Here is a 111,600-nt window from a genome sequence, read left to right on the forward strand (position 1 = left end):
TTTATTGTTGTTTCTTATGTGTTCAAATGAAAAGGATTGTGTAGACAATCAGCTCTTCATTAGCTTGCAAATTACGCAATTTTTTTTCGTATTACCGTCGTTTCGGCAGACTTTTGTACGGTTTTTTAGCCGTAAACGGGCAGCAGATGCTATTAAAAAGATAATTTCTGAGAGCCGTAACAGCCTCCAATCCTAAAGTCTAAAGACTGATTTGGGATAAGGGTATGAGCATGGGACATGTCCGGCATGTAGAAAAGAGGACGGGGAATGAAGTAGACTTTCGCTTGTCAGCTTTTGTCCCTTTCATTCCCCGGAAGCCTTGGGTATGGTTGGATAAGTCCTTTTGAGGAGACTTATAAGATTTGTTTCAGTTGTTCAGCCATCTGCTGTTGTACTTCATGTGCCTTCTCTGCTGCTACCCGGGCAAAGTTCTCTGTCTTGTCGGCATAGATAATGGCTCTGCTGGAGTTGACGATGAGACCGCAGGTACTGTTCATGCCGTAGCGGCAGACTTCCTCCAAAGAGCCTCCTTGTGCACCGATGCCGGGAACAAGCAGGAAGTGGTTGGGAGCTACACGGCGGATATCCTCGAACATGCGGCCTTGTGTCGCACCGACTACATACATCATGTTTTCATCATTGCCCCATTGTTGGGAAACGCGAAGCACCTTCTCAAAGAGACGTTCCCCGTTGGCATCAGCTGTCAGCTGAAAGTCGTGTGAACCCTTGTTGGAAGTCAGAGCCAACAGGATGACCCATTTCCCTTTGTAGGCAAGGAAAGGGCTGACACTGTCTTCGCCCATGTAAGGAGCCACGGTGACGGAATCGATATCCAGCTCGTCAAAGAAAGAACTGGCATACATGGTCGATGTGTTGCCGATGTCGCCCCGCTTGGCATCTGCTATGATGAACTGGTCGGGATACTGCTGCTTGATATATTGGATGGTCTTCTCAAAGGCAATCCATCCTTTTACTCCCAGACATTCATAGAAAGCCAGATTGGGTTTGTAGGCGATGCTATAGGGAGCCGTGGTGTCAATGATCGCTTTGTTGAAAGCGAAGATCGGGTCTTCTTCCTGCAACAGGTGTTCAGGAATCTTCTTGATGTCAGTGTCCAAGCCCACACAGAGGAATGACTGTTTGCGCTTGATGTTCTCAAATAATTCTTGCTTGTTCATTTTGATAAGTGTTTATTCGTTATGGTAGAGATAGCCTTTGAAGTTGCAATTGCCCTTTTCCGGCTTTCCGTCTGTCAGATAGAGCTGGAAGGTTGTCAGGACAAAGACGTTGCCTCGCTGCGTCCTGAAAGAGACCGGCATGGCGCTTTCGTTACGGTTGACACGACTCAGTGTCTCCAGCGGAATGTTGACAATGTCGTCAGGATGATGCAATGTGACCGTCAGCACTCCGGTCGTACCTTGCTCCTCTGCAAGTTTGCCTTCCGTCGGGGTGCAGAGACGATAGCCGGATGGTACATTGTGTGTGTCGCTTTTCGAGTAGTAGCTCATCAAATCCCGTCTGTCGGAGGCGGACAGGTCCATACCTTCTATCTGAATCATTTTCGGATAGACCTTGTGCTGGACCAGGTCATCCACGCTGCTCTGTCCGAACCAGTCAATGAGGTATTTTAGCTTTGCGTTGACCAGCTCCTGTTCGGAGGAAGGTAAGGTCTGTACCCATTCATCATATTCTTCTTGGTTGAGGGGTAGCTTGTTTGCTCCACTGTGTTGCATGGCGTCCCGGATGTCCTTATGTAGGGTATGCCGGGTGATGCCTGCATAGTTGACCGGCAATACGGACGTCAGCAAAAAGATGACGGAGAAGGATATGGGAATCCAGCTGATGCGTCGGGCGCGAGTCACTATCAACCCGATGCAGACGAGATAGAACCAGACATTGAGGGTGACGAGATAGAGGCGGTTGAGCGTGATGCCATAATCGTTGAAACGGCGGATGATGCCGATAGTCATCAACAGCAACAGAGGCAGTACCAGTGCCGGCAGCAGGAGGGCAATCAAATGGTCCTTCCGCCGGTTCTCTTTCAGCCGCATCGGGTAAAGGCTGAATTCGATGGCGATGCAGCCAGCCATCAGTGTCACTACAAGCCATGAGACCCATCCGTCAGGCAGTTCCCAGCGGAAGAGAATCGTACAGGCATAGACATATAGGACGAGCAGGTAGGCACCGGCCAGCGGAAGAAACAAATAATAGATTGTGCCTTTTAGAAATGCAGTCGGGTAGGGCGTACGATCGTGTTTTTGTTCCCCTCGTGGAAGCTGTCCTAAAAAGAGGAGTATCGGCAGTAGTTCCAGACCGACAATCAAGATGTATAGATAACTCTTCCGGCTGACCTCCACTCCGAAAAGTTGCTGCAGGGAGAGGGTGAGCAGGCAGAGTCCTGCACTCATGAGGATACCCACGACCAAAGACACGGCAAGTGTGCCGATGGCGTTCTGTGCAAAATTCCAGGAGAGAATATCGTCCTTCTCCCGGAAGAACGGCAGGAAGAAAACGGATATTCCGATGGCCAACACACCGGCAGCATGGGCGATGCCGATGTCAATGGAGTTTGCCTCATGCGCCTTGTAATAGAGGAAGAAAGCATCCGCCACCAATAAGAGCTGCATCGCAACAAACACTCCATAACGGACCGCCGTGCGACGGACCTCCTCTCCCCATAGATGAAGGCTGAGTGAAAGGAGAGTCCCTACGGACAGATAATAGCCCATGATGAAAACCAGCCGGTCAGCTGTCATCCAGGCTTCTGTGGCTACGAGATGGCACAGGTATGCCGTCAGTGCCAAGGCAAAGCATACCGTAATCGGGAAACGCGTGACACAGTTGCGAAAAGCATCTCCCAGGTTGTGCGAAAGGAATGTAAACAGTCTCATGGTGAGGGGCAAGGGTAGATTAAAGATTGGGTTAGAGCTCGCTCTCTTTCAGGCGTTCCGCATTTTCTGCCACAATCAGGTGGTCGATGCAGTCTTGTATGTCGCCATCCATGAATGCAGCGAGGTTGTAGATGGTATAGTTGATGCGATGGTCGGTAATACGCCCTTGCGGATAGTTGTAGGTACGTATCTTGGCAGAGCGGTCGCCCGTCGATACCATGGTCTTGCGTTTGGACGCGATGTCATCAATGTACTTTTGGTGTTCGCGGTCGTAGATGAATGTGCGCAGACGAGCCAGTGCCCGCTCCTTATTTTTAGGTTGGTCACGTGTTTCCGTACATTCAATCAGGATTTCTTCCACCACACCCGTATTGGGATTCTTCCAGTTATAGCGGAGGCGTACGCCCGACTCCACCTTGTTCACATTCTGTCCGCCGGCACCGCCACTGCGGAAAGTATCCCATTTGATTTCCCCTTCGTTGATTTCCACGTCAAAAGGTTCGGCCTCGGGCAGCACTGCCACGGAAGCAGCCGATGTATGTACGCGTCCCTGTGTTTCTGTAGCCGGTACCCGTTGTACGCGGTGAACTCCCGACTCATACTTCAGTGTGCCATAGACCTTCTCTCCCGAGATGGAACAGATAATCTCCTTGTAGCCACCGGCAGAACCCTCCGTGAAACTGGATATCTCCATCTTCCATCCTTTTCGTTCACAATACTTGGCATACATGCGGAAGAGGTCTCCGGCAAAGATTGCTGCTTCGTCGCCTCCCGTGCCACCACGTATTTCCAGGATGGCATTGCGGTCGTCTTGCGGGTCGGCAGGAATCAGCAGAAGTTTGATTTCCTCTTCCAATTGGGGTATGCGGGTTTCGCATGCGGACGCTTCCTCACGCGCCATCTCCTTCATCTCCGGGTCATCCTCAGTGAGCAGGAGCTGCTTGGCTTCGTCCAGGGTGTTCAAACATTGCACATAGTCTTTACGCACTTTCATCAGGTCGCCCAGTTCCTTGTATTCCTTTGTAAGCTTCACATAGCGTTTCTGATCCGCGATTACAGACGGGTCTGTGATCAAGGTAGAGACCTCCTCAAAGCGGGATACTAAACCATCTAACTTTTCCAGTAAAGTGTTGTTATCAGTCATAGGCAGGTTGGTGGATTTATGAGTTTACAAGTCGTTAAGTTGATGAGGATTTGTTTTGCCTGTTCCCGGGCCATATCCCCATCAACTTGTTTTCCGGAAAGTCCGTTGGTTAGTATCTGAACTCTCCGAATTCGCTCTTAATGACCAATTCGGTTTGACCGTTTCCTTCTTCGATGCGTCCGATGACTTGTGCATCAATGTTGAAGCTCTTGCTGATGGCAATGACTTCTTCAGCGTGTTCCGGAGCAAGATAAACCTCCAGACGATGTCCCATGTTGAAGACCTTATACATTTCAGCCCAGTCTGTACCGCTTTGCTCCTGGATGGTCTTGAACAAAGGAGGTACCGGGAAGAGGTTATCTTTCACGACGCGTACATTTTCCACGAAGTGCAGCACCTTGGTTTGTGCTCCACCTGAGCAGTGTACCATGCCATGAATCTCCGGACGCAGTGCATCCAACAGCTTCTTTACGACCGGTGCATACGTGCGGGTGGGAGAAAGTACCAGCTTTCCGGCATCGAGCGGACTTCCCTCTACCGGGTCTGTGAGGCGCAGCTTCCCTGAATAGACGAGGTCTTCAGGCACAGCCTTGTCATAGCTTTCCGGATATTTCTCTGCCAGGTATTTGGCAAAGACATCGTGCCGTGCCGACGTCAATCCGTTACTGCCCATGCCACCGTTGTATTCTTTCTCATAGGTGGCTTGTCCGTAGGAAGCCAGGCCTACAATGACATCACCCGGACGGATGTTCGCATTATTGATGACATCGCTCCGTTTCATACGGCAGGTAACCGTACTGTCAACAATGATGGTGCGCACCAGGTCCCCGACGTCAGCCGTTTCACCTCCGGTGGCGTATACACCGACACCCATTTCACGCAATTCGGCGAGCAGCTCATCCGTGCCATTGATAATGGCTGAGATAACTTCTCCCGGAACCAATAGCTTGTTGCGTCCGATGGTAGATGATACCAGGATGTTGTCGACTGCACCCACACAGAGTAAATCGTCGATGTTCATGATCAAGGCATCCTGTGCAATGCCTTTCCACACACTCAGGTCGCCGGTCTCTTTCCAATAGAGGTAGGCCAAGGATGATTTGGTCCCGGCACCGTCAGCATGCATGATGTTGCAATATTCAGGGTCTCCGCCCAAGATATCTGGTATAATTTTACAGAAAGCTTTCGGATAAATACCTTTGTCAATGTTCTTAATGGCGTTGTGCACGTCTTCTTTGGACGCAGATACGCCTCTCATCATATAACGTTGGTTACTCATATCGGATATTGTTAGTTAAGTTGTTTCATTTAAAATTTTACTTCCGGTGCTTTTTGACTACCGGCTTCTGCTTCAAAATAAGGTTTCTTGTCAAAACCGAACATTCCGGCAAACAGGTTGTTCGGGAACTTACGGATATAGGTGTTGTAATCCTGAGTTACCTGGTTGAAGTTACGGCGCTCTACGCTGATGCGATTTTCTGTACCTTCCAGCTGAGCCTGTAGTTCTTGAAAATTCTCATTGGCTTTCAATTCCGGATAATTCTCGGTAACAGCAAGCAGACGGCTGAGTGCACTGCCAACTTCCCCTTGGGCTGCTTGATAGGCTTTCAGCTTTTCCGGTGTCAGTTCGTCGGCATTCAGGGTAATCTGAGTAGCCTTGGAGCGTGCATTGACGACAGATTCCAAGGTTTCCTGTTCGTGGGAGGCATAGCCTTTTACTGTATTCACCAGGTTAGGGATCAAATCTGCACGACGTTGATACTGGTTCTCCACATTGCTCCATGCGGTATTCACGGCTTCTTCTTTTTCAACCATGCTGTTGTACCCACAGCTGCTCAGTGTCAGTGCACAGATAAGAATCAATGCTAGTCTCATGATACGTTTCATAGATTTCTTTATTTTAGATGTATGGATTGTTGCTGTTTATTGTTTCTAGAATTTGGAGCCGGCTCCTCCTCCGCCAAAGTTTCCTCCACCAAAGCTGCCACCGCTGAAGCCGCCACCTCCGCGACCTCCGAACAGACCCCCACCAAAGATGATGGGACCTCCTCCGCGTCCACCTCCGAAACCGTCGTGACGGTCGTCTCGTGATTCTTCTTCACGTACGACCGTATAACCGCAGTTTGAACAGGTATAGACCACTTCTTCCCGGCGTATGCCATGGACATTGGAAATGAGACGTGAGTCACTCCGATACAAGGTATGCTTTTTGCAATGTGGACATTGGCTTTTGCGCCGCATGCGGCGATAAGCGAAGAAACAGAAAAGCAGTATGACCAGGGCTGCAAAAAGGAGAGGGTAGAGGTCTGCCATCGAATCTGTTTCTGCCCGTTGCTCAGTTCCGTCCTGATAATCCTTCAGATAGGAATCAATCGCCCGGATGCCGGCCAGCATACCGTTGTCCCAGTCGCCTTGACTGAAAGGAGTATTCATAAAGCGATTCTGGATGCGTTTACAGATGGCATCCGGTAGAATCCCTTCCAAGCCGTAGCCGGTGACAAACTGGATGCAGCGTTCTTCTGTCACCAGAAGGATGACTAACCCATTATCTGTCTGTTTTTTTCCTACGCCATTCTGTTTGCCGAGTTGCAGGGCGAACTCAAAACAGTCTCCTCCTTCAATTTCCTTGACAGCAACAACCAGTGTTTCAATGCCGGTGCGTTGCTCCAAGGCGTACAGGATGTTGTCAATGGAACTAACGGTGGAAGCGGACAAAATCTGGTCGGGATTGGATACATAGCGTGTACGGTCCTGCAAATGCACCATGGGTATTTCGCTCACCTGATAGGGGTGAGCCCATCCCTTTACGAGTCCAAGCAGACAACAGACGAAGCAGGTAATGATTGTTTTCTTCATATAGCTGCAAAAGTACGAAATCTTTCGTAGGTTATCAGTACTTACGTTTCTTTTGTTTTACAGAATATATAATGTATATAAGGATTAGAGATTCTCACACTCTTCGAGCCACAATGCAGATGATGCGTCGCTGGGCATACGCCAATCGCCGCGTGGAGACAAGACGACGGAACCCACTTTAGGACCATCCGGCAGGCAGGAACGTTTGAATTGTTGGGAGAAAAAGCGTCGGCAGAAAGTCTTCAGCCATTTTTTGATCGTCTCATTGTCATAATGTGTACCGAAGGCTATTTGTGCCAGATAGTAGATTTTGGCGGGACGGAAGCCGAAGCGGAAAAACTGATAGAGGAAAAAGTCATGCAGTTCATAGGGACCCACCAGATCCTCGGTCTTCTGTTTGATGTTGCCATGTTCGTCGGCAGGAATCAGTTCGGGGCTGATAGGCGTATCGGCAATATCCAACAAGGTTGTGCGTGAGGTCGCATCAACATCATGCTCCGCTACCCATACAACCAGATGTCTGACCAGGGTCTTGGGAATGCTGGTATTGACAGCATACATGGACATGTGGTCTCCATTATAGGTTGCCCAGCCTAGAGCGAGTTCGGACAGGTCTCCGGTACCGATAACAAGTCCGTTCATCTGGTTTGCTACATCCATGAGGATCTGGGTGCGTTCACGAGCTTGCCCGTTTTCATAAGTCACATCGTGGTTGTTTATATCCTGCCCGATGTCCTGAAAGTGTTGGATGCATGCCTCTCTGATGCTGATTTCACGGATGGTCACTCCCAACGATTCCATCAGGTGGATGGCGTTGTTGTAGGTGCGGTCCGTAGTTCCGAAGCCGGGCATTGTGACTCCGATAATGCCTTTCCGGTCAAAGCCAAGCTTGTCGAATGTGCGGGTGGCAACCAACAGGGCCAATGTAGAGTCCAACCCTCCGGAGATTCCGATAACAGCTGTCCGGCAATGGGTGTGTAGCAACCGTTTGGCAAGACCGGATACTTGGATTGCAAAGATTTCTTCGCAGCGTTCGTCCAACTCTTTTCCCGAAGGCACAAACGGGTGCGGCTCTACGAAGCGGGTCAGAGAAACAGGACGGGGAGCAGGTCCGTCCAGGGTTATGTGACGGTATGTCCGCAGGTGATTGGCGGCACGGCAAGCAGCAAATGTGGTGTTTATACGGCGTTCGTTCCGCAAACGCTCCACATCAATTTCGCTGACAACCAGTTGAGGCTCCAAGGAGAAACGCTGTGATGATGCCAGCAGGGAGCCATTTTCATAAATCAGTCCGTTGCCACAGAATACGACGTCGGTTGTCGATTCTCCAAAGCCACAGGAAGCAAACACGTAGCCGGCGAGACAACGTGCTGACTGTTGGCAGATGAGCGAACGCACATAGTTGTGTTTCCCTGTTCCTTCATTATCTGCCGACATGTTGAAGATAATGTCAGCGCCTTCCAAGGCTAGCTGTGAGCTGGGTGGAATCGTTGCCCACATATCTTCACAAATTTCGATACCAAACCTGCACGAAGGTGTATCAAAAAGGAGATAGGGGCTGAACGGGATGCCTTCTTGTCCGCAGAGGGTGATGTTACTGTCGCAATGCAGTCCGGACGCAAACCAGCGCATCTCATAGAACTCTTTATAGTTCGGTAAATAAATCTTGGGGACCACTCCCTGGATTTTACCATGACGCAGGACGACGGCGCAATTGAATAAGGATGCATTTACCTCCAATGGCAGTCCAACCATGCATATCACCTCTTTATCCCGACTGGCGTTTACGAGCTGTTGAAGTGCTTTGATACTTTCTTCCAACAGAAGCTGTTGTGCAAACAGGTCCGCACAGGTATAAGCGGTAATTGACAGCTCCGGAAAGATAACAATCTCGACCCCGGCTTTTTCAGCTTCGTCCAATTGCTGGATAATTTGTTGTGTATTATAATGGCAGTCAGCAACCTTGACACTAGGTATGGCTGCTGCTACTTTTACAAATCCATAATTCATATTCATACTTGATATTGGTTGGTGCAAAGATAAGAAGTTTCGTTTGAAGGGGAGTTAATCTACCTTTTCTAAAATCGCTCTTTCGAGCGAATTGGCAAAGGTGAGGCGGTTCGTCTCATCTTTTGTTCTGGAATCCGATCAGGAGCGCTCTGTTTATTTTGCTTGGTTCATCCCCTGTTTCGGTGATGCAAAAGAGTCCAAATAAGTTTACATGTACATCAAAAAATCAAAGAAGGTTAAAGATGATAAAAACAGGGGCGAACTATTTGCAGGCAATGCCGAATAGTTTTACATTTGCAGCGAAAACGAGAATGAAACAATTACAAACTTGAAAGATGAAATCTAGTGTAGTCTATGACAATCTGATTAAGCACGAGGTGAAGCCTTCGGTACAGCGGATGGCAATCATGGATTATATGATGACTCATTTCACACACCCGAGTGTGGATGAAATCTATAATGCATTAAGTCCGAAGTTTCCGACACTCTCACGCACAACGGTCTACAACACGTTGAAGCTTTTTGTAGAACATGGTGCCGTGCGAATGCTGACAATTGACGAACATAATGCGTGTTTCGATGGTGATATGAGCCTTCATGCTCATTTCCTTTGCAAAAAGTGTGGCAAGATTTATGATATGCCCTTACAAAATCACGAGGATGCCTTGCTGGGTGTCCAGGTTGATGGAAATGAGATAACGGAAGTTCATCAATACTTTAAAGGTATTTGCAAGGATTGTAGGTAATTATTGAATTAAGATATTTTATTGACTAACTTATTAAAACAAATTGATTATGAAAAAGTTTATTTGCACCGTATGTGGTTACATTTATGAAGGTGATGCAGCTCCTGCTCAGTGTCCGATGTGTAAGGCTCCGGCTTCAAAGTTCAAGGAAATGAATGATTCCGCTTTGGAATTTGTTTCCGAGCACACTGTAGGCGTAGCTAAAGGTTGCGACGAAGAGATGATTAAGGACTTGAACGCTCACTTCATGGGTGAATGCACAGAAGTTGGTATGTATTTGGCTATGAGCCGTCAGGCTGATCGTGAAGGCTATCCTGAAATTGCTGAGGCTTTCAAGCGCTTTGCATGGGAAGAGGCTGAACACGCTTCTAAGTTCGCTGAATTGCTGGGTGACTGCGTATGGGACACCAAGACCAACTTGGAGAAACGTATGAACGCTGAAAGCGGTGCTTGCGCTGACAAGACCCGTATCGCTAAGCGTGCTAAGGAGTTGAACCTCGATGCTATCCATGATACTGTTCATGAAATGGCTCGTGACGAAGCTCGTCATGGTAGAGGTTTCGAAGGACTGTACAACAGATACTTCAAGAAATAATAATACTTTCCTTATTTGTAGAAAGGGAGGCTTCCGTTTGAGGGGTCTCCCTTTTTCTGTTGTATGCTCGGCATGAGTATTAATTTTCTGCCAACAGGTAACATATAAAACTCTTAAATAGATGCTTCCAAAGTCATAGCCGGAACCTCCTGATTTTGCATTTCCATGATTTGTAAACCTTAACAAATCATCGTTCTTGTGCCTCACATTATTTAACTGACACACATTAAAAGGCGGATTCTGTTTTTTGTAAGTTTGTCATAACAGTTCATGTTACAGAACTATTTTACAATCATGGATAATCAATCACTAATATAATACTGATAATGAAAACCGAACTGGAGAAGTGCATGGCGGGTGAGCCTTTCAACGGAGGGAAAGACCCGAAAATAGTAGAAATGATTTTACGGACAAGGCGTCTGTTGGCACAGTTCAATGCCACAGATTATGCCGATAACGGGCGGAAACAGGAATTACTGCGTGAAATGCTGGGGAGTGTGGGAAAAGGAGTTCATGTCGATATCGATTTCCATTGCGAATACGGAAAGAATATCTTTGTAGGCAATAAAGTGATAATCAATATGAACTGCACCTTCGTGGATAACCATCGCATTGAGATTGGGGATAATGTGCTGATAGCGTCCAATGTGCAAATATACACTGCCACACATTCCACGGATGTGCATGAACGGATGGTCTGGGATTGGCAGGAAGGCGACGACATCTGCTATACCATAGCCCGCCCTGTCAGAATTGAAGACGGTGTATGGATAGGTGGTGGGGCGATACTGTTGCCGGGGGTGACTATCGGAAAAAATTCAGTTATTGGCGCTGGAAGTGTAGTGACCCGTTCCATCCCTGCCAATTGCGTAGCTGTCGGAAACCCATGTCGGGTCATCCGGCATCTTAAGAGCTTGCTGGCGCCTCAGTAAATCGGTGGTGAGTGTATGCGCATCTTCCTGTGCCGACATGCGCATCTCCTTGTGACGAGAAGCTCATCTCCCTGGTACCGCTTTGCGCGAAAAGGCAGTGGTGAGATGAGCATCCCTAAAACAGGAGTTACGCTAATAGTAACAGGTGTTTACAGAAAATCTTATAGGGGAGATGCGTAAGAGGGTTACAGGGTTTTGCTCAAGACGGTAGTTTGAGGAGGTGGATAGGGCATCCGGATGGCGACAACCGATGGCTGATAGAGGTACTGTAAAAGTACGCGTTTTCTTTGATGAAAACAAGAAACGGAGACGTATAAGACCCGAGATAAAATTGATAACTTTGTAGTGATGTTTATAAATCGGATAAAGGAATAGATTTATGAAGAAAGTAAATTTGTTAGTGGCAAGCCTCTTTGTGTCGGCGCTGTATGCTTGTGGAGGACGTGAGAGCCAGACTCCCTGTAACTTGGATTTGCAGTTGTTCCGGGAAGGCATACGGACGGAATCTGTCAGTGGAGATAGACATCCGACTTATGTCCTTTTCAGTAAGGACTCGCTGTATGCCGACTTGTACGAATCCGGTAGCGGGACAAAAGAAAGGCTGGAACGTCGTACGTTGCCTACTGGGGCGCATGTGTGGAACATTGAGGATGATGACACCAGGAATCTGAGCTTCGCAGATGGGTGTTGGACTGTCAGCCAAAGGGGAAAACTGTTGTTCAAACAGTCTCAAAATGATAATGACGAGAACTTGGGAAATTGGGTTGAGGTGCATTATGCAGGGGCACTTCCTGCTGCCGATGGTCCAGGCATCAGCTATCAGTTGTATGTTCGCCACAGGGAATACAGTGGAGACGGACAATTCTATTTGCAACTCACTTACCTGGAAGCCGAGGAGGGCAAAGATGCGGTTTATACTTGTCTGGGCAGGAGATACACTCAGCGTGGTATGCCTTCCAATAACGACGCTACGGTGTGGAGGCTTGTATCTGACGACGGAGAGGATGCCTTCAACTTTCTGTGCGGTAAGGATGGTAAGACGCTGACACTTTTGAATGAACGCTTTGAAATGCCCGGTTCTGGACTGGATTACTCGCTTAAAAAGATGGAGTGAATCAAGTCTAGTCGACTTCCAGTTTTGTAAGGAAGAATACGATTAGGGAGTTAACCAAACAATAGCGACTGCCACTATGAGCTTGATAGTGGCAGTCGCTATTGTTTGATAGAGAGTGAATATCTTCCTTTCCATGCAACTTATACGGTGATTTCCCCACAAATGGGGGTGTTCATGCGGTAGCGCACTTCATGGGCGCTCATGCCGTGACCGAGCAGGAACATCAGTTTGGTCAAAGCCGATTCGACCGTACTGTCATGGCCACTGATAACCCCCGCTTCGCGCAGGTGAATGCCTGTTTCATAGCGTTCCATTTCGACAGTGCCAGCCAGGCATTGGCTGATGTTGACGATGATGACACCTCGTGCAACGGCATTCTTCAGCAACTTGATGAACCATTCCTTTTGTGGAGCGTTACCGGAGCCGAAAGTCTTCAGCACCACCGCCTTCAATCCCGGAATATTGAGTATGTTGGCGACCATGTTTTCCTGAATGCCCGGGAACAGGGTCAGGATTAGTACATTGGTGTCAAAAAGATAATGCGGCTTGAGTGGTAGCGACATATCAGCCTTGCGGATACGTTCCTCGTTGAAGTTGATATGGATACCGGCGGTGGCCAGTTCGGGATAATTGAAGGAGCAGAACGCATTGAAGTGCTCGGCATTGATTTTCGTCGTGCGATTGCCGCGCAGCAAGTGGTTCTCAAAGAAAATGCATACCTCAGGAACAATGGCCGTACCGTCGGGGTGTTGGGCAGCAGCAATCTCAATGGCAGTGATGAGGTTCTCACGTGCATCGGTACGCAACATTCCGATGGGAAGTTGGCTACCGGTGAGAATGACCGGCTTCGCAAGGTTTTCCAGCATGAAGCTCAGAGCCGACGCTGTGAACGACATGGTGTCAGTGCCGTGGAGGATGACAAAACCGTCGTAACGCTCATAGTTGTAATGGATGATGCGGACTATCTTTGCCCACAAGGCGGGTTCCATGTCTGAGGAGTCAATAGGAGGGTTGAACTGGTAGGTATCAATCCGGTAATTGAATTGGTTGAGTTCAGGCACATGACGGCGCAGGTGGTCGAAATTGAATGTCTCCAATGCCCCATTGTCAGGGTTCTGAATCATTCCAATGGTTCCTCCAGTATATATGAGCAGTACGGATGGCTGTTTCTTTTGTAGCATGGCGTCGGTTTTAATTTTAGCACAAAGATAGCAAAAATACTTAGTCGCCGTAATATGAAAGGGAGAAAAATAACAAAATGTTCATGATTGGCTACTCTGAAGGGTTCGACCAATATCTGCTAACAAGCGGTCGATGGCCTCTGTGACGTGTCCGTCGTATTCCTTGAGGAGGCTGACAAAGCGGCTTCCGATGATACAGCCGGCTGCATGTTCCGAGGCTGCTTCATAGGTTTGCCGGTTGGAGATGCCGAAACCGATGAGGCACGGGTTGTGGAGTTGCATGGCGGCAATGCGCCGGAAATAGGCTTGTTGCTCGTTCCCGAAACCGGTTTGTGCTCCGGTCGTGGCGGCTGAGGATACAAGGTAAATGAACCCGTCAGTATGAGCATCGATTTCCCGGATACGGTGTGGTTCGGTTTCAGGGGTGATGAGCATGATGATTTTCAGGTCGCAGGCTTCGGCTGTCGAACGGAAGTGGTCCATATACTCCCGGAAAGGGAGGTCGGGGATGATGACGCCATCAATGCCACACTGTCGGCAATCCTGACAGAACCGTTCAAAGCCGTACTGCAGGATGGGGTTCAGGTAACCCATCAGTATGAGGGGAATGTCGACGCGGGTACGTACGTCGCGTAATTCGGCAAAAAGCTTGCGAAGTGTCATGCCATGTCGCAGGGCACGGGTGGCTGCATCCTGGATGACGGGGCCGTCCGCCATCGGATCGCTGAAGGGAATGCCTATCTCTACCATATCGACCCCTCGGGAGGCGAGAACTTGTAGCATATCGGCGGTGTGACCGGCGTACGGGTCACCGGCACAGAAATAGATGGAGAGAATATTGTCTCGTTTGATGCTGAAGAGTTGATTGATTCGGTTCATAGTTGTCTTTAATTGTATGGGTTATGACTGATTTTGTTGGATGTTCAGGATAGCCGTCTTACAGGGTGCTATCCCGGAATGAGCGGATGAAGTGTCTGAGGGCCTCGATATCTTTTACACCGGGAGCGGTTTCGAAGCAGCTGTTGAGGTCGATGCCTGCCCATCGCGGATGGTGAAACATGCGCAGGGCTGCAAGGCTGTCGGGCGACAGACCTCCGCTGAGCAGAAAAGGAACGGAAGCCTGGTAAGCATCCAGGACGTTCCAGGGGAAAGATTGTCCGGAACCTCCGAACGTGGAGACCCGTTTGTCGAAAAGGAAATAGTCGCAACAGTGCTCATAGGGGACCGTCAGTTCCAGGTCCTTTTCGGACTCGACGGGGAAGGCTTTGACTACGGTCAGTCCGTATTGGCGTAGTTCCGCACAGAGCGAGGGGGACTCATGACCATGGAGCTGAACGATGTCCAGTCGCAGTTCCTTTACCTTATTATATAGGTATGCAGGAGTTGCGTTGACGAAGACTCCGACGCGACGGCAGGATACAGGCAGATACTCGGGGGTACGGGAGACGAAGCGCGGAGACCGGTCGTAGAGGATGAACCCCATCCAGTCGGTTCCCAACTGTTCGACTGCACGTATGTTGTCCGGTTCGCGCATTCCACAGACTTTGATAATCATAGGCAGGAGCGTATGAAGTTGGCGAGTGTGGTGTGAGGCTGGGGAGTCTTCATGAATGTTTCTCCGATGAGGAAGCCTTGGTAGCCGGCCTTCCGGAGTTGCCGCAAAGTTTCGGGATGGGCAATGCCGCTTTCGGAGACCCATGGCAGGTGAGATGGCAGACGCTCGGCGAGCAGGAAGGACCGGATGGTGTCGGTATGGAACGTGCCGAGGTGACGGTTGTTGACGCCGAGGAGGTCGATATCATCGTTCAGATGCTCCAGTTCGCTCTCATCATGGATTTCCAATAACACTTCCAGCTTCAGCTCGTGTGCCAGTCTTGCCAGTTCCCGACATTCGGCAGGTGTCAGTACGGCTGCAATGAGCAGGACGGCATCTGCACCGACGAGCTTCGCCTGAAGGAGCTGGTAGGGACTGATGATGAAGTCCTTGCGCAGGATTGGCAGGTGGGTCAGCTCACGGGCCTTGCGGATATCGCCCAGGTTCCCTCCAAAGAACTTTTCGTCGGTAAGGATGGAGAGGGCTGCCGCACCAGCCTGCTCATATCCTGCGGTGAGCGCAGCATCGGCGTCGGGATGCAGCCAACCTTTGGAGGGAGAGCGGCGTTTGAACTCGGCAATGATACCGGTCGATGATGTACGGAGGGCATGGCTCATGCGGATGCAGGGATGGATGTCGTCGAGCATCTTTTCCAGATGCATACGGGGAACGGCCGTTTCCTGAATGGCTATTTCAACCCGCTTGTGGGCAATGATTTCAGTAAGTATGTCTGTTGTCATGGTGGTCAGCTGTTGAGTTCGACAAAGTGGCGGAAAGTCCGGAGTGCCTTCCCGCTTTCCAAGGATTCACGGGCGGCGGCAATACATTCTTCGATGGGATGCATCGGTTCGATGGCCTGGATGGCGAACGAGGCATTGATCAGGACACATTCGCGTTGTGCCTGTGTGGCGCGGTTCTCCAGAACACTGTCGAAGATTTCCTTTGCCTCCTGCGGACTGCTGCCTCCGCTCAGTGAACCGCGAGGGGCTATGCTGAAGCCCAGGGAAGAGGGCTCGTAGATTGTTTCGTAACGGTTGGTCATGATTTTGAATTCGTCGGTCAGTGAGATTTCATCGTATCCGTCGAGGTTGTTGACAATGGCGAAACCAATTCCCAGTCGTTGCAAGGTGTTGGTGTAGAGACGCATCTGTGCAAGGTCGGCTACACCCAGCAACTGGTAGGAGGGATGGCAGGGATTGACCAGCGGACCGAGGAGGTTGAAGAGGGTACGCACTCCCAGCTGCCTACGCACGTTGGCCACGTTCTTCAGTGCCGGGTGGAAAAGAGGGGCGTGCAGATAAGCCATGTTGCATTCTTCGATAGAGCGGCGCAGACGGGCATTGTCATTCGTGAACTTTATGCCGTGACATTCCATGACGTTGCTGGCACCGCTGACGGATGTTGCCCCGTAGTTGCCATGCTTGGCAACACGATAGCCCGCGCCGGCGACGACAAAACAGGCACAGGTGGAGATGTTGAAGGTGTTCTTGCCGTCTCCTCCTGTCCCGACAATGTCCAGTGGGTGGTAGGCGGACAAGTCTACAGGGATACACTGTTCGAGCAGGGCATCGCGGAAGCCCAGCAGTTCGTCGACAACGACACTGCGCATGCTGAAGGCGGTGAGGAGGGCGGCAATCTGTACATCGGGACAGTCGCCACGGGTAATGTCTTTCATTACCTGGCAGGCTTCGCTGCGGGTAAGCTCTTCGTGACGGAAGAGTCGTTGGAGTATTTCTTTCATTGTTGATTCTCGTTTAGAGGTTGTACATTGGTTGAGGTTTCGGCAGACAACCAGTTGGCAATGATGCGTTGTCCGTCGGGGGTAAGGACGGATTCGGGATGGAACTGGATGCCGCGCACGTCATAATCCTTGTGGCGCAGGGCCATGATGTAGCCTTCCCGGCTGACCGCTGTCACCTCGAGGCAGTCGGGCAGTTCGTCGGAGTCCACGACCCATGAGTGGTAGCGGCCGACATGAATCTCTTGGGGAAGTCCTCTGAAGAGGTAGTCGTCGGGGTGTACGATACGGACGGGACTTTGTACGCCGTGAAAGACCTCTTCCAGGTTACGCAGACGGGCGCCGAATACCTCGCCTATGGCTTGTTCGCCAAGGCATACGCCCAGGATTGGCTTGCGTCCTGCCCACAGGCGGATGGTGTCCAGGAGACGTCCGGCTTCAGCAGGTACACCGGGACCGGGGGAGAGGAGGAGCTTGTCGAAGTCTGACAGTTCTTCGGGTTGGAACTGGTCATTGCGGATGACAGTAACCCGTGCACCCAGAGCCGTGGCAAGTTGGTGCAGGTTATAAGTGAATGAGTCGTAGTTATCGATGAGACAGATGTGGGTGTTCATTGTAGTGATTGCTTTTGTATGAGTTTGATAATCCGTTTTTCAGAGCCTTTCTGCCAGTTCGATGGCACGTCGGAGGGCCCCCAGCTTGTTGTTTACTTCCTGCAGTTCGGCTTCGACATCGCTTTTGGCAACGATGCCTCCTCCGGCTTGAAACCACAGTTCGCTGTTCCGGCTGACGAACGTACGGATAATGATGGCCTGGTTGATGTATCCGTTGAAACCGATGAACCCGACGCATCCTCCATAAGCGCCCCGGTTGTGCGGTTCGATTTCACTGATGAGCTGCATGGCTCTGACCTTGGGCGCACCGCTGAGCGTACCGGCGGGGAAGGTGTCCAGGAAGGTGCGTATCGGGTCTGCACCGGGACGGAGCTTTCCGCTGACACGGCTGACAAGATGGATGACATGGCTGTAGAACTGGACTTCCTTGTAAGTCTCTACGTCGACCGCTTCACAATTGCGGGCAAGGTCATTGCGGGCGAGGTCGACGAGCATGGTGTGCTCGGCGTTCTCTTTCGGATCGGCGAGGAGTGCATCGGCGAGGCGTCGGTCGGTGACCGGGTCTCCGGTGCGTCGGGTCGTTCCGGCTATCGGGTCAATAGTGGCATAGCCGTCACAGACCTTGCAGTGTGTTTCGGGTGAGGAACCGAACAGGCGGTACCCTCCAAAGTCAAAATAGAACAGGTAAGGGGAGGGATTGATGCTGCGCAGGGCACGGTAAACGGCAAAGTCGTCGCCTTCATAGCGTTGGACGAAACGCCGGGAGAGCACTATCTGAAAGACGTCTCCCTTGAGACAATGTGCGATGCCCTGGCGGATGTTGGCACGGTGTTCGTCGTCCGTGAGAGGACTGCTGACGGGTCCTGCCGTACGGAATCCATACGTCGCATAGTTGCGGTTGTTGACTGCCCGTTCGACATCCCTGATGTGTCCGGTTTCACCCTCTCCCTTCAGTCCGACCAGGACCATCTCGCTCTCATGTCCGTGGAAAACAATGAGGTAACGGTAGAGGATGTAGATGGCGTCGGGAGCATCGTTCTTGGGATCGCAGCTGTCCGGGACTTGGACGGGTTCGAGGTAACGGATGGCGTTGAAGGCCGTGTATCCGTAAAGCCCGCAATAGTGCGCGTACTCTCCTTCGATGTGGAAATGGGCAAGGAAACCGTTGAAGGCATCCGCCATGGTAAAGTCCGGTGTGAGAGGTTTCCGGTCGATGGTGCCGTCAGGGTAGACCGCGGTCGCCGTATTGTGGTTGATACTGATATGTGCAATGGGGTCCAGCCCGATGAAAGAACGGTTGTTGTCAGTCCCGTGGTAGTCGGAGCTTTCGAGCAGGATGCTTTGCGGGAAGAGGTCGCGTACCTTCAGGTAGGTGCCCGTAGGTGTGTGCAAGTCTCCCAAAAGGACTTTGTGCTCGGTTTGAAAGTGGTAGGTTTTCATGCTTGCAGAGTAGTTGGAAGGTTGTTCAGATAGGTTTCAATGTCTTTGTCTCCACGCCCTGAGACCGTCAGTACGACGATGTCGGAAGGGCGGAAATGTACCTTGGAGAGGGCTCCCAGTGCGTGTGCCGATTCCAGTGCCGGGATGATGCCTTCCAGCCTTGTCAGCTCGTAGGCAGCCCGCAGGGCTTCATCATCAGTGACGGCGAGGACCTGTGCGCGCCGGGTGGCCGCCAGGTTGGCATGGAGAGGACCGACGCCCGGATAATCCAGTCCGGCAGAGATGGAATAGGGCTCTGTGATTTGTCCGTCTTCGTCCTGCATGACCAGAGTCCGTGCACCATGAATGATGCCGGGGCGTCCGAGACGGATGGTCGCTGCGGAGAGTCCGGTGTCCGTGCCCTTTCCTCCGGCTTCAGCAAGCACAATATGAACCCGCTCGTCATCGAGGTAGTGGAAGATGGTTCCGGCTGCATTGCTTCCGCCACCTACGCACGCCATGAGGTAGTCGGGATAATCCCGTCCTTCGTGCTCCAACAGCTGCGCTTTGATTTCCCGGCTGATGACCGATTGCAGCCGTGCCACCATGTCGGGATAGGGATGGGGACCGACCGTAGAGCCGATGACATAGTACGTGTCAGCCGGATGACGGCACCAGTCGCGTATGGCTTCGTTGGTGGCATCCTTGAGCGTCATGTTTCCGGCAGTCACGGGACGCACTTCCGCTCCCAGCATCTTCATCCGTTCTACATTGACATGCTGACGGTCGACATCGGTCTTGCCCATGTAGATGATGCACTCCATGTCCATCAGGGCACACACGGTAGCCGTGGCAACCCCGTGCTGGCCGGCACCTGTCTCGGCGATGATACGGCGTTTGCCCATGCGGCGTGCCAGGAGGATTTGCCCGATGGCATTATTGATTTTGTGTGCTCCGGTGTGGTTGAGGTCTTCCCGCTTGAGATAGAGGGTGCAGCCGTAACGTTCAGACAGCCGGCGGGCAAGATATAAGGGAGAGGGACGGCCTACGTAGTCGCGCAGGAGGGAGTCGAACTCAGTCTTGAAATCGTCGCTGTCGAGCACGCGCCGGTAGTTGGCGCGCAGTTCTTCAACACAGCGGTGAAGTATCTCGGGGATGTAGGCTCCGCCAAACTCCCCGTAGTAGCCTTCGGAATTGATTTGGTAAGTTCTCATTGGTTATGGTGTTTGTTGATGGATACGTATAAAAAGACAGCGGACTGTCGTAAGTCACTACGACAGCCCGCTTAGCAAATTTATAAAGTGTGTATGTTGGAATTTAATGCATACGAGGCTCGCTCCCTTACGACTGTTGGAGTTGTAAGCGGCGCCACCACCAATATGTATTAGTCTTAAATTTCATCTTACTTTGAATGTTTTGTTCGTTCGTTGGGTGCAAAGGTATACCTTTTTGCGATACGACCAAATGTTTTCTGCACTTTTTTCTTTTGGGAATTTTTTGTTTCATATCTGTATGACGCGGAATGTGGCGTTCTGCATCCGGTCGATTTCTGCCATGGGACGTCCGGAATGGGCTGCTCGCAAGGCCCGGCAGAACAGGCCGTGACTCACGACCAGGACGGTCTGTCCATCATGCTGTTCATGCATTAGCCGGAGGAAACGTTGCGCCCGTTGGAGCATGGCTTCTACTGTTTCCACATCAGCAGGAAAAGGGGACGTCTTCAGTACCGGAATGGATGCGCCGGTCAGACTGCCCCAGTCGCGTTCACGCAGGAGTGGGGTATACGTCAGGGGGATATTCCGCCCCTCCAGCAGGATGGCTGCAGAGTCGACGCAACGTTGCAGGTCGCTGCAGAGGACGGCGTCGAAAGGAATGGAGAGCAGTTCGTCGTGCAGTGCGTGCAACTGTTCCCGTCCGCGTTCGGACAGGTGTCCGGGCAGATGCCCTTGGAGGATTTGTGAGGCGTTCTCTTCCGTCTCTCCGTGTCGTACAAGATAGAGTGTGGTCATAATGGTGTGGGGTTGACAAGTTGATGAGTTGTCGGCAAAAGTACGATATTTATGAGTGCAGGTTCAATAAAAAGCCCTATTTTTGTTTACTGTTTATGCTTCGCATACGCTCACCCTGTCAGGCAGGCATCCCGTCCACGTCCGCTTGTCTGTTCCGGTGTGAGTCTGCGGAAGCTGGATTGTGTATAAATAACCAGAGACTTATAACGTATGACAAACAAATTGAACAATGCGTGGGTGAGAGGCATCTTCTCGCTCATCATCGGTGTGTTATTGGTGGTGTATCCGTCGGCTGCAAGTGTCTATTTCGTGATGGCTGTCGGTGTCTTGTTTTTCATTCCCGGGGCCGTTTCACTGTCTGCCTTCCTGATGCGGCGTGCTGACGGACGTATGTTCCCGTTCATGGGACTGGGCAGTTTGCTGTTCGGCTTGTGGCTGTTGATTACTCCCGCTTTCTTTGTCGGAATCCTGATGTATGTGCTCGGAGCGGTACTCGTACTGGCGGGCTTGGGGATGCTGGTCAACCTGTCTGCTATCAGGAAACGTGCACCGGTGGCTGTGGGCTTCTATGTGGTACCCGTCCTGGTGATAGTCGGCGGAATCCTGGTGCTGGTGAATCCTTTTCGTGCAGCGGAACTTCCGTTTATCATTCTGGGAATAAGCTCAATCATCTATGCCTTGTCCAGCATGCTGAACGCCTACAAGTTCCGTGCAGTGACGATAGAGGCTGTCGAGATTATCAAGGAAGGGCCGTCAGCGGAAGAGCACTCTGAAGCGGAGGCGTCCGAGGTGAAAGAGGTGGAAGGAGAAGCCGATGTGAAGCTGTTGGAGAAGCCGGAGCATCGTGATACTCCACTCTGACGCTGACCTTCGCCTGCTTTCAATGACATGTTGGTAGGGGGTAGACGACGAATAGCCGCCGTATGTACGGACCAAAGTATTATACTTAGGCACCCTAAGTATAATACTTAGCCTACCTAAGTATAATACTTTGGTCTGTATAAGTCCGGCTTGGTTCATGCTTATCCCTACGTTTGACGTTGTCTACTCCCGGGTTTGATGGCCGGTTGGGACAAATACAATAAACGCGAACGCTACGGATGTTCATTCACTGCCTCGTGGGCAGAGGAAATGAGTCCGTAGCGTTCGCGTTTATTCTGATGTGGAGGGTTCCGATTATCGGATGAAGAGCAGTTCGCGGTACTTCGGCAAGGTCCACAGTTCGTTGTCAACCATCAGTTCCAGTTTGTCCACGTGATAACGGATGGTTTCCAACATGGGAGCCACATTGTCGTGGTAAGCGATGGCTTTCTCACGTTCATGCTCGATGCGGTTGGCCACCTTGCGTGCATCAACGAGCTTGTCCACTTGCTCCTTGAGGATGCTGGTGTGCTTGGCAATGTCGCGGATGAGTTCCACGTTGCGGGCAGACATCCCTTCCGCTTCAGCCTTGCTGAAAATCTGTTGCATCTTATATACGTTGTCGATGAGCTCGCTCTGGTATTTGGTGGCGGTCGGGATGATGTGATTCATCACGAGGTCACCGAGGACCCGTGCTTCAATCTGAATCTTCTTGGTGTACATTTCCCATTTTGCCTCGTTGCGTGCTGCCAGTTCCTTACGGGTCATGACTCCGGTCGATTCGAACATCTTGACGCTTGATTCCGAGAGGTAGTTGTCAAAGATGACGGGGCATGAAGTCTCGCAGTCGAGTCCGCGTCGTTTGGCTTCCTCCTGCCATTCTTCGCTGTAGCCGTTGCCGTCAAAACGAATCGGTTTGGACTCCTTGATATACCGGCGCACTACCTTCAAGATGGCGTGTACTTTGGGTTCCCCTTTCTCGATGAGGGCATCCACGTCGGCTTTGAACTCTTTGAGCTGCTCTGCCATGGCAGCATTGAGGGCTATCATTGCCGAGGCGCAGTTGGCTTCGGAGCCGATGGCACGGAATTCAAAACGGTTGCCGGTAAAGGCGAAAGGCGACGTCCGGTTACGGTCCGTATTGTCAATCATGATTTCGGGAATCTGTGGAATGCCGAGGCTCTTTCCCTGCTTGTCGCTGAAGTCGAGCTGTTCGTCTTCCGACTCTTCCAGGTGGTCCAGCATACGGGTCAGCTGACTGCCCAGGAAGGATGAGATGATGGCGGGGGGAGCTTCGTTGCCACCCAGACGATGTGCGTTCGTGGCAGACATGATGCTTGCCTTCAGCAGTCCGTTGTGGCGGTATACGGCCTTTAGTGTGTTGACAATGAAAGAGATGAAGCAGAGGTTGTCGGTCGGGGTCTTGCCGGGAGCCATGAGCAGGCGTCCGGTGTTGGTGCTGAGCGACCAGTTGTTGTGCTTGCCGGAGCCATTGATGCCTTTGAACGGCTTCTCGTGGAGCAGTACCCGGAAGCCATGTTTGCGGGCAATGTTGCGCATGAGTGCCATGACGAGCATGTTGTGGTCGACGGCAAGGTCGCACTCCTCGTAAATGGGTGCCAACTCAAACTGGTTGGGGGCAACCTCGTTGTGGCGTGTCTTGCAGGGAATGCCCAGTTTCCAGGCTTCGATTTCGAGTTCCTTCATGAAGGCTGCCACCCGGGTCGGTATGGCGCCGAAATAATGGTCTTCCAGCTGTTGGTTCTTGGCCGACTCGTGTCCCATCAGGGTCCGTCCGGTCAGCAGCAAATCGGGGCGTGCCGCATACAGTCCTTCATCCACGAGGAAGTATTCCTGTTCCCAGCCGAGGTTGGTATGGACACGTTTCACTTCCGGATAGAAGTAATGGCAGACATCGGTTGCTGCCTGGTCGACGGCACGCAGAGCCTTCAGCAAGGGAGTCTTATAGTCAAGGGATTCGCCGGTATAGGCGATGAAGATGGTCGGGATGCAGAGAGTGTCTTCGACGATGAAAGCGGGGGAGGAGGGGTCCCATGCGGAATAGCCCCGCGCCTCGAATGTGTTGCGGATACCTCCGTTGGGGAATGAGGAAGCGTCAGTTTCCTGTTGTACCAGCAGCTTGCCGGAGAATTCTTCCACCAATCCGCCTTTGCCGTCGTGTTCCACAAAGGCGTCGTGCTTCTCGGCGGTGCCTTCGGTCAACGGGTGGAACCAGTGTGTGTAGTGGGTCACTCCCAACTCCATGGCCCAACGTTTCATGCCTTCAGCCACAGCATCGGCTATGTTCCTGTCGAGGTTGGCGCCGTTCTCGATGACGTCCATCAGTGCGTTGTAAACGTTGCTGGGCAGATACTTGAACATCTTCTCCTTGTTGAAGACGTATTTGGCAAAGTATTCCGAGGGGCGTTCTTTGGGCAGTTCCACTTCGAGCGGTTTTTTGTGGAAAGCCGTCTCGACAACTTTAAATCTGAGATTCGATGACATAATGAATGATCTTGTTTGTTGTTGACGGCGCAAAGATAATTCTTTTGGTAGAGATTTTGAAAGAATCTCGGACATTTAGTTGAATGTTCAGCCTGTTCTCGTTACTTTTGCAACCAGAACTTTGTTTAATCCTATATTTTATACAAACTATGTTTAAACACTTTTTGTCCGTGATTCTGTTGCTTGCGGTGTCGACCTTGGCGTGGGCCGAACGTGTCGACATGAAGCAGGCAGGTGCCAAGACGGATGGCAAGACTATCAACACCCGACTTATCAACCGTACCATCGAACGCCTGGAGAAGCAGGGAGGCGGTACGCTGTTCTTTCCTGCCGGACGGTATCTGACGGGTCCGATTCACCTGAAGAGCAACATTACGTTGGAGCTGGAAGCTGGAGCGACCTTGCTCTTTTCGACGAATTTTGATGACTACCTGCCCTTTGTGGAGGTGCGTCACGAGGGAGTGATGATGAAGAGTTTCAGTCCGCTTATCTATGCCGTCGATGCCGAGAATATCACCATCAAAGGAGAAGGAACTCTTGACGGACAAGGCAAGGCCTGGTGGGACGAATTCTTCAAGGTCCTGGTTGACTTGCGGGATAATGGCAAGCGTGACGTCAACAAATATCAGCCCATGTTTGAGAAGGCAAATGATGTGGCGCAGATTGCCGCCGAGACAAACGAAGACTGGCATGGAACGCTGGACCGCCGTTTCTTCCGTCCGCCTTTCATCCAGCCGATCCGTTGCAAGAACGTACGCATCGAAGGGGTGAAAATCATCAATTCGCCTTTCTGGACCGTTAATCCGGAGTTTTGCGACAATGTGACGGTGGATGGAGTAACCATTCACAATGTCCCTTCCCCCAATACGGATGGAATCAATCCTGAGTCGTGCCGTAACGTGCATATCAGCAACTGTCACATCTCCGTCGGCGATGACTGCATCACGATTAAGAGCGGTCGTGACCTTCAGGCACGTAAATTGGGTGCTGCCTGCGAAAACATCACCATCACCAACTGCACGATGCTGAGCGGGCACGGAGGTGTTGTCATTGGCAGCGAGATGAGTGGCGGCGTACGTCGGGTCACTATCAGCAACTGCGTCTTTGAGGGAACGGACCGTGGCATTCGTCTGAAGTCCACCCGCGGACGTGGTGGTGTGGTCGAGGACATCCGCGTGAGCAACATCGTGATGAAGGATATCAAGAAGGAAGCCCTGGTCTTCAACTTGAAATATAGCAAGATGCCCCAGGAACCCGTGAGTGACCGTACCCCCGTCTTCCGTAACATTCACATCTCCGGTGTGACGGTTAACGGTGTTCAGACTCCCATCAAGTTTGTCGGACTGGAGGAGGCGCCCATCACTGATATTGTGTTGCGTGACATTCAAATCAAAGATGGCAAGGAACCCAATATCTTCCAGGATTGCGAAGGCATCATTATGGATAATGTAATGGTTAACGGAGAAAAGGCAGCTTTGTAAACCACATAAGATAAAACTGTAGCAGCAACCTTCCCCAAGCAATAGGTGCGTATGCATGACGTCTGTAGAACGGTCGTGTGTAAAGAATCCGGTCATCCGGTTTCCGTGCGTATTGTTTGGGGAGGCTTGTATCTGTACTGGTCGGTGGACTCTGCCGGGAATAGGAGCAAGAGCCCGTCCGTACAAACTTTTTTCAATATCATAGTTCCTTGCAAACGAAATCTTTGTAAATTTGCAAATCTTTTGACGAATGTATAAAAACTGAAGATATGAATATCTCTTATAACTGGCTAAAAGAGTATGTCAGTTTCGACTTGACTCCCGGTGAAGTGGCGGAGGCATTGACTTCTATCGGACTGGAAGTCGGAGCTGTGGAAGAAGTACAATCCATCAAAGGTGGACTTGAAGGTATCGTTATTGGTGAAGTACTCACCTGCGAGCCCCATCCCAATTCAGACCACATGCATATTACGACAGTCAATCTGGGCAACGGTGAACCCGTACAGATTGTATGTGGCGCTGCGAACGTTGCAGCCGGACAAAAAGTCGTGGTGGCAACATTGGGCACCAAGCTGTATGATGGCGATGAATGTTTCACAATTAAGAAATCCAAACTTCGCGGAGTGGAATCCCTTGGCATGATTTGTGCGGAGGATGAGATTGGTCTGGGTACCAGCCATGAAGGCATTATGGTTCTCCCCGACAGTGCCATACCGGGAACACCTGCAAAGGACTATTTCAATATAAAGAGTGACTACGTTATCGAGGTAGATATCACTCCGAACCGTGCTGATGCTTGTTCTCATTATGGTGTAGCACGCGACTTATACGCCTATCTGGTTCAAGCGGGGAAAGAGACTTCATTGACCCGTCCTTCCGTAGAAGGATTCCATGTAGACAACCAGGAATTACCCATCGACATCGAAGTGACAGATTCTACGGCGTGTCCCCGTTATGCAGGTGTGACAGTAAAAGGCGTAACGGTAAAGGAAAGTCCGGCCTGGCTTCAGGACAAACTCCGTCTGATTGGTTTGCGTCCCATCAATAATGTGGTCGACGTGACCAACTATATCCTGCATGCTTATGGTCAACCGCTCCACTGCTTTGATGCTGATAAGATCAAAGGAGGCAAGGTGATTGTGAAGACCATGCCACAAGGTACTCCGTTTGTAACTCTGGATGAGGTTGAGCGTAAACTTGATGCTCATGATTTGATGATATGCAATGCGGAAGAGCCTATGTGTATGGCTGGCGTATTCGGAGGACTGGATTCAGGCTCAACCGAAGCTACCAAAAACGTATTCCTGGAGAGTGCTTATTTCAATCCGACAACCGTACGTAAGACAGCGCGTCGTCATGGCCTGAATACGGACTCTTCCTTCCGCTTTGAGCGTGGCATTGATCCGAATGGTGTTATTTACTGCCTGAAACAGGCTGCAATGCTTATCCAGGAACTGGCGGGTGGAACCATCTCTATGGACATTAAGGATTTGTATCCTCAACCGATAGAAGACTTCACCGTCGAATTGGACTACCGCTATGTACATGACTTGGTCGGCAAGACGATTCCCGTAGAAGATATCAAACGAATCGTTACTGCCTTGGAGATGAAAATCGTGGCAGAGACACCGGAAGGCATTACCTTGAAGATACCACCTTATCGTGTGGATGTGCAGCGTCCGTGTGACGTCGTGGAAGATATTCTCCGCATTTACGGATATAATAATGTAGAGATTCCCTTGACCTTGAAGTCCAGTCTGACGACAAAAGGAGAAGTGGATAAATCCCAAAAGCTGCAGAATCTGGTGTCCGAACAACTTATCGGCTGCGGTTTTAACGAGATTCTGAATAACTCATTGACAAAGTCTGCCTATTACGATCATTTGGAAAGTTATCCCTCACAGCATCTGGTCATGTTGATGAATCCGCTCAGCAGTGACTTGAACTGCATGCGCCAGACTTTGCTGTTTGGAGGACTGGAAAGTATCCAGCACAATGCCAACCGTAAGAATGCGGACTTGAAATTCTTTGAGTTTGGCAATTGCTATCAGTTCGATGGTGAGAAGAAGAATGCAGAAAAGGCATTGGCACCTTATAGTGAAAGCTGTCATCTGGGTCTTTGGATAACCGGTAAGCGTGTGACTAACTCTTGGGCTCATCCGGAGGAGAACAGTTCCGTTTATGAACTGAAGGCATACGTATTAAATATCTTCACCCGTTTAGGCTTGAACCTGGGAGGACTGGTCTTCGGTAATCTGTCCAATGACATTTACTCGGCAGCTATCAGCATTCATACCAGAGGGGGTAAGTTGATTGCTACGTATGGTATCCTTACCCGGAAACTGCAGAAGGCATTTGATTTGGATAATGAAGTCTATTATGCCGATATCAATTGGAATGAGCTGATGAAGGCCGTAAAGAATGTGAAAGTCGGCTATACGGAAATCAGTAAGTTCCCTGCTGTAAAGCGTGACTTGGCATTGCTCATTGACAAGAACGTACAGTTCGTGGAAATTGAAAAGATAGCCTATGAAAGTGAACGCAAGTTGCTGAAAGCCGTAGAGTTGTTTGATGTTTATGAGGGGAAGAACCTCGAAGCGGGAAAGAAGAGCTATGCAGTCAGCTTCCTGCTGCAAGATGAGAATGCGACACTCAACGACAAGCAGATTGATAAGATCATGCAGAAACTGATTACTAACTTGGAAAACAAGTTGGGAGCCAAGCTGAGATAACCTGGAAAAGATAATCAATAAAACTAATCTATAGATTCTAAAAACATTAATCCAATGGGAAGAGCGTTTGAATATAGAAAAGCTACAAAGCTGAAAAGATGGGGTCACATGGCCAAGACATTTACAAGACTCGGTAAACAAATTGCTATTGCAGTGAAAGCTGGAGGTCCTGAACCGGAGAACAATCCTACCCTGCGTTCAGTCATTGCTACCTGCAAGCGTGAAAACATGCCGAAGGACAATATCGAGCGTGCCATCAAGAATGCAATGGGCAAAGACCAGAGCGACTATAAAGGAATGACTTATGAAGGATATGGTCCTCACGGAGTTGCCATCTTTGTCGATACACTGACTGACAACACGACTCGTACTGTTGCCGACGTACGTTCCGTATTCAATAAGTTTGGCGGTAACCTGGGCACTACGGGATCATTGGCTTTCTTGTTTGACCATAAATGTGTCTTTACGTTCAAGAAGAAGGAGGGTATTGATATGGAAGAGTTGATACTCGACCTGATTGATTACAACGTGGAGGACGAATTTGATGAGGACCCGGAAGAAGGTACCATCACGATTTATGGTGACCCAAAGAGCTATGCAGCCATTCAAAAGCACTTGGAAGAATGCGGATTTGAGGATGTCGGTGGTGACTTCACCTATATTCCCAATGACTTGAAAGACGTAACTCCCGAGCAACGTGAGACAATCGATAAGATGATCGAACGCCTGGAAGAGTTCGACGATGTGCAGACTGTGTACACCAACATGAAACCGGCGGAGGAAGAATAAGTCAGTATCCCATTCCTTTCATGAAGATCCTGTATAAGACACAAGGAACTTGTAGCACCCACATTGACCTTTCGGTGGAAGACGGCTGTATTAAGGATGTCTGTTTCTGGGGTGGGTGCAATGGTAATCTGAAAGGTATATGCAGTTTGATACGAGGCATGAGAGTCGAAGATGTATTGGCTCGTTTGGAAGGGATAAAATGCGGGCATCGCACAACATCCTGTCCGGACCAATTATGCAAGGCTCTCCGTCAGATTACTAAGGACACTCAGTAAAAGTCCCTAAAAAGTGTAGAGGGCATGTGAAGAGGTTGTTTTCAATCCTTCATATGCCCTTTTTTATTTGGTGTTTACTAATCTCATCGCTTTGACAAAAGAGAATCTTCGAGAAGTCCATACAATATATAGTGGTTCATGCAAGAAAACCTGATAAATACACTATATTTGGACAAAATATAAAAAGTATGGAGATGAAACATATCCTAGGCCTTGATTTAGGGACAAATAGTATTGGTTGGGCGGTTATCAGAGCCCATCAAGATGCTGACGGGCATACCACATTGCAAGATATCCTGGCTGCCGGAAGCCGGATTATTCCGATGGATGCCGCGACACTGACTGATTTTGACAAAGGTAATGCCAAGTCCGGGACGGCAGAGCGTACAAGTTTCAGAAGCATGCGTCGTCGTCGGGAACGGCAGCTGTTACGTCGCGAACGTTTGCATCGGGTGTTGATGCTGTTGGGATTCCTGCCGCAACACTATGCCAACGCATTGACGCGATATGGTGAGTTTGCAGACAACAGGGAATGCAAGTTGCCTTGGGTGAAAGATGAATCGGATGGGAAATATCATTTCCTTTTTCAGGACGCATTTCATGAAATGTGCGAAGACTTCCGTCAATCAGCTCCCCAATGGGTCGCCGACGGAAAGAAGGTGCCCTATGACTGGACCCTTTATTACCTACGCTGTAAAGCTTTGTCCCGTAAAATAAGCAAGGAGGAATTGGCTTGGATTCTGCTAAGTTTTAACCAAAAACGAGGATACTATCAGGCACGTGATGAAGAGGACGAAGTAACCACGAACAAGCTTGAAGAATATTATGCCGGAAAAGTGGTTCGTGTGGATGATACAGGCGAACGGAAAGGGAAAAATGTCTACTATGACATAACGCTTGAAAACGGATGGGTATATCGGTATGCAGCCCGTATTTATCCCGACTGGGTGGGGCAAGTAAAGGAATTTATTGTTACGACAACGCTCAATCCGGATGGTACTCCTAAAACAGACAAGGCGGGCGAAGTGAAACGTTCCTTCCGTATGCCTAAAGATGATGACTGGACCTTGATAAAGAAAAAGACGGAGAGGGATATCGACCGTTCGCAAGAAACCATTGGGCAATATATCTATCATGCTTTATTGAAAGATCCATCACAGAAGATCAGAGGAAAGCTGATAGGTACGGTCGAACGTAAATATTATAAAGATGAACTGAGACGTATCTTGGATAGGCAGATTCAGTTCCATCCCGAGTTGCGGGACCGTGAATTGTATTATGCATGTTTGCAGGAGCTTTATCCCTCCAATGTGGCATTCCGGAATACATTGGTGAATCGTGATTTTACTTATTTATTTTTGGATGATATACTCTTTTATCAACGTCCCCTTAAAAGCAAGAAGTCACAGATTAGTGACTGTCCTTATGAAGAACACTTTTATACGGATAAGGAAACAGGAGAGCGTATATCGGTTCCCGTAAAATGTATCGCAGTCTCTCATCCTCTCTATCAGGAATACCGGTTGTGGCAGTTTATCCAGAACCTGCGTATCTATTGTAGAGAAGCACGTATCGATGGAAATTTGATGATTGACTGGGAAGTTACCGATGAATTGTTGCAGACGGAGGAGGACAAGACTGCATTGTTCGATTGGCTGAATGACAAAGAGAGTGTGAAACAGCCGGAGTTGGTCGCATTTCTACTGGGAGGCAAGGCTAATAAAAAACAAATCAAGGCTTACCGGTGGAACTATATGGATGACGACACAAAGGGATATCCTTGCAATGAGACACGTGCAAGTCTCTTGAAATATCTGAGAGAGGCTCAAACAGACTCGTCCTTCCTAACTCGTGAACGGGAAGAAGCTCTATGGCATATCCTGTACTCTATATCCGACAAGGGAGAATTAAAGAGCGCTTTGGGTAAATTTGCTGTCAAGCATGGATTGGATGAAAGGTTTGTAACTGTCTTCAGCAAATTTCCGCCTTTTAAAAAGGATTATGGAAGCTATTCGGCAAAAGCACTTAAGAAGCTGTTGCCATTGATGCGCATGGGCCATCATTGGCAGGAAGCTTCCTTTATTCCTTCTACCCGTGAGCGTATGGAGAAATTCATTAATGGGGAGTATGATGATTCGATTGATAAGCGCACTTATGAAAAATTAGAGAGTTTGACTGAGGTGTCACAATATCGTGGGCTCCCTGGCTGGTTGGCTTGCTATGTGGTTTATGACCGTCATTCAGAAGGGAGGGATATAGAAATATGGACTTCTCCGTCTGACATCGATTCCTATTTGGCACAATTCAAGCAGCATTCGTTACACAATCCCATTGTGGAACGTGTGGTCTTGGAAACTCTACGTACCGTGAGGGATATTTGGAAACAGGTAGACCATATTGATGAAATACATATCGAGTTGGGACGTAATATGAAGCTTCCGGCAGACAAACGTCGGCAGATGACCGAACAGGCGTGGAAAAACGAACAGACGAACTTACGCATCAAAGCATTATTGCTGGAATTTGCCAGACCGGGGTATGACATAGAGAATGTACGTCCCTATTCGCCCTATCAGCAGGACCAGCTACGCATCTACGAAGAGGCTGTACTGGGTGCCAATGAATGCCCGGATGACATCAGTGCCATATTGAAGAAGTTCAATGGACTCAATCCGCCGACTTCTGCGGAAGTCTTACGCTACAAGTGCTGGTTGGAACAGAAATACCGTTCACCCTATACGGGACGTACAATTCCGTTGAGCAAACTGTTTACTCCCGCTTATGAAATAGAACATATTATCCCAAAGCAACGCTATTTTGATGACTCCTTTAGCAATAAAGTCATTTGTGAGTCGGAAGTGAATAAGAAGAAAGGTGCCATGTTGGGGTATGAATTTATCAAGTCGTATCATGGAGCTTCCATTACCTTGAATATGGGAGGTACAGCTTCTATCTTTTCTGTAGAGGCTTATGAGAACTTCGTCAAGGAGCACTATGCTCATAATAGGGGCAAGATGAAAAAGCTGCTGATGGATGATGTCCCCGACTCATTTATTTCACGTCAGCTAAATGACAGTCGCTACATCAGCAAGCTTATGAAATCCATATTATCTAACTTGGTTCGTGAAGAGGGTGAGAAAGAAGCTATTTCCAAGAATCTGATTGTGTGTACAGGAGGTATCACCGATCGTCTGAAGAAAGATTGGGGAATTCATGACGTATGGAATGACATCATCTTTCCACGCTTTAAGCGTTTGGATGAAATGGATAGCTCGCATACATACATTACCTTGAATACGCACCGTCATCCTATTCCCTCCATGCCGTTGGAGTTTCAACGGGGCTTCAGCAAGAAACGGATCGATCACCGGCATCACGCCATGGATGCCATCGTGATAGCGTGTGCCACACGGAATATAGTCAATTATCTTAATAATGAATCTGCCCGGCATGATGCCAAGACCAGCCGGATGGATTTGCAAAGGTTGCTATGTACGGCAAATAGAAAATTGATAGACAAGCCTTGGAAGACTTTCACGCAAGATACCTGTAAAGTTTTGGAAGATATGATTGTCAGCTTTCAGAGAACTCTGCGAATCATCAATAAAACGAAGAACTATTACTTGCGGTTTGAAGATGGTAAGAAGCGAAGAGTCCTTCAGACGAAAGGTGAGAATTGGGCTATACGCAAACCTCTCCATAAAGAGACTTTTTATGGGGAAATTAACTTGCGCCGGATTGAGACCCTTTCTCTAAACAAGGCATTGGAACGTATTCCTGATATTGTGGAAAGAGATTTAAGAAAGAAGTTAAGTGAATTGCTTAGCTTGGGTTATAATGCCAAACGGATAAAAGGCTATTTCGAGGAACACAAGGAGGAATGGTCGGATGTGAACTTGTCAAAAATAAAGGCATATTATTTTACGAAGCAGAAAAACAAGCGTTATTTTGCAGCTCGGACGGAACTTGATACATCTTTCAATAAGGATAAGATAGAGAATAAGATTGCTGATACGGCAATTCAGAAAATTCTGTTGCAACACTTGGAGGCTTATGGTAACGATGCTGAACAGGCTTTTTCCCCTGAAGGGATTGATACCATGAACCGGAATATTCGACAGCTGAATGGTGGACGTTCGCATCAACCGATCTATAAGGTCAGAGTCTATGAAGAAGCCACGAAGTTTGCAGTCGGACGAAGGGGAAATAAGTCGACTAAGTTTGTCGAGGCGGCTAAAGGTACCAACTTGTTCTTTGCTATTTATGAAATATCTCAAGTAGATGGGAATGGCAATAGACAGACGTCACGGACTTTCAGCAGTATTCCACTTAATGTCGCTGTTGAACGGTTGAAACAAGGACTGCCTCCAGTTCCGGAAGATGAAGAAGGAAATGCTCCCAAGTACGTGCTTTCTCCCAATGACCTGGTTTATCTTCCGACGGAAAGGGAACTGAAGCGGCGTGAGATAGCTATGCCGATAGATAAGTCTCGTATTTATAAGATGGTGAGTTGTACGGGAAAAGACTGCTTCTTTATCCCTGCGAATACAGCAGTACCTATTGTAGACAGGTATGAGTACTCTTCTATGAACAAAATTGGACGTGCTCTTACCGGTGAAATGATTAAAGAAATATGCCTACCGCTAAAAATTGATCGGCTAGGGCAGATTATTGAAATATCTACCTTCTAAAATATAGCCTTATGATAAAGCGTACCCTTTATTTTAGTTCTCCGGCTTATTTAGGGAAATTTGCTGAATATCCCTGCCCAAAATGAGCGTTTTCGGAAACAACTTGAAGCTTCTTTGTCTTAAAAAAAACAATTGTGGCAGCAAACGATTCAGGCAAAAATTGCGAATCAAACTGCTGCCTACTCTTGGTATCCATCATCATAATCGTTACAATGCATATTGTTTGGCTGATGATATTATGGAGCCTTATCGTCCATATGTTGATAGGTTGGTCTTTCAAATGTCTGGACGATATGATATGAGTAAAGTAGAACTCACGAAAAGTCAAAAAGCGGAGTTGCTGTCTATCCCTACGCTAGATGTGCAAATATCTGGTAAGAGGAGTCCTTTGATGATAGCTGTTGGGCAAACAACTGCATCCTTATATAAATGCTTTTCTGGAGAATCACGACGTATATCATATCCTGAATTATGAATATTGCAGAACGTTTTAACGAATATCGAATCATGTGGGTATTGGTTTTGTTTGACCTTCCAACAGAGACAAAGAAGGATAAGAAAGCATATGTGGATTTTAGAAAGAATCTGCAACGTGACGGGTTTACGATGTTTCAATTTTCAATTTATGTGCGTCATTGTGCCAGTCAGGAGAATGCCCAAGTTCACATAAAGCGTGTTAAATCTTTCTTGCCTGATTATGGCAAAGTAGGTATAATGTGTATCACGGATAAGCAATTTGGTGATATTGAGATCTTTTATGGAAAGAAGATACAAGATGCCAAACCGGGAGAGCAGCAATTGGAACTCTTCTAGAAGAGGGTGTGTCGTAATAAGCGATGCACCTTCTTTCTTTCGTCAATTACAAAAGAAAAGTTCGCTATCTTCAAGCAGCGATATGTTGAAGATTTCTTTGATTTATGTGTTCCCTGCATCTGAAGAAAGCGGCTGTAAGCTCACAAAACAGTTTAATCAGCCAGTCTATGCCTTCTTTTCTCATCTTTGCACATAACTTTTTTATATTAAAGGCAATGGCAAGGAAGGAGAAGTCCATAAAGACCTTGTCCTTTCCAAAATGGCGGAAACGTTTGTAGTTCATGTTATATTTTATCTGCCCGAATACGGCTTCCGGTTCTATGCATCTTCGTCCCCTGTGTTTCAGCCCTTCCTCGGAGCAGAGCAACTCTTTGGCTTTTTGCTTGTATTTCCTGAGCCTGTGGTTCAGTTCTATTGTCCTGTCCCCTTTTGCTTTAAAACATAGACACCTTAGCGGGCAGCCTTCGCACCTGACAGCCCTGTATCTGGCACTTTCGCTCACATATCCGGATGCGGTTTTCACATGCCTGTTTCCTATCCTCCGCATCTTTTGTCCCATGGGGCATACGCAATAGTCATGTTCTTCATTGTAGTAGAAGTTTTCAGCCTTGAACGGGTCGGGTCTGAATCTCGGCCGTTGCTCCATGTGGAAGTAATTGTATTTGACGTAAGCTTCCATGCCGTTTTCTGCCATGAAGCGGTAATTTTCCTCGGAGCCGTAGCCCGAATCAGCCACTACTGTATGGGCCAGCCTGTCGTATCTGTTTGAGAAGGATTGCAGGAAAGGTATCATAGTCAGCGTGTCCGTAGGGTTGGGAAAAAGTGCAAAATCGGTAATGAACTGGTTCTCGGTGGCAATCTGAAGGTTGTAACCGGGTTTGGTCTGTCCGTTACGCATGGCATCCTCCTTCATCCTCATGAAAGTGGCATCCTTGTCCGTCTTGGAATAGGAGTTGCGCTCCTGCAGCGTGTCCAGATGATTGTCGTATTCCTGCAGCTTGTCCCTGTGCGCTTCCAGTTCTTTCAGCTGCCTGCGTTTCTTTCTTTGTGCGGCCTTCTCCTCTTTTGTGGAAGGCTCGGGAACCTGTTCAAGCGCATTGCGCAGTTCGCCCGCCATTTCGGTCAGCATGGCTGGGGTAAACTCAACTTCCTCATTGTTTTCCGGTGATTTCTCCTGGGCGATGGCATCGTCTATCTGACCCAACAGGACATGGATTTTCTTCATCAGGCGTTCACGGTTCCGCTCGACGGTCTTTTTCCACACGAAAGTATACTTGTTGGCCTTGGATTCAATCTTCGTTCCGTCAATATATTCCACGTTCAGGCTGATGAACCCTTTGGCGGAAAGCAGAAGGACGATTTGGGTGAATACTTCGTTGATTTCCTTCTTCACGCGGTTGCGGAAGCGGTTGATGGTAATGAAGTCCGGTTTCTCGTGCCCGGCCAGCCATATATAATGGATGTCGCGGTGGAGGAGTTTTTCTATCTTGCGGCAGGAGTAGATGTTGTTCATATAGGCGTACAGGATGACCTTGAGCATCATTCGGGGATGGTAAGGGCTACGGCCGCATTCCTTATATAACTTCCTGAAACCTTCCAGATTCAGGCTCTCAACAAGGGCGTCAACCATGCGTACCGGATCGTTCTTTGCAATATCCTCATCGATTCTTTGAGGAAACAGCACTGTTTGGTTGGGAATGTAAGGACGAAAATGTATCTTTGTCATAAGATTATTTTTGTTATAATGCTTAAAGATACAAAATCTTTAGGTAATAGCAAAGCCTCGGCTTGTGAAAGTCGGGGCTTTGTGCATAAAAAAAGAAGGTGCGCTTTTTGACACACCTTCTTTGAAACAGCTTTTTTTATTTTCCTAATAGAGCCTTTAACTTGTTTATATTCAGAGAATAACATATAATCTGCTGTCTCTGATGGCTCAAAGGTAGTAATTTAGAAGCAAATCACAACGATAGAAGTAACAACTTGGAATGTTGTCGCGCTGTCTCTGATGGCTCAAAGGTAGTAATTTAGAAGCAAATCACAACACTTCGACGACCGCCTGTACATCGCCGACCGCTGTCTCTGATGGCTCAAAGGTAGTAATTTAGAAGCAAATCACAACGGTTCGACCATCGGAGGAATGACCGGATACGCTGTCTCTGATGGCTCAAAGGTAGTAATTTAGAAGCAAATCACAACTGGTAGTAATCATCCTCATTCACGGTAAGGGCTGTCTCTGATGGCTCAAAGGTAGTAATTTAGAAGCAAATCACAACGCGCTCCGACAGGGCGGTCATGAAGCGAGGGCTGTCTCTGATGGCTCAAAGGTAGTAATTTAGAAGCAAATCACAACGACTAGAAATTTTCCACCATACTGAACGATGCTGTCTCTGATGGCTCAAAGGTAGTAATTTAGAAGCAAATCACAACAGCCTCTTACGGTAGCCGTCATAATCGTTGGCTGTCTCTGATGGCTCAAAGGTAGTAATTTAGAAGCAAATCACAACTCCGGCGGATGCGCTTCTCGTAGTCCTCGTGCTGTCTCTGATGGCTCAAAGGTAGTAATTTAGAAGCAAATCACAACGGCGTCGAGGAAGTCGTCAACGGTCTGACCGCTGTCTCTGATGGCTCAAAGGTAGTAATTTAGAAGCAAATCACAACGACCCATGAAGAATGGATAAAACATTTATGGCTGTCTCTGATGGCTCAAAGGTAGTAATTTAGAAGCAAATCACAACTAAATCCTCCATGTGGAATTATGAGTTCCAGCTGTCTCTGATAGCTCAAAGGTAGTAATTTAGAAGCAAATCACAACCATCCGCAACACGTCCGATTTTGACTGCGTGCTGTCTCTGATAGCTCAAAGGTAGTAATTTAGAAGCAAATCACAACTAGAAGCGCGCAACAGCATGATTGACAAAAGCTGTCTCTGATAGCTCAAAAGTACAATTAGAGTTCGGGAAGATCGAGTGAGCTCCGTTCCAGGGCGGCAGCCAACGCGGCAGAGGCATCGTCACCATCCACCTGGTGACCGACTGGACATAGGGCGGGCACGATGCAGCCTTCGACCTCAGCCATCGGCTCTATAAGGCTCTGACGGACTGAGTGGAGAGAGCTTTAACGGACGTCGCTGTTGGAGACGAACACGAACCACAACCACGAGGAGATACTTGAGAGTATTGACAGCTATGCCGTGCGTTACCTGTTAAGATAGGGCGCACGAGTTGCAAGGATGAGGAAGGTGTGTCGTAATAAGTGATGCACCTTCTTTTTTTTCGTCAATTACAAAAGAAAAGTTCGATATCTTAAAAAGAATTGGACAATGTCTATTATCAAACTGGGGATTGATTATGAATCAATTTATGCTTATGTTTGAAAACAGGATCCAGATATAAGAAAAAACTTACAGCTGAATCCTGTTTCCATTTACACAAAATTTTGGACAGTGTCACTCAGTAAGAATTTGAATGTGATTACTCTGCTTTTGCCGGAGTATAACGCTTGTTCAATCCGTCAATGACTTCCTGTGTGATATTCAGGGCTGGATCTGCATACAGCAGGTTATTGAAGCCGGCATTATTGATAATCAGATTATATCCTTTGGTCTTGTTGTATTCTTTCAGATAAGCATTGATGGAATCACGCAATTGGATATTGTTCTTGTCGCTTTCCTGTTGGAGCTCTCCCATCAGACGCTGATGGAGTGCTTCGAGGTCCTGACGTTTCTTAATCAGACGGTTCTGCTCCTGTTGTGCTCTTTCCGGAGTGAATACATGATTTTGATATTTACGTTCAAAATCGCGCATTTCGTTGTCAAGGCTCTTCATTTTCTCTTTCAGGGTTACCTCTACATTCTCCTGCTTCTTTATCATAGCCTCATTCAGGTCCTTACAAAGATTGTAGTTGTTCAGCAAGCTGTCGATTTCAACATAGGCTATTTTTAAGTCAGATACGCTTCCCGCGGGAGTCGAGTTGTCGCTTGTCGTGTTGGCAGCTTTGTTCCCATCACATTGTGTAAAAGCAACCATGATGGCCAAAGCTGAAAGCCCACTCACGATAAAGTTTCTTTTTTTCATACTTATCTGTTTCTATACAGTTTATAAAACGATTATTCATTGCTGGATACCGACGTGTGCAGGCTTTCGCGTATGCCGGGGCGGTTGAGTCTGGCTTCACGGTCCTGAGATTGCACACAGTGTACACCTCTTTTTCTCATTGCCGGATTGCCACTGACGTGTGTATTGGGAAATTTCCCGTTCTTTTTCACGATGATTTGCAAAGCCAGCAACGCGATGCAAATAGCAACTATTAACACGGATATGAGGATTGTTTCAAGCATTTCTTCTAAATTTGTGCTGCAAAGATATAGTTTTGCGCTCACTCTCACAGCTCTTTTTACTTAAAAAATGAGAGAGGGCTCGGAAAGGATATTTTGATTTAACCAAAATTAGCGGAGATAGACTAATTATACACGATAAAAAGGAGACTTTAACGATGGAACATCAAACGAAACTACAACCGGAATGTGTATTCCATTACTTTGCAGAGGTTTGTAAGATACCTCGTCCGTCAAAGAAAGAAGAGAAGATGATTGCTTTCCTGAAGGATTTCGGGGAAAAGCATGGGTTGGAAACAAAAGTCGATAAGGCTGGTAATGTGTTGATAAAGAAACCGGCTACTCCGGGGTTTGAGAACCGTAAAACGGTGATTCTTCAATCGCACATTGATATGGTGTGTGAGAAGAATAAGGAGACACGGCATGATTTTGAAAAGGATCCTATCGAAACTTACGTGGATGGAGAATGGTTGCGTGCCAAGGGGACTACTTTGGGAGCAGACAACGGCATTGGAGTAGCTACGGAACTGGCTATTCTGGCAGCCGATGATGTGAAGCATGGACCGATTGAATGCCTGTTTACCGTAGATGAAGAGACTGGATTGACTGGCGCTTTTGCATTGGAGAAAGGTTTCATGGACGGTGACATCCTGCTGAATCTTGACTCAGAAGACGAAGGTGAACTGTTTATTGGTTGTGCCGGTGGCGTACGTACATTGGTTGAGTTTGATTATCAACCCGTAACTGTTCCCGCTGATTTCTTTTGCTTCCGGCTGGCTGTTGAGGGGCTGACCGGTGGACATTCCGGAGATGACATCAATAAGATGCGTGCGAATGCCAACAAGCTGCTGGGTCGCTTCCTTTATCAGACTAACCGTAAGTATGATTTCTATTTGTTGGATATTGACGGTGGCAACCTCCACAATGCCATTCCACGTGAGGCCCATGCCCTTTGCGCCATACCGATGGAGCACAAGGAAGATATCCGGGTAGATTGGAATATTTTTGCAGCCGAAGTAGAGGAGGAATATGCCGCTACGGAGAAAAACATGAAATTCAAGTTGGATTCGGAGACTTATCATGCTGAGGCTATCGAGCGCCAGGTAGTGACAAGGTTCCTGGCAGCTGTGCAAGGAGTGTTCAATGGAGTCTTTGCCATGAGTCAGGATATTCCGGGACTGGTAGAAACATCTTCGAATCTGGCTTCCATCAAGGTGCGTGATCATAAAGTCATTGTGACGAGTAGCCAGCGCAGTTCCATCCTGTCAGCTCGCAAAAATGTGGCAGACAGCATTCAGTCCGTGTTTGAACTGGCTGGTGCGCGTGTAGATGTCGGTGAGGGATATCCGGGTTGGAAACCGAATACACAGTCTGAAATTCTCCAGATTGCAGTAGATACCTATAAGGAACTGTTTGGTGTAGAGCCAAAGGTGAAGGCAATCCATGCCGGATTGGAATGCGGCCTGTTCCTGGAGAAATATCCGTCTCTGGATATGGTTTCGTTCGGTCCGACTTTGAGAGGGGTTCACTCTCCTGATGAGCGGATGCTCATCCCGACGGTAGATAAGTTCTGGCGCCATCTGTTGGCTGTCCTCCAGCGTATCCCGCTCAAGGCATAAGGCATGAAACAGAATTTGTAAAGCGAGGGCATGATTTGTGAATAGTCACAAGGAGTGCCCTTGTTTTATGTCTGTCCGGTTACTCGTGATGATAAGGACCTCCGTTGAGAATATTCATGGCGCGATAAAGCTGTTCGACAAAGACCAGGCGTACCATCTGATGAGAGAAGGTCATCTTCGAGAGGGAAACTTTCTCATGAGCTGCCTGATAAACATCGGATGAAAAGCCGTAAGGACCACCGATAATGAATACCAGCCGTCTGTTGACCGTATTCAGCTTCCGTTCCATCCATGATGCGAACTCTACGGAGCGGAATTCCTTTCCACCCTCATCGAGTAATACGATGACATCACCCGGCTGGAGGGCTTTCAGGATGAGTTCGCCTTCTTTTTCTTTTTGTTGTTCCATGGAAAGCTTCTTGGTGTTTTTCAGTTCCGGAATTACTTCCATGTCAAACGATATATAGTGTTTGGTACGTTCTACATAGTCGTTAATGGCAGCAATGTAATGCTTTTCTACAGTCTTTCCTACGACCAATAATACGGTTTTCATCGGATTCTTCGGTTGGTTCAGGTTGCAAAGATAGGGCAATTGGTCCGGAATGTCAATATGGGTTGTCGTGCTTGTACCCGGACATGTAATTTTCATGAAATGGGGCCCGTTGGTCATACCGCTGTATGACACGAGTCCCTTCCTTCTTAAATATAGAGAGAGTGTATGGTGCGTTATTGGATCGTCTTGTTGTTCAGGTAGCTTTGCAGTTCTTGTTTGTAGCTGTCCGAGATGGGGATGTATTCCTTTCCAAATACGATTCGTCCGCGGTCAATGAGGCGGATTTTACTTTTCTGCACGATGTAGGAACGATGTACACGTAAGAAACGGGAAGAGGGAAGATGCTCTTCTACCGATTTCAGGCTCATGAGGGATAAGATAGGACGAGGTTCATGCTCCAGGTAAATCTTTACGTAGTCTTTCAGTCCTTCGATGTAGAGAATGTCATCCAGACGAATCTGTATGAGCTTGTAGTCGCTCTTCACGTAAATGAATACATCACCGTTATCCGTGCCTTCTCCATGTCCGTTTGCAGCATTCTGCGACGCCTCTTTCATCTCAAACCATGCCAATGCCTTGTTGGACGCTTCGAGAAACTCTTTGTAGCTGATAGGCTTCAGCAAGTAATCCAACGCATTGACCCGGTAGCTGTCCAGCGCATACTGGCTGAATGCCGTTGTGAAGATGATGCGTGTTTCGGGCACTACCATCTGTGAGAACTCCAGTCCGTTCAGTTCGGGCATCTGTATGTCCAGAAACAGCAGGTCTACCGGATTCTCTTGCAGTCCTTTCATTGCAACCACTGCACTGGAATATTTACCCCGGAGTTGCAGAAACGGAGTTTTGTTGACATAGGTTTCCAGCAGGTCCAGAGCCAACGGTTCATCATCGACAATTGCACACGACAGATTCATAGTTTACATGGTTTTATTGGGATATGTATTAATGGCCAGCAGAGAGGTATAGACACTTCCGTCCGCGTTGACACCCTTCCGCCATTCATAGCGTCCCGGATAAAGCAACTCCAGACGTTTTTTCACCTGTTCGAGCCCGATGCCACTTCCACTTTTGTCCGAACGGTTTTTCGGATGGTTGCTGTTGGCAATCTCACAGACCACTTGTCCTTCCCGTTCACTGATGGTGATGCTGATGAAACTCGGTTCAGTCGGACTGATTCCATGCTTGAAGGCATTTTCGATGAGTGAGATGAAGATGAGTGGGGCTATGGGTGTCTGGCTGTCTTTCGCCACTTCGATGTTAATGACCAGACTGACTCCTTTCACCAGACGGATACGCATCAGCTCGATGTAGTTGTGTATGAAGTCTATCTCTTTACACAAAGGTACAAAGGTTCCCCGGTTTTCATAGAGTACATGTCTCAAAAGTTTAGACAAATCCTGAACGGCTTGCTGTGCCTTGTCTGTATCGAATGCAATGAGGGCATAGATGTTGTTCAGTGTGTTGAGCAGGAAGTGAGGATTCAGCTGGTTACGCAAGTTGTTGAGCTCGGCTTCCATGCGGCTTTGCTCTGCCTCTTGCCGTGCCGTTTCTGCTTTTTGCCACTGCATGCTCAGGCGGATGACCGTGCCCAGTCCTGCCATGAAGATGTACATGACACAGTCTTTGATGAGAAAAGCCCAACGAGGTGGATGGTGAAAGCTGGCAAATGGCTCAACCTTTGTATCTTTCCCAAAGAAACAATCCTGAAGATAAGGGAAATAGAACAGATGGAAGAATACCAGTAACACAGCAATGAGCAAAACATTGTAGAGCAGGTAGCGTGACCGTTCTTTTTTCAGAAGGAACTTGGGTACCAGCAGCCAATAATTTGCATAGAAGATGATGAAGAATGAGACTGGGATGGAGAGGCGACGGAAATATTCATTCCACCGTATACCCTCCGAATGGTCTTCCATCAGTAGCGGAAAGGTGAAAAGCAACACCCATGCGATGATATGTATGTAGATAGCCAAGTGGGCTGTTTTGGGAGTAGAATCGTGTTTCATAGTGTATTGTTACTCTTTCCGTTTAACCAGTCCGGTACTTTGGGAGAAGTACCGGACTGGAGATACTGTGCTTTCTTGAACCGGGAGTTTTATTCGTACCGTAAAGCCTCGATCGGGTCCAGATTGGCAGCCTTCTGTGCAGGATACCATCCGAAGAAAATGCCTGTTATGGTGCAGACTGCAAAGCTCAGCAGGACGCTCCAAGGCTGGATGAAGACGGGCCAATGTGCCACGAACTTGACAACCCAGCTGGCACCACATCCGATGATGACGCCGATGAGTCCGCCTGTAATGCTGATCAGGATGGCTTCGATAAGGAATTGGCTCAGAATGTCAACTCCCCGTGCTCCGACTGACATGCGCAAGCCGATTTCCCGGGTACGTTCGGTTACCGAGACGTACATGATGTTCATGATGCCGATACCACCTACGATAAGTGAGATTCCGGCGATGCAAGCCAGCAGGGTTGTCATCAAGTCAGTGGTCGTGTTGAGCATCTGGCTGAGTTCCTGTTGAGTTCGGATGGTAAAGTCATCTTCATCCGTATCGCGCAGTTTGTGTTCCCGACGTAAAATCTTTCCGATTTCATCGGTGGCATACTCGGTCATGTCCTCTGTCAGTGCTGAAGCATAGATGCCTTGCAGATAGGTGACGGCAAGCAATCGCTTCATCACAGTGGTATAGGGAGCGATGACGATATCATCCTGGTCCATACCCATCGAGTTGTAGCCTTTTGACTTCAAGACTCCGACCACCCGGAAGGGAACCTGGTTGAAACGTATGACTTGTCCCACAGGATCGCTTCCGTCAGGGAACAGATTGTCGACAATGGTTTTTCCAATGATGCACACTTTGGCAGAGGTGCGTATGTCATTTTCTGTGAACATCTCTCCCTGCTCTACGGTGAGCTGGCGTATCTTCAGGTAGTCGATGCTGGCACCGTTGACGGAGGAGGGGTAGTTCTCTGAACCATGAATGAGTTGTCCGGAAGCTGACACGTTCGGGCTGATGGCGGAGAGATAGGTGCACTCATTGCGCAGAGTCTCATAGTTCTCCAGCTTTAACGTCTGCATTTCCGAAGCGTCGCGACGGACACCGCCACGCATCTCACCTCCCGGATGAATCATAATCATATTTGAGCCCATTTCGGAGATTTGTGCCTGGATGCTCTTCTTTGAACCTTGACCGATGGCAATCATTGTGATAACGGATGCCACGCCGATGATGATGCCAAGCATGGTCAGGAAGGCTCGGAGCTTGTTGTTGGCCAAGGCTCGCAGGGCTATCTTAAATAAGTTGCTAACATTCATACTATGTTTTGTTGTTTATGAGTTTGTCAGTCTTCATCATTCCGGGGCAATTCTGCCAACGCCTGTTTAGCTGAGAGGACATTGGCATTCACCACGTCTTCAATGATGTGTCCGTCTCGCAGACGGATATTCCGACTGCTGTACTGGGCTATTTCAGGGTTGTGAGTAACGAAGATGATGGTACGTCCTGCCGCATGCAATTCCTGAAACAATACCAGAATTTCGAAGGAGGTGCGGGTATCCAGGTTTCCGGTTGCCTCGTCTGCCAAAATCACTGCCGGATTGTTGACCAATGCCCGAGCGATTGCTACACGTTGCATTTGTCCTCCTGACATCTGATTGGATTTATGTTCCAGTCGGTCGCCCAGACCTACACGCTGCAAGGCTTCGATGGCACGTTTGCGGCGTTCTGTTGCACTTACGGCCGGATTGTACATCAGGGGGAGTTCTACATTCTCCACAGCAGTGGTTTTCGGGAGCAGGTTGTAGTTCTGAAAGACAAATCCGATTTTCCGGTTGCGCAGAATTGCTCGTTCGGCTTTGCTCATTTGTCGGACAGAGATGCCGTCAAGGTAATATTCACCGCTGGTGGGGGTATCCAGGCAGCCCAGTGTGTTCAGCAACGTAGACTTTCCGGACCCCGACGTTCCCATGATGGTGACAAACTCTCCTTCTTCGATGGAGAACGAGACACCGCGCAATGCGTGAACAGTCTCGTCTCCCACTTGGAAGTTCCGTTTGATATTTTCTATGCTGATGACAGTTTTACCCATAATTACTTTTTCTCGTTTTTCTTTTTATTTCTGTCAGGAGGTCCCGGCATGAACGGGCTTCTCTCGCCTTGTTCCCCGGATACTGCTTCTCCACCCATCAGTGAACCGGTCTCAGCTTCACTGACGATGGTAGTTCCTTCGCTGATGCCTCCCAGAATTTCCGTATTGATGCCGTTACTCAGTCCGATGGTTACGGGATGTGCCTGGAAGACATGGTTCTCGTAGGTCCATACCTTGTGTTCCCCTTCGCAGTCGTTCACAACATCTTCCTCTCCCAGCATCGGTGGTTCCGGGGTGAAGCGCAAGGCCTTGCTCGGCACGCAGAGAACTCCTTTCTTGTCGAGTGTATAGATGGTGACATTGGCTGTCAGGCGCGGTTTCAGTTTCAGATCCGGATTGTCGGCGGTGATGACGACTTCATACGTTACCACTGTTTCGCTCGTGCTGGCTGCACTGGAGCTGGAACTGCTTTTGCTGCTACCCAAACGGATTTGTGCCACTCGTCCTTCAAACGTATCTTCGGGATAGGCATCCACCGTGAAGCTTACGCGTTGCCCATTCTGCACTCCGCCTATGTCAGCTTCGTCGACATCAGCGACGACCTGCATCTTGGTCAAGTCGGCAGCAATGGTGAAGAGGGTAGGAGTTTCGAAGCCGGATGCCACAGTCTGACCTTCTTCTACGTCACGGCTGGTCACTACGCCATTGATGGGTGAAGTAATGATGGCATACGACAAGTTACGTTGTGCTTTATTGTAGGCAGCACGGCTACTCTCATAGCTGCTTTTGGCACGTTGGTAGTTGTAGAGGTTCTCTTCGTACTCTTTGTCGCTGATAAGGCCTTTTTCATGGAGTTGCAGGTTACGTTTATAGTTACGTTCCTGGTATTCGAATTCAGCTTTGGCTCCGTCGTAAGAACCTTTGGCGGACTCCAGTTCGTTTTGCAAGGTGACTTTATCCATTTCGGCAATGATTTGCCCTTCCTTTACTACAGAGTTGTAGTCTACATAGATTTTGTCGATGATTCCTGATACTTGCGTACCTACTTCCACTTCAGTTACAGGTTCAATGTTGCCCGTAGCGGTGATGGAACTGCTGATGTCGCCTTTTTTCACCTGGGTGGTGGCGAACGTAACCATGGTTTTCTTTTTGGATCCTCCAAAGAGCCAGTATCCGCCTCCGGCAACGACTGCCACGGCAATGATTCCGGCAATGAGCTTTTGTTTGTTGTTCATATCGCTTGTGAGGTTGTTTTGTTTAGATTTCAATTTGGTTGCCTGCATAGAACTCCAGCAATACACGGTTCAGGATAGCCATATACTTAGCCTGTACACGTTCTTGTTGGGCGCTCATCAGGTTGTTCTTCTCGGTGAGTAGTTCTACCGTGTTCTTCATGCCGAGCTTGAATTGTTCGTTCACCAGTTCATAGCTGCTTTGGCTACTCTTCAGCTTTGCATCAGCTGCTACAAACTGTTGTTGGGCACTTGAGGCATCGAGCCACATGGTCTCGATGGTGCGGTAGAGTTCCTTTTGTGCATTGGTCAGGTCGAGTTGCCGGCTTTCGCGTTGTATCTTGGCTTTCTCCACAGCACTTTTTGTTTCCCGGTTGCTGAAGATGGGTAAGCTGACGGACAGTCCAATGGAGTTGTTCCATCCGCGTTTCACCTGTTCGGAGAAGGTAAAGTCGCTTCCTGTGGTGTGATTGGTGCCGATACCGGCTGTCAGGCTGACGTTGGGCAGGTATCCTGCTTTCGCCATGCTGATGCTCAAATCTGCCGACTGGATGTTGAGACGGCTGCTTTGTATTTCCGGACGGAGCGCCAAGGCGGTGTTGTAGATGTCAGCCTTGGCAGGGAGCGGGGAGAGCACGTTTGTTTCGTCCAGTTCCGGGATGGCAAGTGTAAAATCCCTGTCACCGTCCAGCTCCAGTAATTGTTTCAGCTGAAGTTTGTAGTTCTCCAGCGAAGTCTGTGCGGTTACAAGTTGGTAGTTGTCATTGCTTACTTGGGATTCCAGTTGGGCGAGTTCGCTCTTGGAGATATCGCCGGCAGCCAGCAATTCCTTGCCACGCTCGTATTGTGCCTTGCTCAGCTCCAGTGTCCCTTCATTGATGCGAACAGATTCGTCTGCATAGAGTATTTGCACATAGAGCTTGGTGATTTCTTCCTGCAAGGTGTTCTCTTGTTCGTTGACAGTCAGTTCGGCGGTCTCTTTATTCAGCTTCTGTTGCTTGATGGTGTTCAGGCGCTGTCCACCATTCCACACGGTCCATTGGGCATTGAGACCATAGCTGCCGGTGTAGGAGGTCTTGTTGGAACTGCTGATAATTTCAGTTCCGCTGACCATGCTGCTGGTCTCCTGGTAAGGACGGTTCGTCATGTTGTGTCCGGTGCTGAACGATAAGCTGGGGAAGAGTGCTGCTTTGGCAGTCTTTACATCCACTTTGCTTTCTTCCAGTGAGAGCCTGTTCTGTTGCAGTTGGATGTTCTGTTCCAAAGCATAGCGGATGCAGTCGTTCAATGTCCATGTCTTTACCTCTTGGGCAAAGACGCCCCATGGTGAAGTGATGGCAAAGGCGGCGATTGCATATACGATTCCTTGTTTCATTCTGTTTGTCTTTTAAGATTTTCTCTATACAAAGGTAGTAGGGAATATGATGCGATGCAATTAAAATAGATTTATCCTTCATTTTTGTCGTTTAATCGTTGCATTTTCCCGATAAAATTGTCGCATAGTCTCTTTCAGTGTTTCTTTGCGTCAGGAACATTACGTACCTTTGTCTCCGGATTTGAATATTAACCTTAATAAGAAAGGAATAATTATGTTCTCAGGAATTGTAGAAGAATATGCAGAAGTGGTTCGCATCGAGAAAGACCAGGAAAACCTGCATCTCACCCTCCGTTGTTCGTTTGTGGATGAACTGAAGATTGACCAAAGCATCTCTCATAATGGAGTATGTCTGACAGTTGTGAAGATTCAAGACGGGACTTATACTGTGACAGCCATGCGTGAGACCATTGAACGTTCAAATATAGGTATGCTGAAAGTTGGCGATAAAGTAAATGTGGAACGCAGTATGTTGATGAACGGCCGTCTTGACGGGCATATTGTCCAAGGACATGTTGATATGACTGCCGAATGTGTGGATGTTCAGGATGCTGATGGCAGTTGGTATTATACGTTTAAATATGCGTTTGACCGTGAGATGGCAAAGCGGGGATACCTGACGGTAGATAAAGGTTCAGTGACCGTTAATGGAGTCAGTCTGACTGTGTGCAATCCTACTGAGGATACATTTCAGGTTGCTATCATTCCCTATACCTATGAGCATACGAACTTCCACACCATTCATGTGGGTAGTGTTGTGAATATCGAATTTGATATTTTGGGAAAATACATCAGCCGTATCATGCAGCTGTCAAAATAGATTGTCCGACGGATGAAACACAAGTGTTTGATCTGCCAAACACATTAGCTTGACTCATCAAACACATTAGTTTGACTTGACAAACATAGTAGTTTGACAGGCCTAAGTATAATACTTTGGCAAGCTAAGTATAATACTTAGGTGGTCTAAGTATAATACTTATCTCTATCAAACTAATTGGTTTGACAGGTCAAACTCTTGTGTTTGGCAGGTCGAAGACTTGTGTTTATCCAGTGAAACGCAAATACCCGAAGGGGCGTTAAAAGCATACCTTCCTTCTTATATACAAAGAGGGTGCGTCACTCGTTGCGACACACCCTCTTGTTGATGTACGCTCGACATGAGTGTTGTCTAACGGGTGCAAGTCCCGAGTAAGCCCTAATAGCGGGAATTACATAGCTCAAGGTAAGGGTGCTCACCGCGAGGTGAAATCTGAAGGAAGCCGTCGGCAAATATCTGACCTGACGAACAGAAACTTCATACAAGGCATTTAACCATGGATAAGATTACATCACAAATCAAAATCCCATAGCTATTCGGAATGGTTGGGTGTAAATGAAGCAGGTATAAGATTGAAAGACAACGCTCTTATTCGAGGAGGTCTCACGGACGTACAGAATGTCTTATGAAAAGTACGGAGTAAAGCTTATCGTGAGAAGTCAGCAGATGCCATAGTACCTAAGGCACGTGTGCCTACGGGGAAGGGCAGAATCGAGCAGTGCAAAAGTAAATGACTGCTACCCTGCGAGTCTTTTGTAGTCAGATGTCCGAAAGGAACTCTCTATTCAAACGATAGGACGGAATCCGACAATAGGATAGAAGTGACGTTACTCAATGGTATAGCTGAAAACAACTTGCCACACATCGCAAGATGAGAAAGCTCGAAACCGCCGTATGCCGAACGGCACGTACGGTGGTGTGAGAGGTCGGTAAATACGAAAGTAGGAGATAAATGCCTATGATTAGTATTTACCTCCTACTCGATTTAATACCATTTATTGAAGAAGAGAATTATGCCTCTGCGGGAGCCTCTTCTGCGGCAGGAGCCTCAGCAGCTTCTGCATTTGCAGCAGCCTCGGCTTCAGCCTTAGCAGCAGCTTCAGCAGCCTTCTTCTCAGCTACTTTCTTGGCAATTTCTTCATTAACCTTCTTCTCAGCATCCAGACGGGCCTTGGCAGCAGCCTTCTTTTCTTCTTCTTGTTTAGCCTTGAAAGCAGCCAGACCATTTTGTTTGTCAGCTTTCCAAGCTTCAAATTTAGCTTGAGCCTGAGCCTCGTCAAATGCGCCCTTCTTCACACCACCTTGCAAGTGTTTCATCAAATAAACACCTTCTCTGGACAAGATGTTGCGTACGGTGTCTGTGGGTTGTGCACCGCAGTTCACCCAATACAAGGCGCGCTCGAAATTCAAATCTACTGTGGCAGGATTGGTGTTCGGATTGTAAGTACCAATTTTTTCAGTAAATCTACCATCACGTGGTGCTCTTACGTCTGCAATAACAATTGAGTAGAACGCATAGCCTTTGCGTCCTCTTCTTTGCAATCTGATTTTAGTTGCCATTCTTACTAACTGTTTTTTTGTTTAATAATTGATTTGAATTATGCTAATAACCCGTATTAGCGGCTGCAAAGATAGTGCTTTTATTCTAATTATCAACTACAGACGGTTCGTTTTTATTGATTTATCTCCCGAAGCCACTTTTCCAACTCACCTGTCCATTGACGTTTGTAGGGAAAGCTGTCACGGAAGCCCCATCCATGTCCTCCAATGGGATAAACGTGAAGGCTGTATGGAATACCCGCTTTACCTAAAGATGTCGCATAATTGAGGCTGTTGCCGGGAGGTACGGCGCGGTCGTCGCTAGACAATGCGATAAACGCTTTCGGAGTTTGTTCGTTCACTCGTAATTCCATGGAGAAGTCATGAACATCGGTTTCTACAGCCTGTTTGCCCAGCAGGTTCTCTCGTGAACCTTGATGTGTTCCTTCGCCCATGGTGATGACGGGGTAGAGGAGAATCTGGAAAGCCGGGCGAACATCTGCCGGAGCCAGATTGGCAACGGTCGCTGCCAGGTGACCTCCGGCTGAAGCACCCATGATGCCTATTTTGTTTGAGTCGATATGCCACTCCTCTGCATGCTGTTTCAGGAGTCGAATGGCTTGGTAGGCATCGGAGGAAGGTATATTCTTGTGTCCGTTGGGCATGCGGTACTGCAATACGGCCAGCGTGATGCCTTGACTATTCATCCAGGCTGCCATGTCGGTACCTTCATGCTGCATGGCCAAATGAGCATAGCCTCCGCCCGGACAGCATACAATGGTCATACCGTTCGGGTGGGCTGCCGGATAGACATATAGCTGTGCTTCGTTTGTATGTTGGGTGCGTCCGGCATCCTTCTCGTTACTGTTTGTTGTCAGCCCGTTCGATTCGGGGGCGCCTTGTTCCCATACAGGGAGGATGATGGGCTTTTGTGCCTGTAGTCCGGTGAGGAAGGACAGAAGCAGTCCCATCAGGAAAACTCTTTTTTTCATAACGGTAGGTTTTAGTTTAAAAGGAATGCAGACTGATGCTTCTGTCCACCGGAAGCATCAGTCTGCGTTGGTTGGTTAATAAGGCAATCGTTTATTTTTGTAATTTCATGCTGGCCTTTACTAGGAATATAATAAGGATCGCGTACATTATAATAGATACGACCTCGCTCATCGGGTTAGCGAGCCATTCTTCGTGTACAAGGTTGATTCCTCCAAAGCGCATGGCGGCACTGACTACACCCATCAATGCACCACCGGCAATGAATCCTGATGCCAACAGAGTGCCTTTCTCTCCTCGTGCGGCATTGACTGCTGCATCCTTGCTTCGAGTCGTAACGTACCAGTTGATGGCGCCACCGACAACAAGAGGAATATTCAGTTCCAAAGGAATGAACATACCCAGGGCAAAGGCCAAAGCCGGTACTTTGAAGTAAGTGAGCACCAAGGCAATGATTGCGCCAATGGCATAGAGTAGCCACGGAGCACCGACACCACTCATCAACGGTTCAATGACGGCAGCCATCGCATTGGCTTGCGGGGCAGCCAGTTGTCCACTGGTAAACCCGTAGGTCTGGTTCAGAATCATGATGACGCCGCCTACTGTGGCTGCTGAAACCAATGTTCCGAGGAACTTCCAACTTTCCTGCTTCTTCGGAGTGGTACCTAGCCAATAGCCAATCTTCAGGTCGGTGATGAAGCCGCCGGCCATGGACAAAGCCGTACATACCACGCCTCCCATCACCAGGGCTGCTACCATGCCTCCTGTGCCTTTCAGTCCGACAGCTACCATGATGACGGAAGCAAGAATCAATGTCATCAGTGTCATTCCTGATACAGGATTGGTACCGACAATGGCAATGGCGTTGGCTGCTACAGTTGTGAAAAGAAAGGCAATGACTGCCACCACAAGAATACCTACAATCGTGTGGAGGAGGTTACCTTGCATGACATCAAAGTAGAAGAACAGGGTTACCAGAATCAGTGTCAGAATGGAACCTATGGCTATGATTTTCATGGACAAATCTTTCTGAGTACGTTCTACCTCTACGTTCGCAGTACCTTTGCCTTTCATCTCCTTAGCGGCAAGTCCGACGGCACCTTTGATCAGTCCCCATGATTTCACAATACCGATAATACCCGCCATGGCAATACCGCCGATACCGATGCTTTTGCCATAAGATGTGAAGATCTGCTCTGGACTCATCTGGCTTACTGTCAAGGTGATGTTAGGGTCCCACATGTTCAGCACCTGATCGCCCCAGATAAGTGCAATGCCCGGGATGATAATCAGCCATACGCTGAGTGAGCCGAAACAGATGATGGCTGCATATTTCAGTCCAACGATATATCCCAGACCCAGTACGGCTGCACCGGTGTTGACCTTGAACACAAGTTTGGCCTTTTCTGCCAGCATTTCACCCCAACCGCACACACGGGTCGTGAAGTTCTCGTTCCACCATCCGAATGTGGCTACAATGAAATCATAAAGACCGCCGATGAGTCCGGCAAGCAGCAATGGCTTTGCCTGACTGCCTCCTTTTTCTCCGGAAACCAGCACTTGTGTGGTCGCTGTCGCTTCCGGGAAAGGATATTCACCATGCATGTCTTTTACAAAATATTTACGGAAAGGAATCAAGAACAGAATACCCAGTACGCCACCAAGTAAGGAACTGATGAATACTTGCAGGAAGTTGACGGTCATTTCAGGGTACTTGGCTTGCAGAATATACAAGGCTGGAAGAGTGAAGATAGCTCCTGCTACAATGACACCCGAGCAAGCGCCGATAGACTGTATGATGACATTTTCTCCCAGTGCATTCTTGCGTTTGGCTGCTCCGGAGATACCGACAGCGAGGATAGCAATCGGAATGGCAGCTTCAAATACCTGTCCGACTTTCAGACCGAGGTAGGCTGCTGCGGCGGAAAATAGAATTGCCATGCCAATACCCCATAAAACGGACCATAGGTTTACTTCCGGATAGTTCTTTTTCGGTGACATCACCGGTTCGTAGGTCTCTCCTTTCTTTAGCGGCCTGAACGCGTTCTCAGGCAAGCCTGTTTTCTTCTCTTCGTCTTGTTTCATTTCTGTAAATCTATTAGTAGTACGTTTGTTAATGATTAAGCGCATTCATGGAAGACAAAATTATCGAAATTTACGGTTTATCCCTATCTTTTGCTATTATTTTTTACATGAGAATCTGATTTTGACGTTTCCTGCGGACGTTTTGATAGTTTGTGAATCGCATTGTTTTCAGGCAACGAGGGGTGCTGCGGTTGCAACCAGAGAGGAATCATGGTGGTGCAAGGCATGTTTCCCAACTTTGACAAGCCGGCAGGGCAGTTTGACATACATGTCTCTGAAGTTCGGGCTTGTATTGCCATGAGATGAAGACGTGAAAGAAACTCAACGGATACGATAAAAAATGTAGGCTTATCAGATGACTCCTAAAATATTTCTATTATTTTTGCAGTCAAATTGTAAAGTGGATTTTACAAAATGACCGACTTAATCAAACATCAAGGTACTGTGGAAAACATTGTGGGCACTCATGTAAAGGTACGGATAGTACAGACTTCGGCGTGCTCATCGTGTTCTGCCAAGTCCTTTTGCTCATCGTCAGAGAGCAAGGAAAAACTCATTGATATATATGATGCTGATACCTCTTCGCTGCATTTGGGCCAGGAGGTAGTGGTCTATGGTACGACTTCCATGGGAATGCGTGCTGTTGGGCTGGCTTTTGGTGTACCTTTTTTGGTGATGGTTGCGGCTTTGTTTGTTCTCTATCGGTTGACTGGAGGAGACGAAGCCGTTTCTGCGTTGGGAGCTTTGCTGACCTTATTGCCTTATTACGCCGTACTTTATGCATTGCGTGGACGTATCAAACGACGTTTCTCTTTCCAAATAGAAACAACAGATAAATGATTAATTATAATTAACTAACTTATTATGGATTTAATTCTGGTTGCTGTGATTTCGTTGGGAGCCATCGGTCTGATTTCAGCTATCGTACTGTTCGTTGCTTCCAAGAAATTCGCAGTGTATGAAGATCCCCGGATTGGTGAGGTTGCAGAAGTGTTGCCTCAGGCCAATTGTGGAGGGTGCGGTTACCCCGGATGTGCCGGCTTTGCAGAGGCTTGTGTGAAAGCCGGCTCTTTGGAAGGTAAGTTGTGCCCGGTGGGAGGTCAGCCGGTGATGGCACGAGTTGCTGCCATCCTGGGGCTGGAAGCTGCATCGGCAGAGCCCAAAGTGGCAGTTGTCCGTTGTAATGGTAGTTGTGAACATCGTCCGCGTACGACACGGTATGACGGTGTGTCTTCTTGTGCTGTGGCAAATGCTACTTATGGAGGTGAGACCGATTGTACATTCGGATGTCTGGGCTGTGGCGATTGTGTAGATGCGTGTCAGTTTGATGCCATCCACATGAACCCGGAGACCGGGTTGCCGGAGGTGGATGAGAATGCTTGCACGGCTTGTGGAGCTTGTGTGAAGGCATGTCCTCGTCGCATCATCGAACTGCGTCCTAAGGGTAAGAACAATCGCCGCGTTTATGTTTCGTGTGTCAACAAGGACAAGGGGGCACAGACCCGTAAGGCTTGTTCCGTCGGTTGTATCGGTTGTGGAAAATGTGTGAAGGTCTGTCCGTTTGAAGCAATCACCCTGGAGAACAACCTGGCTTATATTGACCCGGCCAAATGTAAACTGTGCCGCAAGTGTGAGGCTGAATGTCCGCAGGGAGCGATTCTGGCTGTGAATTTTCCTCCCCGTAAGCCAAAGGTAGAAACTTCAGTTGAGGAGAAACCGGCTCAGACGGTGCAACCGGCAAAGGCTGAAGCCAAAGAGAACGTGAATGAATAATGGATTTTAAAAGATACGAACGTGAAGACATTTAGAATTGGTGGAGTTCATCCAGCAGAAAATAAATTGTCCGCCGGCAAAGCCATTCAAGCACTTGCACTGCCCAAACAGGCCGTGTTCCCTTTGTCGCAACACATCGGTGCCCCGGCGGTTCCCGTTGTCAAGCGAGGTGACTTGGTGAAAGTCGGTACAAAAATAGCTGAAGCAGGAGGCTTCGTGTCTGCTCCTGTCTTCTCTTCCGTGTCAGGCAAAGTGAGCAAGATTGATACGGTAGTGGATGCCAGTGGTTATCGTAAGCCGGCTATTTATATAGATGTGGAAGGAGATGAATGGGAGGAAAGCATCGATCGGAGTGCCGAACTGGTGCGTGAATGCTCTTTGTCTCCCGAGGAAATTGTTGCAAAAATCAAGGAGGCCGGTGTCGTTGGTATGGGAGGTGCCTGCTTCCCTACCCATGTGAAGCTTTGTCCTCCTCCGGGAGCGAAAGCTGAATGCGTCATCATCAATGGTGTGGAATGTGAGCCTTATCTCACGGCAGACCATCGTCTGATGTTGGAAAAGACGGACGAAGTGCTGGTTGGAGTCTCCTTGCTGATGAAGGCAGCGAAAGTGGACCAGGCATATATTGGTATAGAAAACAATAAGCCGGATGCGATCCGTGTCATGACAGAAAAGGCTGAAGGCTATCCGGGCATTGAAATCGTTCCCCTGCAAGTGAAGTATCCGCAGGGTGGAGAGAAACAGCTGATTGATGCCATTATCAATCGCCAGGTGCCTGCACCGCCTGCAATTCCTATCAGCGTGGGAGCTGTCGTTCAGAATGTCGGAACGGCTTATGCCGTGTATGAAGCCGTGATGAAGAACAAACCTTTGTTTGAACGCGTCGTGACGGTGACTGGCAAGTCATTGAAGAACCCGTCGAACTTCCTGACCCGTATGGGAACGCCGATGAGTCAGCTGATTGAGGCTGCCGGCGGCATGCCTGAAGATACGGGTAAAGTGATCGGCGGCGGTCCGATGATGGGCAAGGCATTGGTCAATACGGAAGTCCCCATCTGTAAAGGTAGCTCAGGTGTCCTGTTGATGAACGGGAAAGAGGCATCCCGCGGCGAAGCTCAACCTTGTATCCGTTGTGCGAAATGTGTGAGTGCCTGCCCGATGGGACTTGAACCGTTCCTCCTGGCAACATTGTCCATGCACAAGGAGTGGGAACGCGTAGAGAAAGAAGATATCATGTCATGCATCGAATGTGGTTCCTGTCAGTTCACTTGTCCGTCGCATCGCCCCATGTTGGACTATATTCGTCTGGGTAAGGGAACGGTCGGTGGAATCATTCGTGCACGTAACGCTAAAAAGTAAAGGAGATAACACGTATGGCAAATAAATTGATAGTGTCTTTATCCCCGCACGTTCATAGCGGCGACAGTGTTCAGAAGAATATGTATGGCGTGCTTATCGCCCTTATTCCGGCATTGCTCGTCTCGCTGATTTATTTCGGTGTGGGGGCAGCTGTGGTCACATTGACTTCGGTTGTGTCTTGTTTGTTCTTTGAATGGGTCATTACCAAGTTCATTCTCAAGCGGGAGAAAACGACGATTCTGGATGGTTCGGCAATTATAACGGGTGTGCTGCTGGCATTCAATGTTCCGTCCAATCTTCCAGTTTGGATTATTGTCATTGGCGCTCTGGTTGCTATTGGAATTGGTAAGATGACATTTGGCGGTTTGGGATGTAACCCGTTCAATCCGGCTTTGGTGGGGCGTGTGTTCCTGCTCATCTCATTCCCGGTTCAGATGACCAGCTGGCCTAAGATTGGTCAGGTCACTTCTTATTTGGATGCTGAGACCGGAGCGACTCCGCTTGCGCTGATGAAGATGGCTGTTCATGGGGATGCTTCGGCGTTGGAGCAGCTTCCGTCTTCTTTTGACTTGTTTATCGGAGCTACCGGAGGTTCGTTGGGTGAGGTCAGTGCGTTGGCGCTGCTCATCGGTTTGCTTTATATGCTTTGGAAGAAGATTATCACCTGGCATATTCCGGTGTCTATTCTGGCTACGGTCTTTGTCTTTTCCGGTTTGATGCATATGGCTAATCCTACACTCTATGCTTCTCCGGCCGTACATCTGTTTACCGGAGGTCTGATGCTGGGAGCGATTTTCATGGCGACGGATTATGTCACTTCTCCGATGACGCACAAGGGCATGATTATCTACGGCGTGGCTATCGGCTTCTTGACTGTGGTTATCCGCAACTTCGGTGCTTATCCGGAAGGCATGTCTTTTGCCATTCTGATTATGAATGCATTCACTCCGCTGATTAATAACTATTGTAAACCTAAAAGATTCGGGGAGGTCAAGAAGAAATGAAAAAGCTGGAATCTTCATTTAAGAATATGGTCATTGTGTTGACCGTAGTCGCTGTCGTAGCAGGCTTGTTGCTGGGCTATGTGAACAAGCTGACGGCTGAGCCGATTGCACAGGCGAATGCAAAAGCGTTGAGTGACGCCATTGCGTTGGTCGTTCCCGGTTTTGACAATGAGCCGGCAGCAAACCCTGACACTATTGAGGTGGATGGTGTGACCTATAAAATATATAAGGCTACGAAAGGAGACAAGTTCATCGGGGCGGCCGTCGAATCATCGGCAAATGGTTTTGGCGGAGCTTTGACGGTGTTGGTAGGATTTGACGCCGACGGCAAGATTATCGACTATTCCCTGTTGAGTCATGCCGAGACTCCAGGACTGGGTTCCAAGGCTGCCGACTGGTTTAAGAAAGGAGGCAAGGGAGACATTACCGGAAAGAACCCCGGTGATAAACCTCTGACGGTAAGTAAAGACGGAGGAGAGATTGATGCCATTACGGCATCGACCATTACGTCGCGTGCATTCCTGAATGCAGTCAATGCCGCCTACGCTGCCTATGCCAAGCAGAATGGAAATGAGGCGGCCGGTCTGAATGGAACGACAGGCGCCACCTCGCATGTAGAACAAAATTAAGAAAGGAGAGGCTATGAATAATTTTAAAGTATTGATGAACGGTATCGTCAAGGAGAATCCGACGTTCGTCCTGCTGCTGGGAATGTGTCCGACCTTGGGTACGACTTCCTCTGCCATTAACGGAATGGGCATGGGACTGGCTACGGCGTTTGTGCTCATTTGCTCCAATGTGGTGATATCGTTGATAAAGAATCTCATTCCGGATATGGTTCGTATTCCGGCCTTTGTCGTGGTCATCGCTTCGTTTGTGACTTTGCTCCAGATGGTGATGCAGGCATACGTTCCTGCCCTCTATGCAACTTTGGGATTGTTTATCCCTCTGATTGTGGTCAATTGCATCTTGCTGGGACGTGCCGAAGCTTTTGCTGCCAAGAATGGTGCCGTCGCTTCGTTCTTCGACGGCTTGGGCATGGGACTTGGCTTTACAATTGCCCTGACCATCCTGGGTGGAATCCGTGAGTTCCTGGGTACAGGCAAGCTTTTCAATATTACCATAATGCCTGAGGACTATGGGATGCTGGTGTTTGTATTGGCACCGGGAGCTTTCATTGCTCTTGGCTACCTGATTGCCATTGTGAATAGATTAAAGAAGGCATAACCTCTAACTGTTGATTTATGGAATACGTATTGATATTTATTACAGCCATATTTGTGAACAACATTGTTTTGTCACAATTCTTGGGAATTTGTCCCTTCCTCGGGGTGTCAAAGAAGATAGAAACGGCCTGTGGTATGGGAGCTGCCGTAGCATTTGTACTGACAATTGCTACCATTGTGACTTATGTCATCCAGAAGTTTGTACTGGATGCGTTCGGTATAGCCTACTTGCAGACGATAGCCTTCATTCTGGTGATTGCCGCGTTGGTACAGATGGTGGAGATTATTCTGAAAAAGGTTTCTCCGGCTCTCTATCAGGCTTTGGGCGTTTTCCTGCCTTTGATTACAACCAACTGCTGCATCCTGGGTGTTACCATCTTGGTGATTCAAAAGGATTTTGACTTGCTGACGGGAGTTGTTTATGCCTTCTCTACGGCACTTGGCTTTGCCTTGGCTCTTATCGTGTTTGCAGGTATTCGGGAGCAACTGGCCTTGGTCAATATTCCCAAAGGGATGCGGGGCATGTCCATCGCACTGGTGACAGCCGGTCTCCTGGCTATGGCCTTTATGGGATTCTCCGGGGTGGATAAGGGACTTTCGACCTTGTTTGGTTTGGATTGATTGGCAGATACGTTGCATCTGTTCTGTATAAGAAGGGAACGGGTGGACAAGCGGGTGAGGGGACATTCCCTGCATGCTTGTCCACTCGTTCCTTTTCAGTCTGTTCCTCTTGTGATTTTACTTTTGGGGCGGCTGATGTCTTGAAAATATATCCGGATGCACCGTTTTTTGTACAATGATTTTTTTACCTTTGCGAGAGATTAAAATCAGGAAAAGAATGATAGCACCACTTGTGATTTTAGCTGCAACGATGGGAAACCGTTATGGCGGTCTGAAGTACCTTGACGGTATCGGGCCACATGGTGAAACTATCCTTGATTATTCGGTTTATGATGCCATTCAAGTAGGGTTTAAACGTATCATTTTTGTAATAAACCCCTCTTTTGAAAAAGCTTTTAAGGAAACTATTTCTTCCAAATACAAGTCTGTGGTAGATGTTGACTACGTCTACCAGGATGTGACCGATGTCCCGGAGGCCTGGAGGAATCCGAAGCGGACGGCATTGTGGGGCTCTGCACATGCGTTGTTACGCGGACGCAGCCTGCTGGAGGGTGGCCCGTTTGCTGTAATCAATGCGGTGAACTTCTATCAACGGGAGAGCTTCGAACTGCTTTATCATGGTCTGCAGTCGTTGGAAAGTGCCTCTTATGACGCATTCTTTGTCGGTTACAAACTGGCAAATGTCTTGCCGGAATCGGGAGGAGCCAACCGGGGAATCTGTCAGCTCGACGATGACGGGTATCTGTTGCATGTGGACGAACTGGCCGGTGTGGAGCGGGTCGGAGGACATCCCATGTACAAGGATGCCGGAAACGTGTGGGTCAATCTGGATGAGCAGGCATGTGTGTCCATGAACATGTGGGGATTTACACCACGTGTCTTTGATGCGTTGGACCGGGGCTTTGACCGGTTTGTCAGGCAGCATGGCATGGACACGAAACAGGCTTACATCTTGCCGGAGTTCGTGAATGAGTGGATTGATGAGGGGGCTCGGGTCCGCCACTTGCCGACTGCCGCACGATGGATGGCACTGGTCTCACCGGATGATAAGAGCCAGACCTTGTTACGTATGAATGAGATGATTCGTAAAGGGGTATATCCTTTGCGGTTGTTTGCAGAAGAACAGCATGAAATGTGACACAACTAAATATGAAATTAGTATGAAAGGAAAAATTTTGGTGACCGGAGGAACCGGTTATATTGGTTCGCATACGGTCGTAGAGCTTCAAAATAGCGGTTATGAAGTGGTTATTGTGGACAACTTGTCCAACTCGCGTGCCGATGTTGTGGACAATATAGAGCAGATTACCGGTGTTCGACCGGCATTTGAACAGGTGGACTGCCTGGATTATGCTGCACTTGAAGAGGTATTCCGCAAGCATGAAGGCATTTGTGCCATCATTCACTTTGCAGCCAGCAAGGCGGTCGGGGAGTCGGTTCAGAAGCCTTTGTTGTATTACCGGAACAACCTGGTGTCGCTCATCAATTTGCTGGAGCTGATGCCCAACTATGCGGTAAAAGGCATTGTCTTCTCTTCTTCGTGCACCGTTTACGGACAGCCGGACGTGTTGCCGGTCACCGAAGATGCTCCTATCAAGAAAGCGGAATCGCCCTACGGCAATACCAAGCAAATCAATGAAGAGATTATTCAAGACACGGTGAAGTCCGGTTCTCCGATTCGTGCCATCTTGTTGCGTTACTTCAATCCGATTGGTGCGCATCCCAGCGGACTTATCGGTGAGCTGCCGAACGGGGTGCCCATGAACCTGATTCCTTTCCTGACTCAGACTGCCATCGGAATCCGCGAAAAGCTGAGTGTCTTTGGAGATGATTACCATACTCCGGACGGTTCCTGCATCCGCGATTATATCAATGTGGTTGACCTGGCGAAAGCACACGTCCATGCCATTGCCCGTATGCTGGAAGACAAGCAGGACGAGAAGGTTGAAGTCTTCAATATCGGTACCGGACGCGGATTGTCCGTGCTGGAGTTGATTCATGCTTTCGAGTCAGCTACCGGCGTAAAGCTGAACTATCAGATTACAGGACGCCGTGCGGGCGATATCGAGCAGGTCTGGGCAAATCCGGAGAAAGCAAATAAGGTGTTGGGATGGAAAGCTGAAACCAGCATCGAAGATACGCTTCGCTCTGCCTGGAACTGGCAGTTGAAACTGCGTGAAAGAGGTATTCAATAAGAGATATGATTTGAACAGGATATCGGAGAGGTTGCTTGCAAAGGAAGAGCAACCTCTTTTTACTGTCCGTTTGCGAACTACAAACTAAACTATCGGTTTATGAAAAAAGGACTTTACGCGTTGTCCTTCGGGACCTTCGGCTTAGGCATTGCTGAATACATCATGATGAGTATCTTGCCCGATGTGGCAGCAGACTTCGGTGTCTCATTGCCTGAGACCGGGCATCTGATTTCCGCCTATGCGTTAGGAGTCTGTGTCGGAGCACCCTTACTGGTAATTGTAACCCGGAATTGGCCGCTGAAAACCATTCTGTATGCCTTGATGACATTGTTCATTGTGGGTAATCTGGTGACCACGCTCTCACCGAACTATTGGTTGACGCTTTGCGCCCGTTTTGTTTCCGGAATGCCTCATGGAGCTTATTTCGGAACCGGCGTCATCATTGCCAATCATCTGGCAGAGAAAGGTAAAAGTACGTCGGCTGTTGCCACCATGGTCATGGGCATGACAGTAGCCAACCTGATGGGAGTTCCCTTGGGCAACCTTCTCGGGCATTATCTGTCGTGGCGAGTCGTGTTTGCTTTTGCCACCGTATGGGGATTGGTCACGGTATGGTTCATCTGTCGGTGGATACCGGTCTTGCCGGCCATGCCGAAGACGAACATGAAAGGTCAGTTCCGCTTTCTGAAAAAGCCGCAACCCTGGCTGCTGGCTGCAGCGACTGTCTTGGGAAACGGGGGCATCTTCTGTTGGTATAGTTACATCAATCCCTTGATGACCGATGTGTCGGGGTATCCAGTGGGAGTTATGCCGATTCTGATGTTGTTGGCAGGCGGAAGCATGTGTGTGGGCAATTACCTGGGAGGCGTCCTTTCCGACCGGTTTACTCCGGCACGTGTCTCCATGCTTACTCAGTTGGTTGCCTGCCTGTCATTGCTGTCCATCTTCTTGATGGCTTCGTATGCCTGGTTGTCTTTGCTGTTGATGTGTATTACGACCGGTTGTCTGTTTGCGCTTTCATCTCCCCAGCAACTGTTGCTTTTGCGTCATTCGCCGGGTGGAGAACTGATGGGCGGTGCCATGGTTCAGCTGGCTTTTAACCTGGGCAATGCATTGGGAGCCTTTTTCGGCGGATTACCGATTGATGCCGGATGGGGCGTCCGCTATTCTGCATTGATAGGCTCTTTATTCGCCTTGGTCGGCACTCTGGTGTTTGTCGTCTTTATCCGTCGGTATGAACGGAATGAATAGGCCGGCTTTATTGCGCTGACAAGTGCCGGTTCGTTTGGATACAAGTACGGCTTAGATGGACCTAAGTATAATACTTTGATACCCTAAGTATAATACTTAGGCAGGCTAAGTATGATACTTAGGTCCGTCTGTCCGCCACTTCAGTGAAGCACGAAGGCTACATGTATGAGGTCTGCGTGCTTTACTGGTTTATGCTAAGGCTGGTGCCAGATACTTTGCCATGATGTATCCACCGCCCAACAGCCAGATGTAAATGACGAAAGCCAGGATGAACGGTTTGGCTCCCGCCTGCTTGAACTTGTCGAAGCTTGTTTCGGCACCCAGTGCTGTCATTGCCATGGTGAGCAAGAAGTTGTCCAGTGTCGTAATGGCTTTCAGTCCGCTGTGCAGTGCCTCCGTCGGGATGAAACTGCATGCCTGAAGCAATGAGTTGAGACCGATGACGAGGATAAATCCAAAGGCAAACCAGGGAATGGTAATTTTGCTTTTCCCGTCCTTTGAGACATCCGTATGGCGGTGATGCCGTACCCGGGCGATGATATAACTCATAATGAGCAGCACGGGAGCCAGCATCATCACACGGATCATTTTGGTAATGGTAGCCTGGTCGGCAAGATGGAGGGCACCGGTGGCATCCATGGCATTCCCGGCACCCACGACATGCGCCACTTCGTGCAGGGTCGAACCGGTATAGATGGCCATGCTCTGAGGATCAAGGTCAACGATGCCGGTACGATACATGATAGGGTAGAGGAACATGGAGATGGTGCCGAAGATGACCACCGTGGAGACGGCGATGGCTGTTTTATAAGGCGCACATTTGACCACTGGTTCAGCACCCAGAACTGCTGCTGCGCCACAAATGGCACTACCGGTGGAAGTCATCAGAGCGGTTTTTTCGTCCATCTTCAGGATGCGTCCGACAATCATTCCCAGTGCAAGGGTAATGAAAATGACAATGGCATCGATGACAACTGCGGGCAATCCGATTTCCATGACTTGTTGGAAGGTCAGTCGGAAACCGTAGAGCACGATACCTGTGCGTAGAATCTGTTTGGTACACAGTTTGATACCCGGTACCCAGGTTTCGGGCAGTTGGTTCCGAAGGCTGTTGGCATAAAGCATACCCAGGATGATTCCCACAATGAGTGGACTGAATGACAATTGTTGGACGAAGGGGATTTCGGCGATGTAGAAAGCCGAGCAGGAGAAAAGTACAATCAGCAATACACCGTGCAGGGTGCTGGCTCGTTTTTCTGAAAACATAGTGGTTGTCAGTTTATGAATTAGTATTTTTTTGTTTTACGTCGGCAAAGGTACAGTTTATGCCAAGGCCGTCCAATTGTCTTTTTATTATAGGATATAACTAAATCTTATAAAGCAAGTTCTGAAAGGTTTAATAGCTTCTAGTTAAATAATGTTTAAATATGAAAGTTGCAGGGGGTAATGCTTGTGCGGATGAGTTTTTCCCCTTACATTTGCAATGTGTTTTTCATAGTATTAGATTTAAGGTTAAGTAAAGGTTGGGTCAAAGCGTTGACCCTTTTTTTATGTCCTTTCGTTTCTGTTGCACAGTCAGTCATCGTTCTTCATTCATTCCGTTTAGCATCAGCCTTGAATTTATCGTGCAATGATTTGAAAAGAGTCTTTCAAGGATGCTCTGGCTCAATCTGCCAAAGGCAAATGGCAAGCATTTTGTAGGCATTTAAAGAGACGTTTGCCGGCGGTTTGATGACAGGAAGTAATTTCGGCAATTTTTTTACAATTGTCAAGAGATAGGATTGGTACATCATTTTTAATAAAAGCTTGGCGAAACAGCCCTGTTATTAGAATCGGTTACATCTGTAAACCTATCAAAAAAACATTAAATTTGCCGGTGCTCTCCGTAATTTATAGATTTTTTGTATCATTCTTCGTTAAGAATACGTACTTTTGCGACATAAAGTTTTAATCAATTAAATAGATCTACAGGATGAGAAAAACAACTTTTCTGAGCTTATTGCTCTTCTTTGTTTGTGCTGTGACCGCGATGGCACAAATGCAAGATCCGGTTCACTTTAAATCGGAACTTAAACAAATCTCCGGTACGGAGGCTGAGATCGTATTCACGGCAACCATTGATGATGGGTGGCATGTGTACTCTACCGACCTTCCTGATGGAGGTCCGATTTCAGCGACATTTAATGTGGATAAAATTGAAGGAGCGGAATTGGTTGGCAAGTTGATTCCGGTCGGCAAGGAGGAAAACAAGTTTGACCAGATGTTCCAGATGCAGGTTCGTTTCTTCGAGCATAATGCCAAGTTTGTGCAAAAGTTGAAGATTACGGGTGCCACATTCTCCATTGAAGGCTATATGCAATATGGTGCCTGCAACGATCAGAACTGCTTGCCGCCGACGGATGTAAACTTTTCATTCAAAGGCAAAGGGGATGCAAAGGCAGCAGCGGCAACTCCCGCACCATCAAAAAAAGATGAAGCTGTAGCAACGGAAACTTCTGAAGCTCAAGAGGCCGATACACTTGCCGCAGATGCTACAGCTGCCAATGATTCAGTAGCGGCAGGTGCTCATGCAGCAGTATCAGGAGATTCCGACCTGTGGACTCCGGTTATCAAGGAACTGAATGTATTCGATAATCATACCGAGTCTTCAAACAATTCTTGGCTGTATATTTTCTTTGCCGGATTCGTCGGTGGTCTGATTGCCTTGTTTACTCCGTGTGTGTGGCCCATTATCCCGATGACGGTCAGCTTCTTCCTGAAGCGTACCAGTGATAAGAAGAAGGGTATCCGCGATGCATGGACCTATGGCGCATCCATTGTTGTGATCTATGTAGCCTTGGGCTTGGCTATCACGCTGATATTTGGAGCAAGTGCACTGAACTCACTCTCGACAAATGCAATCTTCAACATCTTCTTCTTCCTGATGTTGGTTGTGTTTGCTGCCTCTTTCTTTGGTGCTTTTGAAATCACTTTGCCTTCTTCCTGGAGTACGGCAGTTGACAGTAAGGCCGAAAAGGCCGGTGGCTTGTTGAGCATCTTCCTGATGGCATTCACTCTGTCACTGGTGTCGTTCTCCTGTACAGGTCCTATCATCGGTTTCCTGTTGGTAGAAGTTTCGACGACAGGCAGCATCGTGGCTCCTGCCATTGGAATGTTGGGCTTTGCCATTGCTCTGGCTCTTCCGTTCACCTTGTTTGCCATGTTCCCGTCTTGGCTGAAATCCATGCCTAAGTCTGGTGGATGGATGAATGTCATCAAGGTCGTATTGGGTTTCCTGGAATTGGCTTTTGCCCTGAAGTTCCTTTCTGTTGCCGATATGGCATATGGTTGGCGTTTGCTTGACCGTGAAACCTTCCTGGCTTTATGGATTGCTATTTTTGGTCTGTTGGGCATTTATCTGTTGGGCGGCATCAAGTTCCCGCATGACGACGATGAACGTAAAGTCAGCGTTCCGCGCTTCTTCTTGGGACTGATTTCATTGGCCTTCACTATCTATATGGTCCCCGGTCTGTTCGGTGCGCCGTTGAAAGCCATCAGTGCTTTTGCTCCTCCCAGCAGTACACAGGATTTCAATCTTTACAAGGAAGACGAGGTACATGCCAAATTTACCGATTATGATGAAGGTATGGCTTATGCAAAGCAGGTAGGCAAGCCTGTCATGGTGGATTTCACCGGATGGGGATGTGTCAACTGCCGCGAGATGGAATCCAAAGTTTGGATTGACCCGAAGGTTCGTGAACTTCTGACTGAAGACTATGTGCTGATTTCTCTCTATGTCGACGAAAAGGAAAAGTTGTCTGAAAGAATCACGGTAGAAGAAAATGGTCAGACACGTATTCTGCGTACGGTAGGTGACAAGTGGAGCTACTTGCAACGTGTGAAGTTTGGTGCGAATGCACAGCCTTTCTATGTGCTGTTGGACAATGAAGGGAAGCCGTTGAACGGTTCTTACTCTCACGATGAGGATGTTGACAAGTATGTGAAGTTCTTGCAGACTGGTTTGGAAAACTACAAGAAAAACAAATGATCTGAATAAGTTTCTTTACCTTACTTAAATACTACCATGTTAGATTCAACAGAAAGAAAACAGATTATAGCTCTGATGCAGCGCGAGGTGGTTCCCGCTATCGGCTGCACGGAGCCTGTAGCAGTAGCCTTGTGTGTTGCTAAGGCTACTGAGACGCTGGGCTGTTTGCCGGAACATATTACTTTATATTTAAGTGCCAATATTCTGAAGAATGCAATGGGGGTAGGCATCCCCGGTACTGGAATGATTGGTCTGCCTATTGCAACAGCCTTGGGAGCACTGGTGGGTAAGTCGGATTACCAGCTTGAGGTATTGAAGGACTCCAACCCGGATGCCGTTGAGAAGGGAAAGCAATACATTGCAGAGAAACGCATCACCATCCTGTTGAAGGAGAATATCACAGAGAAGCTTTATATTGAGGCAATTTGTGAAGCTGCCGGTCATACGGCAAAAGCTATCATTGCCGGTGGTCACACGAATTTCGTCTATGTGGCGAAGGATGATACGGTCTTGCTGGATAAGCAGTCTGCGACTCAGGCGGAAGGTGAGGCGAAGGATGTACAGCTCTCTTTCAAAAAGGTCTACGAGTTTGCAACGACGACCCCGTTGGAAGAACTGGAGTTTATTCTGGAGGCAAAACGCTTGAACATGGCGGCTGCAGAGTTCTCTTTGAAAGGTGATTACGGTCATGGCATTGGACGTATGATGTGTAGCAAGCAAGAGCATGAGATTATGGGCGACAGCGTTTATTCCCGCATTTTGTCCTATACTTCGGCTGCTTGTGATGCTCGTATGGGAGGTGCCATGATTCCAGTGATGAGCAACTCCGGTAGTGGCAATCAGGGAATTACTGCAACATTGCCGGTTGTGGTATTTGCTCAGGAGAACCATAAAAGCCATGAGGAGCTTGTACGTGCTTTGGCACTCAGTCACTTGACTGTTATTTATATCAAGCAAAGCTTGGGCCGTTTGTCTGCTTTGTGTGGCTGTGTGGTCGCAGCGACAGGGTCTGCCTGTGGTATTACCTATCTGATGGGAGGTACTTACCAACAAGCCGTTTATGCGGTGAAGAACATGGTGGCCAACCTGACCGGTATGTTGTGCGATGGAGCCAAGCCCAGTTGTGCCATGAAGCTGTCAACGGGAGTTTCTACGGCTGTCTTGTCAGCCATGATGGCGATGCAACAGCGTTATGTGACATCTGTGGAAGGTATCATTGATGACGATGTGGACAAATGCATTCGCAACATGACACGCATCGGTTCTGTCGGCATGAATGAGACTGATCGTGTCGTACTGGACATCATGACGCACAAAGGTTGTTGATAGACCGTTACCTGCATAATAACGATAAAAGGGGATACATCGCTGAATGTATCCCCTTTTATCGTTATGCAGATCAAACTAGTTCAGATGCCTTAGTCTGCGGCATTCTGATAGAGGAAGCGTTTGATACTCCGTTTAGGAGTCTTTTCAAATTCTTCATGGAATATTTTGATGCGTGATACCTGGCAGTAACCCGGGATTAGCGTGTTGAGTGTGGTACGATTTTCTTCCATTACCCGGGTGATATCTTCTTCACTGACGATACCTTGTGCAGCTGCTTCTTCAAAATCCGGATAAATCAGTGCGACCAGTTTGTCATCCTTTTGTATGACAATGGATTCGGTAACATAAGGCAGGTTGTTCAGTTTCTCTTCTATTTCTTCAGGATAGATGTTTTGTCCGGAAGGTCCTAGAAGCATGTTCTTGCTGCGTCCCTTGATGAAGACATTTCCTTCTTCATCAATGATGCCCAGGTCTCCGGTATGCAACCATCCGTCCGGTTCAAGGACTTCGCGTGTAGCCTCTTCGTTCTTATAGTATCCCAGCATGACGTTCATGCCCCGGCAGAGAATTTCTCCCACGACATGATGGGGGTCAGGGCTGTCAATCTTCACTTCCATACGGGGAGCAGCCTTTCCACAGGAGCCTGGCACGAACCGTTTCCAGTCCTCATAGCAGATGATGGGGGCACACTCGGTCATGCCATATCCTACGGTATAGGGGAAATTGATCATCTTCAGGAAATGTTCAACGTCCTGGTTGAATGCTGCTCCACCGATGATGACTTCATAGAACTTACCGCCAAAAGCCTGTATCACCTGCTCACGAACAGTGTTCTTGATTTTATCATTGATGATGGGGACTCTCAGGAGTATCTGCATGGCAGGTGTCTGGAGTCTGGGGAGTACCTTCTTCTTGATAATCTTTTCAATAATGAGGGGAACGGAAATAACAATGCTGGGTTTGATTTCCTCAAAGGCTTCAAAAATGATTTTTGGACTGGGGACCCGGTTGAGGTAGTAAATGTGGCAACCGACACAGAATTCATAGATAAATTCAAATGCCAACCCATACATGTGGGCCATGGGAAGCATGGAGACTAACCGGTCATTCCGTTTCAGCGTCAGCACTTCATAGGCAAACTGGGTATTGGACCATAAGGCACGATAGGGAATCATGACACCTTTTGAGAGGCTGGTAGTCCCGGAAGTGTAGTTGATCATGGCAAGTTGCTCGGGTTCATCGAGATCATAGTGAACATGTTCAATGCGGAAATTCTTAGGGAACTTCTTGCCGAACATTTCGTTTAAGTGCTCTCGTGCATACGTCAGCTGTTCAGAACGTGAGACAAGCAGAGAATAGTCGTTGAGCATAATGATACCCTCCAGCGATGGCATTTCCTTTTCATCCAGCTCAGGCCAGACCATATCACCCACCAGGAGCAGACGGGCATCGGAATGATTGACAATATAATGTATGTTTTCTGCTTTGAATTCATGCAGTACGGGCACTGCTACTGCTCCATAGGTCAGGGTCGCGAGAAATGCAGCTCCCCATTGGGCACTGTTGCGTCCGCAAATAGCAATGCGGTCACCCTTTTTCACTCCACTTTCTTCGAAGATGATGTGTAGTTTCTCGATTTTGCGTGCTACATCTTTATATTGCAAGGTGGCACCTTTGTAGTCAGTCAGGGCATCTTGATCCCAATATTCCTTAATAGCACGTTCGATGAGGGCTATAAAACTTTGGTTCATAATTTGCACATTTAATAGTTGTATGTGCAAATGTATAACAATAAACGCGCATTGGCAACAATATTGAGGAAAACTTAATGGCTGACGGGTTGGCGGGCAAACTGGCGTAAACCTGTTTGTTCGTCAATTAAATATACAATCTTTCTCCAAAAATCTTGCTTCCTACGCGTACGAGTGTCGCGCCTTCCTGAATGGCCAGGGGATAGTCGTGACTCATTCCCATGGATAGTTCACGGAAGGTGGATGAATCGCTGAAGAAGTGTTCGCGGGTTTGCAGGAAGTACTCATGCAGCGAATGGAATTCTTGTCTTACTTGCTGCATGTCGTCTGTATTGCTGGCCATCCCCATCAGCCCGCATAGCGAGACATGTGTGAGGCTTTTCCATTCGCCGGATGCCAACATTGCGGTACATTCATCGAAGCTGAATCCAAATTTTGTTTCTTCCTGTGCAATATGCAGTTGCAGAAGGCAAGGGATAGTCCGTCCGCATTTTGCAGCCTGTTTGTTGATTTCAGCAAGCAGTTTGTAGGAGTCTACACCGTGTATCATGGCTACATAGGGAGCCATATACTTGATTTTATTGGTCTGGAGATGTCCGATGAAGTGCCATTCGATATCTTTGGGTAGCGCTTCTTGCTTCTCTGTCATCTCTTGTACCTTGCTTTCACCGAAAATGCGTTGTCCGGCTTCATAAGCCTGCATGATGGCTTCATTGGGATGGAACTTGGAAACAGCAACCAAGCGTACACCGGAAGGCAGGTCATTCAAGACCTCTTTGAGATTTCTCTGAATACTACACATGATGATAAAATTACACAAGTTATAGATGAAAAAGATTGAATCTATCGGGCGTGGAGTTTGCACTTTCCGTCAGTAGACATTCAACACAGAGACACCAAGGACAGATGAGCTTTCCATTTTGGAATCGGGTGAAAAGGGGACTCTGTCACTTTGTGTCTCTGCGGTGATGTATTTGTCTGCATTTCGTATGCTGCCTATCGTTTGTCAGCATCGGGGAACTCCGGCTTGACATCGGGTTCGGCTGAATAGGGGTAAACGTCCATAATGGTAGTCTCGGCAATGGAGGCAATGGTATAGTCTGCCATGGTGCCTTTCATGCCTTCGTCGAGCTTCTTGACGGCATCGCGCAAATCGGCTGCTTGTACCAGTATCTGTGTCGCCGTTTTCTTTTCAGCGCCGCTTTTCTCATCCAGTGTGATGAAGTAAAGCTTGCACTTGAACCAGCGGTCGGCAGCCTCTTCATCAGATGGGAATAACTCGCTATAGTTTGCGCGTTTGATATCTGATACTGTAAATTCTCCGCTGATGAAAGGGGTCATTTCCTCTATGATGCGTGCTTCTGCTTCTGTGAAGCTGAGTGCATCCACCAGATAAGGTTCGGTTACTTTCTTGTTCATCCCGTTTTCCAAAGTCTTTTCGTAGCGTATTTTGCATTCAAACCAATTATGCGTTGCCATTATTGTATTGTTTTATGTTATTTAGGTTAGTATATAGTAAGGTATCTATTCAGTCGAGCTGATTGCTTGTGTTCCGATTATTTCACAGGTATCTTGTCGATGCGTTTCTGGTGGCGTCCGCCTTCAAATTCGGTATGGAAGAATTCTTCCATGATGGCAGCGGCCGTTTGTGTATCAATGAAGCGTCCCGGCATGACCAGTACATTGGCGTTGTTATGCTGGCGGCAGAGATGGGCTATTTCCGGAATCCAGCATAATCCGGCGCGGATGCCTTGATGCTTGTTGAGTGTCATGTTGATGCCTTCTCCACTTCCGCAGATGGCTATGCCCGGATAACATTCTCCGGACTCGATGCCCTGTGCCAAGGCGTGTCCGAAGTCGGGATAATCACAACTGTCAGTCGTATAGGTTCCATAATCTTTGTAGGGCATATGGTGTTCGTCCAACCATTGCTTGACGTATTGTTTCAGTTCAAAGCCTGCATGATCGGAGGCTAATCCTATGATTTTTGTATCCATTGTCGTTGTTTGTTTTGAAAATTCACGCAAATTTCGGAATTAATCTTTGTTTGGGCAAATAATGAAATGCAAATGTCGGTATGCATCGTTGTGAAAAGAAAGAAGGAGTTCAAATGGGACTGTTGGGTCTCAGTCCGATTCTTACTCCTTCTTTAGTCATGTATTGGAACGATGCTTATTCAAGGACGTCTCCTGTCAGGTCTGATAGCGGGGCGCCCTGAATGCATGTCAAAGCATTGCTTTCACTTGGTTGTATACATTTTCGGCAGTGAAGCCAAGTTTCTCGTCAAGAACCTTATACGGGGCGGAGAAACCGAACGACTCCAATCCGAACACTTTACCGTTGGCACCTACCAGACCTTCCAGGTTCACAGGGAGGCCGGCTGTCAGACCGAATATCTTGGCACCCTTCGGCAATACAGCATCCTGATATTCCTTGCTTTGGCTACGGAACAATCCTTCAGACGGAACGGAAACAACACGTACCTTTACACCGTCCTTGCGGAGCAACTCAGTACCTGCAAGAAGAGTGGATACCTCAGAACCGGAAGCAACCAGAATGACATCCGGATTCTCATCCGAGCCGGCAACGATATAGGCACCCTTACCAGCCCGGTTGTAGTCATTGCCCTCCGGCAGGTTCTTGATATCCTGACGAGAGAAGATGAGAGCTGTCGGAGTGGACATGTTCTCCATGGCCAGACGCCATGCGACGGTTGTCTCTTCTGCATCTGCGGGGCGGAGTACCAGCATGGAGTTGTGACCCTTATGGTTTTTCAGTTTTTCCATCAGACGGATTTGTGCTTCCTGTTCTACTGGTTCATGAGTAGGTCCATCTTCACCTACACGGAAGGCATCGTGGGTCCAGATGAATTTAACCGGAAGCTCCATCAAGGCAGCCATACGTACTGCAGGTTTCATATAGTCGGAGAATACGAAGAAGGTAGCACATGCCGGAATCACACCTCCGTGGAGAGCCATACCGAGGCAGCAGCATGCCATAGTCAGCTCGGATACACCGGCTTGCAGGAATGCTCCGCTGAAATCGCCCTTCGTGAAAGCGTGTGTTTTCTTCAGGAAACCATCTGTCTTGTCTGAGTTGGAGAGGTCAGCAGAAGATACAATCATGTTTTCTACCTGAGTGGCGAGTGCGCCCAATACGGTTGCCGATGCACCACGGGTTGCTGAATTGGGCTTTTGTTGGATTCCTGCCCAGTCAACTGCGGGAACAGCGTTGCTGAACCATTTCTCCATTTTGGCAGCCTGTTCCGGATTGGCTTTGGCCCATGCAGCTTTGGCGGCATAGCGTTCAGCAACGATGCCTTTTAACTCTTCTGCACGTTTGGCATAGAGCTCGGCTACTTCCGGGAAGATGTGGAACGGATCTTCGGGATTTCCACCCAGGTTCTTGATGGTATTGATGTAAGCATCTCCGCCAAGGGGAGCACCGTGGGTCGCGCAGTTTGCTTCGTAGCTGGAGTTGTCAGCCTTACGGGCACCTTTACCCATGATGGTCTTTCCGATGATGATGGTCGGACGTTCCGTCTCTGCCTTTGCCTCACGCAGGGCCTGACGAATCTGTTCTACGTCGTTGCCATTGATTTCAATAACCTTCCAGTTCCATGCAGCATACTTTTGAGCCACGTTTTCGCTGGTTACAGAGCTACAGGGAGTTGAAAGCTGGATATCGTTGGAGTCATAGAACATGATGAGGTTGTCCAGACCGAGGTGACCGGCAAGACGACCTGCACCTTGCGAGATTTCCTCTTGTACGCCACCGTCAGAGATATAAGCGTAGATGGTCTGATTCATGACCTCACCAAAGCGGGCTTTCAGGAATTTGGCAGCGATGGCAGCACCTACGGCAAAGGTATGTCCTTGTCCGAGAGGACCAGAGGTATTCTCGATGCCACGCATGACATCCACTTCCGGATGGCCGGGAGTCGGGCTGCCCCATTGACGGAATTGTGCCAACTCGTCCATGGTAAATTTGCCGGTAAGTGAAAGTACGGAATAGAGCATCGGAGACATGTGGCCCGGGTCGAGGAAGAAGCGGTCACGTCCTTCCCAACGGGGATTTTCAGGATCATAGACCAAGAACTCCGAGAACAATACGTTCACGAAGTCGGCACCACCCATGGCGCCTCCGGGGTGTCCTGATTTAGCTTTTTCTACCATAGAAGCAGCCAGGATACGGATGTTGTCGGCTGCGCGGTTCATCAATTTTACGTCGTTCATAAGAATAATATTTTGTTTCAATTAGTCATCGTTTGCATTTTGTGGCTGTCTCTTCAATGGGAAGTCCTGCTTTGTAGTTCTCAATGTAAGCATTGAATCCGGCAACATCTTCAGCCGTAGGTGCTATCTCAACACCTGCATTACCGGCAAACACTTTTTCTTCCAGGAAATCAGCCAAGGTCTGTCCGGCTGTATTGTTTACCAGGAATGAGGCGAGCAGAGCGATACCCCATGCACCTCCTTCTCCTGCAGTTTCCATCACGGAGATCGGTGAATCGATGGCTGCTGCCAGCACGCGCTGACCCACGCCTTTGGTCTTGAACAGACCTCCGTGTCCCGTGATGCGGTCGACTTTGACTTTCTCTTGTTTGAAGAGGATGTCGTTGCCAATCTTCAGCACACCGACTGATGCATAAAGGTGGGCACGCATGAAATTGGCAAGGTTGAACTTATCATTGGCGGAGCGCACAAAGAGGGGACGACCTTCCGCCAGTCCGGTGACGGGTTCACCTGAAATGTAATTATAGGACAAGAGTCCGCCACAATCGGCATCACCTTGGAGGGCATGGTTGTAGAGCTTGCCGAAAATCTCGTTCATGTCTACGGGGATACCCAGCAACTCCTGATACTCTTTGAAGAGATTGACCCATGCATTAAGGTCGGAGGTACAGTTGTTGCAGTGAACCATGGCCACGAGACTGCCGTCAGGAGTGGTTACCATATCAATCATTTCGTAGGGCTTTGACAGGTCTTTCTCCAGGACAATCATGGAGAAGGAGGAAGTTCCGGCAGACACGTTGCCTGTGCGTTGTTTGACTGCATTGGTTGCTACCATGCCTGTGCCGGCATCTCCTTCAGGCGGGCAGACCGGAATGCCTGCTTTCAGATGACCGGAAACATCCAGTCGTCGTGCACCTTCGGCAGTCAGTTTGCCGGCATCTTCGCCCGCCAGTAATACTTTAGGCAGTATGTCCTGCACTTGCCAGCCGAATCCTTTGGGAGCAATGAGTTGATTGAACTTCTCAATCATCGGTGCCGAATAGTTCTTTGTCTCCGGGTCGATGGGAAGCATGCCGGAAGCATCACCAATGCCCAATACTTTCTCTCCGGTCAGTTGCCAATGCACATAGCCGGCAAGTGTAGTCAGGAAATGGATGTTACGGACGTGAGGCTCGTTGTTCAGGATTGCCTGATAGAGGTGAGAGATGCTCCAGCGGAGCGGAATATTGTATACGAACAGTTCAGATAAGGCTGCGGCAGCTTCTCCGGTGTTGGTATTTCTCCAGGTGCGGAATTCTGCAAGCAGGTTCCCTTCTTTGTCGAAAGGCATGTAACCGTGCATCATGGCGCTGACGCCTAAGGCAGCCAAAGTCTCTATTTCAATGCCATATTGTTCCTTGACATTTGCGCGGAGGTCGGCATAGCAATCTTGCAGACCGTTCCAGATAGCGTCCAGACTGTAGGTCCACAGACCATCGACGAGTTGGTTTTCCCAACTATGGCTTCCTTGAGCGATAGGTTTGTTGTCTTGGTCAATCAAAACAGCTTTGATACGTGTTGAGCCCAGTTCGATTCCGAGCATGGCTTTTCCTGTTTCGATGGTTGACTTTGCATCTAGTTTCATACGTAAAACCTGTAATTTAAGGTGCTATAATGAGATATGGAAAAAAGTAGAATTGGTTTGCGAAGGAACCGGTGTCATCGTGTGTTGCAGATGCCTGTTTGTTCCTGCCGCAAACCAATTCATTATCAATTATCAGCAAAGAGCTTTGTTGAGCATGTAGTAGATTTCGTTCATGCGCAACTCTTTCTTGAAGCTGCTGATGGTGGTGTCTTTGTTGATGTGAACCATTTCAATGCCTGCGATTTCTGCATAGTCTTCCCAATATTCGACTGTCAGGTCATAGGAGAAGCAGGAGTGGTGAGTTCCACCGGCGAGAATCCATGCACCTGCGCCAATCTCGAAGTTTGGCATCGGAATCCAAAGGGCGGAAGCCACGGGGAGCTTAGGCAGCGGTTTTGATTTGATGCACTCTACGTCGTTGACGATCATGCGGAAACGGTTGCCGAGATCAACAATGGTAGCCGTTACACCTTGTCCTTGCTTGGAGGTGAATACCAGACGGGCTGTCTGGCTGTCAATGCCGATTGCCAGACGGTGTACTTCCAGCTTGGGACGATGTTCTGCGATGAGCGGGCAAACTTCGAGCATGTGTGCTTGAAGGATGGAGCTGTTTTCGCCGTCGAAGTTGAGGGTATAGTCTTCCAGGAACGAGCAACCCTTCTCCATGCCCTGACTCATGAACCACACGGTGCGGTAGAGAGCGGCAGACTTCCAGTCTCCTTCAGCGCCGAAGCCGTAGCCTTCAGCCATCAGTCGTTGAGAAGCGAGGCCGGGGATTTGGTCAAACAGACCAAGGTCGTCAAAGTTGGTTGTGAATCCTTTGGCACCTTTATCTTTCAGGATACCACGCAGGGCGATTTCAGCTTTGGCTGCGTTCCAGATTTTCGTGTATGCTTCGCTCTTGGTGTCTTCCAGTGCAGCATCATGTTCGTAGAGTTTGAAGTAGGTGTCCACGAGTGCCTTCACTTCTTCGTCCGTAGCTTTCTTGTAATATTCCATCAAGTCGTTCACCGGACAATAGTCTACGTGGTAACCCAAACGTTGTTCGGCTTCCACTTTATCGCCGTCGGTTACGGCTACATTGTTCATCTGGTCGCCAAAGCGGAGGATCAGCATATCTTGAGAATCAGCCCATCCGGCGCAGACACGCATCCAGACAGCAATCTTGTGCAGTGTATTCTCATCCTTCCAATAGCCTACAACCACTTTGCGACGGATACGCATGCGGGTGCAGATATGCCCGAACTCGCGGTCGCCGTGAGCAGATTGGTTGAGGTTCATGAAATCCATATCCATGGTATCCCAAGGTATTTCCTTGTTGAACTGGGTATGCAGGTGAAGCAGGGGTTTCTTGAATTGCTGCAAGCCGTGAATCCACATCTTTGCCGGAGAGAAAGTATGCATCCAAGTGATGACACCGATACATTTGTCATCATTGTTGGCAGCCTTGAATACGGTCTCCACTTCTTTAGAGGAGTTTACTGTGCCTTTATATACAACTTTGACAGGCAATTTCCCGGAATTGTTCAAGCCTGCAACCATTTCATTGGAATGTGCGTCAACAGCAACAACAGCGTCACCTCCATAAAGGAGCTGTGCTCCGGTGACGAACCATACTTCATAATTTTCGAAAGCCATAGTATTGTATTTTATTGGTTATATTGATTGATAATTCTTTGTTTTCAGTGTTTAAAAGTACGTAGTAATATTTAGATTTTCGAAAAAGTGTCGGGATATTTGCTGTTTATTCATAATTTTTAAAGGATAAGAAGTGTAAAAGTGCCCATTATATGTTGTGCGGCATCTTTCAGTGTACGCGAAGGTCCTTACAGGTGTGGTTCCGTCTGCATCGGAGTTCATATTCTTCTTGTATTTTTCAGTGCGAGTCGGTCCCTGTCATTTTGTCAAAATGTCAAATGCAGCTTTCCATTCGGCTGTATTTTATCCCTGAAATCAGGATGTGATTGGAGCAAATCTTTCCAGGTGATGAGCAGCATGCAGATGGATACTCTGTCAGTTGTTTGAGTGCTCTTTTGTGCTTTTCTATCTTTTTGCCAGTAGTCACGGATAGCTTACTTTTGGAATTTTGGGGAGGAAACTGCAAAAATCAGATTCCCGAACGGATAAATTCAGACTTCTCCCGTTGTTTTTACAGGTTTCCTGCCGTGAAACTTCGATTTTCCGGCATCGCTTTTGTATTTCGATGCGACGAATTGCATGTTTCCCGGCGGGATTTTCCCTGTTTCCGCGAGATATAGTGCTAAGTTTTCTGAAATAAACCCCTTCATTCAAGCCAAATGTTAAATCAGATTAGCAGTTGAATACTCCTGATGCTTGAGTACCTTCAAACGTTTGTTTGCGGAAACCTTCCTTTTGCTTGATTTTGTTAGCGGGACCATCGGTATAGGTTTCCTTTTGATGATTGCCTTTTACCCTGAAGTCGACTGATTGGGGTTGAATGTTTTCGCGGACCCAATACAGAAAAACGCCGTGGCAATTTGGGGAAATTACCACGGCGTCAGGTTGTATCATGAACAGTTGGTCGTTATTTCTTCTTTTGTCCGTAGTAGGCATTCGGACCGTGTTTACGGCTGAAATGCTTTTCTACCAGCAGCTGGTTCATGGTGAGGTTGGGGTTGACACTGTAGGCGATGCTTGCCATCTTGGCCACTTGTTCCATGACGACTGCATTGTGAACGGCTTCGTGAGCATCTTTTCCCCAGGCAAACGGACCGTGGTTCTTCACCAATACGCCCGGTGTGTGTACGGGGTTCATGCCTTCAAAGCGCTTCACGATGACATTGCCTGTTTCCAGCTCATAGTTGCCTTCCACTTCTTCGCGTGTCATGTCAGCCGTGCAGGGGATTGCCTTATAGAAATAGTCTGCATGTGTCGTGCCGATGTTGGGGATGTCTATGCCGGCTTGTGCCCATGCGGTGGCGTAGGTAGAGTGGGTGTGGACCACTCCGCCAATCTCGGGGAAAGCCTTGTAGAGCACCAGGTGGGTGGGAGTATCCGACGACGGATTGAGGTCGCCTTCAACCACCTTGCCGTCCAAGTCTACAACGACCATGTCGCTGGCTTTCATAATGTCATAGCTTACGCCGCTTGGTTTGATGACGACCAGGCCACTTTCACGGTCAATGCCTGAGACGTTGCCCCAAGTGAATATGACCAAGCCATGCTTCACCAAGTCGAGGTTTGCTTGGAATACTTTTTCTTTTAATGCTTCTAACATGGTTATATTGCTTTTATAAAGTTTCTTATAATTTGAATTTAAGAGATTTGGAATAGATGTGGTTGTTGAACCTATACAAACGCGCTCCTCTACGAGAGCTTTTTTTATCAATCAGTTCCGTCTGTTCGATGAAGTCCATGTCTGCCACTTTCTTGCGGAAGTTCCGTTTGTCGATGGGACAGTCATAAATCGCTTCATAGAGACTTTGCAACTGAGTCAATGTGAAAAGTTCAGGTAATAGATTAAAGCTTATGGGGGCGGACGATGCTTTCCGTCTCATTTGTTCCCGTGCTTTCTCAATCATTTCTTCATGGTCGAACAGCAGGTGAGGGAGTTCATCGATTCTTGCCCAGTATCCGTTGTGCTCTTCTACGCATTTCTTATCGTAATCCTGGATGTTGATAAGTGCATAGTAGGCAACGGAGATAACCCGCTCTTCGGGTTCGCGATGCACAGCGCCGAACGTGCCTACCTGTTCCATGTAGACTTCGTTCAGCCCTGTGTATTCGCGTAATACCCGTTTTGCGGCATTGTCGACGCTTTCATCGTTTTGTACAAATCCACCCATTAAAGACCAAGCTCCAAAGAAGGGCTCCATGTTCCGTTTGAGAAGAAGCAGGCTGAGCCCGTCTTTGTTAAATCCAAAAATGATGCAGTCTACTGCAACGTGAAACTTCGGATGTATATCATAATAGGTGGCCATATTGCAGAATGGGTTTTAGAGGTTGATTACCAAAGTGCAATATAAAGGATAGCCAGAATGATGACCACCAAGGCTGAGCCAATGGTGAAGCTGCGGTCGGAACGGAAGAGTGACAGGTCGATTGCCACGGCTTTGCCGTCCTGAACGGTGTCGAGTGCGTTCGAACGCAGGTAAATCCACAACGACAGGAAGAAGGTTCCCAGGAAGAAGATGGCTTCGAATCCGTAATTCTTCAACAGGGTGATGTCGCCGAAGAAGACGATGCAGCCAATGAGGAAGCAGATGATGGCGAGCACCAGCATCACGTTGCCCCAGAAGAGCTGCGTCTTCGTGGTGTGTGCATCAAGCTGGTCGGCTTTCACGGTCTTGTTGCTCATGTAGGACAGGGTGAAGAAGAGTACCACCAGCACCATGAACACATAGCCCATGCGGAGCAGGAACGGAGTGCCCGGCATCATGAACTTGAAGGCAATACTGAAGACGAAAGTACCGATGGCTGTTACAACAGCAGCTACACCGGAAGCACGTTTCCACAGCAAGCCCAGACCGAAGATGACTACGACACCCGGATAAACGAAGCCGGAGTATTCCTGGATAATCTGGAATGCCTGGTCAGCACCGCCCATGATGGGATATACAGCCAACAGTGCGATTACAAGTGATGCCAATGAAGTCAGACGACCGACATTGACCAGTTTCTTTTCAGAAGCAGTCTTGTTGATGAACTTCTTGTAGATATCCATCGTGAAGATGGTCGAGGTCGAGTTGAACATGGAGGCCAGTGAGGAGATGACTGCCGCTGCCAATGCCGCAAACGACAGACCTTTGACAACCGTCGGAGTGAAGTTGCGGATGAGGAACGGATAAGCATCGTCGGAACGCTCGATGGCGCCGGCAAGAGTCTGGGTCAGTTCAGGCTGGTAGTTCACGATGTAGAAGGCACAAACGCCCGGGATACATACGATGAAGGGGATCAGAATCTTCAGGAAGGCTGCGAAAATCATACCTTTCTTGGCCTCTGCAAGGCTCTTGGCTGCCAGACCTTTCTGGATGATGTACTGGTTGAAGCCCCAGTAGCCCAAGTTGGTCAACCACAATGCACCAACGATGACGGTGATACCCGGAATATCGAAATAGGGGTCAGAGGGTTGGGTTGCCGTACCTTCGAGCACCGGATACAAGTCGGCATTACGTTCGACAACCAGGTTGAAGTGGGTGTCTCCCGGTATGCTTGACAAGTGTCCCATGATATAGCTCAAGGCATCCAAGGCACCATTCAGTTCGAGTTTGGTAGAGATGACGTCAAGGGCAGCATAGGCAGTTACCAGACCACCGCCGACGAGGAAGGTCACCTGCATCACATCGGTCCAAGCCACGGAAGCCAGACCACCGTAGATGGAGTAAGCACCCGCGATGAGGAAGAGCAGGAGGATGATGACCAGTAATGTCATGTCGACCTGCATGCCCAGCAAGACTGCGGGAGTGGCGGGCAAGCCCAGAATCTGTTTGATGGCCAATGCGCCCAACCAAGCCACGGAGGTCAGGTTGATGAATACATAGAGGAAGAGCCAGAAGATGGAGAAAGCCAGACCCACGCCCCAGTTGTAACGTTCACTCAGGAACTGGGGAATGGTGAATATCTTGCGCTTGATCATCACCGGCAACAGGAACTTTGCTACGACAATCAGGGTTGCTGCAGCCATCAACTCGTAGGCTGCCATGGCAATACCTGATTTGAAAGCTGAACCGGACATTCCGATGAACTGTTCGGCAGAGATGTTGGCGGCAATCAAGGAGGCACCCACAGCCCACCATGTCAGTGTGTTTCCCGCCAGGAAGTAGTCGCTGGACGATTTTTCTTCTCCTTTCTTTCCACGGGAGAGGAAAATTCCCAATCCGACGAGGAGGACAATGTAGGCTGCAAATACGAGGTAATCCGCAGTAGCAAAGCCATTGTTTTTTAGAGCTTCTAGTATTTCCATAGTAGATTACTTATGTTTTTTAAGTTATTGGTTTTAAGAGTTAGGGAAGTTTACTTTTCTACGCCAAATTTGAAGATGCAATGGCTTTGGTAGGTTTGGCCCGGTTCAAGGATGACGGACGGCCACTGGGGCTTGTTGGGGCTGTCGGGATAGTGCTGGGACTCCAGGCAGAGACCTACACGCTGCTGATAGACGATGCCTTTCTTTCCAGTCACTGTACCGTCAAGGAAGTTGCCGGTATAAACTTGGATACCCGGTTCGTCGGTGTAGACTTCCAAGGTAATGCCGGTTGAGGGGCAGACAACGCGTGCAGCCACTTCCTCCATGTTTCCTTTCGTGTTGAGCACATAGTTGTGGTCGATACCCATGCCGAATTTGACTTGTTCGTTGGTCATGTCAATGCCTTCATTGATGGATTTTGCATTTTTGAAGTTCATGCTGTTGCCTTCCAGGGCGAGCATTTCACCGGTAGTCATGAAGGTGCTGTCGACCGGGGTGATGCTGTCTGCATTGACATACAGGATATTGTCGGTGATTGTGTTCTGCGGATTGCCGGACAGGTTGAAATAGGAGTGGTTGGTCATGTTGATAACCGTCTTCTTGTCGGTCGTTGCATCATATTTGATGTCAATGCTGTTGTCGCCTTTGAGCGTATAGGTTACGTGGGCGGTTACGTTTCCGGGGAAGTTGTTGTCTCCGTCAGGAGATTGCATGGTCAGTTGCAGCGTGCTGTCATTAACCTGTTGTCCGGCGTAGACCTGATATTGCCATCCGGTGGGACCACCGTGGAGGCAGTGTCCGTAGTTGTTCTGCGGCAACTGGATCGTGTCGCCGTCGAGGACCAGCTTGCCCTGATTGATGCGGTTGGCATAACGTCCGATGGCAGCACCGAAGTCGCTTGGGACATTGATGTAGTCGGCAATGCTGTCGAAGCCGAGTACCACGTCCTTCATTTCACCGTTCTTGTCCGGTACCATGATGGATACGATGCGTCCGCCAAAGTTGGTGATGCATACCTCCATGCCGTTGGCGTTGGTCAAGGTGTACAATTGTGTTTGTTTCCCGTTTACTTCAGCCTGGAAGTTTTTCGGATTAAGCCCTGACTGGGTGAGGGCTTCTTGCTGGGGTGTACATGCAAAGGTTGCCATGCATGCGCCCGCAAATAAAAGTTTACTTAAAGTTTTCATCTCGTATAGGATAATTAGTAAATTCTTCTCGAATAAAACGCCCAAAATTAAGACGAATGTTCAAGACAACGAAAGAATTTCGTATGTTCTTGAACATTCAAGTGTAAAATCTTCACTTTTGTTATTCGACTCGTCGTGCACCGTCACCTATAATTACATCATAGACCTTGGGAGTACGGTTGAATCTTTGGGCAAAGCTGGCTTTGGTCTCTCGGATGAATGCCTCATAAAGTTCTTCTTTGACGAGGTTGATGGTACAGCCTCCAAAGCCTCCGCCCATGACGCGCGAACCGGTGACACCGTGTTGGCGGGCGCATTCGTTGAGGAAGTCCAGCTCCTCGCAGCTGACTTCATAGAGCTTGCTCATGCCCTCGTGGGTCTCATACATTTTTTGTCCGACTGTCTCATAGTCTCCGCGCTCCAGGGCTTTGCAGACATCGAGCACGCGCTGGATTTCTTCGATGACGTATTCGGCGCGCATGTAGTCTTCCTCGCTGATGTCCGGTTTGGCCTCATTGAGCATATCCATGTTCGCATCGCGCAGGAATTCCACTTCCGGATGGTGTTTCCGGATGGCAGCGACAGCCGCCTCACAGCTTTGCCGACGTTTGTTATAGGCTGACGATGCCAGCTCATGCTTGACGACCGAGTCGAGCAGGACAAGCTTGTAGCCTTCCGGTTTGAACGGGTAATACTGATACTCCAGGCTGCGGCAATCCAGGCGGATCAGATGGTCACGCTTGCCGAATACGGAGGCAAACTGGTCCATGATGCCACACTTCACGCCACAGTAATTGTGCTCAGTGGCTTGGCCCACCTGTGCCAGTGTGAACTTGTCGAGTTTGTTGTCGCCGAACAGGTCATTCAGGGCGTATGCATAGGTGCTTTCCAGAGCTGCCGACGATGACATGCCGGCTCCCAGAGGAACGTCTCCGGCAAAAGCCGTATTGAATCCTTTCACTTCGACACCACGCTTAATCATCTCGCGGCATACGCCAAAGATGTAGCGTGCCCAGCTGGCGCGTGGAGCGTCTTCCTCGTTCAATCCAAACTCCACGTAATCTTTCAAGTCGATGGAGTAGGCGCGTACCTTGTCGGTCCCATTGGGCTTGAGCTCTGCCATCATGCCTTTGTCGATGGCTCCCGGGAATACGAATCCGCCATTGTAGTCGGTATGCTCACCGATGAGGTTGATACGTCCGGGAGAGGTATACAGTGTTCCGGTAGTGCCGTCAAAGTGTTTGATGAAACGGCTTCTTACATGTTCGATATCCATAGTATGTTCAAATTCAGTTGTTAACAAAACAGGTTGATGATGCGGTTTAGGCTTGTACGCCGAATTTGTAAATGGTGGTTTGTAGGTACTGTTCTCCCGGCATCAATACAGCCGTGGGGAAATGTGCCTTGTTGGGAGTGTCGGGGAAGTGTTGGGCTTCGAAGCAGACGGCACTTCGGTCGGGGAAGGTAGCACCATGTGCACCCTCCATACCATGATTCCAGTTGGCAGTGTAGAACTGGAGTCCCGGTTCGGTGGTGTACACTTCCAGCGTACGTCCGCTTTCCGGCTCGATGCAGCGGGCTGCAAAGCTGAGTTCGCCGGCCTCCTTTTTATTCAATACGTAGCAATGGTCGTATCCGTTCGCCTGCTTCAGCTGGATGAAGTTGTCGTTAATCCGTTCGCCGACGGTATGAGGCGTACGGAAATCCATGGGAGTACCTGCCACCGGTGCCACTTCTCCGGTCGGAATCGAGGTGGCGTCCGTCGGTAAATAGAAGTCGGCATGGATGGTCACCAGGTTGTCATAAACATCCGGTGTCGGATTGCCGATGCCTGAAAGGCTGAAGAACGCATGATTGGTGAGGTTGACCAGTGTCTTTTTGTCAGTGGTGGCACGGTAGTCGATGCGGAGTTCGTTGTCGTCGGTAAGCGTGTAAGTCATTTCCACATTTACATTGCCGGGGAATCCTTCTTCTCCGTCGGCAGACAGATAATGGAAGACGATGTGCGAGTTGTCATGTGCCACAACGTCCCATACACGTTTATGGAATCCGGTGGGTCCTCCGTGGAGAGAATTCGGACCATTGTTGATGGCCAGCGTATATTCTTTTCCGTCGAGAACAAACTTTCCGTTGGCAATGCGGTTGCCGTATCGTCCGATGGTCGTGCTGAGGCAATCTACCGGACTGTTGATCAAATGTTCCAGGGAGTCATGCCCCTGGATGACGTTTGCAAAACGACCTTCCTTGTCCGGGGCAAACAGAGACAGGATGGCGGCTCCGTAGTTGGTGACAGCCATTTCCATGCCTCCCTGATTGCTGAGGATGTAAAGGTCGGTGTTTTTCCCGTCGATGGTGGATTGGAAATCTTCGCGCTTCAGGCACGAACGATTTACTGAGGTACTCATAATAAACTTATTTTGTAGGTAATATTAATAGTCGCAAATGTATGTAACTTCTTTTTCTTAAACAAACTTCATTCAGAAAAAGCCCGGTTGCCTTGAAGTGCCGTCAGGAGGTCTGCAACAATGAAGCTGCTTCCGCCGACGAAGAGGCAGTCGTTGGCGCCGGCTTCTTCCTGAGCTTGTCTCAATGCCGTTTCCACGCTGTCGTAACAACGTCCGTCCAGTCCGTGGCTGGCAGCTAATGCCTGCAGGTCATGGGCAGGCATGGCACGCTTGACGCTGGCTTGCGTGAAATAGTAGACAGCCTGTCGGGGCAGCAACTCAAGGACACCGTTGATATCCTTGTCATTCACCATGCCGAACACGATGCGCAGGGTGTCACACGGTTGCTGTCTGAGTTGCTCGACAATGTATTGGATTCCTCCGACATTATGCCCGGTGTCGCAGATGAGTGTCGGATGCTCGCCGAGACGTTGCCAGCGTCCCATGAGTCCGGTCAGTTCGCAGACGTGGGCAAATCCTTTCCGCACATCGGATTCCGTGAACCGGATGCCACGTTCATGCAGGACAGGCAAGGCGGTCAGGAGGGTGTTGGTGTTCTTCTCCTGGCAGAATCCGCCGAGTTGTCCCTGTAAGTCCGGATAATCGGAAGTCTGGTATAGAAAACCTCCCCCGGCTTGGGGAAGGGCGGACAGCAAGGGATGTATGTCTTCGGCAAAATGGATGGGAGCGTTTTTCTCATGAGCTTTGGCAAGGAAGACCGGACGTGTCTCCGGTGTGGTCTCTCCGATGACAACCGGGATGCCTGGCTTGATGATGCCGGCTTTCTCTGCGGCAATCTTGTCCAGGGTATTGCCCAGGAATTGCATGTGGTCCATGCTGATGTTGGTGATGATGCTGAGCTCGGGGACGATGATGTTGGTGCAGTCCAGGCGACCGCCCAGTCCGACTTCGATGACGGCGATGTCGACCTGTTGTTCGGCAAAGTAGTTGAAGGCCATCGCTGTCGTCAGCTCAAAGAAGGAAGGATGGAGCGGTTCGAAGAAAGAACGTTCCTTTTCGACAAAACGAATGACTTCTTCCTCCGGTATCGGTTTCCCGTTGATGCGGATGCGTTCCCGGAAGTCAATCAAGTGGGGGGAGGTGTAAAGTCCGGTCTTGTAGCCGGCGCTTTGCAGGATGGCTGCCAATGTGTGGGAGCAGGAACCTTTGCCATTGGTCCCGGCGATATGGATGGTGCGGAACTTCCGGTGCGGATGTCCGAAATGCTCGTCTAGCAGATTGGTATTTTCCAGTCCCTCTTTATAAGCGGCTTTGCCCACTTGCTGGAACATCGGAGCGCTGTCAAAGAGGTAGTTCAATGTCTCTTGGTAGGTCATAATTCAAAACTAATAGATAGTCGCTGACAAAGATACATATTATTTTGATTATGTTTTGCTACTGACAAGAAGGAAATGTGGGGTAGAAGAGGGGTTGGAAGTGACGAATTGTAGCGGTTGACCTGATAGGGTACGGAATGACAATCTGATAGCTGATAACGAAAAAAAGGGTGTGCCCTTGTCTGGAACACACCCTTGATTCGGTTTGTGAGTATAAGTCTTAGTCAAAGAAGTTACGGAAGCGGCGGAAAATCTTTTCCTTGATGCTGGAGCTGGGTTTGAAGTTCTCGGAATCCTGCATTTTCTCCAAGGCGTTCTTCTCGTCTTTCGAGAGTGTTTCCGGGATATAGACGCTCACATTGACCAGCAGGTCACCGTTGCCATATCCGTTCACATTGGGCAGACCTTTGCCACGCAGGCGGAGTACTTTTCCCGGTTGGGTTCCCGGCTCGATTTTCACCTTTGCTTTCCCGTCGATGGTCGGTATTTCTACCGTACTGCCGAGGGCGGCCATCGGGATGCTCAGCAACAGGTTGTAGACCAAGTCATTTTCATCGCGGATAAGTTCGGGATGCGGTTCCTCTTCGATTTGAATCAGCAAGTCTCCGGGAATACCGTTGTGACGTCCGGCATTGCCTTTGCCGCTCATGGACAATTGCATGCCTTCGGCTACACCGGCGGGAATCTTTACTTCGACTACTTCTTCGCCATAGACGATGCCTTCGCCGCCGCACTCCTTACATTTGTTCTTGATGATTTTGCCTTCTCCATTACATTGCGGACAGACAGTCTGTGTCTGCATCATGCCGAAGATGCTCTGCTGGGTGCGCAGGATGTGTCCGCTACCCTTACACGTCGGACAGGTCTCTGTCCCGCTGTTGCCCTCGGCACCTGTCCCGTGGCAATGGCTACAGGGCACATATTTCTTCAGCTTGAACTTCTTGGTCGTACCGTTGGCAATGTCTTTCAGCGAGAGCTTTACCTTCACGCGCAGGTCGGAGCCACGGAACTTGCGTTGGGCCTGTGAACTGCCTCCTCCGCCGAATCCGCTGAAGCCTCCGAATCCGCCATGTCCGCCGAAAATGTCACCGAACATGGAGAAGATGTCGTCCATGGACATGCCCTGGCCTCCACCGAATCCACCGCCGAATCCTCCGGCACCGCTCATCCCTTCATGACCGAACTGGTCATAACGGGCGCGCTTGTCAGGATTGCTGAGCACTTCATAGGCTTCGGCAGCTTCTTTGAATTTTTCTTCGGCTTCCTTGTCGCCCGGGTTCTTGTCCGGGTGATATTGGATGGCCTTCTTGCGGTACGCCTTCTTTATTTCATCTGCGCTGGCGCTTTTGTCTACGCCGAGCACTTCATAATAATCTCTTTTTGCCATAGTCAGTTTCTTTTAGATGTTGCATCACCGGTCATTGCGCCACGGCAACCTTTGCATGACGGATGACTTTGTCGTTCAGCTTGTAGCCGGTCTGTACGCAGTCGAGCACCTTGCCTTTCTGGTCTTCGCTCGGAGCAGGAATCATGGCGATTGCCTCATGAAAGTCGGTGTTGAAGTCTGCGCCTTCGGTCTCAATCTTGTTCAGTCCTTCTTGCGACAGGATTTTCAGGAATTTGGCGTTAATCAGCTCCATTCCTTCACGCAAGGCCTGTGCATCGTCCGATTTTTGCATGTTAAGGAGGGCACGTTCCATGTCGTCCAGTACGGGCAAGATGGCAGTGATGGTCTTTTCAGCGGCAGTCTTGATGATTTCCGACTTCTCTTTTATGGTACGTTTCCGATAGTTGTCAAATTCAGCGGACAGGCGCAGGTACTTGTCCTGCAGGTCGGCAATGCGTGCTTCTGCCTCGTCCAGACTTTGTTGCAGCTTTTCTTCCGGAGAAAGTTCAGGTGCTGCTTGCTCGGCTTGTTGCTCTGTCTGTTGTGCTTCTGCTGTTTCCTGAGTGTTCACTTTCTCTTGGTCCATGTTTTCGTTTGTTGTTGAATTCATGTCTATATGATTTTATTATTATGCTGAAATAGGGTGGATGGTTGTTCTTAAAGAACACGAATGCTCCCTACAAAATGTTTGCCAACCGGTAAAAACTTCTTATCGAAGTTGCAAAGGTAGATAAATTTGTCGGGGAGGCTGTCAGTTTGACACTGTTTTTTTGTGTACCTTTGCAGCCGGTTAAATGAGCTACTATAATATAATAAGGTATAAAGACTATGATAACAGTTTCAGACTTGGCTATCCAATTTGGTAAAAAGGTATTGTATAACGACGTCAATTTAAAATTCACCAACGGCAACATTTACGGAATCATCGGGGCAAACGGTGCGGGGAAGTCCACGTTTCTGCGTGCCATCTCCGGAGAACTGGAGCCGACGAAAGGTTCGGTGACCCTGGGACCCGGGGAACGGCTCTCCGTCTTGTCGCAGGACCACTTCAAATGGGACCAGTTCACGGTGCTCAATACCGTACTGATGGGGCACACCGTGCTGTGGGACATCATGCAGCAACGGGATGCGCTGTATGCCAAGACGGACTTTACGGACGAGGATGGCATGAAAGTCTCGGAGCTGGAAGAGAAGTTTGCCGAGCTGGACGGATGGAATGCCGAGAGCGATGCTGCCGCCTTGCTGAGCGGACTGGGCATCTCGGAGGACAAGCACTACCTGCTGATGAGCGAGCTGAGCGGTAAGGAGAAGGTGCGTGTCATGTTGGCGCAGGCGTTGTTTGGAGAACCGGACAACCTGTTGCTCGACGAGCCGACGAACGACCTGGACATGGACACGGTGACCTGGCTGGAGGAATATCTGGGCAACTTCGAACACACCGTATTGGTGGTCAGCCACGACCGCCACTTCCTCGACTCGGTCTGCACGCATACGGTGGACATCGACTTTGGGAAGGTCAACCTCTTTGCCGGAAACTACAGCTTCTGGTATGAGAGCAGCCAGCTGGCTTTGCGTCAGCAGCAGAACCAGCGTGCCAAGGCGGAAGAGAAGAAGAAGGAACTGGAAGAATTCATCCGCCGTTTCTCTGCCAACGTGGCGAAGAGCAAGCAGACGACCAGCCGCAAGAAGATGCTGGAGAAGCTCAACATTGAAGAAATCCGTCCCTCCTCGCGCAAGTACCCGGGCATTATTTTCACACCCGACCGGGAGCCGGGCAACCAGATACTCGAAGTGTCGGGACTCCGTGCCGAGACCGAGGATGGAACCGTGCTCTTCAACGACGTCAACTTCACCGTGGAGAAAGGCGACAAGATTGTGTTCCTGAGCCATAACCCGCGTGCGATGACCGCCTTGTTCGAAATCATCAACGGGAACCGCAAGGCACAGGCAGGGCACTACAGTTGGGGAGTCACCATCACGACGGCGTATCTGCCGCTCGACAATACCGCCTTCTTCGACTGCGACCTGAACCTGGTGGACTGGCTCAGCCAGTTTGGCGAGGGGAACGAAGTCTACATGAAGGGATTCCTGGGACGCATGCTCTTCTCCGGCGAGGATGTCCTGAAGAAGGTCAACGTCCTCTCGGGAGGCGAAAAGATGCGCTGCATGATTGCCCGCATGCAGTTGAAAAACGCCAACTGCCTCATTCTGGATACCCCGACGAACCACCTCGACCTCGAATCCATTCAGGCATTCAACAACAACCTCAAGACCTACAAGGGGAACATCCTCTTTGCATCGCACGACCACGAGTTCATCTCGACCGTGGCAAACCGCATCATCGAATTGACGCCGAACGGAATCATTGACAAGATGATGCCTTACGACGACTACATCACCAGCGACCATATCAAGGAAATGCGTGCCCGCATGTACGGCGCGTAAGGCCGGAAGGTCCCGCTGACGGAAGAATCCTGCATCCGATGTTCCGGAAGGAATGTCCGATGCAGGATTTTTTATTTATACGGATTTTTCTTATCAAAAAAACACCGGAAATATCTTGTTTGTAGAAAATAGTCCGTATATTTGCATCATTCTATAAACAAAAGACACCAAATTATGACTATGTATTATTATCCGTTCACGACAGGCATGGAAATGACAATCACACGAATGTCAACATCCATGATGATGACCCCTCGGGGTTGAGGATAATAGTATAGTGTTTCTACGTGATACACGCCTACGGATGTAGGCAAAACAATCTTTTCTTTTTCTTCTTGTTTAATTCCAATCGGAAGGGCATGGACTCCATTCCTTCCTCTACCTTATATTATATACAGACATGAAAGTAATGAAATTCGGGGGGACCTCCGTCGGTTCCATCCACAGCATATTGAGCGTCAAACAGATTGTAGAATCACAGCACGAACCGGTCATAGTGGTTGTATCGGCACTGGGAGGCATCACCGACAAGCTGATACGCACCTCGCAGATGGCAGCGTCCGGCGACATGGCATACGAGAAGGAATTCCAGGAAATCGTGCGGAGACACATGGAGATGGTCGATGCCGTCATCCCCGAAGGAACACCCAAGGAGGAGCTCAACCTCGTCGTCTCCGCCCTGCTCAACGAGTTGAAGGACATCTACCAGGGACTGTACCTCATCAAGGACCTTTCGCCGAAGACCTCGGCTGCCATCGTCAGCTATGGCGAACGGATATCCTCGCGCATCGTCGCCACACTCATCGACGGAGCACGCTGGTATGACTCCCGTCAGTTCATCAAGACCGAGAAGAAGCACGCCCGCCACATCCTGGACTCCGAGCTGACCAACCGACTCGTCAAGGAGGCATTTGCCGACCTGCCGCAGGTGGCACTGGTCCCCGGCTTCATCTCCACGGACAAGGACAGCGGCGAAGTGACCAACCTCGGACGCGGAGGCTCGGACTACACGGCGGCAATCATCGCCGCGGCACTCGATGCGGACAGCCTTGAGATATGGACCGACGTCGACGGCTTCATGACAGCCGACCCCAGGGTCATCTCGACCGCCTACACCATCAACCGCCTGAGCTACGGCGAAGCGATGGAGCTCTGCAACTTCGGGGCGAAGGTGGTCTACCCGCCGACTATCTACCCGGTGTGCCATAAGAACATCCCCATCCTCATAAAGAACACCTTCAAGCCGGAAGCGAAGGGAACCATCATCTGTGCACAGAACGACCCCCACAGCAAGGCTATCAAGGGCATCTCGTCCATCAACGACACCAGCCTCATCACCGTGCAGGGCCTCGGCATGGTGGGAGTCATCGGCGTGAACCACCGCATCTTCCGCACGTTGGCGGAAAGTGGCATCAGCGTCTTCCTCGTCTCGCAGGCTTCGTCGGAAAACAGTACCTCCATCGGTGTGAGGAATCAGGATGCCGCCCTCGCCTGCAAGGTGCTCAACGAAGAGTTCGCCAAGGAGATTGAAATGGGCGAAATCAACCCCATCGAGGCGACCGGTGACCTCGCAACCGTTGCCATCGTCGGCGAGAACATGAAGCAGACGCCGGGCATCGCCGGAAAACTCTTCGGCACGCTGGGACGGAACGGCATCAACGTCATCGCCTGCGCACAGGGAGCCTCCGAGACGAACATCTCGTTTGTGGTCGACCGCAAATCGCTGCGCAAGACGCTCAACGTGATTCACGACTCGTTCTTCCTCTCGGAATATCAGGTGCTCAACCTCTTTGTCTGCGGCGTCGGGACCGTCGGCGGAAGCCTCCTGCAGCAAATCCGCTGCCAGCAGGAGAAACTCATGCAGCAACGCGGGCTGAAGCTCAACATCGTGGGCATCGCAAACGGACACCACGCGCTCTTCTCACGGGCGGGAATCGACCTTGCCACTTACCGGGAACAGCTGGAACACAGTGCGCCCGGCTCCATCGAACGCCTCCACGACGAGGTCATCGGCATGAACATCTTCAACTCCGTCTTCGTGGACTGCACGGCAAGCCCCGAGGTGGCATCGCTCTACAAGGACTTCCTCGCCCACAACATCTCGGTGGTGGCTGCCAACAAGGTCGCAGCCTCGTCCGCCTTCAAGGATTACAGGGAACTCAAGGAGACGGCACGCCGGAGAGGGGTCAAATTCCTGTTTGAGACCAACGTGGGAGCCGGACTGCCCGTCATCAACACCATCAACGACCTCATCAACAGCGGCGACAAGATTCTGAAAATCGAAGCCGTGCTGAGCGGGACGCTGAACTACATCTTCAATAAAATCAGTGCCGACATCCCCTTCAGCGAGACCGTACGCCTGGCAAAGGAGGAAGGATACTCCGAGCCGGACCCGCGCATCGACTTGAGCGGAAAGGACGTCGTGCGCAAGCTCGTCATCCTGGCTCGCGAGGCGGGATACGAACTGGAACAGGAGGATGTCGAGAAGCACCTCTTCATCCCCGACTCGTTGTTCCAGAGTTCGCTGGAAGACTTCTGGCGCCAGCTGCCGTCCCTCGATGCGGACTTCGAACAGCGACGCCGCCAGCTGGAGAGCGAGAACAAACACTGGCGCTTCGTGGCAAAGCTCGACGAAGGAAAGGCTTCCGTCGAACTGCGCGCCGTCGACGCCGGGCACCCCTTCTATGGACTCGAAGGCAGCAACAACATCATCCTCCTCACCACGGAGCGATACAAAGAATACCCCATGATGATTCAGGGATACGGAGCGGGAGCGGGAGTCACCGCCGCCGGGGTATTTGCCGACATCATGCGCATTGCAAACATCTGACAAATTTTCAAGACATACTTAAAGAGGGAGAACCTTATGAAACACATCATCATTTTAGGAGACGGCATGGCGGACTGGCCCGTGGAACAGCTCGGGAACCGCACGCTGCTGCAACATGCACACACGCCGAACATGGACCGGCTGGCTCGCAACGGACGTTGCGGATGCCTGACAACCGTACCCGAAGGCTTCCATCCCGGAAGCGAAGTGGCAAACATGTCCGTCCTGGGATACGACCTGAACCGGGTCTACGAGGGGCGCGGCGTGCTGGAAGCTGCCAGCATGGGCGTCGACCTGCAGCCGGGCGACATGGCGATGCGCTGCAACCTCGTCTGCATCGACGGCGACCTGCTGAAGAACCATTCCGCCGGACACATCACCACCGCTGAGGCGGCGGAACTCATCGAATACCTCCAGGCGCACCTGGGCAACGACCGCGTGCACTTCTACACCGGCGTGCAGTACCGCCACCTGCTCGTCGTGCGCGGCGGGGACAAGCGCGTCCGCTGCACACCCCCGCACGATGTACCCCTGAAGCCCTTCCGTCCGCTGCTCGTCCAGGCGGAAGTGCCCGAAGCGCAGGACACCGCCGACCTGCTCAACACGCTGATACTGCAATCGCAACAGCTGCTCGCCGCCCATCCGCTGAACCGGCGTCGCACAGCCGAAGGCAAGGACCCGGCAAACAGCATCTGGCCCTGGTCGCCCGGCTACCGTCCGCAGATGGAGCCTTTGTCCGAACGCTTCCCCCAGGTGAAACGCGGGGCGGTGATTTCGGCGGTCGACCTGATACGCGGCATCGGGCGCTACGCCGGGTTGCGCAACATCGAGGTCGAGGGGGCGACGGGACTCTATGACACCAACTACGAGGGGAAGGCTGCCGCCGCACTGGACGCCCTGCGCACCGACGACTTCGTCTACCTGCACGTCGAGGCTAGCGACGAGGCGGGACACGAAGGCGACGTCAGCCTGAAAATCAAGACCATCGAGAATCTCGACAGCCGCATCGTCGGCCCCATCAGCGAGGCGGTGCAGCACTGGGACGAACCCGTCGCCATCGCCGTGCTGCCCGACCACCCGACGCCCTGCAAGCTGCGCACACACACTGCCGAGCCCGTGCCCTTCCTGATTTACCGTCCGGGCATCGAGCCGGACGAGGTGCAGACCTACGACGAGGCAGCCTGCCGCGCGGGGAGCTACGGGCACCTGAAAGGCAACGAGTTTATCAACGCATTCATGAACGATTAGGACGACAGGCGGGCACGCCTCCCGTGTACCCCTTGCCGCCCAGCCAAACAGACACGAAACATGTTCTACTACAGCACCAATAAGCAAGCACCCGAAGTTTCCCTCGAGGAAGCCGTGGTGCGCGGGCTCGCCCCCGACCGGGGACTCTACATGCCCGAAGACATCCGTCCGTTGCCGGAAGACTTCTTCCGCGACATCGACCGACTGACGTTCCAGGAAATGGCGTACCGCGTGGCGCGCAACTTCTTCGGCGACGACATCCCCGCCGACGACCTGCAACGCATCGTCTACGACACGCTCAACTTCGACATCCCGCTCGTGGAGGTCACCGATCGCATCTACTCGCTCGAGCTTTATCACGGACCGACGCTGGCATTCAAGGACGTCGGCGCACGCTTCATGGCACGTCTGCTGGGCTACTTCATCCGCCGCGAAGGCGGACGCACGGTCCATGTGCTCGTCGCCACGTCCGGTGACACCGGGAGCGCCGTGGCAAACGGCTTCCTCGGCGTCGAGGGCATCCGCGTCTACGTGCTCTACCCCAAGGGGAAGGTCAGCGACATCCAGGAGAAGCAGTTCACCACCCTCGGGCGCAACATCACCGCGCTGGAGGTCGACGGCACCTTCGACGACTGCCAGGCGCTCGTGAAGCAGGCATTCCTCGACGCCGACCTCAACGCGCGCCTCAACCTGACGTCCGCCAACTCCATCAACGTCGCCCGCTTCCTGCCGCAGGCGTTCTACTACTTCCAGGCGTACGCCCGGCTGAAGCAGTTGGGCAAGGCGGACGAGATGGTCGTCTGCGTCCCCAGCGGGAATTTCGGCAACATCACCGCCGGACTGTTTGCCCAGCAGATGGGGTTGCCCGTCAAGCGTTTCATTGCCGCCAACAACCGCAACGACATCTTCTACCGTTACCTGCAGACGGGGCACTACGAGCCGCGTCCCTCCGTCGCGACCATCGCCAACGCCATGGACGTGGGCGACCCGAGCAACTTCGCCCGCATCCGCGAGCTGTATCACGACCGGGTGGAGGAGGTGCGTGCCCACATCTCCGGCGCGTGGTACACCGACGAACAGATAGCCCGGACGGTGCAGGAAGCCTACGATGCAACGGGTTACCTGCTTGACCCCCACGGCGCCTGTGCCTACCGCGCCCTGCAGGAGAATCTCCGCGAGGGCGAGCACGGCGTGTTCCTCGAGACCGCCCATCCGGCAAAGTTCCGCGACACCATCGAGCGCATCATCGGACGGGAAGTCCGCATCCCCGAGCGTCTGCGTGCCTTCATGCAGGGCGAGAAGCAGACGGTCCCGATGACGAAGGACTTTGCCGACTTCAAGCATTTCCTCCTGTCCCTCCCGTCGTGAGCCGTTCCGCCTTTTGTTCAGCGGAAGTCACTTTGTGAGGGCGTTTCCGGGTTGGACCGTCCTCTGCCGGGGCACAGAAACACTGCATACCGTTTCCCGTCTGTTGCGGGAGTCCGGAATCCGGTGTTTCTGTGCCCCGGTTGTTTTTCCGCCGTCCGTCTTCGCCCTTCTTTCCTTTCACACGGAAGCGGACGCTCCCGGAAACCGCGTTTCCTGCAAGCCATCGTCCGGTTTGGTCCTGGATACAGTGTATATTTCGTGTCGTAGCTCTGTTTAATACTACATACAGTGTATATTTTCTGTTGCATCCCTGTTTGCTCTTACATACAGTGTACATTTCTCGTTTCAGCTCTGTTTAGTCCTGCATACAGTGTATATTTCATGTTTCAGTTCTGTTTGGTCCTACATACAGTGTATATTTCATATTTCGGCTCTGTTTGGTCTTACATATAGTGTATGTTATCTATTGCATCCCTACATGATGTTACATACAGTGTAGGTAGATGGAAGGCGGGCGTCGGTTGAAAAGAAACGGACGGAAAAGGCATGAAAAAAACGCCAACCGGACCGGTGAAGGCGGTTGACGTGTACAAGAGGCGTCCGGTGAAAGACCCGACGGGGAATGACGGACGGACTACAGGCTGCGGCGGAAGCTGTACCAGTGAAGCAGGAAGCGGATGCCCGTGCCGATGAGCGCCAACGAGAGTCCCGTGTAGAAAACGGCAATGAACAGGGGAGGAAGCAGCTCGAAAAGGCGGACGACGATGCCCAGCGTCATCATGAACGCCATGATGAGCCACCCGCGGGTGTCGAAGAACGCGAAGGGGCAGTTCTTCTCGGACTTCCCGCGGATGCGGGCGGTGTATTTGCGGAACAACCGGTGGAAAACGAGGCAGAAGAAGAGGAGGAAGACCAGCGTCGCTTCCCCCGTCTTGAAGTACCAGGCGTGAGTGTGCTCATGGAGCCATGCCGCCAGTCCGATGGCAAGCACCTTGCCGCCGGCGAGAGTCCACACCAGTCCGGCGGTGAGGAGCAGGGTTTGTCGGGATACACCGTATTTCATGTGAGTCAGGATTTGGTTGAGGCGGCGAATATACGACAAACGGCAAAAAGAGGAAGTCAAGAAAAATCTATTTCCTTCCTCTCTTAACGTATCTTGACAAGTGTGCGGGGGCTGCCGGCGTGCCCGTCGGTGTGTCAGCGGACGGTCACTTGATGTGTTCGCGGATTTTGGTCAGGTATCGCTTCATCGCGTCGGCATCCTTGTCGCTGATGATGGTGAGCAGCTCGTTGAGCTCCGTGCGGATGCGCTCGACCTGTGCCGGCGTGCGTGGGTTGAAGAGAATCTCCTGCAGGAGGTAGTCGTCCTCGCTCAGCACGCCCCGGGCGATGGCCATGTGGCGCTTGAAGGTGGTGCCGGGCGCGTCCTGGTGCTTCATGATGGCTGCAAAGACGAAGGTGGACACGAAGGGGATGGAGAGCGAGTAGGCGACGGTTTCGTCGTGCTCCTCGAAGCTGTACTCGAAGATGTTCAGCTTCAGCGAGCTGTAGAGGTCCTTGAAGAAGATGCGTCCCAGGTGGTCGCCCTCGGTGATGATGATGGCATTCTCGTTGCTCAGGTTGTTGAAGCTGGCGAAGGTGGGTCCGAACATGGGATGGGTGGAGACGTAGCGGAAGCCGCTGGATTCGTAGAACTCCTTCAGTCCGGTCTTCACGGAGGCGATGTCGCTGAGGATGCACTCCTTGGGCAGCAGGGGGAGCACGTGGCGGAAGGCGTCGAGCGTGTACTTCACGGTGGCGGCATTGATGACCAGCTCGGGACGGAAGTCACGGATTTCGTCGTCGGTCGTGAAGCGGTAGGTGTTGTAGATGAAGCGCATCCGTCGGGGTTCGATGTCAAAGACGGCTGTTTCGTGTTGGAAGCTGAGGAGGTCGGTAAAGAAGGAGCCCATTTTTCCGGCTCCGAGTATCAGTATTCTCATGTGGTGGGTTGTTTGGTGGTGCGGGCACCGGCAGGCGGACGGGACGCGGGGTTGCGCCGTCCGTGCCGTGTGTCCCGTGAGAGGGTGTTCAGTTGTATGTTGTGAGGGTTGTTTTTCACTTGTTGATGATTTCCATCTGCTGACGGACGGACTCTCCGTGGATTGCCTCGAAGATGGTCCGCACGAAGTCGGCGCTCATGCCGCAGAGCTCGCCCTGTGCGCCGCGCTTCTCCAGGATTTCGTTGTAGCGTCCCGTCTGGAGGATGGTCATGGCATGTTCCTTCTTGAAGGTTCCGATTTCGCGGCAGATGCGCATGCGCTTGGCGAGAATCTCGATGATGTTGTTGTCGCACTCGTCGATTTGCGTACGCAGCTCGTTGAGGTTCTCGGTGGACTGTTTCTCCTTGCGGATGACCAGGAGGTTGAGGATGTATGCCAGCACGTCGGGTGTCACCTGCTGTGCGGCGTCACTCCAGGCGCAGTCGGGGTTGCAGTGGCTCTCGACGATGAGTCCGTCGAAGCCCAGGTCCATTGCCTGCTGGCTGAGGGAGGCGATGAGTTCGCGTTTGCCGCCGATGTGGCTGGGGTCGCAGAAGATGGGCAGGTTGGGGATGCGTCGGCGCAGCTCGATGGGGATGTGCCACTGCGGCAGGTTGCGGTATATCTTCTTGTCGTAGGAGGAGAAGCCGCGGTGGATGGCTGCCATGCGTTTCACGCCTGCATTGTTGAGCCGTTCCATGCCTCCAATCCAGAGTTCGAGGTCGGGGTTGACGGGGTTCTTCACGAGGACGGGGATGTCCACTCCCGCGAGGGCGTCGGCAATCTCCTGCATGGCGAAGGGATTTGCACAGGTGCGTGCGCCAATCCACAGCATGTCCATGCCGGCGTTCAGTGCCGCCTCGACGTGCTTGGCGGTGGCGACTTCGGTGGTGACGTACATGCCCGTCTCCTGTTTTACGCGTTGCAGCCAGGCGAGTCCCGGTTCGCCGACGCCTTCGAAGCCTCCGGGCTTGGTGCGCGGTTTCCAGATTCCTGCGCGGAAGATGCGTATGCCGCGGTTTGCCAGTTCGGTGGCAGTCTGCATGACTTGTTCTTCAGTTTCGGCGCTGCAAGGGCCGGCTATGATGATGGGGCGTTTGGGTTCGATGCCCGGTAAGAGGATTGATTCGAGTTCCATAGTTCGTTGTATTGTTTGAATGTTTGTCCGGTGTTGTGTGGCCGGTTGTTCAGATGATGTTCTTTATTCGTTGGAGTGCTTCCGCCAGTTTCTCCTCCTTGGCGCAGAGCGAGATGCGTATGTAGCGTGCGCCGTTGCTGCCGAAGATGAATCCGGGGGTGATGAAGACCCTGGCTTCGTGGAGCACCTTTTCCGTGAGTTCCTCGACGTCGGTATAGCTGTCGGGAATCCGTCCCCAGAGGAACATGCCCACCTGCGCGGGGTCGAAGGTGCATCCCAGGGTACGCATGATTTCCTCCGCCAGGTGCCTGCGGCTGCGGTAGAGGGTGCGGTTCATGGCTTCGTGCCACTCGTCGGAGTTGCGGTATGCCTGTGCCGCTGCCAGCTGCATGGGGCGGAAGGTGCCGGAGTCGATGTTGCTCTTCACCTTCAGTATCCACTGTACGAAGCGTGCGTTGGTGGCGAGCATGCCGACGCGCCATCCCGGCATGTTGTGGCTTTTGCTCATCGAGTTGAATTCGATGCAGCAGTCCTTGGCTCCGGGGACCTGCAGGATGCTCAGCGGATGTTCGTTGAGGATGAAGCTGTAGGGATTGTCGTTGACGATGACGAGGTTGTGCCTGCGTGCAAAGTCCACGAGCCGCCGGTAGAGTTCGGGGGTGGCATTGGCGCCCGTCGGCATGTTGGGGTAGTTGGTCCACATGATTTTCACGCGGCTCAGGTCCATCTTCTCCAGTGCGTCGAAGTCCGGTTGCCACTGCTGGTCCTCCAGCAGGTCGTAGGGGACGATTTCGCTGCCGAGCAAGCGGTTGAGCGAGGTGTAGGTGGGGTATCCGGGGTTGGGAACGAGTACCTGGTCGCCCGGATTGACCAGTGCGAGGGTGACATGGAGGATGCCTTCCTTCGAACCGATGAGCGGTTGGATTTCGGTGTCCGGATTGAGTTCCACGTCATAGAACCGTCGGTACCATGCTGCCATCGCCTGTCTCAGTTCGGGGATTCCGACGGTGGGTTGGTAGCCGTGCACGTCGGGTTGGCGTGCGGTTTCGCAGAGCACGCGGATGGTTTCGTCGGAAGGCGGCATGTCAGGGCTTCCGATGCCCAGGCTGATGACGTCCTGTCCCTCGGCATTCATGCGTGCCACCTCCTTGAGTTTCCTCGAGAAGTAGTATTCGCTGACGGAGCTTAGCCGTTCGGCGGGCTGTATGTCAAATGTGTGATTTTCCTTCTCCATATTCACCAAGTATTTGAAGTTCTTTTGTCAGGGGTGTGATGGCGTCGATGGACTGCTTGTAGCGCAGGTAATCGGCGAAGGCGACATCGACGTAGAAGAGGTATTCCCATTCCCGTCCGATGATGGGCAGTGACTGTATCTTGGTCAGGTTGATGTTGTAGAACGAAAAGATGGAAAGTACCTGTGAGAGGCTGCCTTCGCAGTGAGGCAGTGAGAAAACGATGGTCGCCTTGTTGATGTGCGAGCGGTCGCGCAGCTCGTCCGCCTTCCAGGGGTCTGCCACGACGAGGAAACGGGTGAAGTTGTGCTTGTTGGTCTCGATGCCCTCTTCCAGGACTTTCATGTCATAGAGCGAAGCGGCGGATTTGGAGCAGATGGCTGCGTGGCCCTTGAGCTGTTTGCGGCTGATGAGTTCGGCGCTTCCGGCGGTGTCTTCTGCTTCGACGATTTTCACGTCGGGATGTTGCAGGAGGAATTCGCGGCATTGTGCCAGTGCCACGGGGTGTGAGTTGATTTCGACGATGTCGCCCCATCCCTCCTCCGGCAGGCAGAGTAGGCTGTGTGAGATGCGCATCTTGTGTTCGCCGACGATGGTGGTATGGCTTTCACGCAGCAAGTCATAGTTGTGCAGCAAGCTTCCGGCGATGGTGTTTTCGATAGCCATCAAGCCGATGACATTGCTGTCCTGCTTCATGGCATCAAAGATTCCGTCGAACGTGGAGCAGCAGATGAGTTCGATGTCTTCATTTTCGAAATACTGGTGTGCAGCCATGTCGTGGTAAGAGCCTTTGACACCTTGGATTGCAATTCGTTTCATGCTGTTTATCTTGTTTTAAAATAAAAAATCCCGCCTCAGTGTTGAAGCGGGACCTTATATAAGTTCATAATCATCAGTTGTAGGCTTACCTTACATATACGACTTCCCGCTTCACTTTGTTGCTAAAGTAAAAGTAAAAGAAGAAGTAAAAATATGTATGGAATAAAGCTTTCATTGTTGTTTTGTTGTTAATACGTGGGCAAAAGTAGTACATTTCTTTTAAAATGCAACATCTGCAAACATTTTTTTTCAAATTCCGCTATTTTCCTTTCATCAGCCCAGCGGATTGTTGCTTTTGTAGAGCGTGTCGAAGTTGTCGAAATGTCCGCTGATGCGGTTCTCGCTTTCGGGGTTCAGCTCGAGCGCCTTCTTCATGTCGGCGAGTGCCCCTTCCTTGTCTCCGCTGTCCATCTTCAGCTTTCCGCGCAGCTGGTAGAGCTGTGCCTTCTCGTTGATTTCGAGCGCTTCGTCGAGTGTGGTGATGGCCTGTGCGTATTCCTTTTTCCGTGCATGGATGAGGGCAATCTGTTCGTAGGAATGTTCGTTGAAGGGGTTCAGGTCGATGACTTTCTTGTAGTAAGTGACGGCTTCGTCTTCGTTGCCCAGTCCCTGTTGCACTTCCGCTGCAAGACGGAGTGCCTCTTCGTCGATGGAGTCATGTTTCAGCAGGAAGTCGACGTCCTCCAGTGCCTCGTTGTACTGTTTCATCTCCAGCAGCACCTGCCCGCGCATGAGGTAGGCTTCGGTGAAGTCTTCCTTCCTGCTGATGGCCTGTGTCAGGGCGACGATGGTGTGTATGGAGTCTCCCAGCTTGTGGTATGCCTGTGCCTGGAGGAAGTAGGGTGTTTCGTTGTCGGGCACCAGTTGTGCAGCCTGTTGTGCCGTTGCCAGCATGTCATCATAGTGTTCCTGGAGGTAGCAGACGCGTGCCAGGTCGAGGTAGCTTTGCAAGCGTTGAGGTTCGAGGCTGATCATCTGTCCCAGCACTTCGTGTGCCTGGTCGAGCTTGTTCAGCTGAAGGGATGTACTGACGAGCAGCGATGCAGTCTCCAGGTCCGGTCGGATGTTGAGTGCTTCCTTGAAACACTTCTCTGCATAAATCCATTTCCCGATGCGCTGTGCGCGTATGCCATCGTATTTGAGAATGTCGAAATTTCTCTCTTCGTTCTTGTGCCGTACGTTCTCTTCCGGTTCGTTGTTGCCGGTAAAGAGTTTCTTTAAGAGGTTCATCATAATTAAGGGGTGTTGTTTAAATGGGATTAAAGTTAAGATGGGGGCAAAGATATGGATGTTTTTTTATTCCTCTATCTCTGTACTCAAATATTTCTTGTTGAGCTTTGCCCGTCCGTCCTGCAGGCGTATGTCTCCGCAGTGCAGGAGGTAGGCGTATGCTTTCTTCATTTTGTCCGGTGAGTTGTCCAGCTCCATCAGGTCGGCGGCAGGGTGGGGCAGTCCGTCGCTGAGTTCCTGGAAGATTTTTGCCCGCAGGTTCTCGAATTCCCCCAGTAGCAGGCCCGAGTCATGCTTCCTGAGACAGACGTCGCATTGCAGGCAGTTGTGCGTATGGCGTTCGCCGAAGTAGTCCAGCAGCATGCGTCCGCGGCATGCATCCCGTGAGGTCATGTAGGTCAGCATCGCCTTGATGCGCTGGGCGTAGTTCTCCTTCCGCAGCTCGTATACTTCCGGTGGAATCACAATCCGCTCTGTCTCCACCCTTTTCTGCGTGAAGGTCACGTAAGGGGTCTTCTTGCCGGGGATGTATTGCAGGATGCGCCTCCGGGCGAGGCTCAGCAGCCCCTCATAGACCTGTTGGCGGGAGAGTCCGGTCTTCCGGCTGATGTCGTTTTCGCTGATGATGACATAGTCGGAGAACACTCCTGTGTAGTTTCTCAGCAAGGCTTGCAGGAGCTCTTCGGTCTCCTCCGGCAATCCGTGTATCCGGTAAAGCTCATCACGGCGGAAGATGAACATGATGCGGGAGCTGCTTTCCTGCTCTCCCGTATAGTCGATGTATCCCGAGCGCGACAACAGTTGCAAGGCATGATGCAGCGGTACGGGGAAGTGCTTGAAGTTGCGGCAGAACTCGTCCATGTTGAATTCATACGTGCAGTCGAACCCGTCGCCCACCGCCATCTGATAGTAGTAGCACAAGTGTTCGTACACCTTCCGGATGTAGTCTTTCTCGGGGAACTTGTCGGAGACATGTTTGTTGAGCATCCTCTTGTCATGCGGATTGTAAAGCAGGACAGCGTAGGCCTTCTTCCCGTCGCGTCCGGCTCGTCCGGCTTCCTGGAAGTAAGCTTCCGGCGAGTCGGGCGAATCCGTGTGTATGACCAGGCGTACGTCCGGTTTGTCGATGCCCATGCCGAACGCGTTGGTCGCTACCATGACCCGTGACTCTCCCGTCTGCCATCGTTGTTGCCGGAGGTCCTTTTCCGCATTGTCCAGTCCGGCATGATAGTATTCGGCAGTGATGTCGTGCTGTTGCAGGTAGGTTGCCATTTCCCTGGTCTTTCTCCGGCTGGTCACATAGATGATGGCGGACCCCTTCATCCGTTGCAGGATGTGGATGACCTGTTCGGGTTTGTTTTCCGTTTCCCGGACGATGTAAGCCAGGTTCGGACGTTCGAAACTCATCCGGAACACATTCTCCTCGCGGAAATGCAGCTGCTTCTGAATGTCGGCGACCACCTCAGGCGTTGCCGTTGCAGTCAGCGCGAGGACAGGCACGTCCGGCAGCAGTTCGCGGAGCTGATGTATCTTCAGGTAAGCCGGACGGAAGTCATATCCCCACTGCGAGATGCAGTGTGATTCGTCCACCGTGATAAAGCTGACGTGCATCTTCCGGAGTTTGGTCTGGAACAGCTCTGTCCCCAGTCTTTCCGGAGAGATGTAGAGGAACTTGTAGTTGCCGAAGATGCAATTCTCCAGCGTGACGACAATTTCGTCACGAGTCATGCCGGAATAGATGGCAGTAGTCTTGATGCCCCGTTCGCGCAAGTGGCGTACCTGGTCCTTCATCAATGCGATGAGTGGAGTTACGACCAGACATAAGCCTTCCTGTGCTAATGCCGGAACCTGGAAGGTGATTGATTTTCCTCCCCCCGTCGGCATCAGTCCCAAGGTGTCTTTTCCACTGCCAATGCTGTTGATGATTTCTTCCTGGATGCCTCGGAAGTTGTCATATCCCCAATAGTGCTTGAGGATGGCTCTATAGTCCGTCATGATTTATTCAGCAGGGCGTATGTCCTCTATTTGCAGTTGCACTTCTCCGCGTTTGTGCGTATTCTCTTCAATGGTGTAGCAGATGTCAAACGAACGTTTGGTCTTGATGTATCGAGCCTGCGAACTTTGGCCGAAAGCGATTCCGTTCATCACATTGTGCGACTTGTTGTCCACCAGTTCCAGCTTGATGTGTTCCTGTTCACGTCCGACCACTTTGCTTGTCCCATAGTCATAGACGTGGTTGGTGCAGAAGATGGGTTTGTGATTGTCCGGTCCGAATGGATTGAAATGCTTCAGGTCGTTGAAGAACTTGGCTGTAATGTCACGGAAGTCTATTTTGGCGTCAATGTTGATGATGGCACGTGTCTGTTCCGGCAAGATGTGTTCTGCCACAAACTGTTCGAACCGTTGCGTGAAGGCGTCTACATTTTCCACTTTCATGGAGAGCCCGGCAGCATAGGTGTGTCCTCCGAAGTTCTCCAGGAGGTCACGACAATGCTCGATAGCCTTGTACACATCGAATCCGGCAACCGAGCGGGCAGACCCCGTAGCCATGTCGTTGGTGCGTGTGAGTACGACAGCCGGACGGTAATAGATTTCCGTCAGGCGTGAAGCCACGATGCCGATGACACCCTTGTGCCATGCCTCGTTGTAGAGGACGATGGAACGTCTGTGTGACAATCCTTCCAAATGGTCCACAATCTTGTTGGCCTCTTCCGTCATGCTCTTGTCCAGGTCCTTGCGCGTCTCATTGTATTGGTTGATTTGATTGCTTTTCGCCAACGCGCTGGCAAAATCTTTCTCAATGAGCAGGTCGACCGCTTCCTTTCCGTTCTGAATCCGTCCCGATGCGTTGATGCGCGGTCCGATTTTGAAGACAATGTCGCTGATGTTGATTTCTTTGTCCGCCAGTCCGCATACGTCGATGATGGCTTTTAGTCCGATGCTGGGATTGGAGTTCAATTGACGGAGGCCGTAATATGCCAGAATCCGGTTTTCTCCCATGATAGGTACAATGTCAGAAGCGATGCTGACAGCCACCAAATCGAGTAACGGAGTAAGCTGTTTGAATTCGATTCCGTTGCTTTTGGCAAAAGCCTGCATGAACTTGAATCCGACTCCACAGCCCGACAGATGCGGATAGGGATACGTTGCATCCAGGCGTTTGGGGTTGAGGATAGCCACGGCAGGAGGGAGAATTTCATCAGGCACATGGTGGTCGCAGATAATAAAGTCAATGCCCTTTTCCCGAGCATACGTGATTTCTTTCACAGCTTTGATTCCACAGTCGAGCACGATGATGAGTTTGACTCCCGTTTCATGCGCGTAGTCCACTCCCTGTATGGATACTCCATATCCTTCGTTGTATCTGTCCGGAATGTAGTAGTCTATGTTGGAGTAAAATTGTTGTAGAAACTTGTAGACCAGTGCCACGGCAGTCGTACCGTCTACATCATAGTCGCCATAAATCATCACACGTTCCTTTCTTCCCATCGCCTGGTTGAGACGCTCTACGGCTATGTCCATATCTTTCATTAGAAATGGGTCGTGTAGTTCGTTCAATTGTGGATGGAAGAATTTTTTGGCTGCGGAGACGGTGGTGATTCCCCTTTTTTGAAGTAAGTGGCATAGAATCGGGTGGATGCCCAGCTCTTTAGCAAAGGAGTTGGCTGCCTCTACTTCATTGTGTGTGGGAGCTTGATAATTCCATCTGTATCGCATTTTATATATTGTTTTTCTTTTTCTTTCTTTATCAGGCGGAGGAATTTCTCCGTTTCGATTTGTAAAGTTAGGAAAAAGAAATAGAAAAGCGCACCGATTCTGCATATATTTAACAGAATCGGTGCGCTTGGGCAAGTTTTAAAACCGGGGAATCAGATGCTGTAGAATTTTATTTTATACCCAGTTTCTTGGCTATTTCCTTGGGAAGTGCCTTCTTGTTGACAACAATGTTCATGGTTTTGTATCGTGCATAAGCTTTGGATACATACCAGATACCCTTGTAGTCGCCAACGGTGCCCCATGAGTTCTTTACCATGTAGTATTCCGTACCCTTCTGGTCTTTGGCAATACCGTAAATCTGCATGCCGTGATCGTCGGTCGTTTCCCAATTGTCATAAGCTCTTTGGCGCTCCTCGGGTGTGCACCACATTTGCGGCTGCGGGCTGTTGATGAATTGCGGAGAGTTGGAGAGGCGCAACCAGCGTGCCATATCAGAGCCGGTCAAGTCTTCTTGTGCCTTCTTCATGTCAGGCAAGGTTCCGATACCGGTACGGTTGAATCCGTTTTCGCTGACGTCAGCTCCCCATGCAATGGTATATCCGTTCATGATTGCGTTGTCAAACACTTCCATGAATTCGTCAAGCGGCAGGTTGTAGGATTGTCCCCAACGCCAGTTGTCCTGGATTTCAAGTACGAAAGGTTTGTAATACGGATGATGCGTATAAGAGGTCAGCGAGATGTAGTCGTCGGCATTCAGTCCGGTTGATTCGTAGAATGACTTCGGGGTATAGGTCTTTCCTTTGTATTCGAAAGATTCCGGACGTTTGCCCAAGTAGGCATCGTAGATACCGGCAAGACCTTTTTGCCATACAGGTACATTGTTCTCGTCCATCTGGATGGATTTCTGGTTGCCTTTAGCAATGGCTGCCACATAAGCTTCAGTTACTGCCGAAAGTTCATTGTGGTTGGACAGTGTGTCACCATACATGACACCCGGCCGCATCAATTCTTCAGGCACCAAGCCAAACTGCTGCATTCCATAAATCACGTCATAGAACGAACCTCCCTGTGAGAAGGATACGTCACCATGGGTACGGACAGTTGCGTTGGCGCGGTCCATATAAGTATTATAGACCAGATACATTTCAGAGAAGTCATACTCACCTTTGCCCATACGCAGCAGTTCGGATTCAATGAAGCCTAAGCCTGAATAGCACCAGCAAGTACCTGCACGACTTTGGTTCTTGATGGAGGTGATGGGGTTTTCTTTCACGGTCGTGAATACAAAGCCTTCTCTTTTCTCTTCTTTCGCTTGCTCCTGTGCCATAGCCTGACCCATGAACAGCAGGCTGAGTGCAGCCGTTGCAAATAATGTTTTTTTCATGTTTTGGTTTTGTGATGGTTAAACTAATTTAGTTATTTCTGAATTGTTATTAAGTGAATGAACTGTCAATCGGCTACTGCGCCAATGTCTGACGACCATTTCATTAAGTTCATTCTCTTAGTCTGTTGTTTTTACTCATTCATGATGTTCTCAACTTCCTCGACGGTTAATGGAATATGTTTCTTTCCCAGGAAGCGCGAGCCGGTCGCGGTAATCAACACATCGTCCTCCAAGCGGATACCGCCGAAATCCTTATAAGTGTCGATGATATCGTAGTTAAGAAAATCGGTGAACTTGTTTTCAGCCCTCCATTTATCAATCAGGGCAGGAATAAAGTAACATCCCGGTTCGTCCGTGATGACAAAGCCTTCTTGCAGGCGACGTCCCATACGCAAGGATGCCAATCCAAATTGTTCAGAAGGACGGGTCTCCTCATCATAGCCTACATAGACTTGTCCTAATCCCTCCATGTCATGTACATCAAGTCCCATCATGTGTCCCAGTCCATGGGGCATGAAAAGAGCGTGTGCACCCGCAGCTACGGCATCATCCACATTGCCTTTCATGAGTCCCAGATCTTTCAGACCTTGGGCCAGCACTTTGCATACATTGATGTGTACCTCTTTCCAGGTCTGCCCGGGGCGCGCAAAGTCGATGGCATGGTCATGGCAGGCTACGACAATGTTATATACATCCTTTTGGCGGCTGGTAAAACGTCCGCCAACAGGAACTGTACGTGTGAAATCCGAGCAATAGTTATTGACGGTTTCAGCTCCGGCATCGGTCAGCATCAGCTTGCCGGTTTGCAAGATGTTGCCATGATAATGGTTGTGCAAGGTTTCTCCGTTTTGGGAGAGGATGGTGGCAAATGAGGTCATGCTGCCGTAAGAAGCTGCAATGCCGTCGAGTACACCGGCTATGTATTGCTCTTTTACACCGGGCTTGCAGAGGCGCATTGCGGTGGTATGCATTTCATAGCCAATATCACAGGCGCGTTCGATTTCCTCAATTTCGCAAGGCTCTTTTACAGAACGCAGGTCCACAACAGCCTTGATCAGCGGAAGGGAGGCTTTGGCTTTCAGTTCTGCAGCAGGGATACCGAGCATCTCTTCCAAAGCGAACATGGTATCATGGCGATAGGGAGGGAGATAGTGTATCTGGCGGCGTTGTCTGGCAGCAGTAGTAACTAATGTTTTCAAATCCTGGGTCGACCCACTGTTGTCTACGCCAATACTTGCCGCCATATCTTTGACACTGGGTTGCGGCCCCATCCAAATGATGTCGTCCATGGTTACATCGTCTCCAAAGAGATATTCCTCACTGCTGTCCAAGTCAATGACACCAGTCATCCCGGGACGATTGATACCGAAGAAATAGAGAAAGCTACTATCCTGACGGAATTTGTAAGCATTGTCCGGGTAATTGCACGGAGCTTCGTTATTGCCCGGAAAAATGATGATGCCACCTTGCAATTTAGTTTGAAGAGCTTGGCGGCGTTTCTTGTAATCTGCGTTGAACATATTACACCTGGCTTAGATTTGTTGATTTAAGTTATTTTGCAAAAATAGTCATTCCTATGAATAAAACTAATATCTTTGCCCATATCTTTGAATAAAATCTATATGGCGATAGACAATCACACAGGACTGGTTTTGGAAGGAGGTGGTATGCGTGGCGTATTTACCTGTGGTGTGTTAGATTATTTTATGGATGCACACATTGAGTTCCCTTATATTATAGGTGTATCTGCCGGAGCGTGCAATGGCTTGTCATACATGTCGCACCAACGGGGAAGGGCACGTTTCAGCAATGTAGAGATGATGAAAGAGTATCGCTATATAGGTGTAAGGCATCTGTGGACACAGCACAGCATTCTCAATCTGGATTTATTGTATCGACAATTTCCTGAACGTATTTTGCCTTTTGATTATGACGCGTGCTTTGCCAATCCTACCCGTTTTGAGATGGTCATGACTGATTGCCGTACGGGGCTTCCTTGCTATCTGGAAGAGCGTTCAGATCCGGCGCGGCTGGTTTTACTTGCTAAAGCATCGAGCAGCTTGCCTTATGTCTGTCCAATCACGTATGTGGACGGAGTGCCGATGCTGGATGGGGGAATTATAGACTCGATTCCTGTCGTACGTTCTGTCAGTCAGGGATATTGGAAGAATGTGGTAGTACTTACGCGTAACAAAGGGTATCGGAAAACGGCCAAAGACATGAGGATTCCTTCCTTTATCTATAAGAAATACCCTAAATTGCGTGAGATACTCAGTCACCGTAATGCCATTTACAATCGTCAGCTGGAAATGGTGGAACGGATGGAGGAAGAAGGACGTATTTTGGTTATACGTCCGATGAAACCCATGGTTGTCGGGCGCATCGAGAAAGATGTGAAGAAACTGGCAGCTCTGTACGACGAAGGATATGCTTGTGCAAAAACGGTGATGGAGAGTGAAGAAGCCGCATCATTTATGAAATCCGTATCCATTCTGTCGGATAAGGTTTTATAAGCATGCATTTTTATAGGGTAGCATTCATTTTGCGGTTGGCTTTCTCTTCCGCTTATAACACTGTTCATACGAACAAAGTCCACAAGATTATTCCAATTTACGCACATCAGGGCGACCTCCGCTGTTGGGTTGAAAATGACTTAAAGGAAGGAACGGATGACAGAAAAGCCTCCCCTGATGTAAAGATTCCACAAAACGTAAAGAAAGCAAAAGGCGATATTTGCTTGACAGAATTGGCATTTCTGCCTTTTCCGGCTAACGCGTATTTTGGGAAAAACGTGTAAAGTAGGCTTTTTTAGGAATAGATATGCGCTTTCGGACGCATAAACATTCCATTTCAAGCTGAAAGTTGCATGTTTATACCTACAAACAATATTGTTTCACGCATCAAACACTTGTGTTTGCCATATCAAACAATATTGTTTGATTCGCCAAACAATATTGTTTCGTGGGTCGAACATTCGATTTTCTTGATAGACAACAATAATATACCGAATTTCACCTTCTTTTACCTCTAGTTTGTGTGTGCAGTGTTCATTTTTCAAATGATGAAATTGCAAACTTCTTCTTCGTTTTGGTGAATGGAAGAATTACTTTTATCTCTTAATTAAGACGGAAAGATATAAAAATAGTCAGAAGAGTGCCATCATGTATTTTGCGAATCGCCTGGGAAGGCCCTTCTCGGTCACCAACTCGTGTTTTGTTCCAAGGAAGGCCCTTCTCAGGCGATTCGTTTGACGTTTTGCCATTTTGTTAGTTGAGGCTTCTTTTGAATATAAAATGCATAATTGATTTCATGTGCATTGAAGTTCCCTTCTATTCTTTTTTCTGCAGGTTAAAGCGGTATTCCCTGATATTATGACTATATTTGCACTATAAGCCAAAATGTTATGATTAACAGGAAATTCAAGACTATTCTCTATATATAAGTGGAGGGAACGAGATGGTCTTTTAGATTTGATGTTAATTTGAAATGTGTTATTGATTGACTTGCGTTGACAATGTTAAGGAAAATTAAATATTGCATGTTAAGAAATGGCGGACGCACAAGCGCAAGCGGCAAGTACCGTGGTGCAGACAGTAAGAGCGCATCCTACACCCTTGCGATGAGCTATGACAATATGCACCGCATCAAGTCGAAGAGCCAGCACCTTACCCAACAAGGCGTGCAGTTTGATGGCACGCTCAATGCCGGATATGACCTGGCCTATACCTATCAGGATTCCTTGGGGCACAAGTTCCAGCTCTCCAAGATAGAGGACTTGAACTACCGCACCGAGGGAACACCCAAGGAGAAGATCGACAACGGACACAGATACCTCTACGATGCCAACGGCAATTTAGTCTACATCAATAC

Annotated in this window: 88 protein-coding genes, 2 pseudogenes and 1 CRISPR repeat array; of the genes and pseudogenes, 32 read left to right on the forward strand and 58 right to left on the reverse strand. The window is 49.6% G+C overall.

Features of this window, described 5'->3' with window-relative positions; all coding sequences use genetic code 11:
- Positions 1-353: 353 nt before the first annotated feature.
- From pyrF to C8275_RS08135, 7 genes are all read right to left on the reverse strand, one after another.
- Positions 354-1,178, reverse strand: coding sequence for an orotidine-5'-phosphate decarboxylase (gene pyrF, locus C8275_RS08105; protein ID WP_106484759.1), 825 nt, complete (start codon positions 1,176-1,178; stop codon positions 354-356).
- A 12-nt stretch (positions 1,179-1,190) separates the two neighbouring features.
- Positions 1,191-2,891 carry a DUF4153 domain-containing protein gene (locus tag C8275_RS08110; RefSeq protein ID WP_157948216.1) on the reverse strand — a complete coding sequence of 567 codons (1,701 nt, stop codon included), beginning with the start codon at positions 2,889-2,891 and terminating at the stop codon, positions 1,191-1,193.
- A 31-nt stretch (positions 2,892-2,922) separates the two neighbouring features.
- Positions 2,923-4,035, reverse strand: coding sequence for a peptide chain release factor 1 (prfA, locus tag C8275_RS08115; RefSeq protein ID WP_022384138.1), 1,113 nt, complete (start codon positions 4,033-4,035; stop codon positions 2,923-2,925).
- A 109-nt stretch (positions 4,036-4,144) separates the two neighbouring features.
- A complete protein-coding gene (locus tag C8275_RS08120; protein WP_022384137.1) occupies positions 4,145-5,314 on the reverse strand; it encodes an AIR synthase-related protein in 1,170 nt (389 codons plus the stop codon).
- A gap of 29 nt (positions 5,315-5,343) precedes the next feature.
- On the reverse strand, positions 5,344-5,922 hold the full coding sequence (locus C8275_RS08125) for a LemA family protein (protein ID WP_022384136.1): 579 nt from the start codon (positions 5,920-5,922) through the stop codon (positions 5,344-5,346).
- A 45-nt stretch (positions 5,923-5,967) separates the two neighbouring features.
- Positions 5,968-6,891, reverse strand: a complete 924-nt coding sequence (locus tag C8275_RS08130; protein ID WP_106484761.1) for a YgcG family protein — start codon at positions 6,889-6,891, stop codon at positions 5,968-5,970.
- Positions 6,892-6,975: 84 nt separating this feature from the next.
- Positions 6,976-8,901, reverse strand: coding sequence for an NAD(+) synthase (locus C8275_RS08135; protein WP_106625770.1), 1,926 nt, complete (start codon positions 8,899-8,901; stop codon positions 6,976-6,978).
- Positions 8,902-9,236: 335 nt separating this feature from the next.
- Between C8275_RS08135 and C8275_RS08140 the strand changes: the two genes are divergently transcribed.
- The 4 genes from C8275_RS08140 to C8275_RS08155 all read left to right on the forward strand — a co-directional run bounded on the left by C8275_RS08140 (position 9,237) and on the right by C8275_RS08155 (position 12,288).
- Entirely contained in the window at positions 9,237-9,647 is a 411-nt protein-coding gene (locus tag C8275_RS08140; protein WP_106484762.1) for a Fur family transcriptional regulator, read from the forward strand.
- Between the two features lie 49 nt (positions 9,648-9,696).
- Entirely contained in the window at positions 9,697-10,242 is a 546-nt protein-coding gene (locus C8275_RS08145) for an NADH peroxidase (RefSeq protein WP_022384132.1), read from the forward strand.
- A gap of 326 nt (positions 10,243-10,568) precedes the next feature.
- Positions 10,569-11,174, forward strand: a complete 606-nt coding sequence (locus C8275_RS08150) for a sugar O-acetyltransferase (RefSeq protein ID WP_106484763.1) — start codon at positions 10,569-10,571, stop codon at positions 11,172-11,174.
- A 379-nt stretch (positions 11,175-11,553) separates the two neighbouring features.
- A complete protein-coding gene (locus tag C8275_RS08155) occupies positions 11,554-12,288 on the forward strand; it encodes a copper resistance protein NlpE N-terminal domain-containing protein (RefSeq protein WP_106484764.1) in 735 nt (244 codons plus the stop codon).
- A 140-nt stretch (positions 12,289-12,428) separates the two neighbouring features.
- Here the strand turns inward: C8275_RS08155 and C8275_RS08160 are convergent, their stop codons facing one another.
- The 9 genes from C8275_RS08160 to C8275_RS08200 all read right to left on the reverse strand — a co-directional run bounded on the left by C8275_RS08160 (position 12,429) and on the right by C8275_RS08200 (position 20,843).
- Positions 12,429-13,469, reverse strand: a complete 1,041-nt coding sequence (locus C8275_RS08160; RefSeq protein WP_106484765.1) for an asparaginase — start codon at positions 13,467-13,469, stop codon at positions 12,429-12,431.
- Positions 13,470-13,550: 81 nt separating this feature from the next.
- The gene (gene trpA, locus C8275_RS08165) at positions 13,551-14,348 is read right to left on the reverse strand and encodes a tryptophan synthase subunit alpha (protein ID WP_106484766.1); all 798 of its coding nucleotides are present in this window, start codon (positions 14,346-14,348) and stop codon (positions 13,551-13,553) included.
- A 58-nt stretch (positions 14,349-14,406) separates the two neighbouring features.
- Positions 14,407-15,024, reverse strand: coding sequence for a phosphoribosylanthranilate isomerase (locus C8275_RS08170; protein WP_106484767.1), 618 nt, complete (start codon positions 15,022-15,024; stop codon positions 14,407-14,409).
- On the reverse strand, positions 15,021-15,803 hold the full coding sequence (gene trpC, locus C8275_RS08175; protein ID WP_106484768.1) for an indole-3-glycerol phosphate synthase TrpC: 783 nt from the start codon (positions 15,801-15,803) through the stop codon (positions 15,021-15,023). Before trpC ends, C8275_RS08170 begins: the two co-directional genes overlap by 4 nt.
- Positions 15,804-15,808: 5 nt before the next feature.
- The gene (trpD, locus tag C8275_RS08180) at positions 15,809-16,804 is read right to left on the reverse strand and encodes an anthranilate phosphoribosyltransferase (RefSeq protein ID WP_106484769.1); all 996 of its coding nucleotides are present in this window, start codon (positions 16,802-16,804) and stop codon (positions 15,809-15,811) included.
- Positions 16,801-17,415, reverse strand: a complete 615-nt coding sequence (locus tag C8275_RS08185; RefSeq protein ID WP_106484770.1) for an aminodeoxychorismate/anthranilate synthase component II — start codon at positions 17,413-17,415, stop codon at positions 16,801-16,803. The genes trpD and C8275_RS08185 overlap by 4 nt, the downstream gene beginning before the upstream one ends.
- 39 nt (positions 17,416-17,454) lie before the next feature.
- Positions 17,455-18,855: an anthranilate synthase component I family protein gene (locus C8275_RS08190; RefSeq protein ID WP_106484771.1), complete on the reverse strand. Its 1,401-nt coding sequence runs from the start codon at positions 18,853-18,855 to the stop codon at positions 17,455-17,457.
- Positions 18,852-20,048, reverse strand: coding sequence for a tryptophan synthase subunit beta (trpB, locus tag C8275_RS08195; RefSeq protein WP_106484772.1), 1,197 nt, complete (start codon positions 20,046-20,048; stop codon positions 18,852-18,854). The genes C8275_RS08190 and trpB overlap by 4 nt, the downstream gene beginning before the upstream one ends.
- A gap of 288 nt (positions 20,049-20,336) precedes the next feature.
- The gene (locus C8275_RS08200; RefSeq protein WP_106484773.1) at positions 20,337-20,843 is read right to left on the reverse strand and encodes a histidine phosphatase family protein; all 507 of its coding nucleotides are present in this window, start codon (positions 20,841-20,843) and stop codon (positions 20,337-20,339) included.
- Between the two features lie 210 nt (positions 20,844-21,053).
- Here C8275_RS08200 and C8275_RS08205 point away from each other — a divergent pair, with 210 nt between their 5' ends.
- Entirely contained in the window at positions 21,054-21,704 is a 651-nt protein-coding gene (locus C8275_RS08205; RefSeq protein ID WP_106484774.1) for an HdeD family acid-resistance protein, read from the forward strand.
- A 315-nt stretch (positions 21,705-22,019) separates the two neighbouring features.
- Here C8275_RS08205 and C8275_RS08210 read toward each other — a convergent pair whose 3' ends face one another.
- On the reverse strand, positions 22,020-24,209 hold the full coding sequence (locus tag C8275_RS08210; RefSeq protein ID WP_106484775.1) for a glutamine synthetase III: 2,190 nt from the start codon (positions 24,207-24,209) through the stop codon (positions 22,020-22,022).
- A 149-nt stretch (positions 24,210-24,358) separates the two neighbouring features.
- On the opposite strand from C8275_RS08210, the gene C8275_RS08215 reads away from it, so the two are divergent.
- The 7 genes and pseudogenes from C8275_RS08215 (at position 24,359) to cas2 (ending at position 34,990) form a co-directional block, all read left to right on the forward strand.
- Positions 24,359-25,690 (forward strand): glycoside hydrolase family 28 protein, encoded by a 1,332-nt coding sequence (locus C8275_RS08215; protein ID WP_106484776.1) that lies wholly within the window; start codon positions 24,359-24,361, stop codon positions 25,688-25,690.
- A gap of 269 nt (positions 25,691-25,959) precedes the next feature.
- The gene (gene pheT / locus C8275_RS08220; RefSeq protein ID WP_106484777.1) at positions 25,960-28,422 is read left to right on the forward strand and encodes a phenylalanine--tRNA ligase subunit beta; all 2,463 of its coding nucleotides are present in this window, start codon (positions 25,960-25,962) and stop codon (positions 28,420-28,422) included.
- 54 nt (positions 28,423-28,476) lie between these two features.
- Entirely contained in the window at positions 28,477-29,211 is a 735-nt protein-coding gene (locus C8275_RS08225; RefSeq protein WP_022384116.1) for a YebC/PmpR family DNA-binding transcriptional regulator, read from the forward strand.
- Between the two features lie 20 nt (positions 29,212-29,231).
- Positions 29,232-29,486, forward strand: coding sequence for a TIGR03905 family TSCPD domain-containing protein (locus tag C8275_RS08230; protein WP_106484778.1), 255 nt, complete (start codon positions 29,232-29,234; stop codon positions 29,484-29,486).
- A 194-nt stretch (positions 29,487-29,680) separates the two neighbouring features.
- Positions 29,681-34,177, forward strand: a complete 4,497-nt coding sequence (gene cas9, locus C8275_RS08235) for a type II CRISPR RNA-guided endonuclease Cas9 (protein WP_106625771.1) — start codon at positions 29,681-29,683, stop codon at positions 34,175-34,177.
- 172 nt (positions 34,178-34,349) lie between these two features.
- Positions 34,350-34,652: pseudogene (locus C8275_RS08240) on the forward strand (CRISPR-associated endonuclease Cas1); the annotation flags it as partial.
- Positions 34,649-34,990, forward strand: a complete 342-nt coding sequence (gene cas2 / locus C8275_RS08245) for a CRISPR-associated endonuclease Cas2 (RefSeq protein WP_106484779.1) — start codon at positions 34,649-34,651, stop codon at positions 34,988-34,990. The pseudogene C8275_RS08240 and the gene cas2, both read left to right, overlap by 4 nt.
- A gap of 70 nt (positions 34,991-35,060) precedes the next feature.
- On the opposite strand, the gene C8275_RS08250 is transcribed toward cas2, so the two are convergent.
- The 3 genes from C8275_RS08250 to C8275_RS08260 all read right to left on the reverse strand — a co-directional run bounded on the left by C8275_RS08250 (position 35,061) and on the right by C8275_RS08260 (position 39,326).
- Complete coding sequence (locus tag C8275_RS08250) at positions 35,061-36,716, reverse strand: IS1182 family transposase (RefSeq protein ID WP_106484780.1); 1,656 nt, start codon at positions 36,714-36,716, stop codon at positions 35,061-35,063.
- A gap of 205 nt (positions 36,717-36,921) precedes the next feature.
- Positions 36,922-37,879: direct repeats of the CRISPR family, unit length 34 nt; unit sequence GCTCAAAGGTAGTAATTTAGAAGCAAATCACAAC.
- Positions 37,880-38,460: 581 nt separating this feature from the next.
- Positions 38,461-39,063, reverse strand: a complete 603-nt coding sequence (locus C8275_RS08255) for an OmpH family outer membrane protein (RefSeq protein WP_022384705.1) — start codon at positions 39,061-39,063, stop codon at positions 38,461-38,463.
- Positions 39,064-39,095: 32 nt separating this feature from the next.
- Positions 39,096-39,326 carry a hypothetical protein gene (locus C8275_RS08260; RefSeq protein WP_106484781.1) on the reverse strand — a complete coding sequence of 77 codons (231 nt, stop codon included), beginning with the start codon at positions 39,324-39,326 and terminating at the stop codon, positions 39,096-39,098.
- A 155-nt stretch (positions 39,327-39,481) separates the two neighbouring features.
- Here C8275_RS08260 and C8275_RS08265 point away from each other — a divergent pair, with 155 nt between their 5' ends.
- Complete coding sequence (locus C8275_RS08265; RefSeq protein ID WP_106484782.1) at positions 39,482-40,942, forward strand: aminoacyl-histidine dipeptidase; 1,461 nt, start codon at positions 39,482-39,484, stop codon at positions 40,940-40,942.
- 79 nt (positions 40,943-41,021) lie between these two features.
- Here C8275_RS08265 and rlmH read toward each other — a convergent pair whose 3' ends face one another.
- The 7 genes from rlmH to C8275_RS08300 form a co-directional block, all read right to left on the reverse strand.
- The gene (rlmH, locus tag C8275_RS08270) at positions 41,022-41,495 is read right to left on the reverse strand and encodes a 23S rRNA (pseudouridine(1915)-N(3))-methyltransferase RlmH (RefSeq protein WP_106625772.1); all 474 of its coding nucleotides are present in this window, start codon (positions 41,493-41,495) and stop codon (positions 41,022-41,024) included.
- Positions 41,496-41,668: 173 nt separating this feature from the next.
- A complete protein-coding gene (locus tag C8275_RS08275) occupies positions 41,669-42,409 on the reverse strand; it encodes a LytTR family DNA-binding domain-containing protein (RefSeq protein WP_106484783.1) in 741 nt (246 codons plus the stop codon).
- A gap of 3 nt (positions 42,410-42,412) precedes the next feature.
- On the reverse strand, positions 42,413-43,501 hold the full coding sequence (locus C8275_RS08280; protein WP_106484784.1) for a sensor histidine kinase: 1,089 nt from the start codon (positions 43,499-43,501) through the stop codon (positions 42,413-42,415).
- Positions 43,502-43,590: 89 nt separating this feature from the next.
- The gene (locus tag C8275_RS08285) at positions 43,591-44,811 is read right to left on the reverse strand and encodes an ABC transporter permease (RefSeq protein WP_022384699.1); all 1,221 of its coding nucleotides are present in this window, start codon (positions 44,809-44,811) and stop codon (positions 43,591-43,593) included.
- Between the two features lie 26 nt (positions 44,812-44,837).
- Positions 44,838-45,584, reverse strand: coding sequence for an ABC transporter ATP-binding protein (locus C8275_RS08290; protein ID WP_106484785.1), 747 nt, complete (start codon positions 45,582-45,584; stop codon positions 44,838-44,840).
- Between the two features lie 2 nt (positions 45,585-45,586).
- A complete protein-coding gene (locus tag C8275_RS08295; RefSeq protein WP_106484786.1) occupies positions 45,587-46,819 on the reverse strand; it encodes an efflux RND transporter periplasmic adaptor subunit in 1,233 nt (410 codons plus the stop codon).
- Between the two features lie 22 nt (positions 46,820-46,841).
- Complete coding sequence (locus tag C8275_RS08300; RefSeq protein WP_106484787.1) at positions 46,842-48,191, reverse strand: TolC family protein; 1,350 nt, start codon at positions 48,189-48,191, stop codon at positions 46,842-46,844.
- A 214-nt stretch (positions 48,192-48,405) separates the two neighbouring features.
- On the opposite strand from C8275_RS08300, the gene C8275_RS08305 reads away from it, so the two are divergent.
- Positions 48,406-49,011: a riboflavin synthase gene (locus C8275_RS08305; protein WP_022384695.1), complete on the forward strand. Its 606-nt coding sequence runs from the start codon at positions 48,406-48,408 to the stop codon at positions 49,009-49,011.
- Positions 49,012-50,022: 1,011 nt separating this feature from the next.
- Here C8275_RS08305 and C8275_RS08310 read toward each other — a convergent pair.
- The 3 genes from C8275_RS08310 to C8275_RS08320 form a co-directional block, all read right to left on the reverse strand.
- A complete protein-coding gene (locus C8275_RS08310) occupies positions 50,023-50,571 on the reverse strand; it encodes a 30S ribosomal protein S16 (RefSeq protein WP_022385641.1) in 549 nt (182 codons plus the stop codon).
- Between the two features lie 113 nt (positions 50,572-50,684).
- Positions 50,685-51,542, reverse strand: a complete 858-nt coding sequence (locus C8275_RS08315; protein ID WP_106484788.1) for an alpha/beta hydrolase — start codon at positions 51,540-51,542, stop codon at positions 50,685-50,687.
- 91 nt (positions 51,543-51,633) lie between these two features.
- Positions 51,634-53,625, reverse strand: a complete 1,992-nt coding sequence (locus C8275_RS08320) for an OPT family oligopeptide transporter (RefSeq protein ID WP_106625773.1) — start codon at positions 53,623-53,625, stop codon at positions 51,634-51,636.
- Positions 53,626-54,039: 414 nt separating this feature from the next.
- Here C8275_RS08320 and C8275_RS08325 point away from each other — a divergent pair, with 414 nt between their 5' ends.
- The 10 genes from C8275_RS08325 to C8275_RS08370 all read left to right on the forward strand — a co-directional run bounded on the left by C8275_RS08325 (position 54,040) and on the right by C8275_RS08370 (position 63,054).
- Positions 54,040-54,465, forward strand: coding sequence for a SoxR reducing system RseC family protein (locus tag C8275_RS08325; protein WP_022385638.1), 426 nt, complete (start codon positions 54,040-54,042; stop codon positions 54,463-54,465).
- Between the two features lie 24 nt (positions 54,466-54,489).
- Positions 54,490-55,398, forward strand: a complete 909-nt coding sequence (locus C8275_RS08330) for a Fe-S cluster domain-containing protein (protein ID WP_106484789.1) — start codon at positions 54,490-54,492, stop codon at positions 55,396-55,398.
- A gap of 21 nt (positions 55,399-55,419) precedes the next feature.
- Positions 55,420-56,757, forward strand: a complete 1,338-nt coding sequence (rsxC, locus tag C8275_RS08335; RefSeq protein WP_106484790.1) for an electron transport complex subunit RsxC — start codon at positions 55,420-55,422, stop codon at positions 56,755-56,757.
- A gap of 14 nt (positions 56,758-56,771) precedes the next feature.
- Positions 56,772-57,761: an RnfABCDGE type electron transport complex subunit D gene (locus C8275_RS08340; RefSeq protein ID WP_106484791.1), complete on the forward strand. Its 990-nt coding sequence runs from the start codon at positions 56,772-56,774 to the stop codon at positions 57,759-57,761.
- Entirely contained in the window at positions 57,758-58,390 is a 633-nt protein-coding gene (locus C8275_RS08345; RefSeq protein WP_106484792.1) for an RnfABCDGE type electron transport complex subunit G, read from the forward strand. The genes C8275_RS08340 and C8275_RS08345 overlap by 4 nt, the downstream gene beginning before the upstream one ends.
- A 13-nt stretch (positions 58,391-58,403) precedes the next feature.
- Positions 58,404-58,988: an RnfABCDGE type electron transport complex subunit E gene (gene rsxE / locus C8275_RS08350; protein ID WP_022385633.1), complete on the forward strand. Its 585-nt coding sequence runs from the start codon at positions 58,404-58,406 to the stop codon at positions 58,986-58,988.
- A 17-nt stretch (positions 58,989-59,005) separates the two neighbouring features.
- Positions 59,006-59,608 carry an electron transport complex subunit RsxA gene (rsxA, locus tag C8275_RS08355; RefSeq protein ID WP_022385632.1) on the forward strand — a complete coding sequence of 201 codons (603 nt, stop codon included), beginning with the start codon at positions 59,006-59,008 and terminating at the stop codon, positions 59,606-59,608.
- 250 nt (positions 59,609-59,858) lie between these two features.
- Positions 59,859-60,746, forward strand: a complete 888-nt coding sequence (locus tag C8275_RS08360; protein ID WP_369861212.1) for a sugar phosphate nucleotidyltransferase — start codon at positions 59,859-59,861, stop codon at positions 60,744-60,746.
- Positions 60,747-60,768: 22 nt separating this feature from the next.
- A complete protein-coding gene (galE, locus tag C8275_RS08365; protein WP_106484793.1) occupies positions 60,769-61,803 on the forward strand; it encodes a UDP-glucose 4-epimerase GalE in 1,035 nt (344 codons plus the stop codon).
- A 99-nt stretch (positions 61,804-61,902) separates the two neighbouring features.
- Positions 61,903-63,054, forward strand: a complete 1,152-nt coding sequence (locus C8275_RS08370; protein ID WP_022385629.1) for an MFS transporter — start codon at positions 61,903-61,905, stop codon at positions 63,052-63,054.
- 189 nt (positions 63,055-63,243) lie between these two features.
- On the opposite strand, the gene C8275_RS08375 is transcribed toward C8275_RS08370, so the two are convergent.
- A complete protein-coding gene (locus C8275_RS08375; protein ID WP_022385628.1) occupies positions 63,244-64,320 on the reverse strand; it encodes a YeiH family protein in 1,077 nt (358 codons plus the stop codon).
- 706 nt (positions 64,321-65,026) lie between these two features.
- Between C8275_RS08375 and C8275_RS08380 the strand changes: the two genes are divergently transcribed.
- Both C8275_RS08380 and C8275_RS08385 read left to right on the forward strand, forming a co-directional pair.
- Positions 65,027-67,081 (forward strand): cytochrome c biogenesis protein CcdA, encoded by a 2,055-nt coding sequence (locus C8275_RS08380; RefSeq protein WP_106484794.1) that lies wholly within the window; start codon positions 65,027-65,029, stop codon positions 67,079-67,081.
- A gap of 36 nt (positions 67,082-67,117) precedes the next feature.
- Positions 67,118-68,407 (forward strand): serine dehydratase subunit alpha family protein, encoded by a 1,290-nt coding sequence (locus tag C8275_RS08385; protein WP_106484795.1) that lies wholly within the window; start codon positions 67,118-67,120, stop codon positions 68,405-68,407.
- Between the two features lie 92 nt (positions 68,408-68,499).
- On the opposite strand, the gene C8275_RS08390 is transcribed toward C8275_RS08385, so the two are convergent.
- The 16 genes from C8275_RS08390 to C8275_RS08470 form a co-directional block, all read right to left on the reverse strand.
- Positions 68,500-70,161, reverse strand: coding sequence for an AMP-binding protein (locus C8275_RS08390; RefSeq protein WP_106484796.1), 1,662 nt, complete (start codon positions 70,159-70,161; stop codon positions 68,500-68,502).
- Between the two features lie 127 nt (positions 70,162-70,288).
- The gene (locus tag C8275_RS08395) at positions 70,289-70,963 is read right to left on the reverse strand and encodes a YggS family pyridoxal phosphate-dependent enzyme (protein ID WP_106484797.1); all 675 of its coding nucleotides are present in this window, start codon (positions 70,961-70,963) and stop codon (positions 70,289-70,291) included.
- Positions 70,964-71,157: 194 nt separating this feature from the next.
- The gene (locus C8275_RS08400; protein WP_106484798.1) at positions 71,158-71,640 is read right to left on the reverse strand and encodes a DUF4494 domain-containing protein; all 483 of its coding nucleotides are present in this window, start codon (positions 71,638-71,640) and stop codon (positions 71,158-71,160) included.
- A 77-nt stretch (positions 71,641-71,717) separates the two neighbouring features.
- A complete protein-coding gene (gene rpiB, locus C8275_RS08405; protein WP_022385621.1) occupies positions 71,718-72,158 on the reverse strand; it encodes a ribose 5-phosphate isomerase B in 441 nt (146 codons plus the stop codon).
- Positions 72,159-72,386: 228 nt separating this feature from the next.
- Positions 72,387-74,396, reverse strand: coding sequence for a transketolase (locus C8275_RS08410; RefSeq protein ID WP_106484799.1), 2,010 nt, complete (start codon positions 74,394-74,396; stop codon positions 72,387-72,389).
- A gap of 25 nt (positions 74,397-74,421) precedes the next feature.
- A complete protein-coding gene (locus C8275_RS08415; protein WP_106484800.1) occupies positions 74,422-76,020 on the reverse strand; it encodes a xylulokinase in 1,599 nt (532 codons plus the stop codon).
- Between the two features lie 132 nt (positions 76,021-76,152).
- The gene (gene araA / locus C8275_RS08420; RefSeq protein ID WP_022385618.1) at positions 76,153-77,658 is read right to left on the reverse strand and encodes an L-arabinose isomerase; all 1,506 of its coding nucleotides are present in this window, start codon (positions 77,656-77,658) and stop codon (positions 76,153-76,155) included.
- 907 nt (positions 77,659-78,565) lie between these two features.
- Positions 78,566-79,258 (reverse strand): L-ribulose-5-phosphate 4-epimerase, encoded by a 693-nt coding sequence (locus C8275_RS08430; protein ID WP_022383478.1) that lies wholly within the window; start codon positions 79,256-79,258, stop codon positions 78,566-78,568.
- Between the two features lie 25 nt (positions 79,259-79,283).
- Positions 79,284-79,961 (reverse strand): NUDIX domain-containing protein, encoded by a 678-nt coding sequence (locus tag C8275_RS08435; protein WP_022383479.1) that lies wholly within the window; start codon positions 79,959-79,961, stop codon positions 79,284-79,286.
- Positions 79,962-79,987: 26 nt separating this feature from the next.
- The gene (locus C8275_RS08440; protein ID WP_106484802.1) at positions 79,988-81,943 is read right to left on the reverse strand and encodes a sodium/solute symporter; all 1,956 of its coding nucleotides are present in this window, start codon (positions 81,941-81,943) and stop codon (positions 79,988-79,990) included.
- A 50-nt stretch (positions 81,944-81,993) separates the two neighbouring features.
- Positions 81,994-83,130, reverse strand: a complete 1,137-nt coding sequence (locus C8275_RS08445; protein ID WP_022383481.1) for an aldose epimerase family protein — start codon at positions 83,128-83,130, stop codon at positions 81,994-81,996.
- Positions 83,131-83,251: 121 nt separating this feature from the next.
- A complete protein-coding gene (galK, locus tag C8275_RS08450) occupies positions 83,252-84,406 on the reverse strand; it encodes a galactokinase (protein WP_106484803.1) in 1,155 nt (384 codons plus the stop codon).
- Between the two features lie 46 nt (positions 84,407-84,452).
- Positions 84,453-85,535 carry an aldose epimerase family protein gene (locus tag C8275_RS08455; RefSeq protein ID WP_106484804.1) on the reverse strand — a complete coding sequence of 361 codons (1,083 nt, stop codon included), beginning with the start codon at positions 85,533-85,535 and terminating at the stop codon, positions 84,453-84,455.
- Between the two features lie 68 nt (positions 85,536-85,603).
- A complete protein-coding gene (locus tag C8275_RS08460) occupies positions 85,604-86,911 on the reverse strand; it encodes a folylpolyglutamate synthase/dihydrofolate synthase family protein (RefSeq protein ID WP_106484805.1) in 1,308 nt (435 codons plus the stop codon).
- 220 nt (positions 86,912-87,131) lie between these two features.
- Positions 87,132-88,298 carry a molecular chaperone DnaJ gene (gene dnaJ, locus C8275_RS08465; RefSeq protein WP_022383485.1) on the reverse strand — a complete coding sequence of 389 codons (1,167 nt, stop codon included), beginning with the start codon at positions 88,296-88,298 and terminating at the stop codon, positions 87,132-87,134.
- 31 nt (positions 88,299-88,329) lie between these two features.
- A complete protein-coding gene (locus C8275_RS08470; RefSeq protein WP_234395729.1) occupies positions 88,330-88,884 on the reverse strand; it encodes a nucleotide exchange factor GrpE in 555 nt (184 codons plus the stop codon).
- Positions 88,885-89,126: 242 nt separating this feature from the next.
- Between C8275_RS08470 and C8275_RS08475 the strand changes: the two genes are divergently transcribed.
- The 4 genes from C8275_RS08475 (at position 89,127) to thrC (ending at position 96,189) form a co-directional block, all read left to right on the forward strand.
- Entirely contained in the window at positions 89,127-90,743 is a 1,617-nt protein-coding gene (locus C8275_RS08475; RefSeq protein WP_106484807.1) for an ABC-F family ATP-binding cassette domain-containing protein, read from the forward strand.
- A gap of 400 nt (positions 90,744-91,143) precedes the next feature.
- Positions 91,144-93,573, forward strand: coding sequence for a bifunctional aspartate kinase/homoserine dehydrogenase I (gene thrA / locus C8275_RS08480; RefSeq protein ID WP_106484808.1), 2,430 nt, complete (start codon positions 91,144-91,146; stop codon positions 93,571-93,573).
- Between the two features lie 36 nt (positions 93,574-93,609).
- Positions 93,610-94,821: a cofactor-independent phosphoglycerate mutase gene (locus tag C8275_RS08485; RefSeq protein WP_106484809.1), complete on the forward strand. Its 1,212-nt coding sequence runs from the start codon at positions 93,610-93,612 to the stop codon at positions 94,819-94,821.
- A 60-nt stretch (positions 94,822-94,881) separates the two neighbouring features.
- Positions 94,882-96,189 carry a threonine synthase gene (gene thrC / locus C8275_RS08490; protein ID WP_106484810.1) on the forward strand — a complete coding sequence of 436 codons (1,308 nt, stop codon included), beginning with the start codon at positions 94,882-94,884 and terminating at the stop codon, positions 96,187-96,189.
- 634 nt (positions 96,190-96,823) lie between these two features.
- Here thrC and C8275_RS08495 read toward each other — a convergent pair.
- The 11 genes from C8275_RS08495 to C8275_RS08540 form a co-directional block, all read right to left on the reverse strand.
- Positions 96,824-97,252, reverse strand: coding sequence for a hypothetical protein (locus C8275_RS08495; RefSeq protein ID WP_106484811.1), 429 nt, complete (start codon positions 97,250-97,252; stop codon positions 96,824-96,826).
- 145 nt (positions 97,253-97,397) lie between these two features.
- Complete coding sequence (locus C8275_RS08500) at positions 97,398-98,171, reverse strand: prephenate dehydrogenase/arogenate dehydrogenase family protein (protein ID WP_106484812.1); 774 nt, start codon at positions 98,169-98,171, stop codon at positions 97,398-97,400.
- The gene (locus C8275_RS14920; protein WP_255413988.1) at positions 98,168-98,290 is read right to left on the reverse strand and encodes a hypothetical protein; all 123 of its coding nucleotides are present in this window, start codon (positions 98,288-98,290) and stop codon (positions 98,168-98,170) included. The genes C8275_RS08500 and C8275_RS14920 overlap by 4 nt, the downstream gene beginning before the upstream one ends.
- A complete protein-coding gene (locus C8275_RS08505; RefSeq protein WP_106484813.1) occupies positions 98,287-99,348 on the reverse strand; it encodes a bifunctional 3-deoxy-7-phosphoheptulonate synthase/chorismate mutase type II in 1,062 nt (353 codons plus the stop codon). Before C8275_RS08505 ends, C8275_RS14920 begins: the two co-directional genes overlap by 4 nt.
- 49 nt (positions 99,349-99,397) lie before the next feature.
- Complete coding sequence (locus tag C8275_RS08510; protein WP_106484814.1) at positions 99,398-100,582, reverse strand: pyridoxal phosphate-dependent aminotransferase; 1,185 nt, start codon at positions 100,580-100,582, stop codon at positions 99,398-99,400.
- Positions 100,557-101,399, reverse strand: a complete 843-nt coding sequence (locus C8275_RS08515) for a prephenate dehydratase (RefSeq protein WP_106484815.1) — start codon at positions 101,397-101,399, stop codon at positions 100,557-100,559. Before C8275_RS08515 ends, C8275_RS08510 begins: the two co-directional genes overlap by 26 nt.
- Before the next feature lie 273 nt (positions 101,400-101,672).
- Positions 101,673-102,632, reverse strand: a complete 960-nt coding sequence (locus C8275_RS08520; protein WP_106484816.1) for a lipopolysaccharide assembly protein LapB — start codon at positions 102,630-102,632, stop codon at positions 101,673-101,675.
- Between the two features lie 63 nt (positions 102,633-102,695).
- Positions 102,696-104,624 carry an ATP-dependent DNA helicase RecQ gene (locus C8275_RS08525; RefSeq protein ID WP_106484817.1) on the reverse strand — a complete coding sequence of 643 codons (1,929 nt, stop codon included), beginning with the start codon at positions 104,622-104,624 and terminating at the stop codon, positions 102,696-102,698.
- Between the two features lie 3 nt (positions 104,625-104,627).
- On the reverse strand, positions 104,628-106,346 hold the full coding sequence (gene recJ / locus C8275_RS08530) for a single-stranded-DNA-specific exonuclease RecJ (RefSeq protein ID WP_022383499.1): 1,719 nt from the start codon (positions 106,344-106,346) through the stop codon (positions 104,628-104,630).
- 169 nt (positions 106,347-106,515) lie between these two features.
- Complete coding sequence (locus C8275_RS08535) at positions 106,516-107,730, reverse strand: aminopeptidase C (RefSeq protein ID WP_022383500.1); 1,215 nt, start codon at positions 107,728-107,730, stop codon at positions 106,516-106,518.
- A 131-nt stretch (positions 107,731-107,861) separates the two neighbouring features.
- Positions 107,862-109,250, reverse strand: a complete 1,389-nt coding sequence (locus C8275_RS08540) for an aminopeptidase P family protein (protein WP_106484818.1) — start codon at positions 109,248-109,250, stop codon at positions 107,862-107,864.
- A 102-nt stretch (positions 109,251-109,352) separates the two neighbouring features.
- Between C8275_RS08540 and C8275_RS08545 the strand changes: the two genes are divergently transcribed.
- Positions 109,353-110,243: a patatin family protein gene (locus tag C8275_RS08545; protein ID WP_106625775.1), complete on the forward strand. Its 891-nt coding sequence runs from the start codon at positions 109,353-109,355 to the stop codon at positions 110,241-110,243.
- 1,025 nt (positions 110,244-111,268) lie between these two features.
- Positions 111,269-111,600, forward strand: a pseudogene (locus tag C8275_RS08555) (RHS repeat-associated core domain-containing protein); the annotation flags it as partial.

It is taken from the genome of Bacteroides sp. Marseille-P3684 (assembly GCF_900291465.1).
In the GTDB taxonomy this organism is placed as follows: domain Bacteria; phylum Bacteroidota; class Bacteroidia; order Bacteroidales; family Bacteroidaceae; genus Phocaeicola_A.

What these genes read in the sequence shown, in the direction of transcription:
- pyrF (WP_106484759.1), bottom strand. Translation starts at nt 1,178, where the DNA reads ATGAACAAGCAAGAATTATTTGAGAACATCAAGCGCAAACAGTCATTC.
- C8275_RS08110 (WP_157948216.1), bottom strand. Translation starts at nt 2,891, where the DNA reads ATGAGACTGTTTACATTCCTTTCGCACAACCTGGGAGATGCTTTTCGC.
- prfA (WP_022384138.1), bottom strand. Translation starts at nt 4,035, where the DNA reads ATGACTGATAACAACACTTTACTGGAAAAGTTAGATGGTTTAGTATCC.
- C8275_RS08120 (WP_022384137.1), bottom strand. Translation starts at nt 5,314, where the DNA reads ATGAGTAACCAACGTTATATGATGAGAGGCGTATCTGCGTCCAAAGAA.
- C8275_RS08125 (WP_022384136.1), bottom strand. Translation starts at nt 5,922, where the DNA reads ATGAAACGTATCATGAGACTAGCATTGATTCTTATCTGTGCACTGACA.
- C8275_RS08130 (WP_106484761.1), bottom strand. Translation starts at nt 6,891, where the DNA reads ATGAAGAAAACAATCATTACCTGCTTCGTCTGTTGTCTGCTTGGACTC.
- C8275_RS08135 (WP_106625770.1), bottom strand. Translation starts at nt 8,901, where the DNA reads ATGAATTATGGATTTGTAAAAGTAGCAGCAGCCATACCTAGTGTCAAG.
- C8275_RS08140 (WP_106484762.1), top strand. Translation starts at nt 9,237, where the DNA reads ATGAAATCTAGTGTAGTCTATGACAATCTGATTAAGCACGAGGTGAAG.
- C8275_RS08145 (WP_022384132.1), top strand. Translation starts at nt 9,697, where the DNA reads ATGAAAAAGTTTATTTGCACCGTATGTGGTTACATTTATGAAGGTGAT.
- C8275_RS08150 (WP_106484763.1), top strand. Translation starts at nt 10,569, where the DNA reads ATGAAAACCGAACTGGAGAAGTGCATGGCGGGTGAGCCTTTCAACGGA.
- C8275_RS08155 (WP_106484764.1), top strand. Translation starts at nt 11,554, where the DNA reads ATGAAGAAAGTAAATTTGTTAGTGGCAAGCCTCTTTGTGTCGGCGCTG.
- C8275_RS08160 (WP_106484765.1), bottom strand. Translation starts at nt 13,469, where the DNA reads ATGCTACAAAAGAAACAGCCATCCGTACTGCTCATATATACTGGAGGA.
- trpA (WP_106484766.1), bottom strand. Translation starts at nt 14,348, where the DNA reads ATGAACCGAATCAATCAACTCTTCAGCATCAAACGAGACAATATTCTC.
- C8275_RS08170 (WP_106484767.1), bottom strand. Translation starts at nt 15,024, where the DNA reads ATGATTATCAAAGTCTGTGGAATGCGCGAACCGGACAACATACGTGCA.
- trpC (WP_106484768.1), bottom strand. Translation starts at nt 15,803, where the DNA reads ATGACAACAGACATACTTACTGAAATCATTGCCCACAAGCGGGTTGAA.
- trpD (WP_106484769.1), bottom strand. Translation starts at nt 16,804, where the DNA reads ATGAAAGAAATACTCCAACGACTCTTCCGTCACGAAGAGCTTACCCGC.
- C8275_RS08185 (WP_106484770.1), bottom strand. Translation starts at nt 17,415, where the DNA reads ATGAACACCCACATCTGTCTCATCGATAACTACGACTCATTCACTTAT.
- C8275_RS08190 (WP_106484771.1), bottom strand. Translation starts at nt 18,855, where the DNA reads ATGAAAACCTACCACTTTCAAACCGAGCACAAAGTCCTTTTGGGAGAC.
- trpB (WP_106484772.1), bottom strand. Translation starts at nt 20,048, where the DNA reads ATGAGAACTTACCAAATCAATTCCGAAGGCTACTACGGGGAGTTTGGC.
- C8275_RS08200 (WP_106484773.1), bottom strand. Translation starts at nt 20,843, where the DNA reads ATGACCACACTCTATCTTGTACGACACGGAGAGACGGAAGAGAACGCC.
- C8275_RS08205 (WP_106484774.1), top strand. Translation starts at nt 21,054, where the DNA reads ATGACAAACAAATTGAACAATGCGTGGGTGAGAGGCATCTTCTCGCTC.
- C8275_RS08210 (WP_106484775.1), bottom strand. Translation starts at nt 24,209, where the DNA reads ATGTCATCGAATCTCAGATTTAAAGTTGTCGAGACGGCTTTCCACAAA.
- C8275_RS08215 (WP_106484776.1), top strand. Translation starts at nt 24,359, where the DNA reads ATGTTTAAACACTTTTTGTCCGTGATTCTGTTGCTTGCGGTGTCGACC.
- pheT (WP_106484777.1), top strand. Translation starts at nt 25,960, where the DNA reads ATGAATATCTCTTATAACTGGCTAAAAGAGTATGTCAGTTTCGACTTG.
- C8275_RS08225 (WP_022384116.1), top strand. Translation starts at nt 28,477, where the DNA reads ATGGGAAGAGCGTTTGAATATAGAAAAGCTACAAAGCTGAAAAGATGG.
- C8275_RS08230 (WP_106484778.1), top strand. Translation starts at nt 29,232, where the DNA reads ATGAAGATCCTGTATAAGACACAAGGAACTTGTAGCACCCACATTGAC.
- cas9 (WP_106625771.1), top strand. Translation starts at nt 29,681, where the DNA reads ATGAAACATATCCTAGGCCTTGATTTAGGGACAAATAGTATTGGTTGG.
- cas2 (WP_106484779.1), top strand. Translation starts at nt 34,649, where the DNA reads ATGAATATTGCAGAACGTTTTAACGAATATCGAATCATGTGGGTATTG.
- C8275_RS08250 (WP_106484780.1), bottom strand. Translation starts at nt 36,716, where the DNA reads ATGACAAAGATACATTTTCGTCCTTACATTCCCAACCAAACAGTGCTG.
- C8275_RS08255 (WP_022384705.1), bottom strand. Translation starts at nt 39,063, where the DNA reads ATGAAAAAAAGAAACTTTATCGTGAGTGGGCTTTCAGCTTTGGCCATC.
- C8275_RS08260 (WP_106484781.1), bottom strand. Translation starts at nt 39,326, where the DNA reads ATGCTTGAAACAATCCTCATATCCGTGTTAATAGTTGCTATTTGCATC.
- C8275_RS08265 (WP_106484782.1), top strand. Translation starts at nt 39,482, where the DNA reads ATGGAACATCAAACGAAACTACAACCGGAATGTGTATTCCATTACTTT.
- rlmH (WP_106625772.1), bottom strand. Translation starts at nt 41,495, where the DNA reads ATGAAAACCGTATTATTGGTCGTAGGAAAGACTGTAGAAAAGCATTAC.
- C8275_RS08275 (WP_106484783.1), bottom strand. Translation starts at nt 42,409, where the DNA reads ATGAATCTGTCGTGTGCAATTGTCGATGATGAACCGTTGGCTCTGGAC.
- C8275_RS08280 (WP_106484784.1), bottom strand. Translation starts at nt 43,501, where the DNA reads ATGAAACACGATTCTACTCCCAAAACAGCCCACTTGGCTATCTACATA.
- C8275_RS08285 (WP_022384699.1), bottom strand. Translation starts at nt 44,811, where the DNA reads ATGAATGTTAGCAACTTATTTAAGATAGCCCTGCGAGCCTTGGCCAAC.
- C8275_RS08290 (WP_106484785.1), bottom strand. Translation starts at nt 45,584, where the DNA reads ATGGGTAAAACTGTCATCAGCATAGAAAATATCAAACGGAACTTCCAA.
- C8275_RS08295 (WP_106484786.1), bottom strand. Translation starts at nt 46,819, where the DNA reads ATGAACAACAAACAAAAGCTCATTGCCGGAATCATTGCCGTGGCAGTC.
- C8275_RS08300 (WP_106484787.1), bottom strand. Translation starts at nt 48,191, where the DNA reads ATGAAACAAGGAATCGTATATGCAATCGCCGCCTTTGCCATCACTTCA.
- C8275_RS08305 (WP_022384695.1), top strand. Translation starts at nt 48,406, where the DNA reads ATGTTCTCAGGAATTGTAGAAGAATATGCAGAAGTGGTTCGCATCGAG.
- C8275_RS08310 (WP_022385641.1), bottom strand. Translation starts at nt 50,571, where the DNA reads ATGGCAACTAAAATCAGATTGCAAAGAAGAGGACGCAAAGGCTATGCG.
- C8275_RS08315 (WP_106484788.1), bottom strand. Translation starts at nt 51,542, where the DNA reads ATGAAAAAAAGAGTTTTCCTGATGGGACTGCTTCTGTCCTTCCTCACC.
- C8275_RS08320 (WP_106625773.1), bottom strand. Translation starts at nt 53,625, where the DNA reads ATGAAACAAGACGAAGAGAAGAAAACAGGCTTGCCTGAGAACGCGTTC.
- C8275_RS08325 (WP_022385638.1), top strand. Translation starts at nt 54,040, where the DNA reads ATGACCGACTTAATCAAACATCAAGGTACTGTGGAAAACATTGTGGGC.
- C8275_RS08330 (WP_106484789.1), top strand. Translation starts at nt 54,490, where the DNA reads ATGGATTTAATTCTGGTTGCTGTGATTTCGTTGGGAGCCATCGGTCTG.
- C8275_RS08340 (WP_106484791.1), top strand. Translation starts at nt 56,772, where the DNA reads ATGGCAAATAAATTGATAGTGTCTTTATCCCCGCACGTTCATAGCGGC.
- C8275_RS08345 (WP_106484792.1), top strand. Translation starts at nt 57,758, where the DNA reads ATGAAAAAGCTGGAATCTTCATTTAAGAATATGGTCATTGTGTTGACC.
- rsxE (WP_022385633.1), top strand. Translation starts at nt 58,404, where the DNA reads ATGAATAATTTTAAAGTATTGATGAACGGTATCGTCAAGGAGAATCCG.
- rsxA (WP_022385632.1), top strand. Translation starts at nt 59,006, where the DNA reads ATGGAATACGTATTGATATTTATTACAGCCATATTTGTGAACAACATT.
- C8275_RS08360 (WP_369861212.1), top strand. Translation starts at nt 59,859, where the DNA reads ATGGGAAACCGTTATGGCGGTCTGAAGTACCTTGACGGTATCGGGCCA.
- galE (WP_106484793.1), top strand. Translation starts at nt 60,769, where the DNA reads ATGAAAGGAAAAATTTTGGTGACCGGAGGAACCGGTTATATTGGTTCG.
- C8275_RS08370 (WP_022385629.1), top strand. Translation starts at nt 61,903, where the DNA reads ATGAAAAAAGGACTTTACGCGTTGTCCTTCGGGACCTTCGGCTTAGGC.
- C8275_RS08375 (WP_022385628.1), bottom strand. Translation starts at nt 64,320, where the DNA reads ATGTTTTCAGAAAAACGAGCCAGCACCCTGCACGGTGTATTGCTGATT.
- C8275_RS08380 (WP_106484794.1), top strand. Translation starts at nt 65,027, where the DNA reads ATGAGAAAAACAACTTTTCTGAGCTTATTGCTCTTCTTTGTTTGTGCT.
- C8275_RS08385 (WP_106484795.1), top strand. Translation starts at nt 67,118, where the DNA reads ATGTTAGATTCAACAGAAAGAAAACAGATTATAGCTCTGATGCAGCGC.
- C8275_RS08390 (WP_106484796.1), bottom strand. Translation starts at nt 70,161, where the DNA reads ATGAACCAAAGTTTTATAGCCCTCATCGAACGTGCTATTAAGGAATAT.
- C8275_RS08395 (WP_106484797.1), bottom strand. Translation starts at nt 70,963, where the DNA reads ATGTGTAGTATTCAGAGAAATCTCAAAGAGGTCTTGAATGACCTGCCT.
- C8275_RS08400 (WP_106484798.1), bottom strand. Translation starts at nt 71,640, where the DNA reads ATGGCAACGCATAATTGGTTTGAATGCAAAATACGCTACGAAAAGACT.
- rpiB (WP_022385621.1), bottom strand. Translation starts at nt 72,158, where the DNA reads ATGGATACAAAAATCATAGGATTAGCCTCCGATCATGCAGGCTTTGAA.
- C8275_RS08410 (WP_106484799.1), bottom strand. Translation starts at nt 74,396, where the DNA reads ATGAACGACGTAAAATTGATGAACCGCGCAGCCGACAACATCCGTATC.
- C8275_RS08415 (WP_106484800.1), bottom strand. Translation starts at nt 76,020, where the DNA reads ATGAAACTAGATGCAAAGTCAACCATCGAAACAGGAAAAGCCATGCTC.
- araA (WP_022385618.1), bottom strand. Translation starts at nt 77,658, where the DNA reads ATGGCTTTCGAAAATTATGAAGTATGGTTCGTCACCGGAGCACAGCTC.
- C8275_RS08430 (WP_022383478.1), bottom strand. Translation starts at nt 79,258, where the DNA reads ATGTTAGAAGCATTAAAAGAAAAAGTATTCCAAGCAAACCTCGACTTG.
- C8275_RS08435 (WP_022383479.1), bottom strand. Translation starts at nt 79,961, where the DNA reads ATGGCCACCTATTATGATATACATCCGAAGTTTCACGTTGCAGTAGAC.
- C8275_RS08440 (WP_106484802.1), bottom strand. Translation starts at nt 81,943, where the DNA reads ATGGAAATACTAGAAGCTCTAAAAAACAATGGCTTTGCTACTGCGGAT.
- C8275_RS08445 (WP_022383481.1), bottom strand. Translation starts at nt 83,130, where the DNA reads ATGAAAACTTTAAGTAAACTTTTATTTGCGGGCGCATGCATGGCAACC.
- galK (WP_106484803.1), bottom strand. Translation starts at nt 84,406, where the DNA reads ATGGATATCGAACATGTAAGAAGCCGTTTCATCAAACACTTTGACGGC.
- C8275_RS08455 (WP_106484804.1), bottom strand. Translation starts at nt 85,535, where the DNA reads ATGAGTACCTCAGTAAATCGTTCGTGCCTGAAGCGCGAAGATTTCCAA.
- C8275_RS08460 (WP_106484805.1), bottom strand. Translation starts at nt 86,911, where the DNA reads ATGACCTACCAAGAGACATTGAACTACCTCTTTGACAGCGCTCCGATG.
- dnaJ (WP_022383485.1), bottom strand. Translation starts at nt 88,298, where the DNA reads ATGGCAAAAAGAGATTATTATGAAGTGCTCGGCGTAGACAAAAGCGCC.
- C8275_RS08470 (WP_234395729.1), bottom strand. Translation starts at nt 88,884, where the DNA reads ATGGACCAAGAGAAAGTGAACACTCAGGAAACAGCAGAAGCACAACAG.
- C8275_RS08475 (WP_106484807.1), top strand. Translation starts at nt 89,127, where the DNA reads ATGATAACAGTTTCAGACTTGGCTATCCAATTTGGTAAAAAGGTATTG.
- thrA (WP_106484808.1), top strand. Translation starts at nt 91,144, where the DNA reads ATGAAAGTAATGAAATTCGGGGGGACCTCCGTCGGTTCCATCCACAGC.
- C8275_RS08485 (WP_106484809.1), top strand. Translation starts at nt 93,610, where the DNA reads ATGAAACACATCATCATTTTAGGAGACGGCATGGCGGACTGGCCCGTG.
- thrC (WP_106484810.1), top strand. Translation starts at nt 94,882, where the DNA reads ATGTTCTACTACAGCACCAATAAGCAAGCACCCGAAGTTTCCCTCGAG.
- C8275_RS08495 (WP_106484811.1), bottom strand. Translation starts at nt 97,252, where the DNA reads ATGAAATACGGTGTATCCCGACAAACCCTGCTCCTCACCGCCGGACTG.
- C8275_RS08500 (WP_106484812.1), bottom strand. Translation starts at nt 98,171, where the DNA reads ATGAGAATACTGATACTCGGAGCCGGAAAAATGGGCTCCTTCTTTACC.
- C8275_RS08505 (WP_106484813.1), bottom strand. Translation starts at nt 99,348, where the DNA reads ATGGAACTCGAATCAATCCTCTTACCGGGCATCGAACCCAAACGCCCC.
- C8275_RS08510 (WP_106484814.1), bottom strand. Translation starts at nt 100,582, where the DNA reads ATGGAGAAGGAAAATCACACATTTGACATACAGCCCGCCGAACGGCTA.
- C8275_RS08515 (WP_106484815.1), bottom strand. Translation starts at nt 101,399, where the DNA reads ATGAAACGAATTGCAATCCAAGGTGTCAAAGGCTCTTACCACGACATG.
- C8275_RS08520 (WP_106484816.1), bottom strand. Translation starts at nt 102,632, where the DNA reads ATGATGAACCTCTTAAAGAAACTCTTTACCGGCAACAACGAACCGGAA.
- C8275_RS08525 (WP_106484817.1), bottom strand. Translation starts at nt 104,624, where the DNA reads ATGACGGACTATAGAGCCATCCTCAAGCACTATTGGGGATATGACAAC.
- recJ (WP_022383499.1), bottom strand. Translation starts at nt 106,346, where the DNA reads ATGCGATACAGATGGAATTATCAAGCTCCCACACACAATGAAGTAGAG.
- C8275_RS08535 (WP_022383500.1), bottom strand. Translation starts at nt 107,730, where the DNA reads ATGAAAAAAACATTATTTGCAACGGCTGCACTCAGCCTGCTGTTCATG.
- C8275_RS08540 (WP_106484818.1), bottom strand. Translation starts at nt 109,250, where the DNA reads ATGTTCAACGCAGATTACAAGAAACGCCGCCAAGCTCTTCAAACTAAA.
- C8275_RS08545 (WP_106625775.1), top strand. Translation starts at nt 109,353, where the DNA reads ATGGCGATAGACAATCACACAGGACTGGTTTTGGAAGGAGGTGGTATG.